This is a genomic window from Trinickia soli (assembly GCF_002879855.1).
GTDB classification, from domain to species: Bacteria; Pseudomonadota; Gammaproteobacteria; order Burkholderiales; family Burkholderiaceae; genus Trinickia; species Trinickia soli.
Genome location: NZ_PNYB01000012.1, coordinates 57,672 through 173,014, shown reverse-complemented (window position 1 = coordinate 173,014; position 115,343 = coordinate 57,672). Strand labels below are relative to the sequence as shown.

The 115,343-nt window shown below is 61.9% G+C and carries 103 protein-coding genes and 6 pseudogenes (2 of these 109 cut by a window edge); 40 read left to right on the top strand and 69 right to left on the bottom strand.

What is annotated here, in order from left to right; genetic code table 11:
• The 4 genes from C0Z19_RS15865 to C0Z19_RS15850 all read right to left on the bottom strand — a co-directional run.
• Positions 1-233, bottom strand: partial view of a collagenase gene (locus C0Z19_RS15865; protein ID WP_102610780.1) — the 5' portion only. Its footprint begins 1,777 nt before the window's first position; 233 of the gene's 2,010 nt are visible here — the first part of the coding sequence; the start codon lies at positions 231-233; its stop codon lies beyond the left edge, outside the window.
• A gap of 153 nt (positions 234-386) precedes the next feature.
• Positions 387-1,862, bottom strand: coding sequence for an efflux transporter outer membrane subunit (locus C0Z19_RS15860; protein ID WP_102610779.1), 1,476 nt, complete (start codon positions 1,860-1,862; stop codon positions 387-389).
• 17 nt (positions 1,863-1,879) lie between these two features.
• The gene (locus tag C0Z19_RS15855; protein ID WP_102610778.1) at positions 1,880-3,538 is read right to left on the bottom strand and encodes an MDR family MFS transporter; all 1,659 of its coding nucleotides are present in this window, start codon (positions 3,536-3,538) and stop codon (positions 1,880-1,882) included.
• The gene (locus C0Z19_RS15850) at positions 3,474-4,616 is read right to left on the bottom strand and encodes an HlyD family secretion protein (RefSeq protein ID WP_102610777.1); all 1,143 of its coding nucleotides are present in this window, start codon (positions 4,614-4,616) and stop codon (positions 3,474-3,476) included. The genes C0Z19_RS15855 and C0Z19_RS15850 overlap by 65 nt, the downstream gene beginning before the upstream one ends.
• Before the next feature lie 116 nt (positions 4,617-4,732).
• Here C0Z19_RS15850 and C0Z19_RS15845 point away from each other — a divergent pair, with 116 nt between their 5' ends.
• Positions 4,733-5,509, top strand: coding sequence for a CerR family C-terminal domain-containing protein (locus tag C0Z19_RS15845; RefSeq protein ID WP_102610776.1), 777 nt, complete (start codon positions 4,733-4,735; stop codon positions 5,507-5,509).
• A gap of 296 nt (positions 5,510-5,805) precedes the next feature.
• The gene (locus C0Z19_RS15840; RefSeq protein WP_102610775.1) at positions 5,806-6,150 is read left to right on the top strand and encodes a cupin domain-containing protein; all 345 of its coding nucleotides are present in this window, start codon (positions 5,806-5,808) and stop codon (positions 6,148-6,150) included.
• A gap of 59 nt (positions 6,151-6,209) precedes the next feature.
• Here the strand turns inward: C0Z19_RS15840 and C0Z19_RS15835 are convergent, their stop codons facing one another.
• The 6 genes from C0Z19_RS15835 to C0Z19_RS15810 all read right to left on the bottom strand — a co-directional run bounded on the left by C0Z19_RS15835 (position 6,210) and on the right by C0Z19_RS15810 (position 11,357).
• Positions 6,210-7,175 (bottom strand): nucleoside hydrolase, encoded by a 966-nt coding sequence (locus C0Z19_RS15835; protein ID WP_102610774.1) that lies wholly within the window; start codon positions 7,173-7,175, stop codon positions 6,210-6,212.
• On the bottom strand, positions 7,172-7,561 hold the full coding sequence (locus C0Z19_RS15830; protein ID WP_102610773.1) for a cytidine deaminase: 390 nt from the start codon (positions 7,559-7,561) through the stop codon (positions 7,172-7,174). Before C0Z19_RS15830 ends, C0Z19_RS15835 begins: the two co-directional genes overlap by 4 nt.
• A 38-nt stretch (positions 7,562-7,599) precedes the next feature.
• On the bottom strand, positions 7,600-8,847 hold the full coding sequence (locus tag C0Z19_RS15825; protein ID WP_425330287.1) for a NupC/NupG family nucleoside CNT transporter: 1,248 nt from the start codon (positions 8,845-8,847) through the stop codon (positions 7,600-7,602).
• Positions 8,848-8,992: 145 nt separating this feature from the next.
• Complete coding sequence (locus C0Z19_RS15820) at positions 8,993-9,283, bottom strand: H-NS histone family protein (protein ID WP_102610771.1); 291 nt, start codon at positions 9,281-9,283, stop codon at positions 8,993-8,995.
• A 169-nt stretch (positions 9,284-9,452) separates the two neighbouring features.
• Positions 9,453-9,731, bottom strand: a complete 279-nt coding sequence (locus tag C0Z19_RS15815; RefSeq protein ID WP_233196166.1) for a hypothetical protein — start codon at positions 9,729-9,731, stop codon at positions 9,453-9,455.
• Between the two features lie 114 nt (positions 9,732-9,845).
• Positions 9,846-11,357, bottom strand: coding sequence for a sigma-54 interaction domain-containing protein (locus tag C0Z19_RS15810; protein ID WP_102610770.1), 1,512 nt, complete (start codon positions 11,355-11,357; stop codon positions 9,846-9,848).
• A 355-nt stretch (positions 11,358-11,712) separates the two neighbouring features.
• Between C0Z19_RS15810 and C0Z19_RS15805 the strand changes: the two genes are divergently transcribed.
• Entirely contained in the window at positions 11,713-13,116 is a 1,404-nt protein-coding gene (locus C0Z19_RS15805; protein ID WP_102610769.1) for a GntP family permease, read from the top strand.
• Between the two features lie 156 nt (positions 13,117-13,272).
• Positions 13,273-14,112, top strand: coding sequence for an oxidoreductase (locus C0Z19_RS15800; RefSeq protein ID WP_199180780.1), 840 nt, complete (start codon positions 13,273-13,275; stop codon positions 14,110-14,112).
• Between the two features lie 54 nt (positions 14,113-14,166).
• Here the strand turns inward: C0Z19_RS15800 and C0Z19_RS15795 are convergent, their stop codons facing one another.
• The gene (locus tag C0Z19_RS15795) at positions 14,167-14,736 is read right to left on the bottom strand and encodes a J domain-containing protein (protein WP_102610767.1); all 570 of its coding nucleotides are present in this window, start codon (positions 14,734-14,736) and stop codon (positions 14,167-14,169) included.
• A gap of 374 nt (positions 14,737-15,110) precedes the next feature.
• Between C0Z19_RS15795 and C0Z19_RS15790 the strand changes: the two genes are divergently transcribed.
• Both C0Z19_RS15790 and C0Z19_RS15785 read left to right on the top strand, forming a co-directional pair.
• Positions 15,111-15,680 carry a TetR/AcrR family transcriptional regulator gene (locus tag C0Z19_RS15790; RefSeq protein ID WP_102610766.1) on the top strand — a complete coding sequence of 190 codons (570 nt, stop codon included), beginning with the start codon at positions 15,111-15,113 and terminating at the stop codon, positions 15,678-15,680.
• Positions 15,681-15,973: 293 nt separating this feature from the next.
• Positions 15,974-16,219 carry a hypothetical protein gene (locus C0Z19_RS15785; RefSeq protein ID WP_102610765.1) on the top strand — a complete coding sequence of 82 codons (246 nt, stop codon included), beginning with the start codon at positions 15,974-15,976 and terminating at the stop codon, positions 16,217-16,219.
• 143 nt (positions 16,220-16,362) lie between these two features.
• Here the strand turns inward: C0Z19_RS15785 and C0Z19_RS15780 are convergent, their stop codons facing one another.
• From C0Z19_RS15780 to C0Z19_RS15755, 6 genes and pseudogenes are all read right to left on the bottom strand, one after another.
• Positions 16,363-17,913, bottom strand: coding sequence for an OprD family outer membrane porin (locus C0Z19_RS15780; RefSeq protein WP_233196160.1), 1,551 nt, complete (start codon positions 17,911-17,913; stop codon positions 16,363-16,365).
• A gap of 179 nt (positions 17,914-18,092) precedes the next feature.
• Positions 18,093-19,157 carry an ABC transporter ATP-binding protein gene (locus tag C0Z19_RS15775; protein WP_102610763.1) on the bottom strand — a complete coding sequence of 355 codons (1,065 nt, stop codon included), beginning with the start codon at positions 19,155-19,157 and terminating at the stop codon, positions 18,093-18,095.
• Positions 19,158-19,207: 50 nt separating this feature from the next.
• Positions 19,208-19,978, bottom strand: a pseudogene (locus C0Z19_RS15770) (ABC transporter ATP-binding protein); the annotation flags it as partial.
• Positions 19,978-20,874 (bottom strand): ABC transporter permease, encoded by an 897-nt coding sequence (locus tag C0Z19_RS15765; protein WP_102610761.1) that lies wholly within the window; start codon positions 20,872-20,874, stop codon positions 19,978-19,980. The pseudogene C0Z19_RS15770 and the gene C0Z19_RS15765, both read right to left, overlap by 1 nt.
• A 5-nt stretch (positions 20,875-20,879) precedes the next feature.
• A complete protein-coding gene (locus C0Z19_RS15760) occupies positions 20,880-21,818 on the bottom strand; it encodes an ABC transporter permease subunit (protein ID WP_102610760.1) in 939 nt (312 codons plus the stop codon).
• 14 nt (positions 21,819-21,832) lie between these two features.
• Positions 21,833-23,449, bottom strand: coding sequence for a peptide ABC transporter substrate-binding protein (locus tag C0Z19_RS15755; protein WP_102610759.1), 1,617 nt, complete (start codon positions 23,447-23,449; stop codon positions 21,833-21,835).
• Positions 23,450-23,779: 330 nt separating this feature from the next.
• Between C0Z19_RS15755 and C0Z19_RS15745 the strand changes: the two genes are divergently transcribed.
• The gene (locus tag C0Z19_RS15745; RefSeq protein WP_175084058.1) at positions 23,780-25,294 is read left to right on the top strand and encodes a peptide MFS transporter; all 1,515 of its coding nucleotides are present in this window, start codon (positions 23,780-23,782) and stop codon (positions 25,292-25,294) included.
• Positions 25,291-26,100: a DUF72 domain-containing protein gene (locus C0Z19_RS15740; RefSeq protein WP_102610756.1), complete on the top strand. Its 810-nt coding sequence runs from the start codon at positions 25,291-25,293 to the stop codon at positions 26,098-26,100. The genes C0Z19_RS15745 and C0Z19_RS15740 overlap by 4 nt, the downstream gene beginning before the upstream one ends.
• An 89-nt stretch (positions 26,101-26,189) precedes the next feature.
• Here C0Z19_RS15740 and C0Z19_RS15735 read toward each other — a convergent pair whose 3' ends face one another.
• Both C0Z19_RS15735 and C0Z19_RS15730 read right to left on the bottom strand, forming a co-directional pair.
• A complete protein-coding gene (locus tag C0Z19_RS15735) occupies positions 26,190-26,765 on the bottom strand; it encodes a helix-turn-helix domain-containing protein (RefSeq protein ID WP_102610755.1) in 576 nt (191 codons plus the stop codon).
• Positions 26,766-26,988: 223 nt separating this feature from the next.
• Positions 26,989-27,885, bottom strand: coding sequence for a LysR family transcriptional regulator ArgP (locus tag C0Z19_RS15730; protein ID WP_102610754.1), 897 nt, complete (start codon positions 27,883-27,885; stop codon positions 26,989-26,991).
• 98 nt (positions 27,886-27,983) lie between these two features.
• Between C0Z19_RS15730 and C0Z19_RS15725 the strand changes: the two genes are divergently transcribed.
• Entirely contained in the window at positions 27,984-28,622 is a 639-nt protein-coding gene (locus C0Z19_RS15725) for a LysE/ArgO family amino acid transporter (RefSeq protein ID WP_102610753.1), read from the top strand.
• Positions 28,623-28,794: 172 nt separating this feature from the next.
• Complete coding sequence (locus C0Z19_RS15720; protein ID WP_102610752.1) at positions 28,795-31,821, top strand: ankyrin repeat domain-containing protein; 3,027 nt, start codon at positions 28,795-28,797, stop codon at positions 31,819-31,821.
• Between the two features lie 169 nt (positions 31,822-31,990).
• Here the strand turns inward: C0Z19_RS15720 and C0Z19_RS15715 are convergent, their stop codons facing one another.
• From C0Z19_RS15715 to C0Z19_RS15705, 3 genes are all read right to left on the bottom strand, one after another.
• Positions 31,991-33,292, bottom strand: coding sequence for a type II toxin-antitoxin system HipA family toxin (locus tag C0Z19_RS15715; protein WP_102610751.1), 1,302 nt, complete (start codon positions 33,290-33,292; stop codon positions 31,991-31,993).
• Entirely contained in the window at positions 33,289-33,579 is a 291-nt protein-coding gene (locus C0Z19_RS15710; protein ID WP_102610750.1) for a helix-turn-helix domain-containing protein, read from the bottom strand. Before C0Z19_RS15710 ends, C0Z19_RS15715 begins: the two co-directional genes overlap by 4 nt.
• Before the next feature lie 218 nt (positions 33,580-33,797).
• Positions 33,798-34,610 (bottom strand): class I SAM-dependent methyltransferase, encoded by an 813-nt coding sequence (locus C0Z19_RS15705; protein WP_102610749.1) that lies wholly within the window; start codon positions 34,608-34,610, stop codon positions 33,798-33,800.
• Between the two features lie 454 nt (positions 34,611-35,064).
• Here C0Z19_RS15705 and C0Z19_RS15700 point away from each other — a divergent pair, with 454 nt between their 5' ends.
• Positions 35,065-35,922 carry a PA4780 family RIO1-like protein kinase gene (locus tag C0Z19_RS15700; RefSeq protein ID WP_102610748.1) on the top strand — a complete coding sequence of 286 codons (858 nt, stop codon included), beginning with the start codon at positions 35,065-35,067 and terminating at the stop codon, positions 35,920-35,922.
• A 450-nt stretch (positions 35,923-36,372) separates the two neighbouring features.
• On the opposite strand, the gene C0Z19_RS15690 is transcribed toward C0Z19_RS15700, so the two are convergent.
• Positions 36,373-36,945, bottom strand: coding sequence for a YdeI/OmpD-associated family protein (locus C0Z19_RS15690; RefSeq protein ID WP_102610747.1), 573 nt, complete (start codon positions 36,943-36,945; stop codon positions 36,373-36,375).
• Positions 36,946-36,987: 42 nt separating this feature from the next.
• On the opposite strand from C0Z19_RS15690, the pseudogene C0Z19_RS15685 reads away from it, so the two are divergent.
• Positions 36,988-37,107 (top strand): annotated as a pseudogene (locus tag C0Z19_RS15685) (PhnA domain-containing protein); the annotation flags it as partial.
• A gap of 27 nt (positions 37,108-37,134) precedes the next feature.
• Here the strand turns inward: C0Z19_RS15685 and C0Z19_RS15680 are convergent.
• From C0Z19_RS15680 to leuC, 10 genes are all read right to left on the bottom strand, one after another.
• Entirely contained in the window at positions 37,135-38,070 is a 936-nt protein-coding gene (locus C0Z19_RS15680; protein ID WP_425330288.1) for an SMP-30/gluconolactonase/LRE family protein, read from the bottom strand.
• 32 nt (positions 38,071-38,102) lie between these two features.
• Positions 38,103-39,125 (bottom strand): ABC transporter substrate-binding protein, encoded by a 1,023-nt coding sequence (locus tag C0Z19_RS15675; RefSeq protein WP_102610745.1) that lies wholly within the window; start codon positions 39,123-39,125, stop codon positions 38,103-38,105.
• An 82-nt stretch (positions 39,126-39,207) separates the two neighbouring features.
• Positions 39,208-40,050 (bottom strand): fumarylacetoacetate hydrolase family protein, encoded by an 843-nt coding sequence (locus C0Z19_RS15670; protein ID WP_102610820.1) that lies wholly within the window; start codon positions 40,048-40,050, stop codon positions 39,208-39,210.
• A 101-nt stretch (positions 40,051-40,151) separates the two neighbouring features.
• Positions 40,152-40,916, bottom strand: a complete 765-nt coding sequence (locus C0Z19_RS15665; protein WP_102610744.1) for an SDR family NAD(P)-dependent oxidoreductase — start codon at positions 40,914-40,916, stop codon at positions 40,152-40,154.
• Between the two features lie 92 nt (positions 40,917-41,008).
• On the bottom strand, positions 41,009-41,815 hold the full coding sequence (locus C0Z19_RS15660) for an ABC transporter permease (RefSeq protein WP_102610743.1): 807 nt from the start codon (positions 41,813-41,815) through the stop codon (positions 41,009-41,011).
• Positions 41,796-42,650 (bottom strand): ABC transporter ATP-binding protein, encoded by an 855-nt coding sequence (locus C0Z19_RS15655; protein ID WP_102610742.1) that lies wholly within the window; start codon positions 42,648-42,650, stop codon positions 41,796-41,798. Before C0Z19_RS15655 ends, C0Z19_RS15660 begins: the two co-directional genes overlap by 20 nt.
• Positions 42,647-44,062, bottom strand: a complete 1,416-nt coding sequence (locus C0Z19_RS15650) for an MFS transporter (RefSeq protein ID WP_102610819.1) — start codon at positions 44,060-44,062, stop codon at positions 42,647-42,649. Before C0Z19_RS15650 ends, C0Z19_RS15655 begins: the two co-directional genes overlap by 4 nt.
• Before the next feature lie 108 nt (positions 44,063-44,170).
• A complete protein-coding gene (gene leuB / locus C0Z19_RS15645; protein WP_102610741.1) occupies positions 44,171-45,235 on the bottom strand; it encodes a 3-isopropylmalate dehydrogenase in 1,065 nt (354 codons plus the stop codon).
• Between the two features lie 46 nt (positions 45,236-45,281).
• Positions 45,282-45,872, bottom strand: a complete 591-nt coding sequence (gene leuD, locus C0Z19_RS15640) for a 3-isopropylmalate dehydratase small subunit (protein WP_102610740.1) — start codon at positions 45,870-45,872, stop codon at positions 45,282-45,284.
• Entirely contained in the window at positions 45,872-47,434 is a 1,563-nt protein-coding gene (gene leuC, locus C0Z19_RS15635; RefSeq protein WP_102610818.1) for a 3-isopropylmalate dehydratase large subunit, read from the bottom strand. Before leuC ends, leuD begins: the two co-directional genes overlap by 1 nt.
• Between leuC and gcvA the strand changes: the two genes are divergently transcribed.
• Entirely contained in the window at positions 47,433-48,365 is a 933-nt protein-coding gene (gene gcvA / locus C0Z19_RS15630) for a transcriptional regulator GcvA (protein WP_102610739.1), read from the top strand. The two genes, leuC and gcvA, sit on opposite strands and share 2 nt — an antisense overlap.
• A gap of 65 nt (positions 48,366-48,430) precedes the next feature.
• Here gcvA and C0Z19_RS15625 read toward each other — a convergent pair whose 3' ends face one another.
• Positions 48,431-49,144, bottom strand: coding sequence for a FadR/GntR family transcriptional regulator (locus C0Z19_RS15625; RefSeq protein ID WP_102610738.1), 714 nt, complete (start codon positions 49,142-49,144; stop codon positions 48,431-48,433).
• Between the two features lie 146 nt (positions 49,145-49,290).
• Between C0Z19_RS15625 and C0Z19_RS15620 the strand changes: the two genes are divergently transcribed.
• On the top strand, positions 49,291-50,817 hold the full coding sequence (locus tag C0Z19_RS15620) for a UxaA family hydrolase (RefSeq protein WP_102610737.1): 1,527 nt from the start codon (positions 49,291-49,293) through the stop codon (positions 50,815-50,817).
• 155 nt (positions 50,818-50,972) lie between these two features.
• On the opposite strand, the gene C0Z19_RS15615 is transcribed toward C0Z19_RS15620, so the two are convergent.
• Entirely contained in the window at positions 50,973-51,662 is a 690-nt protein-coding gene (locus tag C0Z19_RS15615; protein WP_102610736.1) for an MBL fold metallo-hydrolase, read from the bottom strand.
• Positions 51,659-52,354, bottom strand: a complete 696-nt coding sequence (locus C0Z19_RS15610) for a GntR family transcriptional regulator (protein WP_102610817.1) — start codon at positions 52,352-52,354, stop codon at positions 51,659-51,661. Before C0Z19_RS15610 ends, C0Z19_RS15615 begins: the two co-directional genes overlap by 4 nt.
• 240 nt (positions 52,355-52,594) lie before the next feature.
• Between C0Z19_RS15610 and pcaD the strand changes: the two genes are divergently transcribed.
• The 7 genes from pcaD to C0Z19_RS15575 all read left to right on the top strand — a co-directional run bounded on the left by pcaD (position 52,595) and on the right by C0Z19_RS15575 (position 60,110).
• Entirely contained in the window at positions 52,595-53,392 is a 798-nt protein-coding gene (gene pcaD / locus C0Z19_RS15605; protein ID WP_102610735.1) for a 3-oxoadipate enol-lactonase, read from the top strand.
• A 23-nt stretch (positions 53,393-53,415) separates the two neighbouring features.
• Positions 53,416-54,174: an SDR family NAD(P)-dependent oxidoreductase gene (locus C0Z19_RS15600; protein ID WP_102610734.1), complete on the top strand. Its 759-nt coding sequence runs from the start codon at positions 53,416-53,418 to the stop codon at positions 54,172-54,174.
• Positions 54,167-55,693 carry a sugar ABC transporter ATP-binding protein gene (locus C0Z19_RS15595; protein ID WP_102610733.1) on the top strand — a complete coding sequence of 509 codons (1,527 nt, stop codon included), beginning with the start codon at positions 54,167-54,169 and terminating at the stop codon, positions 55,691-55,693. Before C0Z19_RS15600 ends, C0Z19_RS15595 begins: the two co-directional genes overlap by 8 nt.
• Positions 55,690-56,709, top strand: coding sequence for an ABC transporter permease (locus C0Z19_RS15590; RefSeq protein ID WP_102610732.1), 1,020 nt, complete (start codon positions 55,690-55,692; stop codon positions 56,707-56,709). Before C0Z19_RS15595 ends, C0Z19_RS15590 begins: the two co-directional genes overlap by 4 nt.
• Before the next feature lie 11 nt (positions 56,710-56,720).
• Positions 56,721-57,749: an ABC transporter permease gene (locus C0Z19_RS15585; protein ID WP_233196157.1), complete on the top strand. Its 1,029-nt coding sequence runs from the start codon at positions 56,721-56,723 to the stop codon at positions 57,747-57,749.
• A 33-nt stretch (positions 57,750-57,782) separates the two neighbouring features.
• Positions 57,783-59,012 (top strand): sugar ABC transporter substrate-binding protein, encoded by a 1,230-nt coding sequence (locus tag C0Z19_RS15580; protein WP_102610730.1) that lies wholly within the window; start codon positions 57,783-57,785, stop codon positions 59,010-59,012.
• 189 nt (positions 59,013-59,201) lie between these two features.
• Positions 59,202-60,110, top strand: coding sequence for an amidohydrolase family protein (locus tag C0Z19_RS15575; RefSeq protein ID WP_102610729.1), 909 nt, complete (start codon positions 59,202-59,204; stop codon positions 60,108-60,110).
• A 76-nt stretch (positions 60,111-60,186) separates the two neighbouring features.
• Here C0Z19_RS15575 and C0Z19_RS15570 read toward each other — a convergent pair whose 3' ends face one another.
• The 12 genes and pseudogenes from C0Z19_RS15570 to C0Z19_RS15520 form a co-directional block, all read right to left on the bottom strand.
• On the bottom strand, positions 60,187-60,882 hold the full coding sequence (locus C0Z19_RS15570) for a VIT1/CCC1 transporter family protein (RefSeq protein ID WP_102610728.1): 696 nt from the start codon (positions 60,880-60,882) through the stop codon (positions 60,187-60,189).
• 101 nt (positions 60,883-60,983) lie between these two features.
• Positions 60,984-61,103 (bottom strand): annotated as a pseudogene (locus C0Z19_RS29175) (sensor domain-containing diguanylate cyclase); the annotation flags it as partial.
• 3 nt (positions 61,104-61,106) lie between these two features.
• A complete protein-coding gene (locus tag C0Z19_RS15565) occupies positions 61,107-61,691 on the bottom strand; it encodes a hemerythrin domain-containing protein (RefSeq protein ID WP_102610727.1) in 585 nt (194 codons plus the stop codon).
• Between the two features lie 451 nt (positions 61,692-62,142).
• Entirely contained in the window at positions 62,143-62,496 is a 354-nt protein-coding gene (locus tag C0Z19_RS15560) for a RidA family protein (RefSeq protein ID WP_102610726.1), read from the bottom strand.
• Positions 62,497-62,546: 50 nt separating this feature from the next.
• Entirely contained in the window at positions 62,547-63,740 is a 1,194-nt protein-coding gene (locus C0Z19_RS15555; protein WP_233196156.1) for an NAD(P)/FAD-dependent oxidoreductase, read from the bottom strand.
• Positions 63,733-65,139: an FAD-dependent oxidoreductase gene (locus tag C0Z19_RS15550; protein ID WP_102610725.1), complete on the bottom strand. Its 1,407-nt coding sequence runs from the start codon at positions 65,137-65,139 to the stop codon at positions 63,733-63,735. Before C0Z19_RS15550 ends, C0Z19_RS15555 begins: the two co-directional genes overlap by 8 nt.
• Positions 65,129-65,482, bottom strand: a complete 354-nt coding sequence (locus C0Z19_RS15545) for a (2Fe-2S)-binding protein (protein WP_102610724.1) — start codon at positions 65,480-65,482, stop codon at positions 65,129-65,131. The genes C0Z19_RS15550 and C0Z19_RS15545 overlap by 11 nt, the downstream gene beginning before the upstream one ends.
• Positions 65,483-65,489: 7 nt before the next feature.
• Entirely contained in the window at positions 65,490-66,635 is a 1,146-nt protein-coding gene (locus C0Z19_RS15540) for an NAD(P)/FAD-dependent oxidoreductase (RefSeq protein ID WP_102610723.1), read from the bottom strand.
• Complete coding sequence (locus C0Z19_RS15535; protein ID WP_102610722.1) at positions 66,632-67,429, bottom strand: ABC transporter permease; 798 nt, start codon at positions 67,427-67,429, stop codon at positions 66,632-66,634. Before C0Z19_RS15535 ends, C0Z19_RS15540 begins: the two co-directional genes overlap by 4 nt.
• Before the next feature lie 10 nt (positions 67,430-67,439).
• On the bottom strand, positions 67,440-68,312 hold the full coding sequence (locus tag C0Z19_RS15530) for an ABC transporter permease (protein WP_102610721.1): 873 nt from the start codon (positions 68,310-68,312) through the stop codon (positions 67,440-67,442).
• The gene (locus C0Z19_RS15525) at positions 68,299-69,369 is read right to left on the bottom strand and encodes an ABC transporter ATP-binding protein (protein ID WP_102610720.1); all 1,071 of its coding nucleotides are present in this window, start codon (positions 69,367-69,369) and stop codon (positions 68,299-68,301) included. Before C0Z19_RS15525 ends, C0Z19_RS15530 begins: the two co-directional genes overlap by 14 nt.
• Positions 69,370-69,433: 64 nt before the next feature.
• Positions 69,434-70,501, bottom strand: coding sequence for an ABC transporter substrate-binding protein (locus C0Z19_RS15520; RefSeq protein WP_102610815.1), 1,068 nt, complete (start codon positions 70,499-70,501; stop codon positions 69,434-69,436).
• 181 nt (positions 70,502-70,682) lie between these two features.
• Here C0Z19_RS15520 and C0Z19_RS15515 point away from each other — a divergent pair, with 181 nt between their 5' ends.
• Entirely contained in the window at positions 70,683-71,618 is a 936-nt protein-coding gene (locus tag C0Z19_RS15515) for a LysR substrate-binding domain-containing protein (RefSeq protein WP_102610719.1), read from the top strand.
• Positions 71,619-71,669: 51 nt separating this feature from the next.
• Here the strand turns inward: C0Z19_RS15515 and C0Z19_RS15510 are convergent, their stop codons facing one another.
• Entirely contained in the window at positions 71,670-72,608 is a 939-nt protein-coding gene (locus C0Z19_RS15510) for a LysR family transcriptional regulator (protein ID WP_102610718.1), read from the bottom strand.
• 131 nt (positions 72,609-72,739) lie between these two features.
• Between C0Z19_RS15510 and C0Z19_RS15505 the strand changes: the two genes are divergently transcribed.
• Together C0Z19_RS15505 and C0Z19_RS15500 are read left to right on the top strand one after the other, a co-directional pair.
• On the top strand, positions 72,740-73,591 hold the full coding sequence (locus tag C0Z19_RS15505) for a class I SAM-dependent methyltransferase (RefSeq protein WP_102610717.1): 852 nt from the start codon (positions 72,740-72,742) through the stop codon (positions 73,589-73,591).
• Between the two features lie 263 nt (positions 73,592-73,854).
• Positions 73,855-74,508, top strand: a complete 654-nt coding sequence (locus C0Z19_RS15500; RefSeq protein ID WP_102610716.1) for a glutathione S-transferase family protein — start codon at positions 73,855-73,857, stop codon at positions 74,506-74,508.
• Positions 74,509-74,591: 83 nt separating this feature from the next.
• Here C0Z19_RS15500 and C0Z19_RS15495 read toward each other — a convergent pair whose 3' ends face one another.
• The 6 genes from C0Z19_RS15495 to C0Z19_RS15470 form a co-directional block, all read right to left on the bottom strand.
• The gene (locus tag C0Z19_RS15495; protein WP_146012078.1) at positions 74,592-76,106 is read right to left on the bottom strand and encodes a methyl-accepting chemotaxis protein; all 1,515 of its coding nucleotides are present in this window, start codon (positions 76,104-76,106) and stop codon (positions 74,592-74,594) included.
• Positions 76,107-76,194: 88 nt separating this feature from the next.
• Complete coding sequence (locus tag C0Z19_RS15490) at positions 76,195-77,838, bottom strand: GMC family oxidoreductase (RefSeq protein ID WP_102610714.1); 1,644 nt, start codon at positions 77,836-77,838, stop codon at positions 76,195-76,197.
• 4 nt (positions 77,839-77,842) lie between these two features.
• Complete coding sequence (locus C0Z19_RS15485) at positions 77,843-79,339, bottom strand: aldehyde dehydrogenase (RefSeq protein WP_102610713.1); 1,497 nt, start codon at positions 79,337-79,339, stop codon at positions 77,843-77,845.
• An 80-nt stretch (positions 79,340-79,419) separates the two neighbouring features.
• Entirely contained in the window at positions 79,420-80,604 is a 1,185-nt protein-coding gene (locus C0Z19_RS15480) for an OmpP1/FadL family transporter (protein ID WP_102610712.1), read from the bottom strand.
• 52 nt (positions 80,605-80,656) lie between these two features.
• The gene (locus tag C0Z19_RS15475) at positions 80,657-81,619 is read right to left on the bottom strand and encodes a PDR/VanB family oxidoreductase (RefSeq protein WP_102610711.1); all 963 of its coding nucleotides are present in this window, start codon (positions 81,617-81,619) and stop codon (positions 80,657-80,659) included.
• Positions 81,620-81,697: 78 nt separating this feature from the next.
• Entirely contained in the window at positions 81,698-83,020 is a 1,323-nt protein-coding gene (locus C0Z19_RS15470) for a Rieske 2Fe-2S domain-containing protein (protein WP_102610814.1), read from the bottom strand.
• 156 nt (positions 83,021-83,176) lie between these two features.
• Here C0Z19_RS15470 and C0Z19_RS15465 point away from each other — a divergent pair, with 156 nt between their 5' ends.
• Positions 83,177-84,118 (top strand): LysR family transcriptional regulator, encoded by a 942-nt coding sequence (locus C0Z19_RS15465; protein ID WP_102610710.1) that lies wholly within the window; start codon positions 83,177-83,179, stop codon positions 84,116-84,118.
• 54 nt (positions 84,119-84,172) lie between these two features.
• Here the strand turns inward: C0Z19_RS15465 and C0Z19_RS15460 are convergent, their stop codons facing one another.
• The 8 genes from C0Z19_RS15460 to C0Z19_RS15425 all read right to left on the bottom strand — a co-directional run bounded on the left by C0Z19_RS15460 (position 84,173) and on the right by C0Z19_RS15425 (position 91,496).
• Positions 84,173-85,342 carry a porin gene (locus C0Z19_RS15460; RefSeq protein ID WP_102610709.1) on the bottom strand — a complete coding sequence of 390 codons (1,170 nt, stop codon included), beginning with the start codon at positions 85,340-85,342 and terminating at the stop codon, positions 84,173-84,175.
• Between the two features lie 99 nt (positions 85,343-85,441).
• Positions 85,442-86,395 (bottom strand): Gfo/Idh/MocA family oxidoreductase, encoded by a 954-nt coding sequence (locus C0Z19_RS15455; RefSeq protein ID WP_102610708.1) that lies wholly within the window; start codon positions 86,393-86,395, stop codon positions 85,442-85,444.
• Positions 86,392-87,234, bottom strand: coding sequence for a class III extradiol dioxygenase subunit beta (locus C0Z19_RS15450; RefSeq protein WP_102610707.1), 843 nt, complete (start codon positions 87,232-87,234; stop codon positions 86,392-86,394). The genes C0Z19_RS15455 and C0Z19_RS15450 overlap by 4 nt, the downstream gene beginning before the upstream one ends.
• Positions 87,227-87,634 (bottom strand): protocatechuate 4,5-dioxygenase subunit alpha, encoded by a 408-nt coding sequence (gene ligA / locus C0Z19_RS15445; protein ID WP_102610813.1) that lies wholly within the window; start codon positions 87,632-87,634, stop codon positions 87,227-87,229. The genes C0Z19_RS15450 and ligA overlap by 8 nt, the downstream gene beginning before the upstream one ends.
• The gene (locus tag C0Z19_RS15440; RefSeq protein ID WP_102610812.1) at positions 87,634-88,548 is read right to left on the bottom strand and encodes an amidohydrolase family protein; all 915 of its coding nucleotides are present in this window, start codon (positions 88,546-88,548) and stop codon (positions 87,634-87,636) included. Before C0Z19_RS15440 ends, ligA begins: the two co-directional genes overlap by 1 nt.
• Positions 88,549-88,654: 106 nt before the next feature.
• The gene (ligK, locus tag C0Z19_RS15435) at positions 88,655-89,365 is read right to left on the bottom strand and encodes a 4-carboxy-4-hydroxy-2-oxoadipate aldolase/oxaloacetate decarboxylase (protein ID WP_102610706.1); all 711 of its coding nucleotides are present in this window, start codon (positions 89,363-89,365) and stop codon (positions 88,655-88,657) included.
• Positions 89,362-90,390 carry an amidohydrolase family protein gene (locus C0Z19_RS15430; protein ID WP_102610705.1) on the bottom strand — a complete coding sequence of 343 codons (1,029 nt, stop codon included), beginning with the start codon at positions 90,388-90,390 and terminating at the stop codon, positions 89,362-89,364. The genes ligK and C0Z19_RS15430 overlap by 4 nt, the downstream gene beginning before the upstream one ends.
• Complete coding sequence (locus C0Z19_RS15425) at positions 90,387-91,496, bottom strand: 4-oxalomesaconate tautomerase (protein ID WP_102610704.1); 1,110 nt, start codon at positions 91,494-91,496, stop codon at positions 90,387-90,389. The genes C0Z19_RS15430 and C0Z19_RS15425 overlap by 4 nt, the downstream gene beginning before the upstream one ends.
• A gap of 113 nt (positions 91,497-91,609) precedes the next feature.
• Here C0Z19_RS15425 and C0Z19_RS15420 point away from each other — a divergent pair, with 113 nt between their 5' ends.
• The 6 genes from C0Z19_RS15420 to C0Z19_RS15395 all read left to right on the top strand — a co-directional run bounded on the left by C0Z19_RS15420 (position 91,610) and on the right by C0Z19_RS15395 (position 98,482).
• Positions 91,610-92,557: a LysR family transcriptional regulator gene (locus C0Z19_RS15420; protein ID WP_102610811.1), complete on the top strand. Its 948-nt coding sequence runs from the start codon at positions 91,610-91,612 to the stop codon at positions 92,555-92,557.
• A 350-nt stretch (positions 92,558-92,907) separates the two neighbouring features.
• Entirely contained in the window at positions 92,908-94,509 is a 1,602-nt protein-coding gene (locus C0Z19_RS15415; RefSeq protein WP_233196155.1) for a DUF2957 domain-containing protein, read from the top strand.
• An 84-nt stretch (positions 94,510-94,593) separates the two neighbouring features.
• Complete coding sequence (locus tag C0Z19_RS15410) at positions 94,594-95,085, top strand: PraA/PraB family alkane oxidation protein activator (RefSeq protein ID WP_102610703.1); 492 nt, start codon at positions 94,594-94,596, stop codon at positions 95,083-95,085.
• Positions 95,086-95,188: 103 nt separating this feature from the next.
• Entirely contained in the window at positions 95,189-96,448 is a 1,260-nt protein-coding gene (locus C0Z19_RS15405) for a DUF2957 domain-containing protein (protein WP_102610702.1), read from the top strand.
• Between the two features lie 39 nt (positions 96,449-96,487).
• Positions 96,488-97,312, top strand: a complete 825-nt coding sequence (locus C0Z19_RS15400; protein ID WP_425330289.1) for an OmpW/AlkL family protein — start codon at positions 96,488-96,490, stop codon at positions 97,310-97,312.
• 111 nt (positions 97,313-97,423) lie between these two features.
• Positions 97,424-98,482, top strand: a complete 1,059-nt coding sequence (locus C0Z19_RS15395; RefSeq protein ID WP_102610700.1) for a permease — start codon at positions 97,424-97,426, stop codon at positions 98,480-98,482.
• A gap of 7 nt (positions 98,483-98,489) precedes the next feature.
• Here the strand turns inward: C0Z19_RS15395 and C0Z19_RS15390 are convergent, their stop codons facing one another.
• The 3 genes from C0Z19_RS15390 to ppnP all read right to left on the bottom strand — a co-directional run bounded on the left by C0Z19_RS15390 (position 98,490) and on the right by ppnP (position 101,463).
• Positions 98,490-99,800 (bottom strand): NRAMP family divalent metal transporter, encoded by a 1,311-nt coding sequence (locus C0Z19_RS15390; protein WP_102610699.1) that lies wholly within the window; start codon positions 99,798-99,800, stop codon positions 98,490-98,492.
• A 193-nt stretch (positions 99,801-99,993) separates the two neighbouring features.
• Positions 99,994-100,785 carry an N-acetylmuramoyl-L-alanine amidase family protein gene (locus C0Z19_RS15385; RefSeq protein WP_102610698.1) on the bottom strand — a complete coding sequence of 264 codons (792 nt, stop codon included), beginning with the start codon at positions 100,783-100,785 and terminating at the stop codon, positions 99,994-99,996.
• Between the two features lie 357 nt (positions 100,786-101,142).
• A complete protein-coding gene (ppnP, locus tag C0Z19_RS15380) occupies positions 101,143-101,463 on the bottom strand; it encodes a pyrimidine/purine nucleoside phosphorylase (RefSeq protein ID WP_102610809.1) in 321 nt (106 codons plus the stop codon).
• 200 nt (positions 101,464-101,663) lie between these two features.
• On the opposite strand from ppnP, the gene C0Z19_RS15375 reads away from it, so the two are divergent.
• The 3 genes from C0Z19_RS15375 to C0Z19_RS15365 all read left to right on the top strand — a co-directional run bounded on the left by C0Z19_RS15375 (position 101,664) and on the right by C0Z19_RS15365 (position 106,961).
• A complete protein-coding gene (locus tag C0Z19_RS15375; RefSeq protein ID WP_102610697.1) occupies positions 101,664-103,178 on the top strand; it encodes a class I SAM-dependent methyltransferase in 1,515 nt (504 codons plus the stop codon).
• A 71-nt stretch (positions 103,179-103,249) separates the two neighbouring features.
• Positions 103,250-105,616 carry a DNA polymerase II gene (locus tag C0Z19_RS15370; protein WP_102610808.1) on the top strand — a complete coding sequence of 789 codons (2,367 nt, stop codon included), beginning with the start codon at positions 103,250-103,252 and terminating at the stop codon, positions 105,614-105,616.
• Positions 105,617-105,809: 193 nt separating this feature from the next.
• Positions 105,810-106,961 carry a Rieske 2Fe-2S domain-containing protein gene (locus tag C0Z19_RS15365; RefSeq protein WP_102610696.1) on the top strand — a complete coding sequence of 384 codons (1,152 nt, stop codon included), beginning with the start codon at positions 105,810-105,812 and terminating at the stop codon, positions 106,959-106,961.
• A 110-nt stretch (positions 106,962-107,071) separates the two neighbouring features.
• Here the strand turns inward: C0Z19_RS15365 and C0Z19_RS15360 are convergent, their stop codons facing one another.
• On the bottom strand, positions 107,072-108,616 hold the full coding sequence (locus tag C0Z19_RS15360; protein ID WP_102610695.1) for a methyl-accepting chemotaxis protein: 1,545 nt from the start codon (positions 108,614-108,616) through the stop codon (positions 107,072-107,074).
• 185 nt (positions 108,617-108,801) lie between these two features.
• Between C0Z19_RS15360 and C0Z19_RS28720 the strand changes: the two are divergent.
• From C0Z19_RS28720 to C0Z19_RS15340, 4 genes and pseudogenes are all read left to right on the top strand, one after another.
• A pseudogene (locus C0Z19_RS28720) lies at positions 108,802-108,969 on the top strand (IS3-like element IS407 family transposase); the annotation flags it as partial.
• A gap of 177 nt (positions 108,970-109,146) precedes the next feature.
• Positions 109,147-110,037 (top strand): annotated as a pseudogene (locus C0Z19_RS15350) (HipA domain-containing protein); the annotation flags it as partial.
• A gap of 181 nt (positions 110,038-110,218) precedes the next feature.
• Positions 110,219-110,698, top strand: coding sequence for a carboxymuconolactone decarboxylase family protein (locus C0Z19_RS15345; RefSeq protein ID WP_102610692.1), 480 nt, complete (start codon positions 110,219-110,221; stop codon positions 110,696-110,698).
• Positions 110,699-110,757: 59 nt separating this feature from the next.
• The gene (locus tag C0Z19_RS15340; RefSeq protein ID WP_102610691.1) at positions 110,758-111,165 is read left to right on the top strand and encodes a cupin domain-containing protein; all 408 of its coding nucleotides are present in this window, start codon (positions 110,758-110,760) and stop codon (positions 111,163-111,165) included.
• Between the two features lie 194 nt (positions 111,166-111,359).
• On the opposite strand, the gene C0Z19_RS15335 is transcribed toward C0Z19_RS15340, so the two are convergent.
• The gene (locus tag C0Z19_RS15335) at positions 111,360-111,869 is read right to left on the bottom strand and encodes a DUF1697 domain-containing protein (protein WP_102610690.1); all 510 of its coding nucleotides are present in this window, start codon (positions 111,867-111,869) and stop codon (positions 111,360-111,362) included.
• 122 nt (positions 111,870-111,991) lie between these two features.
• On the bottom strand, positions 111,992-112,849 hold the full coding sequence (locus tag C0Z19_RS15330; RefSeq protein WP_102610807.1) for a DMT family transporter: 858 nt from the start codon (positions 112,847-112,849) through the stop codon (positions 111,992-111,994).
• 132 nt (positions 112,850-112,981) lie between these two features.
• Between C0Z19_RS15330 and C0Z19_RS15325 the strand changes: the two are divergent.
• Positions 112,982-113,323 (top strand): annotated as a pseudogene (locus C0Z19_RS15325) (LysR substrate-binding domain-containing protein); the annotation flags it as partial.
• 511 nt (positions 113,324-113,834) lie between these two features.
• Positions 113,835-115,343, top strand: the 5' portion of a protein-coding gene (locus tag C0Z19_RS15320; protein ID WP_102610689.1) for a hypothetical protein. It continues 297 nt past the right edge of the window; the window shows 1,509 of its 1,806 coding nt (coding positions 1-1,509); it begins with the start codon at positions 113,835-113,837; its stop codon lies off the right edge, out of view.

Genomic DNA, 115,343 nt, shown 5'->3' with positions numbered 1-115,343 from the left:
TGATAGCGGCCCTCCGCTTGCGTCGGCGGCAGCAGCGACGGCTTGTACGGCATGGGCAACGCACGCGTATGCTTGGCGGCCGCGCCAATGTCGATCGCACTTCGCGGTTGACCGGCTATACCGTTCGCACCGCCGCCCATACTGCCACCCACATCGCCATGCGGCGAAGCCAATGCCCATGCGCATGTACAGGCAAGCATCGCAGTGCAAAGCGTATGCGCGATCGTTCTCATCACCCCTCCGGTAGACAGACGACGCCGCGCGATGCACACGATGTGCGTCGCGCGGCGTCGTCTGACCGAATGTAGGAGTGCGTCGACCGCAGGGGCAACTATTCAGTGTGATAGCTGCGCATAGCTGTATGTGTCATGTGGCTTGCGACAAACCTACCCCGCCTGAGATTGCCACCCCATGCCCAGGCTTTTCTGCAGCAATACGAAGTCCTTCAGCAGTTCGGCGTGGCCGGCGATGACATCCTGCTGCGCCGAAAACTGCGTGCGCTCGGTGTCGAGCAAATCGATCGCTGTCGCCACGCCTGCGCGATAACGCTGCTGCATCAGCGTCGATGCCCGTTGCGCCGAAGCGTCGACCTGCTCGAGCCTGGCGACGTGCTCGCGCTGATGACCATAGCGCGACAACGCCGCATTCGCGTCTTGCAGCGCGGCAAGCACAGCGTGTTCATAACGTGCGCTCGCTTCGTCCCGCGACGCTTTCGCGGAGCGGACATCGGCAGCGGTACGCCCGAAATCGAGCACATTCCATTGCAGATACGGAACGCCGAGCCACGAAAAGTTCGATTTCCTGAATAGATGCCCAGGGTCGGCTGCCGTGTACCCGAGGTCGCCCATCAGCGACACCTTCGGAAAATAGTCGGCCACATGTGCGCCGATTTGCGCGTTGCTTGACGCCAGCCGCCGCTCGGCCGCGCGGATATCGGGCCGCTGCCGCAACAGCGCGCCCGGATCGCCCACTTCGACCGCCGCCGGCAGGGTCGGCAACGGCTGGGTCGTGGCCAGTTCCGCGTCGAGTGTCCCCGGCGCGCGGCCCGTCAGCACGGCCAGGCGATCGAGCGATTCTGCGATCTGCTCGTCGAGCGGCACCAGCGCCGCGCGAGTCGTATCGACTTGCCCCGATAAACGCTCCACGTCGACATCGGCCGCCGTCCCATGCGTGCGACGCTCTTGCGTCAATGTCAGCATGCGTTGTTGCAAATCGGCCGATTGCCGCGCCAGGACGAGACGTTGTTGTTCGTCGCGCAGATCGATATACGCCTGCGCCACCTCGGCCGCGAGCGACACCTGCGTATCGGCGAGATCGGCATCGAGTGCATCGGCTTGGGCCGATGCCGCTTCGATCGAGCGCCGCGTGCCGCCGAACAAATCGATCTCCCACGACGCGTCGAGCCCTGCCGTGTACAGCTGCAACGGCCCGCGGCCGCCGCCGTTGCCGCTTCCATTCCCCCCCGAGGACAACGCCGACAAATCGGGGCTGCGCATGCGCACGGCCGCGGCGTCGGCCGACACTTTCGGAAGCGCCTTCGCCTGCTGGCCCATCAACTGCGCCCGCGCCTCGCGCAAGCGCGCTTGCGCCGCATGCACGTCGGGATTGTGAGCGAGTGCGGCTTCGACGAGTGCGTCGAGTTGCGGATCGCCCAGCGCACGCCACCATGCGCTCACCGTGGGTGCGGCGGCGACTACGCCGGAGGCAGGCGCACGCACGAACGCGGATGCTCGCAGCGCATCGGCCGCCACGGGCGGGGCACCATGATAGTCGGGACCGACCGTACACGCCGCCAACGCGCAGAGTGCGGCCGGCGCACAGATGGCGATGGCGAATCGAGGAGGAAAGCGACGAATCGACATAGACGTGTTCAATAAAATCAATGGCCGGACGAGGGCGGGCTACCCGGTTGCGCCGCGGGTGTTCTGAGCAACAGCGCGAGCGGAATACACGCCAGCAGCGCGATGGCGAGCAGATAAAACGTTTCTGAGTACGTCATCACGGCGGCCTGCTGTTGGATCTGTGCGGCCAGTTGTGCGAGCGCCTGCATCTTCGCGTAAGCGGCATCGCCTGTTCGTGCGAGCCAACCCGCCGCGCTGGCCGCGATCCGTTCCTGACCGATCGACGAATTGGCCGTCACCGTTTCGCGCAGCGCGGCAACGTGAAACGCGTTGCGGCGATCGATGACCACGCCGATCACGGCCAGCCCTATCGAGCCGCCGAGATTGCGCGCCATGTTGTAGAGCCCGGCTGCGTCGCCCGAGTCTTCGCGTGAGACGGCCGACATCGACGCTTGATTGAGCGGCATCATGGCAAGCATCTGGCCGACGCCGCGCAGCAACTGCGACCAGATGAAATCGTGCCCCGCGCTCTGTGCCGTCAGGCTCGTATCGAGCATGCAACTGACGGCAAAGCAAACGAGCCCGCCGATCACCATCACGCGAAAATCGACCTTGCCCAGCAAGCGCGGCAACAACGGCATCATGAGGAAGGCGGGCACGCCCGAGAGCAGCATGATGTCGCCCGATTGCTCCGCGTTATAGCCCGAGATGAGGCTCAAGAACTGCGGCACGAGATAGGCCACGCCGTAAAGGCCCGCACCGACCGCCGACACGATGACGATCACGCTCGCATAACGCGGGTTGCGCAGCAGCGAAAGCCGCATGATCGGCTTGCGCGCGACGAACTGCGAGATCGCGATCAGCACGAACCCCAGCGCGGTGATCAGTGCGAACGTGACGATTTCGCCCGATTCGAACCATTGATGGCGCTGCCCTTCTTCGAGCACGAGCGTGAGCGAGCTGAGGCCGATCGAAAGGCCGACGATGCCGATCCAATCGGCGTTGATGAAGTCGTGCCAATGCGGCCGATCGGCTGGCAGCCCGGCAAGCAGCAACGCGATCAATGCGGCACAAACCGGGAAGTTGATGAAAAAGCACCACTTCCACGAAACGTTTTCGGCGAGCCAACCGCCGAGCACGGGGCCGAGCAAAGGCCCGAGCAACACGATGAGGCCGAAAATCGTCATGCCGACGGGGAGCTGGGCGCGCGGTAGCCGCGTACGAATGATCGTTTGCGCCGTGGGGATCATCGCCCCGCCCGTGAAGCCCTGCCCCACGCGGCCGATGATCATCCATTCGAGCGAATGCGATGCGCCGCACATCATCGAGAACGCCATGAATAAAGCGGCATTCGTCAGCAGGAAATTGCGCAATCCGAATACGCGCGTGAGCCAGGCCGCGAGCGGGATCATGACGATCTCCGACATCAGGTAGCCCGTGGAAATCCACGTGCCTTCGGTGCCCGTCGCGCCCACCGAGCCTTGGATTTGCGGCAACGCCGAGTTCGTGATCGAAATGTCGAGCGTCGCCATCAACGCCCCGAGCGAGCCGGCCGCCACGGCAATCCAATCGACGGCGCCCGCCCGTTCGGGGTGGGACGGCGCGCCCGCGGCATTTGCCGCCAAGGTTGCGTCAGCCACGGGAAGCGCCGCCGGAGGACTGGCGGCCGCCCGCGTGTGCCGACCGCGTATCGACATCGACCGTCACCGACAGGCCCGGCAACAGCAGGCTGCGCGTTTGCGGATCGGCATCGACGCGAATGCGCACGGGCACGCGTTGTACGATTTTCGTGAAATTGCCGGTCGCGTTTTCCGGCGGCAGCAACGCGAACTGCGCACCCGTGCCCGGTGCAAAGCTATCGACGACACCATGGAGATCGACGCCGCGCAACGCATCGATATGAAGCGTGGCGGGCTGACCGGGGAACATATGGCCGATCTGCGTTTCCTTGAAATTCGCTTCCAGATAGATGCTTTGCACGGGCACGACCGTCAGCAATCGCGTACCGGGCTGCACGTATTGACCAATTCGCACGGATCGATCGCCGATGCGGCCCGCGATCGGGCTATAGAGCGTCGTGTCATGGACATCGAGCTGCGCCTGTTGCAGGCTCGCACGCGCGGCCTCCAGCTGAGCGCGCGCCTGCGCGATTTGAGCCGTGGTGGCGTCGATCTGCGTTTGCGCCGATCGTACCGCGGCGGCATTGGCCGCGAGCGTCGCCCGTGCCTGGTCGCGCGTACTGACGAGGCTCGCCAGGCGTTCGCTCGTTTCCGCACCGGTTGCCGCAAGCGGTGCATAGCGGCTGACATCGTCTTGCGCGTGCCGCAACGCAACGCTGCCCACTTGTTCCTGAGCCTGCGCCTGCGCCACGGCCGCCTGCTGTTGCCGCAAGTCGGCCTGGGCTCGGGCAAGATCGGCTTCGCGCGCGTCGACGGTCGCCTGCGCCTGCGCAAGCGATGCTTCGTACTGCCGACTATCGAGGCGCGCGAGCGGTGCGCCGGCGGCCACGTTTTCGTTGTCGCGCACGAGCACCTCGGTGACATAGCCGCTGATTTTCGGGGCCACGGTGACGCTGTCGGCTTGCAGATACGCGTCGTCGGTGCTTTCGACAAAACGCCCGACGGTCCACCAATGCACCAGCCACACGATGCCGACGACCAGCGCGACGATCAGCAACGCGATCAGCCAGCCCCGCCTGCGCGCGCGCCGCGGGCCGTTCGCACCGGCCTCTTGCTGCGTGTTCTCGCGCGGCCGCGCGTCGATGGTCGTAGACATGTTCGGGAATCCTCTGAGGGCTGAAGCGGACACAATTATTCCAGTTGGAAAATTTGTGTCAAGTGATATATTTTTGACCGGTGTACTATCCGCGGTCGTGTGTAAGGATTGGAGTCATGAGCGAAACGAAGCGCCTTCGCCGTTCGACGGAAAGCGGCTATGCACGCGGAGAGGAGACGCGCCTTCGCATCATCGAGGCAGCGATCGACCTGTTTGGGGAACGTGGTTTCGTTGCCGCGTCGACGCGCGAGATCGCGGCGCGCGCCGGCGTGAACGCACCGGCGCTGCAGTACTACTTCGAAAACAAGGAAGGGGTTTACCGGGCCTGCGCGGAGCACCTTGCCAGTGAGGTGTGGGTCAAATTCGAACCCGTCGTGCGCAGCGGATTGGAAACGCTCGACACGACCGATGATGTGGCCCGGCTGATCGAGGCGTTCGTCGCGATTCAGGATGTCATGATCGATAAGGCCATGACTACGCCTTCCGCGCCCACCTTGAAGCTTTTTTTCGTCCGCGAGCAAGGGGGTCAAGAGCCGCCGATCGCCACCGAAATCTTTCAGCAGCGCGTACGAGGGCCTTTGAACCGGGTCGCACTCGCACTTGTGGCGAAAATCTGCGGCACGACGCCCGACGATCCGCGCACAATTTTGCGCCTGCTGACGCTGCACGGACAATTCATGTCGTTCCACACGGCGCCGCGCAGCGTGATGACGTTGCTCGGATGGTCGACGATGGATGCCGCGAAGATCGACCTCGTCAAGCAAACGATCTTCGCCAACACGCGCTCGCTGCTGCAATTGTGGTCGGTGGAACGCGAGACGGCAGCGCCTGTACGTCAATCGCGAGCAACCCACGGCAAGGAAAAAGCAGCCGCCTCACGCCGCAAGGGTTGAGGCGCATGGTTCGCTCATACGGCGTGCCGCATGGCGACGTCCTCTAAAGGTGAGTGTTTGCGGGATTCATCGCGGCGCGACGCCCGGAGCCTTTGCCATCAAGGCTCCGGCAAAGGCGCTGGGCTCTTGAGGTGAGGGTTTTCGGGACCTGGTGCTGACGACGCACGGCGCCTCGCGTTGCGCGTTGCGCGTTGCGAATCCGACTGGCATGCTCGCATCGTCTCGAAGTGTCCATGTTCGATGTCCTGCGCCGAACCGAGAATCACAACGACTGCCTCCGTCCCCGAGGAATCCGTATGAACCCAATCCCTGACGACGTGCTCCGCATTGCGCACTCCGATGCAGCGCGCACGCTGGCCGCCCTTCCGCAACCGTTCACGGTGTTGTTTCAGCGCGCCGACGTATCGGTCGAACTATTCGCGCCTCGCGGCGCCGATACTCAGAAGCCACATACACGCGATGAGCTTTATATCGTCGCGACGGGCTCAGGCGTCTTCATGCGAGCGGGGGAACGGACAGCGTTTCAAGCCGGCGATCTGCTGTTCGTTCCTGCGCATGCCGAGCACCGGTTCGAGCAGTTCACGCCCGATTTCAGCACGTGGGTGATCTTCTTCGGCGCTGAGCAGCCCGCCTCGACGTAGACATAGACGACATCGACGGCCCGAGGCATCGAAGCCCCGCACTGCCTCACTGCCTCCCGCTAGACCTTGCCGCACAACGTGCGCGCATAGAGGTCGAGTATCTGCGCAGCATCCGCCTCGACGCACACTTCGCACGGCGGGCGGCCATCCCAATCGGGAGCGGGCGCGGGGAACGTCATGAGCTTTTGAATCGTGTGGCCCACTGCGATGCCTTCGGTCAGGACGCGTACCGGCCCTGTCCTCGTCACATACAGATGCGGCGCCAGCAGATAGGCAACGGCCGACGAATCATGCACGTAGATGCCGCCAAGCCCCGCGCTCGACAGATGAAACGCTTCGTAAAACCGCGAAACGTCCCAGACGAAACGGCCGACGTCACCGGCATCGTCGCGCAGCTTCGCCAGGTAATCGGTCGTCATCACGATGCGTTCGGTGACGTCCAGGCCGACGATGGCCACGGACCATGGCGCACCGAATACGATGTCGGCCGCATCGGGATCGCCGAGGATGTTGGCTTCGGCGGCCGGCGACACATTGCCATTCACACCGTCCGTGCCGAACGCGCCGCCCATCACCACCACCTGCTTCACGAGCGAAGCGATTTCCGGGTCTTCTCCGAGGGCAAGCGCGAGATTCGTCAGCGGACCGACGGCAACGAGCGAGACTTGATGCGGATGCGCGCGAACCGTATCGATGATGAACCGATGAGCGCTGCGCGCATCGAGCGCGCTTTGGTCGGCCGAACGCAAACCCGTATTGCCCAGGCCGTCGCTGCCATGAATCCAATCGACGGGAGCCGGCGCCGCACGGCGCAGCGGCGCGGCCGCGCCGCGTGCGACCGGCACGCCGGGTGCGAACCGCTGCGCGAGATACAGCGCGTTGCGCGTGGTTGTCTCGATCGTCGAATTGCCGAAGACGCTCGTCACGCCGAGCAGTTCGATTTGCGGATGCAGCGCCTGAAACACGAGCGCCATCGCGTCGTCGACGCCGGGGTCGGTATCGTAGATGACTTTATGCATGATCAGAGAGAGAAAGCATCAGGCAATTGTTCGCGCGCAGTCGTATCGCGTGTATCGCCACGGAGATTGCCGAGTCGAATGGCGAGATCGGGCCCGCCAAGTTCGATGATGACCTGACGGCAAGCCCCGCAAGGAGCAATCGGCCCGTCGGTATCGCCGACGACCGCAAGCGCGGCAAATTCGTCGCGCTGGCAACCTGCCGCGACGGCGCTGAAAAACGCGGTGCGCTCGGCACAATTGCAGAGACCGTACGAAGCGTTTTCGACATTGCAACCCGCAAAGACGCGGCCATCCTTCGTCAGCAGTGCCGCGCCGACCTTGAATTTCGAGTACGGAGCATAGGCGTTTTCGCGCGCCGCTTTCGCTTTATCGAGCAATTCGTCCAACTTCATAGCCGGCCTCGTCCTTTCACGTTCGAACCATCAGGCGTTTAATGAAACGTCAAAAACATACCCGCAATCGTCGCGCTCATCAGATTCGACAGCGTACCGGCGAGCACGACGCGTAACCCGTAACGCGCAACTTCCGAACGGCGCTCGGGCGCGACGGCGCTGAAACCGCCCGTCAATACGGCGATCGAGGCGAAGTTCGCAAAGCCGCACAGCGCGAACGACAAAATCGCAAGCGTACGCGGCGTCAGCATCGGCAGCCCCGCCGCCGCCACGCTGGCCGCATCCTTCAAATAGGGCGAAAGCGATGCGTAGGCCACGAATTCGTTCAGGATGATCTTTTGCCCGAGGAAGTTGCCCGCCACCATGGCTTCGCTCCACGGCACGCCGATCAGATAAGCCAGCGGCGCAAACACGGCGCCGAGAATCGATTGCATCGACAGCTGTGGATGACCGAACCACCCGCCGATGCCGCCGACCAAACCATTTAGGAGTGCTATCAAACTGACAAACGCAATCAGCATCGCCCCAACCATCACGGCGATCTTCAAGCCCACCGTGGCGCCGGAGCTGGCCGCTTCGATCACATTGGCCGGGCGCCGCTCGTCGAAACTGAGCTGATCGAGTTGCACCGGGCTCGGTTCGGTCGTCGGATGGAGGATCTTCGCGAACAACAGGCCGCCTGGCACGGCCATGAACGAGGCGGCCAGCAAGTATTGAATCGGCACGCCCAGCCCCGCATAACCGGCCAGGACTGAACCGGCCACGGCGGCCATTCCGCTCGACATGACGGCGAACAGTTCGGCGCCGGTCATATCGCGCGCGAACGGTTTGACGACGGCCGGCATTTCGCTTTGCCCGAGAAAAATCGTCGTGACGGCGGAAAACGATTCGAGCTTCGATACGCCGAGCAGGCGCTGAAACAGCGTCCCAAGCACGAGCACGATCCAGCGCATGACCCCGACGTAATACAGCACGGAGATCAAAGCCGTCACAAAAATAATGGCCGGTAGGACGCGGACGGCGAATACGAAACCGCCTTCGCCGAATAATGCAAACATTTTCGATTGAACGAGCCCGCCGAACAAGAACTCGATGCCCGCGTTGCCGTAATCGAGAACCCGATTGACGCCGGCCGCCATATCGGCCAACACGACTTTACCGAACGGTACGAACAGCACGAACGCGCCGATCGCCACCTGCGCGAGCAACGCGGAGACGACCGTGCGCGGCCGGATCGCGCGACGGTTGGTCGAAAAAATAAAAGCGATAGCCAATAGCGCGGCCATTCCGAGCACATTGCGTGCGATCGAAGGCATATTCTTTCGAATCAAGAACTTTCGTTGAACCAGCGGGAATGCTGAGAGAAACCGCAGCCGAACGAAAAGCGCAATCGCGACTTTCGTTCGGCCCGGTGCCGCCTGAAGGCGGAAATCACTGCTCGATCAGAAACTTCTCGCGCCGTTTGCCAAGCCATGCCGGGGCGCGCCCGCGGCCGGTCCAGGTAGCGCCCGTTTTCGGGTCGCGGTACTTGGGGGGCAAAGAGGACGTTTTACGCGACGCCGTGCGTTTGCTCGAAAAACCAAGCTCTTCCGCGGTAATGCCGTATTCCGCTATCTGCTCCTTGATTTGCGCGATCGTGTTGGCCAGCTCTTTTTCGCGCGCCGCTTCCACTTGGGCTTGTACTTTCGCTAGCTGCTCGGTCAACTGCCGGTAAGTCGCCATAGACTTTCACCTCCTTGTTTGAGTGACTTGAATGACGGTTAATGCTCCTCTGACTGCCAGTTCGCGCAAAAGTGCAATCGCCCGGGCGACCATAGCGACAGCAAGCTACGGACCGCAACGAGCTTCGGCCGCCGCGCGATGCAGCCAAGCCACGACTCACGTTCGCCAATCATTTGGCCTTGCAGGCGAACAGTAAATTATTCGCTCCGTCCTGGGTCGATTGGGCAATGACGTCGATATCGCCTTGGCATATGCCGCGTGCATGCTCTATGCAATTGTCCCAAGGGCCGGCGGCCGAGCATTGCACGGCCGTCGTGGGACGCCCGTCGCTCGTGAACAGTGGCGCGCTGCCGCCGCATCCCGCCAGCAGCGCCGCGCCCAACGACGCCGCCGCGACCAGGCGCAGCGACGCGCCCGCGCGCAAATGAAACAAAGACGTGCCTTGCATTGAACAAACTCCTTTGGCCTGAAGTTCTTTTTTCGATTGGCCGGAGTATGCCACGGCATAACCCGCGCGCCATGAAGACGATGCCTCATTACGCTCGCCATCCATCGAATTTCTTCAAATCGCGATGTTCAACGCCGCGATCTTCTTATAAAGCGTGGCTCGCCCCATCCCGATCCGTGCCGCCGCTTCGGCTACCCGACCGCCCGTGGCGCGCAGCGCATCGCATAAATAGCGCCGCTCGAAATCGGCCATGGCCTGCGCATAGGAATCGGTCCCGCCCGGTTGCACCTGCGCGGCGGCCTCGGCTTTGCGGTCCGCGCTGGCGAAGGCCGAACCCGGGTTCGATGCGGGTGCCGCGCCTGCGATCGATCCCCGGTCCGGCAATACGGATGCGCCGATAAAAGGCGCGAGTGTGCGCGCATCGATTCGCTCGGTGTCGCACAGCATGACCGCACGTTCGAGCGTGTTGCGCAATTCGCGGACATTGCCGGGCCAGTCATAGGCTGCCAATAGGCGCAGCGCGTCGTCTTGCAATTCGAAATGACGGCCGTGCCCGCCACGACCCGGCGTCGATAAGTCCTCCAAAATGGCGTAGGCCAATGCTTCGATATCGGAGCGTCGCGCGCGCAATGGCGGCGCATGAATCGTCAATACGTTGAGCCGATAAAAGAGGTCCGCGCGAAAACGCCCCGCGGCGACGAGCGCCGGCAGATCCGCCGACGTAGCCGCGACGATCCGCACATCGGTGCGCACGATACGGTTCGAGCCCAATGGCTCGAATTCCTGGTCCTGCAACACGCGCAGCAACTTGCCCTGCAACGGCAACGGCATATCGCCGATCTCGTCGAGAAACAGCGTACCGCCATTCGCGAGTTCGAACTTGCCCACCCGGCCGCGCCGTTCGACGCCCGTATAAGCGCCGGGCGCTGCACCGAAAAATTCGACTTCGAGCAGCGTATCGGGGATCGCGGCGACGTTGACCGTCACGAGCGGGCCTTTCGCGCGCGCCGACGTTCCATGGATTGCATGCACCAGCAGTTCCTTGCCCGTACCCGTTTCGCCGAGCAACAACACGGGTGAATCGACATACGATGCGCGGCGCGCCTGGCGCTTGACTTCGAGACTGGCCGCGCTCGTACCGACGAAGCTCGCCAACGTGTATTTCGCACGGCGCGCCTGCGCGAGCGACTGCCGGGCCGCAATCAGTTCTTCCTGAACGCGCGAATAGTGCGAGAAGAGCGGCGTCAGCGATTTCATTTCGTCGAACAATGCGAAGCCGACCGCGCCCACTGTACGACCCGCTTCGTCCTTGAGCGGCAAGCGCATAACGACGAGCGGCTCGCGTCCGTTTTCGAGCATATCGAGCAAAATCGGCTTGCCCGTCTGCACGACCTCGCGCATGAGGCTGTTCGGAATCACCGTTTCGCAATCGAGGCCGATCGCTTGCCGGCTATCGGCGAAGCCGAAGCGCGCAGCGTAACGTTCATTGATCCAGACGATGCGTGCGTCGGCATCGACGATGAGCGTGCCTTCGCTGAAATTTTCGAAGGTTCGGAATAGCGAGTCCATCGCGCGGCGCAAGATCGCGCTGTAGTCGGCAGGCACGCCGATAAGGTCGGTCTTCATCCGAAGGGTCCAATGTCGTAGTGCGGGCGCTCGGGTTGGAGTTCGATTTGAACCTGCTCGCTGTTCGTCGCCCTGTCTCCAATGGGAGACAGCATATCTCAAATCAGAGACATGGCTCAAACGCCTGTCTAAACGTCCTTTTCGACGTATCGATAAGCTCTTTGATCGTTCCGAGGACCTTGAATGTCTCCATTCGTAGACGATCCAGCTGCATTTGGCACTCGCGTTCTCTTTCCATGACGTTGGATGTCACGCGAAACGCATTCCGGCGCGCAATGGCACGGAACCTGCAATGTCGGCTGCCTGCTTTTCCCTGTGCGCTCGCTGGCACTCACAATCACAACCCGGAGACCCGATGTCGTTCGTCATCGTCCTTGCCGCCCTGGCGTTCCTGATGTTCGCCGCCTACCGCGGCTACAGCGTCATTCTGTTCGCGCCGATCGCCGCTCTCGCGGCTGTCCTGTTGACCGATCCCGCAGCGGTCGCGCCCGTGTTTACGGGCATCTTCATGGAGAAGATGGTCGGCTTCGTCAAACTGTATTTCCCCGTGTTTTTACTTGGCGCAGTGTTCGGCAAAGTGATCGAGCTGGCCGGTTTTTCCGAGGCAATCGTTGCCGCGGCCATTCGTTATATCGGCCGCGGCCGCGCCAATGCGGTGATCGTCGCCGTTTGCGCATTGCTGACGTACGGGGGCGTATCGCTATTCGTTGTCGTATTCGCGGTTTATCCGTTTGCAGCCGAGCTTTATCGACAAAGCGATATCCCGAAGCGGCTGATGCCGGGCGCCATTGCGCTCGGTGCCTTCTCGTTTACGATGGATTCGCTGCCGGGCACGCCGCAAATTCAGAACATCATCCCGAGCGCATTTTTCAAAACGACGGGATGGGCCGCGCCGGCACTCGGCACGATCGGCTCGTTGTTCATCATCGTGGTCGGGCTTTCGTATCTGGAGTGGCGTCGCCGATCGGCGCTGGCGAAGGGCGAGGGGTACGGCACGTCGCTCGTCAACGAACCCGAACATGTCGGCACGGCTACGTTGCCGCATCCGCTCGTGGCGCTCGCGCCGCTCGTGCTCGTCGGCGTGGCGAACTTCGCGTTGACCAAGCTGATTCCGCAGTGGTATGGCGCCGGTACCTATACGGTGCCGCCCGATGTGCTGCCCGGCGTGCATGCACCGTTGTCCGCGACGATCAAAACCGTCGTGGCCGTGTGGTCCGTTGAAGGGGCATTGATCGCGGGCATCGTGCTGGTCGTGCTGACGGCATTCAATCGCGTGCGCGAGCGCTTCGCAACGGGCACGAAGGGCGCTGTCGCGGGGGCATTGCTGGCGTCGATGAACACCGCTTCGGAATATGGCTTTGGTGGGGTCATCGCCGCATTGCCGGGTTTTCTGGTGGTGGGCGGCGCGTTGAAGTCGATTCCGAATCCGCTTGTGAATGCGGCGGTGTCCGTCAGTTCGCTTGCGGGAATTACGGGGTCCGCTTCGGGCGGTATGAGCATCGCGCTCGCGGCCATGTCCGATTGGTTCATCAAGAACGCGAACGCAGCGCATATTCCGCTTGAAGTACTGCATCGCGTCGTGGCCATGGCAAGCGGCGGAATGGATACGCTGCCGCATAATGGCGCCGTGATCACGCTGCTGGCTGTCACGGGGCTCACGCACAGGGAATCGTATCGCGACATCTTTGCCGTGACGGTAATCAAGACATTGGCCGTGTTTTTTGTGATCGGCGTCTATTACGCGACGGGGATCGTTTGAGCGAAAGGGCCTTGGGCCCTTTTACCGCACTTTCAAATCAGCAGCACGCTGCGCAATCTTCTTCAGGGCCGTACCTTCCGTTACACGAGCAAATGCCGCTTGCCTTAGCATAGACACCGGACTTCACACGAACGCCAAACGGAGGAATCGATGGCCATTACGCAAAGCAAGCTGTTCTTCATCACCGGTGTCAGCACCGGCTTCGGGCGGGCGCTGGCGCAGGCGGCGCTCGCGGACGGACATCGCGTCGTCGGCACCTTGCGGGATCAAACGGCGCTAGGCGAATTCGAACTGCTCGGCCCCGGCCGTGCCATCGGTAAGCTGCTCGACGTCACGCACACCGAAGAAATCGCCGGCGTCATCGCCGATGTCGAGGGCAAGGTCGGCCCGATCGACGTGTTGGTCAATAACGCAGGCTACGGTTACGAAAGCATCCTCGAAGAATCGACGCTGGAGGAGTGGCGCAAGCAATTCGACGTCAACGTGTTCGGCGCCGTCGCGATGATGCAGGCCGTGCTGCCTTACATGCGCCGCCGCAAACGCGGGCACATCGTCAACATCACGTCGATGGGCGGCTACATTACGATCGCCGGCTTGAGCAGCTATCACGGCACGAAGTTTGCGCTCGAAGGCATTTCTGATTGCCTCGCCAAGGAGGTAAAAGACCTCGGCATCAAAGTCACCGCCGTCGGCCCGGGCGCGTTCCGCACCGATTGGGCGGGCCGTTCGATGATGCGCGAGCAACGCTCGATCGCCGATTACGACGCCGTGTTCGAACCCATTCGCGCGCGTCGTCAGGCATTGAGCGGCAACCAGCCCGGCGATCCGGCCAAAGCCGCGCGCGCAATCCTCGAGATCGTGGCGGCAAGCGAGCCGCCCGTGCATCTGTTGCTGGGCCCCGACGCGGTCAAGCTCGTCAACGAGAAGCTCGACGCGTTGCGCGCCGAACTCCATCAATGGGAGTCGCTGTCGAAGTCGACCGATTTCTCGTCTTGAACGGTCGTTCGTTATTCGTCGAAATCGATCATGCGTCTACGGACGCTACGGAGGTTACGGACGTATACCGAACATGCCATGCCACAGCGTGCTAAAGAGCCCCGCATGGGTAGCGGCTTCGGTGTGTTCATCGGCGCTCTCGCCGGCTTCGCCGCCCTCGGCCGCCGCTTGCGAGCGCGATGCGGATAGCGCTGCAACGCCGTCGGCAATGCGAGCAGCGAGTGCTTCGTCACAGCCGCGGCCCAGCAAGACGCCGAATACGACGTCGCGGTTATGCCCGCGCTCGCTGTAGCGCAGCGCCAGCGCAACGTACTTCTCGTAACGCTCGCGTTCGGCCTGCGCCGCGCGTTCGGCACGCTCGGCGCGGGCGCGCACCTCTTGCTCCTCGCGGCCGCGCAGCTTGCTCATCTCCTGCGCGAACACGGCGTCATACACCTTGCGCTGCGCGGGATCCGACAAGATCGCATACGCTTCCTTGATTTCCTGAAATGCATCATGGGCAGCCGCCTCCCTGCCCTTGTTGCGATCGGGATGCGCGCGCATCGCGGCCTTCCGATAGGCGCGCTTGATTTCATCGTCGGAGGCGGCCTCATGCACGCCCAGCGTTTCGTACAACGTCGCCATGTCTCGTCGAGGGGGAAGTTGCCGGGGAAGTCGATCCTAACACCTGGCCGCCCCCTTGCGATGCGTGCGTCGAATCTCGCAAGGCTTTCGTCAGCCGGCCGCGTCCATCCAGGACGACGCACGATTCCAGGCTGAAATAAAACGACCGTCTTATCTGATTCTTCAGCCGGGGGGCTTGATTTCAGCGAGCGCTTCGATTTGAATGACGAGGCTTCGAGATCATTCCGTGCATTGAGAGCGTGCGCGGTAGCCCGAACCCGGTCCTGCCTGGCGAAAACGTTTCTTCCCAAAGCCATCCTTGGGGGAGAACGATCGCCCCTTGACAGGATTCGACGCGGGAACACATAACTTTCACTATAGAAGCGGGCCTCTAAATGAGCGAAAAAAAGAAAGCCTTGATTGAAACCGCAACTCGCCTATTTTCACAGTTCGGTTTTCACGCCGTCGGCATCGATCGCATCATCGCCGAATCGCGCGTCGCCAAGATGACGATGTACAAGCATTTCCCTTCAAAGAGCCGCCTTGTCGTGGAAGTGCTGAACGAACAAGGCGCGGCGCTGGCGGCAGGGATCGCGGCTGCCGGCGCCGCGCACTCCGATGCAATGGACAAACTTCACGCGATTTTCCAGTGGCACGACGCCTGGTTCCGCTCGGAGACATTCACAGGGAACCTGCTCGTTCACGCCGCCGCGGAGTTTCACGCCGAAGAAAATGAAATCCTCGCTGCGTCGCAAGCCCAACGCGGCGCCTTTGTGCATTCGCTGCAACGGATCCTGGACGAACGTTTCGACAGCGAGACAGCCGCGCGGCTCGCCCGTCGCTGCGCGCTGCTGATCGACGGCGCCACGCTCGCGCGGCAGTTGAGCGGCCGCATCGATGCGGCGCGCGACGCCTGGGAAATCGCCCAGGCCCTGCTCGAAAACGAGCGCATGCACGTGGCTTGAATATCGATAGCGCCGCCGGCCCAACAGCCGACGGCGCGCGAGTTCGGGAATTCGGGAATTCGGGAATTCGAGAATTCGGTAGCGTCAACCCCTGACGCTACCGGTGTGGCGTGTTGTGTTCGCGCACTTTTAAAACCCTCTGTGGTGGGCGAACTTCGCGATACACTCATCGGCATGAAATGGGCAGGAGGCGCCTGCCAGCCTGTCCCAGCGGCATTATGCGCGGCTGGCGACATACGTAAGCCTCTGTAAGCCCATACAATCGCTTCAACCACGACTCGAGGAAATGTTCGATGCGCACCACCGGCTCATCCGGGGCAATGGCCCTGCTCACCGAAATCCACGATACGGGCGGCCACGTCGTTCGCACATTGCGGCTTGAAGCGACGGACGACGGCAAGAGTATTCATCTGATCGAAATCGACGAGCGCAAGCCCGGCATTCATCGAGAAGTCCGTTACGAGATCACGCCGGCCGAGCTGATCGCCGCCATCCGTGCGCATGGGGCGGAATTACCGGGTGAACAGCACGGCCGTTGAATTTACCGATTCCGTTCGCCGGGCGCCTCTCGCCCGAACGCCCGACCCTTCGGGCTCTTTTCGAGCACGTTTCTGCTTTTTCGGAACCAAACACGCATGGCGGCCCAAGCGGCCGCCATGCGCTCGTCACGTTCGAGCCACGATCAGAACACGCGCATGGGCAACGTCAAAAGAAGCCGATAGACCTGGCTCGTGCTGTCCAAAGAGTAAGCCGATCCCACGTGCCATTCGGCAATGAGCGTGACCTTCGTATTCTTCAGCGGCCCGCTTTGCACAACGTAGGTGGGAATGAAGCCGAACTCATGATGCCGGCCATGCACGGGCTGCCCGTTTCTGAGGTAAAGCGACCCGTACGATGGGCCATTCGAGCCGTAACGCGCCGCGTTAGCCGACGTGTCGGCACCCCACCCTTGCTGTGCCCACACCATCGCCAATAATCCCGGCATCCCCGCATATTTGCCGTCGAACGTATAGCGAACCTGCAGCGATTGCTCATGCGGCGCGTTGTAATCGACATCCATCGAATTGACGAGATAGACGCCCGCCGTTTCGTCGATATAGTCGAAAAATTGATCGCCAAATATTTTTTGATAGCCGACGAGCAATGCGTGCGGTCCGTGCTGTGCCGTCAAGGAAGCGCTAAAGGCCGTGTTGTTGATTGGCCCCTGCAATGCCGCCCCGGTATCGTGCGTCGAATAGACGTTGGCGAAGCCCGTCAATTTGACCGAGTCGACCGCGCCGATGCCGTGCTGGAGCGACGCATAGTACTGCCGCCAGACGTCGTCGGCTTGATCGGCATAGAGCGAGGCGGACCCATTGCGCGAGTAGTCCCAGGTTGCCCCCGCATAGCTCACACGCCTGAAGGCCACGCCGCCGTACGTCGTTTTCAAGCCAGTCAGGTTCGTCTGGCCGCGTGCGTCAACCTTGGTGAAGCTCCCCGCTTGCACGCCGAGCCCTTCGATTTCCCGGCTCAGCAGCGAAACGCCGAGGAACGTCGGCGGCAGTGCGCGGTTATCGTGCGGATCGAGGAACGGGTTCGATACGTCTTGCAACCCGTACTTTAATGAGGAGTCCGAAATACGCGCCTTCACCGCATACATACCCGGGTATGCCCACACCGTGCGATTGGCCCCCTCGCCATCACGGCCGAGATACACCATGTTGCGCGCACCGTTGCCGCCGTCAAGCTTCAGCGCACCGAACAGTGCGGCATCGAGACCGAATCCGATCGGCCCTTGCGTAAAGCCCGATTCGACCTTCGCTTGCAGACCCTCGACCCATGCGTGTCGATGTGTCCCACCGTTCGCATGGAAATAGTCGGTGTAGTTGCGCCATTCGAGGTCGAAGCGACTATCGGCGACGAACCCCTTGCTGTTCGCCTGACTCGACCGCGGCGTCGGCGGCTTTTCGGTCAACGCGCTCTCTGTACTGACGACCGCATTGGGTGTCGTCGCTTCCTGCGCGATCTGCGATGGCTTCTTGCGCGGCACGTCGGCTTGGCCGCTGCCGCCTTCGCGGACGGGAGGCGGCGCAGCAGCCGGCGCCTGTTGCATCGGAGCGGGTACCGCAAATGGCGCGAGCATCGGCGCTTCGTCCGCTCGTGCTGCCGCAATGCCGACCAGCGCCTGCATACCACACGTCAATGCGATCACGCCTGACGTGACGGCGTTCGTTCTGTCTTGTCTCGGAGACATGGCTACCTCGATGGATGATGAAACCGGCCCGTCGATTCGATGCCGACGAGCGCCTTCATTCGCCCCCGGCTTGCCGCAGGGGCGAACGTTTCCCGCGGCGCGGCGAATGCCGTGCCGATAGAACCGGGTTACCGCTGATGGGGCGCCGTGCTTAGCGCGCTTACCGCGCGTTACGCGGGCTAAACGCCGGGCACTGGAGGGTCGCCGGCGCGAATGCAGGCAACGAATGAGCGTCCTTCGTGGCGCGCTTCGAGCTCAGGTGGGGTTCGTGCGCATTCCTGTAATGCCGAAGGGCAGCGCGTGCGAAACACGCAGCCTGACGGCGGGTCGATCGGCGACGGCAAATCGCCTGCCAGCAGCACACGCGCTCTGCTGCGCTCGATCGCCGGGTCCGGAAACGGTACGGCCGAAAGCAACGCACGCGTGTACGGATGCACAGGTGCGTCGAATATCGACGGGCAGTCGCCCGCCTCCATGACGCGGCCGAGATACATGACGAGCACGCGCGTGCTCATCGCCTGCACCACGGCCAGGTCATGCGAGACGAACAACATCGACAACGACAGTTCACGCTGCAGATCGCGCAGCAGATTGACGATCTGCGCCTGAATCGTTACGTCGAGTGCGGAAACGGGTTCGTCGCAGATGACCAGTTTCGGCTCCGCGACCAATGCACGCGCAATACCTATCCGCTGACACTGCCCACCCGAAAATTCGTGTGGGTAGCGCGACAGATGATGATCGTTCAGACCCACACGCTCCAGCATCGTGCGAACGCGCGCGCGCACTTCCGCACGCGTCATCTGCGGGCGATGCGTGACGATCGGCTCGGCCACGATCCGCTCGATCGTCATGCGCGGATCGAGCGAAGCAAGCGGATCCTGAAAGACGACCTGTGCCTCGCGCCGCAGGCGCTGCATCTGACGACTCGCCCGATGCACGCCGGCCACCGTTTCGTGGCCGCGCCAGCAGACGCTCCCGCTCGTGATCGGCGCGAGGCCGACGATCGCCCGTGCAAGGGTGGACTTGCCGCACCCCGATTCGCCGACAAGCCCGATCACTTCGCCTGGACGAACGTCGAAGGAAAGCCCGTCGACTGCACGCAGCAATGCGCGGGGCCTATCGATCGCAAAAGGACCGTTGCGCCGCGCGACGCGGAAATGCACTTTGAGGTCGCGCACCGATAGGAGCGGCGTTGCGTCGGACCACACTGCAGTGTCTTCGGCCGAAACCACGGTTTTCATCGCGTGCCCTCCTGGATGGATTCGACGGATGGCCGTCGGAGATACGATCGCGCATTCATGAGACTGATCGTGTGGGGATGGGTTGGCGCGGCAAACAGACGTTCGACATCGGCCTGCTCGACCGAGCGCCCCCCGTGCATGACCATGACGTCGTCGCAGAGTCCCGCCACGACGCCCATATCGTGCGTGATCAGCATCAGCGCCATGCCGGTGTCATGCGTCAGCGTGCGCAGCAGGTCGACGATCTGCGCTTGCACGGTCACATCGAGCGCTGTCGTCGGTTCGTCGGCGATCAAGATACGCGGCTCGGTCATCAGCGCCATCGCGATCGTCACCCGTTGACGCATACCGCCCGAGAACTCGTGCGGATACATGCCGATACGCCTCGCCGCACCGGGGATATGCACGCGTTCGAGCGCTTCGATCGCGCGTCGGTAAGCCGCTCGGCGCGACAGGCCGCGGTGCACCTGCAACGGCTCGGTCAACTGCCGCTCGATGGTCAGAAACGGATTGAGCGATGTCATCGGATCCTGAAAGACGATCGCGATCCGCTCACCCCTGAGCGTATTGAGCGCGCGCCGATCGAGCTTCAAAAGATCCCGGCCGTCGTAGCGCGCCGTGCCCGCCACCTGCGAGTTCGACGGCAATAAGCCCATGATCGCCATCGCCGTCTGGCTCTTGCCGGACCCCGACTCGCCGACGATGCCCAGCCTCCCGCCCGCCTCCAGCGCGAACGACACGTCTTGCACGGCTTCGATCGGCGGCCCGTTGCGGCGTGCAAACGAAACGCTCAGTCGCTCGACTTCAAGTAGCGCCATGATTACCGCTCCTTCGGATCGAGCGCATCGCGCAATCCGTCACCGACAAAGCCGACGCAGTAGAGTGTCCCGCACAGCATCGCAGCCGGACAGAGCAGCAGCCATGGCATGGCTTCGAGCTTCTGGGCGCCGTCCTCGATCAGCACGCCCCAGCTCGTCATCGGCTCCTGCACGCCCAGTCCAAGAAACGAAAGCACCGACTCCGTCAGCACGATGCCGGGCGCCATGACGGTCGCGTAGACGACCACGACGCCAATCAGGTTCGGCACGATGTGCCGTATGACGATGGCAGGCCCGGACGCGCCGATCGCTTTCGCCGCGTCGATGAATTCACGAGTACGCAGCGACAGCGTCTGCCCGCGCACGACACGCGCCATATCCAACCATGAGAATGCGCTGATAGTTAGGACTACCAAATAAAATGCGCGGCCGAAAAGCGTCATCATCAAAATCGCAATGAGCATGTACGGAATCGCATACATCAAGTCGACGATACGCATCATGACCGCATCGATGCGGCCGCCGAAATAGCCGGCACAAGCGCCGTAAGCAACACCGATCAGGCAGGCTGTCAGCGTGCCGAGCAACCCGACTTCGAGGGACACGCGACCACCCGTGAGCGTGCGCACGAGCAGATCCCGGCCGAGTTCGTCCGTGCCGAACCAATGTCCGCCCTGCAGCGTAGGCGGCAGGCTCAACGACGCCCAATCGCTTTGCGCGGGGTCGCGTCCGAGCCACCACGGCCCGGCGAAACACGCGAGGGTCACCCAAAAGAGCAGTGCCAAACTGAAAAGCGCCGTGCGGTTGCGCACGAAACGCCGAGCGAAGGATGCGGCGACGCCGCGAGGCGAGTCGGCGCGCACGGCAGCGTCGCTTGCATCGGAAGTGGAGAACGCCATGGTGATCAGTACCGGATACGCGGGTCGAGCAACGCATAAGCGAGATCGACGAGCAGATTGAAAAGAACGGCCACGCTCGTGGTCAGCACGACGACGCCCAATACGAGCGTGTAGTCGCGATTGATCGCGCCGTTGACGACGAGTTGCCCCAACCCCGGCAACGCAAACACCGATTCCGTCACGACGGCTGCCGTGATCGAGGAGATCGACATCGCGCCGAGTAAGGAAACGACCGGCACGAGGGCGGGCCTCAACGCATGGCGCCAGACAATGAGCCTCGGCGGCAGGCCCTTCGCACGTGCGGTGCGGATGAACGGGCTCGACAACACTTCGATCATGCTGGCACGCATGACGCGGGCGATCGTCGACACATTGATGACGACCAGCAAGCCGATCGGCAAAATCCGGTAACGCCAGGCGCCCTCGCCCCATCCGCCTGCCGGCAACCAACCGCGACCTTCGCTCGTTTTCAGGACGATCGCGAACATCCATACGAGCACCGGGCCGAGCACGAACGGCGGTGCGACATTGCCGACGTTGCCGAGCACCATCACCAGGCGGTCGATCAAGCGATCGCGCGATACGGCCGCGGCCACGCCGAGACAGACGCCGATCGCGAGCGCAATCGGGATCGACGCGCCGCCCACCCCGATGCTGACCGGAAGCGCCTTCGCCACGAGATCGTTGACGCTCCAATCGACGTAGCGATAAGACGCGCCCAGATCGCCATGAACGAGCGCACCGAGATAAAGCACGTATTGACGCCAAAGCGGCTCGCTCAAGTGGTACTTCGCGTCGAGATTCGCGAGCGCGGCGGCCGAGAGTTGCTTTTCCGAATCGAACGGCCCTCCGGGCGTCAAATGCAACAGCAGGTAGCAGGCTGTAATGACGGCCAGCACCGTGGGAATCGCCCATAACGTGCGGCGCAGCGTGTACGCAAGCATCGTCCCTCCCCGCCTCAGTGCGCGACGATGTAGAGATCCTGCGAGGCGCGCTGATCGACGTAGTTCGTCGTCGCATAGCCGCCCACATAGGCTTTGACGAGACGATCGGCCGAATACTGGAACAGCGCGATCATCGGGTAGTCCTCCATCGCAAGCGTATGCGCACGCGTCATCAGCGCGGTGCGCTCGTTGGGGTCGAGCCGCGCGTTCGCACGTGCAATGAGCTCGTCGACCTTCGGGTTGCAGTAGCGTTGATCGTTCTGAATGCTGCCGCAGCGGAGCACGTCGAAGTACGACATGGCGTCGTTGTAATCGACGAACCAACCGTCGCGCGACGCTTGCACCTTTCCTTCGTGGCGCTGCATGAGCAGCACCTTGAACTCCACGTTCTCGAGCCGGGCCTCGACGCCCAGCTTCGTGCGCCACTCGGAAGCGGCAAACAGCGCCACCTTCTTGTGCAGATCGTTCGTGTTGTAGGTCAGCGTGAATGTCAAAGGCTTCGCCTCCGAATAACCCGCCTGCCGCAACAGATCGCGCGCGTAGTCGATGCGCTTGCTCATCGGCCACGCCGCCCAGGCCGGCACGAACGGGCTCGCGCCCTTGGTGCCGCTGGCAATGAGGCCGTACATCGGCGCTTCGCCGGCTTGCAGCAGCCGCTTCGTCAGGAGATCGCGGTCGAGCACCATCGATAGCGCCTGCCGCACGCGTTTGTCCTTGAACAGAGGATTCGTGTTGTCGAGGCTGTAGTAATAGGTGGCGATCTGCATGCCTGTGCGCAGTTCGCTGCCGAATTGCTTCGCTATCGGGTCGTGAAGCCCCGACGGAATGCGATAGGTGTAATCGATCTGCCCGGCCTGATACATGTGGAGGGCCGTGCCGTCGTCTTCGATCGGGACGTATTTCACCTTTGCAAGCGGCACGCTTGCCGCGTTCCAATACCGACCGTTCTTTAGGAGTACGACACGATTGTTCGGCTGCCAATCGGCCAGCAGGAACGCGCCGTTGCCGACAAAGGTGCCGGGCTTGGTCCAGCCGTCCGGCGCGCGTTGCACGATGTGCCGGGGCACCGGCGCCATCGACACCATGGCCGCCAGTTCCGGGAAGAAGGCCGCAGGCGTTTCGGTGCGCACCTCCAGTGTGCGCGCATCGACCGCCGTCACGCCGAGTTGGTCGGGCGGCGCCTTGCCGGACACGATCGCTTTGCCATTTTTGACGAACTCGACAAGAACCGTATACTTCGAGCCGGTCTTGGGATCGACGACGCGGCGCCAGGCATAGACGAAGTCGTCTGCCGTCACGGGTCGGCCGTCGCTCCACCTGGCATCGCCGCGCAGCGTGAAGCGCCAGGTGTCCGGCCCGGTTCGCGTCCACGATTGTGCGACTCCGGGTACGATGGCGCCCGTTGCGTCGATACGCGTCAAGCCTTCGAACAGATCGAGGCCGACCGTATTGCCGGCCCATGATTCGATGTGTGCGGGATCCAGCGATTCAATTTCGGCGGGCAACTGGCGCGTGATTTCCTGGACCGGAGCCAATTTCACGCCGGTGGGAATGGGAACGGCAAAAGCGGCATCGCTTGACGCAAAGACGAACGCGATCAGCGCCGCTGCAAATGAATGCGTGGCTTTCATGGTGGTGAAGGACGAATTAAAAAACAAAAAGGAAAATGCAATCGATCGATTGCAGGAGGGATAAGACCATGCGCCCGTTTTCGTGTGCAGCTATCAACCGTATGGGGCGCCGACTGGTGCATACCCGAAGTGACGGTGACGGCCAACATCGCGAGAATCGCGCGCGACGTGTACGGCCGCTGCCACGACTGGCGCGCGACGGAGTAAGCTCGCGCTGGCAAGTCCCCAACACCGCGCGCTACCGCGCGCAAACGAGCCACGGCGCGAGCAACGGCGTCCAGCAGCGCACGCACAACGTGCGAATCTGATTCGACCTATCCGGGAGAACTTTTGATGAATTCGTCGGTTTCGCAAACAAGATCGTTCACGACGGTCTTTCTGATCGAGATGTGGGAACGCTTCGGCTATTACGGCATGGGCGCACTGCTCGTGCTCTACATGGTGGAGCGGCTCGGCTTCGGCGATGCACGCGCGAACCTCACCTGGGGCGCGTTTACCGCGCTTGTCTATGCGGCGCCTTCGATCGGCGGATGGATCGGCGACAAGGTGCTCGGTGCGCGGCGCACGATGCTGTTCGGCGCGGTCGTGCTCTCGTTCGGCTACGGCATGCTTGCATTGCCGAACGATCATCTATCGTTCCTTTATGCTTCGCTCGGCGTCATTGTCGTGGGCAACGGCCTGTTCAAGGCGAATTCGGCGAATCTCGTGCGGCGTATCTATGAAGGGGACGATACGCGCATCGACAGTGCGTTCACGATCTATTACATGGCCGTCAATATCGGTTCGACGTTGTCGATCCTCGCGACGCCCTGGATCAAAGATCGATGGGGCTGGCGCACCGCGTTTGCCGTCTGCTGCGCGGGCATGGTGCTGGGCGTCGTGAACTTCCTGATCCGGTATCGCTCGCTGTCGCATGTGGGGTCCGCGCCCGACAGCAAGCCGATCGTATGGCGCCGCGTCGCTGTGGTTGCCGCGGGCGGCGTCGCGCTGGCCACGGCCGCATCATTCGTGCTCGGCAACAAGACGCTGGCCATCACCTGCGTCGATATCGCAGGGGTCATCATCCTTGGCCTGTTCGGCTACATGATCGCCAAATGCGACCGCTCGGAGCGCGCGGGACTGATTGCCGCCCTCATTCTCGTTTTGCAGTCGATTCTGTTCTTCATCTTCTATCAGCAACAAACCACGTCGCTGACGCTATTTGCGCTGCGTAATGTGGATCCGACGTTCTCGCTATTCGGCGTTCGTCTGTTCTCCTGGAGCGCCGCGCAATTCCAAGCGCTCAATCCGATCTGGATCATGCTGCTGAGCCCCGTGCTCGCGTCGACTTACACGCGGCTTGCAAAGGGGCGCGGCGATATCAGCATCGCGGCGAAATTTGCGCTCGGCTATGTGGCCGTGGCGATCGGGTTCGTCATTTACGCATTCAGCGGCCGCTATGCCGTCGACGGACGCGTATCGTCGTGGTTCATGGTCTGGGGTTACGCTTTGAATTCGCTCGGCGAGTTGCTCGTCAGCGGCCTTGGCCTTGCCATGATCGCGCGCTATATCCCCGTTCGCATGAGCGGCTTCATGATGGGCGCCTACTTCCTTGCGACCGGAATCTCCCAGTATTTGGGCAGCGTGGTGGCCAACTTCGCGCAGGCCCCCTCCAATGATTTGACGGCGGTGCAATCGCTGCCGCTTTATACGAATCTTTTCTCGGAGCTTGGTTGGCTGGCGGCTGCCGGGGTGCTGATGTCGTTGCTGTTGCTGCCGCTCATGCGCAGGCTGTCGGCTCAGCATCGGCGCGCGTCGGGCGAGGCCTTGGCCGCAGCGAACGCTCACGGGATGGCGACGGAATGAGCCGCCGCAGCGCCACGGGCCGCATTCGCATCGGCGTCGGCGGCTGGACCTACGAGCCGTGGCGCGGTGCGTTCTATCCCGCCGGCCTCACGCAAAAGCGCGAGCTCGAATATGCGAGCCGCAAGCTGACATCGATTGAAATCAACGGCACGTTCTACGGCACGCAACGCGCGACAAGCTTTGAGAAGTGGCATGACGAGACGCCGGAAGATTTTGTCTTTTCGTTGAAGGCGCCGCGATTCGCGACTCATCGCCGAGTGCTTGGCGAAGCCCGCGATTCCATCGAGCGTTTCTTTGCCAGCGGCGTGCTCGCGCTGAAAGACAAGCTGGGCCCGATCAACTGGCAGTTCGCGACGACCAAGCAATTCGACGCCGAAGATTTCGACGCTTTTCTCGCACTGCTGCCCAAACGCGTCGACGGCCGCGCGATCCGGCATGCCGTCGAAGTGCGGCACGAAAGTTTCCGCCATCCGGAGTTCGTGGCGCTGGCGCGCGAGCACGGCGTTGCGATCGTTGTCGCCGGCGATAGCGATTACCCACAGATCGCCGACGTCACTGCGCCGTTCGTCTACGCACGCATCATGGGGACAGTCGAATCGGAAAAGCTTGGATATCCGAAGAAGGGACTCGATGCCTGGGCCTCGCGTGCGAAGACGTGGGCCGCCGGTGAAGCGCCGAAAGACTTGCAAACGATTGCGGAGACGGGTGCGAAGGCCATGCCTCGCGACGTCTACCTTTATGTGATCAGCGGCCACAAGGTCCGCAATCCAGCCGCTGGCATGGCGCTGCTCGAGCGTCTCCGCTAGCGCGTCGAGCCAGCCGTCGAACGCTGGCTCGATCGCCCCCCGGCAGTTGGCACGCGGTTATCGCTTCGGTCAGGCGCGCACGCGGATCGTCAAAACAGGCGCGGCGTACCGACCCAAACCAGTGTCGTTTCAACCTTGCCCGTATTGGACCAACTGTGCGGAACCGTCGATTCGTAATGCGCGCTGTCGCCCGCCTGGAGCGAAAACGTCTTGCCTTCAAGCGTCAACGACAATTCGCCCGAAATGACGTAAAGGAATTCCTCGCCCGCATGCGTCGTGACTTCTGCCCCCTCGGTCTGCCCGGCCGGCAAGCGCACGAGAATGCTTTCAAGCTGACTGCCGACCGACGAGTTGGTCAATCGCGCGAATAAATCCGTCGAATCGGCGAAGCTGAAAAATCGCAACTGGCCGGCGCGGCGTACCGACCGCTCCTCGCTGGGCGTATCGACGAAATACTGAAGGGTGACGCCCAGCGCCGTGGCGATGCCGGCCAACGAAGTCAAAGAGGGCGTGGCGTGGCCCCGTTCGACTTGCGACAGAAACGGCTTCGAGATACCGGCCGCGGTAGCCGTTTCATCAAGGGTCTTACGGAGGCGGTGCCGCAGCGCTCGGATCTTGCTGCCCAAATCCGCAGCCTGGCGGGCACTTTCGACGTTCAAAGCCATAGGAATTGCGTTGCTCGCGGGTAACGGGTGGTAGTCGAAAACTCGGCTTTTTTGCGGCGCACAGCGCCCGGTGCGTCTGTGCGCAACCGTCTTTGGTGAAGACAAAGCACTCTATGTTGCCAGAACACAATTACAGAACGCAAAAGCAAGGGTTTACCGCAGCTTTCAGGGGATAGCTAATCCGGCCCCTCGATCACGCGTGTGTCGACCCATGCCGGCGCCCTCAATCGAGAAACTCGCCGGCGCGCTGCTTCAGCACTGCGCTGAATTCATCGAGCCAGCCGATCGACAAGCGCCAACTCTGCCAATACAAATCGACATCGAGGTGGCGGCCCGCCGCCAGTTCGACGAGTTCGCCGTTTGCAAGCGACGCGCCGAGCATCTGCGTCGGGCACATGCCCCAACCCAGACCCATCACGCAAGCACGCAAGAAGCCTCCGACATGCGGCACCCAATGCTGGGGCGGCTCGATGTCCGCGCGCGTCAAACGGCGCATGAAGCGCGCTTGCAGCGCATCCTTCGGATTGAAGACGACGCACGGCGCGCGCCGCAGCGACTCGCGATTGACGCCGTTGGCGAAGTAGCGCGCAAAAAACGACGGCGAACATACGGCCAGATACCGCATTCTGCCGAGCCGCACGGAGCGGCATCCCTGCACGGGTTCCGCCTGCGTGGTCACCGCGCCTTGCACGCTGCCGTCGCGAATGCGCTGTGCCGTATGGTCCTGATCGTCGATGACAAGGTCGAGCAGCATGCGCCGTTGCGCACAGAACGTCGCCACGGCATCGACGAACCAGGTGCCGACGCTATCGTCGTTGACGGCGACCCGCAGCGTAGGCCACGCCTGCCCGAGCAGCGGCCCCGTCATGGACGGCATATCGTCGGATAGCTGGCCTTCGAGCAATCTCACTCGCTCCGCGTGACGGCAAAGCAATGCGCCCGACGCAGTGGCGACGCAGGGCTGCCCCCGCTTGACCAGCACACTTCCGACGCGCTCCTCGAGCAGCTTGACGCGTTGCGATACGGCCGAGGCCGTGACGTTGAGTTCGCCGGCCGCGCGGTCGAACGAACCAAGACGTACGACTGCAGCAAGCGCGTCCAACAAGGCATAGTCCAACATTAGCGTTCCTTAATCTGCCTTAGGCAAATTAGCTATCCTTAGATTCGTCCGGCATGCAGACTAGCGCCATTACTCGGCACCGTCTACCCCACATCGTCATGAACTGGACCGCTTATTCGCATGGCGCAGCGCTGTGCGCCTCGCTCATCGTCACGATCGGCGCGCAAAACGCATTTGTGTTGCGGCAAGGGATCTTGCGTTCGCACGTCGGTAAGATCGTCGCCCTTTGCACGATCTCGGACTTCATTTTGATCGCGGCGGGCGTGGGCGGCGCTTCGGCGCTTGCAATGCGCTATCCGCACTTGGTGGAGGTGATCCTTTACGGGGGACTGGCCTATCTCGCCTGGTTCGGATTCTCAACGCTGAGGCGCGCTTGGCGCCCCGGTCATGCAGCGATGGAGATTGCGGGCCAGGGGTCGGGAGAACCCGCTGCCGCTGCCGTGGTCCAGCAACGTGGTTGGTCAGTAGTCCTAATGGCCTTGGCATTCACCTGGCTCAACCCGCATGTCTACGTCGATGTTCTGCTGCTGATCGGCACCGCGGGCGCCCGTGAGCCGGAAGGATCGCGCATGGCGTTTGCGCTGGGTGCGATGACGATCAGTCCTTTATGGTTCGCATCGCTCGGCTATGGCGCCCGGCTGCTGGCCCCGCTGTTTCGTAAGGCGGCGGCGTGGCGCGTACTCGACGGCGCGATCGGCAGCATGGTGCTGTTTGTGGCCGCCGCGCAGCTGCGCTAAGGGGGCGGCCTCCACCTCCGTCCCACTCCTCCATAGATCAGTACTTTGTCGTCGGGCGTCCAGTTCGGGTCGGATAACTGCCGGTCAAGAATGATCGGGAAACCTGCTACAGAGTTGGCAAGCCGGAAGGACATGCGAGAATTCTCGCTCTTGCTCTTGTCCTTTTCGCTCCATGAAGATTCTCGAATACATCGGCCTCGACACTTCCCGCGTCAAGGCCAGTTACGGCAAGGTGTCCGAAGCGATCGCGCGCAACGACTTCCGCGCCGCCCAAGTCAAAAAGCTCGCCAATCTCAGCCACGGCAAATTTTACCGAGCCAAGCTGGATGACGCCGACAGGCTGTTGTTCTCGCTGGTGCGCCACGGAGATGAAGTCTGCGCGCTGATGTTGGAGGTCATCGCCAATCACGACTACGATAAGTCGCGCTTCCTGCGCGGCGCGACGATCGACGAGAGCAAGATTCCAGACGTTAGCGCCGAGGAGGCCCTCAAGGAGGCTCAACCTCTGCGCTACCTTCATCCTGAGCGTACCGGCATTCATCTGCTCGACAAACCGATCTCGTTTGATGACACACAGGAGACCATTTACCGACAGCCACCTCCCTTGGTTGTCGTGGGCAGCGCTGGCAGCGGCAAGACCGCACTGACGCTTGAAAAGCTCAAACATGCCGAAGGCGAGGTTCTCTATGTGACCCACTCCGCTTTTCTGGCACAGAGCGCCCGCGACCTTTATTACGCCAACGGATACGAGCACGGCAATCAGGATGCAGTGTTTCTTTCCTACCGCGAGTTCGTCGAGTCGATCCGCGTTCCGGCAGGACGCGAGGCCAATTGGCGCGACTTTGCAGGATGGTATTCCCGTATACGACAGAACTTCAAGGATGTCGATGCCCATCAGGCGTTCGAGGAGATTCGCGGCGTGATTGCTGCTGGCTCGGGCGGTGTCCTGTCGCGCGACGGGTATCGAGCGCTGGGCGTACGTCAATCAATCTTTCCCGAGGAACGGCGCGACCAACTCTACGATCTGTTTGAGAAGTATCGCACGTGGCTGGCCGAAACAAAGCTGTACGACCTGAATCTGGTGGCTCAGGACTGGCAAGCGCTGGCCGCGCCGCGTTACGACTTCGTCGTTATCGACGAGGTGCAGGACATCACCACCGTGCAACTCGCGCTCGTGCTGAAAACCCTGAAGAAGCCCGGCCATTTCATGCTCTGCGGGGATTCCAACCAGATTGTCCATCCCAATTTCTTTTCCTGGAGCCAGGTCAAAAGTCTGTTCTGGAAAGACCCGAAACTGGCTGAGCGACAGGAATTGCGCCTGCTAAAGGCCAACTTCCGCAACGGCCTGGAGGCCACGCGCGTCGCCAATCAGGTGCTCAAGATCAAGCAGCGGCGCTTCGGCTCCATCGATCGCGAGAGTAACTTCCTGGTTCAGGCCGTCGGCGGCGACGCCGGCCAGGTGACGCTGATACCCGACAAGGACGCCACCAAACGCGAATTGGACCAGAAGATTCGCCAATCCACGCAGTTCGCCGTCCTGGTCATGCGCGACGAGGACAAGGCCGGGGCCCGCAAGCACTTTGCCACGCCGCTGTTGTTCTCGATCCACGAAGCCAAGGGTCTCGAATACGAGAACATCGTGCTCTACCGCTTCGTCTCGGATCATCGCGGCGAATTCAACGATATCGTCGAGGGCGTCGCCACGGCCGATCTGGCGGTCGAGACGCTGGATTACAAACGCGCCAAAGACAAGAGCGACAAGTCTCTCGAAGTCTATAAGTTCTTCGTCAATGCCCTATATGTAGCGTTGACGCGCGCCATCAAGAACATCTACATGGTCGAATCGGACACAGGGCATGAGTTGTTCGGGTTGCTGGATCTCGCTGTCGGCCAGACCAAGATCGAGGCCAAACAATCCACGCTCGAAGACTGGCAGAAGGAAGCACGCAAACTCGAACTTCAGGGGAAACAGGAGCAGGCGGAGGCCATCCGCCGCACCATCTTGAAGCAGGTTCCGGTGCCCTGGCCGGTGTTCGATGAGGCCAAGGTCAGGGACCTGCTGATCAGGGTCTTCCGGGAGCAGTCTCCGGGCAACAAGGGCAAGCAGCAGCTTTTTGACTATGCCGCCTGCTTCGACGAACCGCAGCTCGCCGAGTGGCTGGAAGTCGAGGCGAGATTCGAGCAGGCACGAACCTTTGATCGGCAGCGCGCGGTGCTCGCCCGCAAGAGCTACGTCCCTTACTTTGCCAACCACTTCAAGGACATCCTCAAGCAGTGTGACCAGCATGGCGTCGATCATCGCCTGCCTATGAATCAAACGCCGCTGATGGCTGCAGCAGCCGCAGGAAATGCGGCGCTGGTGGAAGCCCTGCTGGAGCGCGGCGCGGACCGCGATGCCGTCGATCACTATGGTCACAATGCCCTCCACTGGGCGTTGCGTCAGGCATTTGGCGACGCAAAGTTCGCTGCCGGCCCGCTGGCGGCAATCTATGAACGCCTGGCTCCGCCCTGCATTGATGTCAGAGCAGGAGATCGCCTGGTCCGCATCGACCGGCATCTGTCTGAATACTTTCTGTTCCAGACAATGTGGGTATTGTTCAAGGCCCGATTTAGCAAGATACGACGCAATGCGGACAGCGCATTCCAGACGCAAGTCATCCTCGATGCTTGGCAACACTTGCCGGCTAATGTAGTGAGGCCGGAGCGCAACAAGCGCCAGCACCTTTCTGGCGTGCTCGCGAGAAACGAAATCGACAGAGACTATGCTTACAACAGATCGCTGTTTTTGCGCGTATCCACTGGAAAGTATCAGTTCAACCCCGAACTCGCTGTGCGTCGCCGCCAGGGCGAAGAGGAGAACTGGACCCCGATCTACACTGCGCTCAATCTCCCGTTGATTAGCGAGTTTGCCTATAACGACGGCCGGATCAGCACCTGGGACAATATCGACAAGCTCGTGATCCTTGCTGGACTCCCAGACCGAACCACACCCATCGCGGCTGAACGTTTCGTGGAGCGGCAAACGGCCAAAATGAGGGAGTTAGAGGAACGCAAAGCCATTCAACTTGCTGCCGAAGCGCGCGGTCGATCGGCCGCCGAGCCCCCCGAGAACAGAGCAGCACCGTGGGGAACAAGGGAAGCCAAACGGCTTGAGATCGAACGTGTGAAACGAGAAATAGAGAGACGAAAAAAGGGTTGATTGCCCATATTTCCCTGGGTCGGCGTGCGGCCGTATTCTGCCGCTCGCCTGAGTCGCAGGGTGGCCACTCGAACGGCCGGTTCAGTTAACAACCTGCCGTTCGACGACTTGGAAATCCTGCTATCTAACGAACCCATCGCTTGCTTTTAACTTTCAATCGAAAAGACCATCAGAGTGACGCCAACGGCAACGTTTTAAGGCGATCCAGGATCACCTCCTTCATGCCTTTCGGCGTCGGAAGCTCGTCGAGCATCTTCGGCCACGTGTCCTGTGCGGCGGATACCGCTGCTTTCACCGCGGCGGTCGCGATACGCTGAGCAATGCCTGCGGCCTTGGCCAGTTCTGTGTAGGTATCGAGCGTCTGAGCGCGCTGCATGCGGTCGACGGCGACGTTCATCCCGTATGCGGAGAAACCCGGCAACGCGGCGACGCAAACAATATCGTAGGCCGGGGTGAGCTGCGGGTGAACCTTGTCCGTGTAAAGGACGGAAAAATTCTTGAGGTGCGCATCGCTATTGCCGATAAGCGTGTTGACTGCTTGCCGCATAAAGAATTCGCGGACATCCCTCACGCCGCGCGGGCTCAGGGCGTCGAGTAAATTCAGCAGCAGACCGAACTGCTCCTCTTTTCCATACTTGGCAGCCGGCATGCGTCCCAGCATCTGGCAAGCATCTTCTGCGTGGATGCGCTCGTTGCCCTGTCGATCGTAGCGCTCGACTGCGAGAAACGACGTTGCCGTGCCTGCAATGGCCTGAAGGCCGTCGATTTCGATGACCGAGAGATTCATTGGCTCGCACGACGCGACGTTGACACCGGCGGCTTTCGCAAGCTGCATGGCGACGTACTCGTTGAAGATCTGCGAGTCGTCGTTTTTGGCAGGAAGCTTTGCGATGACATCGGAAAGCTTCCCGTGTCCCGGCATCGTGTACCGCTTGCCTTTGTTCACGGTCGAAAGCGCGAGCTTGTTCTGCACCCCGGAGATGGAGGCAGCACCTTCGGCGGCCCCCTCCGTTACGCTCATTTCCAGATTGCCGGCGCCGCCGGTGACACCGAACGTTCGCGCATGCTCTGGAATGCTGTGCGCGTCGGCGGGCGGCTGAACGACAACTGCGCCTGGCAGGTCTTGACCGGCGGCAGCCAGTACGCCGAAGTCATCTCGATCTTCCGGATTGTGACGAGTCGCTTCCAGCCGCTGGCGCAGATCGCTCTCTGGGAGGAGCCCCGCAAAGAATGGCGGAAGCTTGCCGCCCGTGTTGTAGAGCGCGGGGTGGAAAGGGTTTGAAAAGATGTCGGCCGCGATCGCGGGGGTACCCGGGATCGCCATCGACAAAGTGAGCGTCGGCGCGCCATTGGCAGCCTTGAACGACTCGGACGGCACGAAGCGGCAGTTTCCGGCAAGTTCGCAAAGGTAGCCACAGACCGCACCGTAAAGCCGCACCTCCAGGTAGCGAGGATGGATTGCGTCGGTCATTGGCGCCCCTTCAGAAACATCTCCGCCGCGCTCGGCGCCTGCAGATCAGGCCCGGTACCTTTCCCAGTCAGGACCTGGCGGACCGCTGCGAGGTGCTCCTTGGGAACGAGCACCCATTGCGCGTCCAAACCTGCTGCGAGCGCATCCAACGTGTTGCTCCGGGCGTCGTGCCTGGCCGCCAAGGTGGCGGACAAATTGGGGCGGGCGATTCCGGTCAAGGCACTCAGGTCGGTGACGGACATCCCTCGGCGCGAAAGAAGCGCCCTGACTTGGTCTACGAATGACATTTCATACTTTTTGCAGGCGGATTTATGAAGAATTATACACCGCCCAGCGGGAAATTTTACGCTTCAGTATTAAATGTCATACTTTGTAGCGAAAACGTACGTTATTTGATACGCAGAGCTCATGCAATTTCGCTATATGTGAAGGCCGGCTCGTGATCATGGCCGGCGTCGCTCAATCACGGGAACAAGAGATCGAGTACAGGGGCTGTATTTCTCTACTACCGGGCTGCGACGATCACATGCGCCTGGATTTTGCCGGTCACTGCCCCTTCGCCATGGTGACTGGCAATCGCCTCCGTAGCACGGTCCACAGCGAGCTGAAGCAATGCAGCGTCGCGCTCCTCGATTTCGTTGCGCAGCGGTGTTCCCAGGCAATATGCAGTGGCAGCGTCGCGTGCCGAGGGCGCACAGCTCACTTTCTCCCGCGTTTCGATCTCGATGTCTGCAAACCCTGCGCGCCTCAAGTCATCTCGGATCAGCGCGATATCGTGATAGCCGTGCGGCGTGCGGGCGAGGAATCCCGGAGGGTCGTGCGGAAACAACGTGGCGACGGCATGAGTGACGTGGTCGGCAAAAGCGTTCTCTTCGATACGGTCCCAGACACTGAAGACAAAGCGCCCGCCCGGTCTCAGCATGCGACGCGCCTCAGCGTAGCCGACGACCCGGTTGGGAAAAAACATCGCACCGAACTGGCAGCAAACGACTTCGAATGACGCGTCTTCGAACGGCAGCGCCAGGGCGTCCGCCCGCCTCCATTCGATACGGCTATCGGATCCTTGTCTGGTCGCGGCATAGTCGAGCATGGGCTGGCTGAGGTCAGTCACCACATAGCGCGCGCCCGCTGGGAGTTTTGGCGCAAGCGCCCGCGTGACCACGCCGCTGCCGGCCGCCGTTTCAAGCACCGAGTCGGGCGAGGATGCCGCGACAAGCTCCGCCATGTCGGCGGCATAGGTCTCGAAGATCAGGGGGACCATCAGTGTGTCGTAGGACTTCGGGATCGAGCCCGCAAACACCTTATCTCGCTCAGTCATGGTCCCTCCTTGAAATCACCTGATGACGCCCTTGACCACCCATTCCAGAGCGGACCAAGTCGCACGACGAGTCGCCCACCTACTCAGGCATTGGCGACCACGCTTTATGGTGGCTGCGCAGGTCGGCCTCGTCAACGTCGTCCAGCGCTCTTTTCCAACGCACATCGCCTTGTAGCAGCGCCGTCGCCACCGCTATGTTGCGAATGCCTGCCAGGGGGCGAGCGATCCGGCGCCGCGGCCGCATCCATCTACGCAGTCGCCGGGAGATTTGCGTCGCCTCGCCTCCGCCGCCCGTATAATCCGGCATGACTTCATCCCTCTCCCATGCCGCTGGTTTGCAGCGGCCCGCTCAGTCAGCTCGATTCATCGGTTTGTCGTTCGCCCATACCTCCGTTTGTCGCTGCCCCTCCACGCGCGTGGCATACATCTTCCACCCGCGGCGGGCAACGATCGTATGAAGATACCCAAACGCCTCGCACCGCTTCTCGAAGAAGGACTGATCGACGAAGTGATCGGCCAGCTGATGAGCGGCAAAGAGGCAACCGTCTACGTCGTGCGCGTCGGCGAATCGACCCGTTGCGCCAAGGTCTACAAGGACGCGAAGCAGCGCAGTTTTCGGCAGGCCGCGTCGTATCGCGATGGCCGCAAGGTCAAGAACAGCCGCCAAGCGCGGGCGATGGAAAAAGGAACGCGCTACGGCCGCCAGATGCAGGAAGCGTCATGGCAGAACGCTGAAGTGGACGCGCTGTTCCGGCTCGCCAACGCAGGTGTGCGCGTGCCGCAACCGTATATTTGTACCGACGGCGTATTGCTGATGGAGTTGGTGACCGACGCGGCGGGCGACGTCGCACCCAGGCTCAACGACGTCGATCTGACCGAAGCCCGTGCGCTCGAACTGCACGCGCTGCTGCTGAACCAGGTTGTCCGCATGCTGTGCGCGGGGATCATTCACGGCGATCTGTCGGAGTACAACATCCTGCTGGCAGCGGATGGGCCGGTGATCATCGATCTGCCACAGGCCGTCGACGCCGCCGGCAACAACGAAGCCGCCTCGATGCTCATGCGCGACGTCGACAACCTGGCCGCGTACTTTGGCCGGTTTGCGCCGCAAATTCTCTCTGCGCGTTATGGTCCGGAGATCTGGGCGCTATTCGAAGACGGGCGGCTGCATGTCGATGCCGAACTGACCGGTCGCATCGAAGTCGACACGCGACCTGTGGACCTCGATGGCGTGCTGCAGGAACTTGAAGAGACGCGTCTTGAAGAAGAAGCACGAGTGCGGCGACAGCAGGAACTGAGCACAGGCAGGTAACCGCGGTCGATGTTCCCGGAGTTCTTCCCGAAAAAAAGGTCTTTCACACCTGTCATCACTCGGCCAGGATCCTACACTCAGCCGGATTTTCGTAACGAACCGAAGCAGTGCCATTGCCATTGGCAATGCCCTTGCGCACCGGCAGTCGAACGGTGGACGACGTGTTCACCGAAGATTCGCTTTGAAAAACTCGAGCGCCGCGCGGTCGAGTCGACTGGCAAATCCTCCGCCACATCGGCGCACGGAGTCCAGACAACGGCCCTCAATGCAGGGCCCGCATCGTCGGCGGGAACAGTCAGGAATTTGACGCCAGCAGCGTGAGTCACGCGTCGCAGACAGGAAAAAAGCATCACCGCTATGATTGCTCGCATTCGGTCGTCCGCCTGATAAGTGAGCGCGTGACTGTCGTTGCTCGTGCGAAGGGCATGCTCCGCTGTCGAACTCGCCAGTCTAGGGATGAATGGTTTCGCCGCGGCTCAGCATGCCGATGAACTCTTCGATCTTGCGCGCCCGTGTTGCGGGCTTTTTGGCATTCTGTATCCGAAACAGGATGGCATAGCGGTTTCGGCCGTTCAGCGTCGCAAAGAACGCGCGGGCCTTGGGGTTGGCGTCCAGTGCCGCCTGCAGGTCGTCCGGCACAACTGAGTTGCCGGGAGACGTATACGCAGCCTCCCAGCGGCCATCTTCCTTGGCTCTCTCGACTTCCCGCATGCCCGCAGGAAGCATTCTGCCTGCGGCGATCAGCGCTTCGACCCGGTCTTTATTGAGCTTGGACCAGATGCTTTTTGCGGAGCGTCGAGTGAAGCGTTGCAACCAGTACGCTTCATTTTCAGTCTGCTTTTGACCGTCGATCCAGCCATGACAAAGGGCGCTTTCCAGCGCCTGTTCGTAAGTCAAGGTTGCCTGCACGGCGCCCTTTTTTTTGGCGAGGCGCAGCCATATTCCGGTCGAGGTACCGCCGTTTTGCGTCAACCAGGTTTCCCATTCATTCTGGTCAAGGAATGTCAGGCGAGGCTCAGTCATGGCGTGATCTGAATGGTTGCATGAAACCTCGTAGATTACCGCTTAACGATGGGCACCAAGGTGAAAGATGTCCGGCAGGTGGACGGCGACTACGATATCGAATGCAAGATCGACGGCTTTGGCGCTATGAGTTTGACATCGGAATTCGTGAAGAAGGTGTGACCGGCGACGCGACCTTTCCCCGCGTTCTCAGGCATAGTGCAAAGGCAGGCCGGGTTCCGGCCAGTCCATCGAAACGAGCTGCCCGGTCCCGGACAGCGTGATGAACGCGGTTTTCATATCGGCGCCGCCAAAACAGATATTGGTGACCATCGGATCCGGCAGCATCACCTGCCGCAGCACTTCGCCGGTCGGCGCGATCACAGTAATGCAGCCCGTCACGAGCGTGGCGACGCAGATATTGCCATGCGCATCCACCGCCATGCTGTCAAAACGCTGATACCCCGGCAAGCCGCACACCAGACGCCCGCCATGCGGCGAAGGATGCGGATGCTTTTTCGCGCGGCCCGGCTCTTCCAGATCGAAAGCCCACAGACGGCCGGTCTCCGTTTCCGACACGTACACGACGGAATCATCGGGCGACAAACCGACACCATTTGCCGTGGTCAGCGGATAAGCGACCGGCACGATCATCGAGCCATCGGCGCGCGCATAATACAGCCCTGCATGATCGCGTTCGCGTAAGCGGTTCTTGCCGAAGTCCGTGAAGTAGAAACCGCCGCTGTGATCGAAGACCAGATCGTTGGGACCACAGAGCGGGAATTCTCCGCAGCGATCGTATAGCGTTCGCAATTCGCCGGTGCGGGGATCAAAGCGCTCGATCCGTCCGCTGGTGTAATCGGGATGCACGCCCGCGCGCGTTCTGTTGAAGCCTGCGATCGTCTGGAAAAGAAAGCCGCCGTTATTGCAGATGTAGTACGCGCCGTCGGGTCCCACGGCCAGCCCGTTCGGGCCGCCGCCCACCTTGGCCAGCACACTGACCACGCCGTCGGGCGACACGCGGCTGATGGTTTCCCGCTGTATCTCGACCAACGCGACCGACCCGTCCGATAACGCAACCGGTCCTTCGGGAAACTGAAGCCCGCTCGCCAGGACATTGAAGTGCTGCATTGAATTCACCATCATCACCTTGATAAATAGGCGCGAGAGCGCCGGCCTCAGTGTTTATCGGCTCGCAGGACGTAGCTGTTGTCATAGGTCGTGGCCAGGTCGATATTCGCCTTCGCCACGTCGGCGTCGAACGCGGCCAGCACGCTACGCACCGTCTTCGGCGCGTCGGCGGCCATCAGGCCATCGTGCGACAAACATTGGTGCATGTTGGTATAAGCCTGCACGAATACGGCCTTGTCAGCCACCGCATACTGAGGCGGCACCGCCTCGGCAACCTGCTGCGGCGTGGCGGCCGCCATCCATTTTTCCGCCGCCACCATCGCGTTCGCAATCGCCTGAACGGTCTTCGGGTTTTTCTCGACGAAGTCCCGTGTGGCGTAAATGCTCGCCTCCGGATAGTTGCCGCCCAACGTGGCTTGCGTCTCCTTTTCGTTACGCATTTCCGCGAGCGGGAACATATCGCCGCTGTCCTGCAACACCGTTGCCACGGGATCATTCGTCATCAACGCGTCTACCTGGCCGCTGCGCGCCGCGGCAATTGCGCCGGAAGACGACCCCACACCGATGATCGACACGTCCTCGGGCTTGAGGCCGGCCCGGCTCAACAGGTAGTTCACGCCCATGTGAAAACTCGAACCCGGCGAACTCACGCCGATCCGCTTGCCCTTCAGGTCGGCATAGGTCCTGATCTTGTCGTGACTCGCCTTGGTCACGCCAAAAACAAAACCGGGGCACACCGCCTGGGTGACGAACGACACGAGCTGCTGCCCCTTAGCGGCCATCGTGATCGTATTCGAGTACGCGCCCGCGACGATGTCGGCGCTGCCGCCCAGCAGCGCCTGCAATGCCTTGGCGCCGCCACTGTAGACACCGATTTCGACATCGAGACCCTGCTGTTTGAAATAACCCCGGCTGCTGGCGATCAAGAACGGCAGATAGGGAAAACCGACGCCGGCCGCGGCGAGATGGAGCTTCGGCTGCTCAGGCGCGGATTGCGCATTCGCGTCGACGCAGGCGGTGAATGCCAGCGACATTGTCAATACTATCGCGGGGGTATAAAGACGCTTCATGAATGTCCAGCTCCTCAACACGGGGAGAACAGCGCAGGTCCCATCGCACCCATCATGGGACCGCGCCGGCCGACGACGACGATCAAGCCTGCACGACTTCCTGACGCTGCGAGCCGAGCCCTTGAATGCCCAGCGTCACGACATCGCCGCGTTTCAGATACACCGGCGGCTTCTGTCCCAGCCCGACACCCGGCGGCGTGCCGGTGGAGATGATGTCGCCTGGCTGAAGCGACATGAATTGCGACAGATACGACACGAGGTATCGCACGCCGTACACCATGGTCGCGGTGCTGCCGTTCTGATAGCGGTGGCCATTGACTTCCAGCCACATGGGCAAGGCCTGCGGATCGGCGATCTCATCGGGCGTGACGAGCCACGGACCGGTCGGCCCGAAAGTATCGGCAGATTTCCCTTTGGTCCACTGGCCCTGGCGCTCGGCCTGGAATGCACGTTCCGACACGTCGTTGATCACGCAATACCCGGCCACGTGCGCCATCGCCTCGTGTTCGCCGACGTATTTCGCAGTCTTGCCGATCACCACGCCCAATTCGACTTCCCAGTCGGTCTTCTCCGATCGGCGCGGTATTTCGATGGCGTCATTGGGTCCGACAATTGCGCTGGTCGCTTTCATGAAAATGATCGGCTCGGGCGGCACGGTCGCGCCGGTTTCCGCCGCGTGATCGGAGTAGTTGAGTCCGATGCAGATGAACTTGCCGGTCCCCGCGACGCAAGCACCGAGACGTGGACTGCCTTCGACCTCGGGCAGTGTCGACGGATCGAGCGCCTTCAGCCGTGCGATGCTCTCGGGCAGCAACGCATCGCCGCCGAGGTCCGCCACATGCTGGGACAGGTCTCTGATACGGCCTTGCGCATCGAGCAGTCCAGGCTTTTCCTGGCCGCTCGGGCCGTAACGAAGTAGCTTCATATTGAATCCAATGGAAAGTGTATAGAGGTTGAACCGCATTGACGCCGTGTTTGCCGCGAGATCGATCGGCCACGCGCATTGCGTTTCTCCTGGCCGGTGCCTCAGTAAGTGGCCCGGCCACCGGAAAGATCGAACACCGCGCCGGTGGTAAACGAGTTTTCCTCGCTTACGAGCCATGCGATCATCGCAGCGGCTTCGTTCAATTCCAGGAAGCGGCCGCGCGGAATCTTGCCCAGCATGTACGCGATATGTTCGGGCGCCTGCTCCATCGCGCCGGGCGTGCGCGCCACCGCAGGCGTCACGCAGTTCACCGCGATGTCGTGCATCGCGACTTCCTTGCCGAGGGATTTTGTCATTGCGATCACCGCGGCCTTGGCCGTGCTATATGCCGACGCATTCGGATTGCCCTCCTTGCCCGCAATCGACGCCACGTTCACGATGCGGCCGTACTTCTGCTCGGTCATCACCGGAATCACCGCGCGGCAGCAGTAGAACGTGCCGTTCACGTCGACGTCGATCACCTGACGCCAGTCGTCCAGCGGATAGTTGGCAAGCGTCGCGTTCGGGCCGACGATTGCCGCGTTGTTTATCAGAATATCGATGCGGCGCATCGCGCGAAGCGTGCCGGCGACAGCGGCTTCGATGCTGCCGTAATCCGCGATGTCGACCTGTTCGGTATGCACGGCGACATCGCCGCATGCGCTGAGTTCGGCTTTGGCTTCCGCAAGACGTGCTTCGTTGATGTCCCAGATCACCAGCTTCGCGCCGGACGCAAGCAGGCGGTGACCGACGCTCAGGCCGATGCCCTGAGCACCGCCGGTCACGACCGCAACGCGGCCAGTCAAATCGATGGCATTGGTTTGCAAGATGTTCTTTCCTATGAGTGACGAAATGAAATGAATTCAATTCAAGGACTTGTTTGCCGGGCCGAAAATGCGACTCGGAAAATTCAAGCCATTCAGGCGTGGCTGCTCACTGTCTGCCCGCCGGATGGTTGCCAGCGCATGAAGTGATCTTCGAACATCGAAACAGTCGTATCGAGCACCAGCGCAAACACGGTGAGCAGCAAAATGCCAGCGATCACCGAGTTGATGTCGAACACGCCCTCGGCCAGCAAAATCAGATAACCCACGCCCTTCTCCGACCCCAGGTACTCGCCCACCACGCTGCCCACAAACGCAATCCCGACCGCGTTGTGCAGGCTGGAAAAAACCCAGCTCATCGCGGACGGCAGATAGACATGACGCATCAACTGCCGTGAATTCGCGCCGAGCATGCGGGTATTCGCCAGCACCGCCGGGCTGACTTCACGCACGCCCTGGAATACGTTGAAGAACACGACAAAGAAAACCAGCGTGACGCCAAGCGCCACTTTCGACCAGATGCCCAAGCCGAACCACAGGGCGAAGATCGGCGCGAAAATCAGCCGTGGCATCGAGTTGAACGCCTTGATGAAAGGATCGGTGACGACCGCAAGAAAGGGATTCAAAGCGAGCCACAACCCGCACGCGAGACCCAATGCCGTGCCGATAAAAAACGCCAGAATGGTTTCGATCAGTGTCGTGTAAAGATGCGTGTACACCGAGCCGGTGACGAACCAGCCCATCATCCGGCGCGTCACGCCGACCGGATCGCCGAAGAAAAACGGCGAAATGAGCCCGCTGCCGGTCAGCGCCCACCACAACGCGATGAAACCGCCCAGCAACAGGCATCGGGTGATGCTAACCGCGAGCCGGTTCCGGTGATCAAGGACGATTGCGCGCATAGCTTTTTAATACCTCCCCTCGGAGCACCTGCCAGATTTGCGCATGCAATTGCAGAAACCGCTGGGTCATGCGGATTTCCGACACTTCACGCGGACGCTGCAGATCGATTTCGAATTCGGCGATCGGCCGGGTTGCCGGACCCGCAGACATGACAATCACGCGATCGGACAACGAGATCGCCTCTTCCAGATCGTGTGTGACGAACACCACCGACTTGCGATCCGTGGACCAGAGCCGCAGCAATTCATCTTCCATCAGCTGGCGGGTCTGGATATCGAGCGCGCTGAACGGTTCGTCCATCAGCAATATGCGCGGGTCGAGCGCGAGTGCCTGCGCGAGGCCGGCGCGCTTTCTCATGCCGCCGGACATCTGATGCGGGTACTTGTCGCCGTGTCCATCGAGGCCGACCCGCACCAGCCAGTCACGCGCGATGCCGAGCGCTTCCGCCTTGCGCCTGCCATGAAAAATCAGGCCGGCGGCGATATTGTCCTGGGCGGTTTTCCACGGCATGAGCGCATCGACCTGGAACAGATATGACGCCTGCGTGTTGAGCCCCTGATCGAGCGGCTTGCCGAATACGCTCAACGTGCCCGACGAAGGGCGAATGAGCCCGGCCGCGACGTTGAGCAGCGTCGACTTGCCGCAACCCGTCGGGCCGACCACCGAGAGAAATTCGCCGTTGCGCACTGTGAGGTTGACGTCGCTGACAGCCGTGTACGTACTGCCACGACCGTCGTTGCCGGGGAATGTGCAGCTCACGCCCTCGAAGCGCAATGCTTCCTGAGCGCCAGCCGGCCGGCGCTCCGTGTCGATGCTGCGCAGTGCCGCGGTCATTGCGACAGCTCCTCCAGACTGCGATGGAGCGTACGCGGCCCGAATACGCCGACCGCCACGATCATCACCAGCATCGCCGCGCCGATGAACAGCGCAACGCCCATCGTGCCACCCGCATGCAGGAAGAAGCCGATCAGCAAGCCCGCCAGCGCCGCGCTCACGCGGCTCCATGAATAGACAAAACCGATTGCGCGTGCGCGGATGCGGGTCGGATACTGCTCCGCCTGAAAACCGTGAAAGACGAACGAAATCCAGTTATTGAACAACGTGACGAGCACGCCGAAGCCGATGATCCACGCCGGGTCGGTCTGCTTGGCGAAGAACAGCATGAAAATGCCGATCCCCACGCCCGCCGATACGATCTGCCACTTGCGCTCCATCTTGTCCGCGATCCAGATGCCGAGCAGCGGGCCCACCGGATTCGCCAGCGCGATGATGAACGCGTACTGCAAACTGGTGGTGACGTGAATGCCCTTCGAGATCAGCAGCGTCGGCACCCATGCGCCGAAGCCGTAAAAGGCGATCGTCTGCGCGAGGTTGAACACCGACAGCACGAGCGTGCGTTTGCCGTACGGCGCCTGGAACAGCTCGGAGAACTTGCCGTCGCCGACCACCGCTTCGGACGCCGGCGCCGGCGGCAATGCAGCAACCCCGGCATCGCGGGCGATCTTCGTTTCGAGATCGCGCATGATCTCCTCGGCCTTGTCATTGTGACCATGCAGCGCCAGCCAGCGCGGACTCTCAGGCAACCCTTGCCGCAAGACCCAGGCGGCCACCGCGCCCACGGCGGCGATCATCGCCACCCAGCGCCAGCCGTCGATACCAAACGGGCTGATCGGCACCAGCAGCCAGCCGAGCAGCGCCACCACCGGCACGATCAGGAATTCGATGAACTGATAGAACGCGAATGCCTTGCCGCGCCCTTGCGGCGGAACCAGTTCGGTGAGGAACGTATCGATCGTGACCTGTTCGAGTCCCACGCCGATCGCGGCAATGAAGCGGCACAGATCGATGCCGGCCGACGAGGTCTGACACGCCATCACGGCGGTGGCCAGTGAATACCAGATCAGCGAAAAGGTGAACATCGAGCGGCGGCCGAGCCGGTCCGCCACCGAGCCGAACACCATGCAGCCGAGCCACATCCCGGCAAACGTGCAAAAGACAAAGAAGCCTATACCGTTGATACTGAAGAACCCCACCGAGCCGCTGGTGAACAACCCGCTTCGCACCAGGCCCGGGGCGATGTAGGCCGTCATGAAGAGGTCGTAAAGTTCGAAGATGCCCCCAATGGAAATCAGGAACACCAACCGCCACAGGGTGCGGGTGAAGGGAAGCCGGTCGAGGCGCGCCGCCACTTGGCCGGCGTAACTGTCCGCGACGGTCAACGTCGTATCGGCGTAGAGGTCTGTCATCTTTGTCTCCGCACGGCGTGCTGTCGCCACCGTGGTTATTTTGGGGAATCAGGGCGCGCGCCCGGCGATGGGCCAAGCGCGTCTATCCGGGTTGCTACCCGGCCGCGCTCAACGAAGCGCGGCGAGTACCGCCTCGCCCATCTCACGGGTTCCAACCTTGCGCGTACCGGGCTGATAGATATCCGCCGTGCGGTAGCCCTCGGCCAGGACGCTGCTCACTGCACGCCGGATGCGGTCCGCCGCCTCGGGCAGATCGAACGACAGACGCATCATCATCTCGACCGAGAGAATCGCGGCCAGCGGATTCGCGATGTCTTTGCCTGCGATGTCCGGCGCCGTGCCATGCACGGGCTCATAGAGACCCAGCGTGCCGCTGCCGAGCGAACCCGAGGGCAACATGCCGATCGAACCGGTCAACATCGCAGCGGCATCCGAGAGAATGTCGCCGAACACGTTGCCGGTTACTATCACGTCGAACTGGCGCGGATTGCGCATCAGCAGCATCGCGGCGGCATCGACGAACATATGCGTCAGCTCGACGTCCGGATATTCCTTGCCGACGTCCGTCATCACTTCACGCCACAGCTGCATGGCCTCGAGCACGTTCGCCTTGTCGACCGAACAGACCTTGCGATTACGCAGACGCGCGGCACGAAACGCCGCATGGCCGATGCGGCGCACTTCGCTTTCCGAATAGCGCATCGTATTGATGCCGACGCGCTCGCCGTCTTCAGGCGTGACGCCGCGCGGTTCGCCGAAATACAGGTCGCCGGTCAGCTCGCGCAGGATCATCAGGTCCAGACCGTCGACGATCTCGCGCTTCAGGCTCGAAGCATCCGCGAGTTCGGGAAACAGAAAGGCCGGACGGAAGTTCGCGAACAGACCGAGCGCCTTGCGCAAGCGCAGCAGACTCGCACCGGGCCGCATGTCGAACGGAAGTTTTTCGTCGCCCGGCTCACCGGCGGCACCGAACAGAATCGCGTCCGAGCGGCGCGCCAGTTCGAGCGTCGCGGCAGGCAGCGGGTCACCCGCGGCTTCCACCCCGGCGCCGCCGATCGGCGCATGGCTGACTTCCAGCACCACGGTTTTCGGCACGACCGCCTGCAACACCTTCAACGCTTCCGCGGTGACTTCCTTTCCGATTCCATCACCTGCGAGTACGGCAATTTTCATGTCCTGTCCTTGAGTATGACAATGAGTGAAACGTGCAACCGGTCCGTCAATACGCGTAGTCGCGCTCGAACGCTTCGATCCGGTCGAGTTGGGTCAGCGTGTAGCCGAGTTCGTCGAGTCCGTCCTGCAGACAGCGCTTCTGGTAAGGATCGATGTCGAAGTGATGCGACACGCCGTCGGGCGTGGAGACAATCTGCGCATCAAGGTCGACGCTCACGTGCAGACCGGGCTGCGCTTCGAGCTTACGGATGATCGCGGCCACGTCCTGAGCCGGCAGCAGCACGATCAGCAAGCCGTTCTTCGATGCGTTCGACGCAAAGATATCGCCCACGCTCGGCGCGATTACCGCGCGCACGCCGTAGTCGAACAGCGCCCACACCGCATGTTCGCGCGACGAGCCGCACGCGAAGTTCTCATTCGCGACCACGATGCGCGCCGGCCGGTAAGCGGGTGCGTTCAATACGAAGTGCTCGTTCTCCGTGCCGTCCGCGCGGTATCGCAGGTCGCGAAACAGATAGGTGCCAAAATCGTCCGAACGCGGCTTTTGCAAATAGCGCGCGGGCAGGATCTGATCGGTATCGAAATTGGATTGCGCAATCGGTAGCGCCACCGCGTCCAGGTGAACAAATTTTTCCATTATTTATCCTGATCCAGCAAAGGCCTGACATCCGCAAGACAGCCGCTCAACGCGGCGGCGGCAACCATCGCGGGACTCATGAGATGGGTGCGCGAGCCCGGGCCCTGACGGCCGACGAAGTTGCGATTGGTCGTCGAGGCGCTGCGTTGCCCCGGCGCCATCGTGTCGCCATTGGTGCCCAGACACATCGAGCAGCCCGCTTCACGCCATTGAAAGCCCGCTTCCTTGAAGACCCGGTCCAGACCCAGCGATTCCGCCTCCTGCTTGACGAGCCCCGAGCCCGGTACGACCCATGCCTCGACCGACTGCGCAACCTTGCGGCCTTTCACGACCGCGGCCGCTGTCTTCAGATCCTCGATCCGGCCATTGGTGCATGACCCGATGAACGCGCGATCGATCTTCAAACCTTCGAGCCGCATGCCGGGCGTCAGGCCCATGTAGTCCATGGCGCGCTGCATCGTGGCGCGGCGCTCCGCATTCGGTGCGGTGACGGGGTCCGGCACGCAGCCGTCGATCGGCAGTGCGTCCTCGGGACTGTTGCCCCAGGTCACCATCGGCCGGAGCGTGCTGACGTCGATCGAGATTTCCTTGTCGAACGATGCATCCGGGTCCGATGCCAGCGTGCGCCAGCGCGCGAGTTCGCTGTCCCACTGCGCACCGGTCGGCGCAAACGGCCGGCCGGCGAGATAGTTGAAGGTGGTGTCGTCGGGCGCGATCATGCCCGCGCGGGCGCCTGCCTCGATCGACATATTGCAGACCGTAAAGCGCCCTTCCATCGACAGGCCGGCGATCACCGGGCCCGCGTATTCGATCACATGGCCGGTGGCGCCGCCCGCGCCGATTCTGGCGATGATCGCGAGGATCACGTCTTTCGCGCCGACGCCCGCTGCAAGCTTGCCGTCGAGCACGATGCGCAACGCCTTCGGCTTGCGCTGCCAGAGCGATTGCGTCGCCAGCACATGCGCAACTTCGGATGCGCCGATGCCAAAGGCGAGCGCGCCGACCGCGCCGTGGGTCGACGTATGACTGTCGCCGCACACGATCAGCATGCCCGGCCGGCTCAAGCCCTGTTCCGGCGCGACCACATGCACGATGCCTTGGCGCACGTCGTCGATTCCGAAGAAGGTGATGCCCAGGCTCGCGCTGTCGTCGCGCAACGCATTGGCCATCGCGCGTTTTTCAGGGTCGGAGATATTCGCGAGGTCGCGGCTGTGAGTGGGCACGTAGTGATCGGGCGTCGCAAAACCACGCTGCGGCGCATGCGCTTTCAAGCCGCGCCGGCGCAGCATTTCGAAGGCGGGCGCCGAGCCGTCCTGCAGGAAATGACTATCTACGTAGAGCAGACTCTGTCCGTCTTCGCGCTCCACCACGTGATGCGCGTGCCAGATCTTGTCGAAGAGCGTTTGGGACGCTCGCGTCGTTGCGTTCACTTCATTGTCTCCGTCGGTTGGCGCGGTGGCCGGCACTCGTGCGCACCACCTTGCGCAAGTGAGACGATGATTAGGTAGTTCTAGGTCCTTCGCAACGACCGATATATCATGGGCGGCATGAGAAAATGTCATGCCAAACATGCGACGAAAACTGCCTCCGCTCAATGCATTGCGTGCCTTCGAAGCGTCAGGCCGCTACTCGAGTTTCACTGGCGCCGCGAAGGAACTGCTGGTGACCCAGGGCGCGGTCAGCCGTCATGTCTCTCTGCTTGAAGACTGGCTCGGCGTACAGCTTTTCCTGCGCACGCATCGCGGCATCGAACTCACGCGCAAGGGCGAAACTTACATTCGCGCGCTCAGCAGCGTGTTCGATCAGATCGACTACGCGACCCGCGAAGCACGCGATGAAGCGGACGGTTCCGTGCTGCGTCTCAAACTGCCGCCCACCTTCGCGATGCGCTGGCTGGTGCCGCGGCTGAAGCATTTTCAGACGCGGCACCCGAAGATCGAGATCCAGATTTTTACTTCGCATGAGCCGGCCAATTTCCGCCGCGAAGACGTCGATCTGTCGGTTCACTCGCACCCGTTCCCGCCCAACGATACGAGTCAGCGCCGCCTGCTCGGCGAAGTGCTGATGCCCGTGTGCAGCCCGTTGCTGCCGGTGCAGGAGCGGCCGTTGAAACTGCCGAAAGATCTCGCGAATTACGCGCTGCTGTCATCGCGGCACCGGCCGATGGACTGGTCGCGCTGGCTGGTGGAAGCCGGCATCACCGAGCTGGAAAACCACGGCAGCATCAACTTCGATAACGCCGCGCTGGCGTATCAAGGCGCGCTCGATAAGCTCGGCGTGGTCATTGCGGTGCGGGCCCTGATAGAAGATGACTTGCGCAACGGACGGCTGGTCGCGCCGTTCGACCTGCAGGTGTCCACGCCGGGCGCTTATTATCTGGCTTGCTCGCAGGTCAGTTCGCGATCGCCGCAGTTGGCGGCTTTCGAGGCGTGGCTAATCGAGGAAGCAATGGCGTACGAGCAGAGCCTGGCGCCGCTAAAGTCCGACAGATAGATTTGCCGCAATGCAATGCGGCACAACTCAACCCACCGCTGCGCGTCGTACGGCGCGACGCCTCTTCACCCCTGGAACTGCTTGCCGACGAAGGCGATGTGCGCATGCATCGCTCGGAACGCCGCATCGGGCCGGTGCGTGCGGATAGCACGAAAAATCGCCGTGTGCTGGTCCAGCCGCATCAATGCCAAATCATTCGCATCGACCTGAATGCGCGACGCTTCGTAGGTATTGTTGGTGATGTGCTCGCGTAGCAGCGTGATCACGCTGGCGTAGAAATGGCTGAGCATCAGGTTATGCGATGCGACCGCCAGCACCGCGTGAAATTCGGCGTCGGCTTGCGCCTCGGCCTCGACATCGTGGCCGTACACCGCGTGACGCATGCGCTCGAGAATCGACTCCATGTCCGTCAGTTCATTCGGCGTCGCGCGTTGCGCGGCGAAGCGCGCGGCGGCGCACTCGAACACCAGCCGGAACTCCAGCGTGTCTTCACGAACCGGCGGATTTTCCGCGATCAGCTGCAGCCACGGCGCGCTGAGCCGCGCAGGTTGCTGCGCACTGACGAACAGCCCGCTGCCGCGCCGCGTTTCCAGCAACCCCCGCGCGGCCAGACGCTGTATCGCCTCGCGCACCGTCGCCCGCGAGGTACCGAATTGCGCCGCGAGTTCGCGCTCCGAGGGCAGGCGCGTTTCGCCTCGCCAATTGGCCTCCAGGATGCGCCCTTCCAATTCCTTGACGACCCGGGCAAGCGCGTTTTGCGTGGTGCCAGACAGTGCCATGATGTCTCCGGAAGCGTTCGGTGGCCTGACCAATTTCCCAATTGTCCGCGATTATCCCACCATTGCCGCAGCCGATACACGCACGCACGACACACGTGCCGACTGGCGCCCCACAAGAGCTATTCGTTCGAACATGGAGGACGATCATGACCCCGCTTTCACGCGCCCTTAAACTGCACGACACCGACGACGTAGCCATCGCGCGCAGCGCAATCGCCAACGGCACGGCGCTCGATGAATTCGGCGGACTCGTCGCGCGCGGCGACATTCCTGCCGCGCACAAGATCGCGTTGCGCCCGATCGCACCGGGCGAAGCGCTGCGCCGCTACGGCCAGATCATCGGCTTCGCCACGCAGGCCATCGCACCGGGCGACCACGTCCATACGCACAACGTGTCGATTGGCACGTTCGACCGCGACTACGCGTTCAGCAGCGACGTGAAGCCTGTCAGCGAGGTCGCGCAGCCGTTGACGTTCCAGGGTTTTCGCCGCGCCGACGGCCGGGTCGCCACGCGCAATTACATCGGCGTGGTCAGCACGGTCAACTGCTCCGCCACGGTCAGCAAACGCGTCGCGCAACATTTCGCCGCGCCCGGCGCGCTCGATGCCTATCCGAATGTCGACGGCATCGTGCCGATCACGCACAGCTTCGGCTGCTGCATCGATCACAACGGCGAAGGCATCCAGCAGTTGCGCCGCACGATTGGCGGCTACGTGAAGCACGCGAATTTCGCGGGCGTGCTGGTGATCGGCCTGGGTTGCGAAGCGAACCAGATGGGCGCGCTGTTCGTCGCGGAGAACGTGGAAAGCGGGCCGATGATCGTGCCGCTCGTCATGCAGGAACTCGGCGGTACGCAAAAAACCATCGATGCCGCGATCGCCGCGATCAACGCAATGCTGCCGCAGGCCAACCGCGTCGAACGCGAACCGCTGCCGATATCGCACCTGAGCATCGCGCTGCAATGCGGCGGCTCGGACGGCTATTCGGGCATTACCGCCAACCCGGCGCTCGGCGCGGCCGTCGATCTGCTGGTGCAGCACGGCGGCACCGCGATCCTGAGCGAAACCCCTGAAATTTACGGCGCCGAACATCTGTTGACCCGGCGCGCGATTTCGCGCGAAGTCGGCGAGAAGATCGTCGAGCGGATCCACTGGTGGGAGGACTACGCGCAGCGCGAGAAAGGCAGCATCGACAACAATCCGACGCCGGGCAATAAAACAGGCGGCCTGACGACGATTCTTGAAAAATCGCTCGGCGCGGTGGCGAAGAGCGGCTCGACGCCGTTGATGGGCGTGTATCGCTACGCCGAACCGGTCGATACGCATGGCCTCGTTTTCATGGATGCGCCGGGCTACGATCCGATGGGCGCCACAGGTCAGATCGCGAGCGGCGCGAATCTGGTGGTGTTCACCACCGGCCGCGGTTCATGTTTCGGCGCGAAACCCGCACCGTCGATCAAGCTCGCCACCAACACCGGCATGTTCAATCGCATGCGCGACGACATGGACATCAACTGCGGCGACATCATGGAAGGCAGCGTGACGGTGCAGCAGAAGGGCGAGGAAATTTTCCACGCGATCCTGCGGGTGGCGTCGGGTGAAAAGAGCCGCAGTGAAGCGCTGGGTGTCGGCGACGATGAGTTCGTACCGTGGATGATCGGCGCGCAGATGTAAGGGGACGTTGCGGGCAATGGTGGCAGTATGTGCGCAGCAAGCGGGCCGTCGAATCCGGCGCGCTTGTCTGCGCAGACGCAAAGCAACGCGCGCTCGCTCGGCGCGCGCTGCGGCTGCTGTCGACGGTGCTGGCGTCGCTGCGGCTGCCGCAGCCGTCAGCGGACCAGCAATTCAAACGGCGCGGAATCTTCCCACGCGAAGCTGCCGTCCGCCTGACGAATCAACTCCGGGAAATGCCCCGGCACAATCCGATCCGCGCGATCGAGAATCCGCTGGATCGTACGCGTGCCGACGTCGATTTCATCGAACGCCATATCACAGCGCTTCAGAATCGCTTCCTTCGCGTACTTGATCGCGTCGCCCGCGATGATCACCCGGCCGCGGTCCGCGGTGTCCAGTTCAAGCCCATAGCAACCCGGCGTATGTCCCGGCGCCGGGAAAAAGTGAACGCCGTGATCGAGCTGTCCTTCGCCGCTGATGAATTCGATCTTCGATTTCGACAACTGCTCGCGAATGCCCCAGGGCAGCAGCAAATCGTCAGGATGCGGATGCGCCGCGTAGTCCCATTCGCGCTGGCTGACCACGAAGCGCGCATGCGTGAACAGATCGACATTGTGCGCATGATCGAAATGCAAATGCGACAGGAAAACCGTCTTGATATCGGCCGGCGCAATGCCGCGCTCGCGCAGCGCCTTCAGCAGGCCGAGGCGCGAGATATAGCCGCCGGTGTCGAACAGGATCAGGCCTTCCTGCGCGCGAATCAGCGTGACGTTGGCGATGCCCAGGAAATCGTGCTTCATGCGCAGGTTATTGCCCTGCACCAGAATTTCGTAGGTCGGTTTCATCCGGCGGTGCGCTCCCGTTGCAGCGTGGCGGGATTGCCGGGCGCGCTCGCGCGATGGGCGCGCCGGAAAGCTTCCAGCGGCGGCATGATGTGGTCGACCGCGAGCGCGACGAAACCGGCGCGGTCGCCGCTTTTCAACTGCTCGATCATGGTCGCGTGATGCTCGCGCGAATGCGACAGCAACTGCGGATCCCCCACGCCGTACCAGCGGATGCCGGTGGTCTCGACCCACAGCTTTTCGATCGTCTCGGCCAGGTACTGATTCGGGCAGGTCGCCCAGATACGCCGGTGAAACGCGTCGTTCAGCACATTGACCTGCAACAGATTGCCCGCGTCGAGTTCGCGGCAATACTCCGCGTGAATGTCCTCGATTTCAGCGAGCGCGCCGGGCAGCGCCGGCATCGGTACGCGGCTGGCCGCTTCGCGCTGCAGGATCATTCTGACCTCGTAGATCTGCTCGACCTGCTCCAGCGAAAAGTCGCGCACGATCACGCCGCGATTCGGCCTGCGCGTGACCAAACCCATCCGTTCGAGATGCACGAGCGCGGCCCGCGACACATGCCGCGACACATTGAACTGCGCGCTGATCTCTTCTTCGACCAGCCGCTGATGCGGCCGCAGTCGTCCAACGATGATGTCCGACTTGATGCTTTCGACCAGTTGCGCCGCCTGTGCGTCGGTTTTCGTGACCAAACCCATTCCCTCTGTAATTGTCCTGACGACGTTCGCCGGCCGCCACCACCCGCTCTGCAGCCCGCAGCCACGCCCCGCTTTATGCCGCCCATTTTACCCGTCCGCAACGCCGCCAATATTGGCGTTTACCTTGACGCAAATATCTTTGACAAAATTGTCGACAAAATAGAGACTCACTCCCCACGAATTCCGGAGCGTCCAGAACGCCGCCGAATGGAACGCTCAACAGGATGGGGAGACATGGATCGAAGGGCCGACACCAACGGCATACGGACCCGCTACACGCTGGTCGGCAAGGCCGACGCGCCGGTGGTCATGCTGAGCCACGGGCTCGCGGCGGACCTGACCATGTGGGAACCGCAATGGGACGTGTTGGCACGCTCCTTCAGCGTGCTCAGCTACGACATTCGCGGCCACGGCGGCTCGAGCGGCCCGCCGGGCGACTACTCGCTCGCGCTGCTGGCGCAGGACGCCGTCGCGCTGCTGGACCATCTGGGCATCGGCAAGGCTCACTATGTCGGACTCTCGCTGGGCGGCATGATCGGCCAGCAGCTCGGCGCATGGCATGGCGAGCGTCTCGCGAGCCTGACGCTGTGCGCGACCACGAGCGACGCGCCCAAGGCGGCATGGGACGCCCGTGTGCGCGAAGTCCGCGAGGTCGGCGTGGCGCCGCTCGCCGAAGCCACTGTGGACCGCTGGGTCACCCCGGCATTCAAGCGCGACCAGCCCGAGCTGATGGCGAAGATGCGCGCGATGGTGCTCGGCACCTCGCTCGACGGCTACGCGGGCAGCGCCGCCGCGATCCGCGATATGGAACTGGCGGCTGTGCTCAATCGCATCGCCGTTCCGACGCTGGTCGTCGCCGGTGAGGAAGACATGTCCACGCCGCTGCCGGTGCTCGAACAGATTGCGCGCGCCATCCCCGACGCGCAGTTGCTGACGGTCGCCAACGCCGCGCACATGCCCACCTTGGAGCGGCCGGATCTGTGCAATCCGGCGCTTGAACGCTTCCTGCTCGCGTGTTCGCGCCAGCAGTAACCCTTTGCATTCAGGAGTACGTCATGGCAGGTCGTCTCACCGGCAAGCGCATCATCATCACCGGCGCAACCGGCAACATCGGCAAGGAAGCAGCGCGCAGTTTCATCGCGGAAGGCGCGCGTATCGTGATCGGCGATCTCGCTGAAGAAGCGGGCCGCGCAGTGGTCGACGAGCTCGGCGACGCCGCGCATTTCGTTCAGGTCGACGTCACCAGCGAAGCGAGCGTCGCGAACCTGATCGCGCGCGGCGTCCAATGGCTCGGCGGGCTCGACGTGCTGGCGCAGAACGCGGGCCTGCAACGCTCGGGACCGATTGCCAGCTTCGAGCAGGCCGCCTGGGACGCGCTGTTCGCGGTCAACGCGCGCGCGCATTTCTTCGGCGCCAAGCATGCGATCCCGTATCTGCGGCAATCGGGCAAGGGCTCGATTATCAACATGTCGTCGCTGGCGGGCAAACGCGGCGGTCCGGGGCTGGTCGCTTATTCGGCATCCAAAGGCGCGGTAGTGGCGTTCACCGCCGCGCTCGCGCTCGAACTCGCACCCGACAACATCCGCGTGAACGCGATCTGCCCCGGCTGGGTCGACACCGCCTTCAACCAGCCCGCGATCGACTTCATGGGCGGTGCCGACGCGCAGCAGCGGAAAATCGCCGCGCTGGTGCCGCTCGGCCGTCAGGCCCGCTCCGACGAAATCGCGCCGCTGTTCGTCTATCTGGCCGCCGACGAATCGGCCTACGTGACCGCGCAATCGTTCAGCATCGACGGTGGTGTCTACAATGGCTGACGCTGTCGCCCAGGCCGCGGGCACGCCGAAGAGGCTCGATCTACAGGGCATCGCCAAAGCGTATGGTGCGACCATCGCGGTGCGCCGCGTGTCGCTCGATATCGAAGCGGGCGAAATCCACGCGCTGCTGGGTGAGAACGGCGCCGGCAAATCCACCATCGTGAAAGTGCTGTCGGGCATCGTGACACCGGACAGCGGCGCGCTCACGCTCGACGGTCACGCCTATGCGCCGGCCGACCCGATGGCCGCGCGCGCGGCCGGTGTATCGACCGCGTTTCAGGAACTGAGCCTCCTGCCCAATCTGAGCGTGACGGAAAACCTGATGCTGCCGCGCCAGGTGAAGGGCAGGATCGGCCTGGTGTCGGTCAAGGCGAGCGAAGAACGCGCCGCCGCGATGCTTGCCGAATACGGGCTGAGCCACATTCATCCGGGCCTGCATGTGCGCTCGCTGTCGCTGGCAGAGAAGCAGCGCGTCGAGATCATGCGTGCGGTGGCCCGGCACCCGAAGCTGCTGGTGCTGGACGAGCCGACCGCGGCGCTGTCCGACCCCACCTGGCTGTTCGACATTCTCGAGCGCATCACCGCCGCCGGCACCGCCGTGCTGTACATCTCGCACCGGCTCTCCGAAGTGCGCCGGTTGTGCCGCCGCGGCACCGTGCTGCGCAACGGGGAAAGCATCGAAACCGTCTCGCTCGCCGGTATCGACGACGCGGGCATCTTCAAGATGATGGTCGGCTCCGCCGCGCGCGACACGCAGGCGGCGCGCAGCGCGCCGGCCCAGCGCCGCGACGAAGCGTTCGGCGTGACCAACCTGTCCGGCGGCACGGTCGCGACGATGACACTGAGCGTCGGCAAGGGCGAGATCGTCGGTGTCGCCGGTCTTGAAGGCCAGGGCCAGCGCGACCTGTTCCGCATGCTGGCCGGGCTCACGCCGGCACGCGGCGGCGAGATCCGCATCGACGGCAAGACGGTCCTCCTGTCCAATCCCGCCGACGCGGCGAATGCCGGCATCGGCTTCGTGCCCGAAGAGCGCAAGACCGAAGGCGTATTCCTCGGACTGCGCACCGACAGCAACATGACGCTGCCGGTGCTCGGCCGGCTGGGACGCTTCGGCGTGGTCAACCGCGCGCGCGAGCAAGCCGCCGTGGACCAGGAAGCCGCGCGCGTCGACTTGTCCACCCGCTATCTGAAACTGAAGATCGGCGCATTGTCGGGCGGCAATCAGCAGAAGGCGCTGATTGGCCGCGTGCTGATGTCCGGCGCGCGGCACCTCGTACTGTTCGATCCGACGCGCGGTGTCGACGTCGGCACAAAAGCCGTGATCTATGACCTGATTCGCGAGTTCGTCGCACAGGGCGGCGCGGCGCTAGTCTATTCCACTGAACTGGCGGAACTCATCCACCTCGTCGACCGTTGCGTGGTCGTCTATGGCGGACGCGTCGCAGGCGAAGCATCGGGCGACCAACTGTCCGAGCCACGCCTCGTCGCGCTCGCCGCCGGACATGGAGTCCCTGCATGAACCACCCTGCGTCCTTTTCTTCGTCCTCCTCCGTGTCGAACGCGCTGCGCCCCGATTCGTGGTACCGGCGCATGCTCGGCGACGGCACCACCATCATCGTCGTGATCCTCGCGGTGCTGACGGTGATCTTCGCAGCCACGCAAGCCGATGCGCTGAGCGGTTCGGTGCTCACCGACATCCTCAATAACAGCCTGCCGCTCGCGCTCGCGGCGGCCGGCGGCACGCTGGTCGTGTTGACGCGCGGCTTCGACCTGTCGGTCGCCGGCGTGGTGTCACTCACCAACGTGCTGGTCGCCGTGCATGGCGGCGACGGCCCGTGGGGCGCCGTGCAGGGCGCGGCAATCGCGATGGCGGCCGGCGCCGCCGTCGGAGCGATCAACGGCTACCTGATCGCGTACTGGAAGCTGCAATCCATCGCGCTCACGCTCGCCACGATGATCGTCTGCTCGGGCATCACGCTGCTGATTCTCGACGCGCCGGGCGGCAACGTCTCCGACTTCATGACCTACACGATGACCGACCGCATCCGCGGCATCGTGCCGGTGTCGCTCGCCATCGCCGTCGCAGCGTATGCGATCTGGCGCGTGCTGCGGCGCACCGATTGGGGCGTCGGCCTGTATGCCACCGGCGCCGACGAAACCGCCGCCGTGCTGGCCGGCGTGCCGGTCAGGCGAGTCAAGCTGATCGCCTACATGCTCGCAGGCGTGTGCTACGGCCTCGCCGGCTTCATGCTGACCGCGCTCACGTCAACCGGCACGCCCAACGCGGGTGAACCGTATCTGCTGCTGGTGTTCGCCGCGATCGCGCTCGGCGGCACCTCGTTCTCGGGCGGCCGCGGCGGCGTGGCCGGCTCGCTGCTCGGCGCGCTCACGCTGACGCTGCTGCAGAAGGTGCTGTTCTCTACCGGCGTGTCGTCGTTCTATACCGGCATTTTCCAGGGCGTCGTGATGATCGCCGCCGTCGTCGTGGCGGTGTTCTTCGCGCGCATCAGCACCCGTGGGGAGGTTCACGCATGACTCAGGCTCGATTGACCGGCGGCCGGCCCGCCGACACGCGCGGCGGCGACGCCGCACCTGGCTGGTTCAGCCGGCTCGACCGCGACCTGCGCACCGCCATCGCGCTGTTCGCGATTTCGTTCGCGCTGATCGCCGCCTCGCGCGTGCTCGGGCCGAACTTCGGCAGCCTCGCTCAGATGAAGGCGATCCTTGTGATATCGAGCTTCCTGATGGTGGTCGCCTTCGGCCAGCAGATGGTGATCCTGCTCGGCGGCCTCGACCTGAGCGTCGCCTCGATGATGACGCTCGGCGGCGTGCTCGCGTTCAAGTGGGTCGGCGGCGCAGATTCCGCCGTCGCCTGGGGTGTGCCGGCGATTCTGCTCATCACGGCGGCGCTCGGCGCGTGCAGCGGCATCGGCGTGAGTCTCATCAAGATTCCGCCATTCATCATGACGCTGGCGATGGGCGTGATCCTGTACGGCGTGACGCTCGGCTTCACTCAGGGAACGCCGACCGGCCAGCCGTCGGCCGCGTTGTCCGCGCTGTTCGCGAACACCCCGCTCGGCACGCCGATCCTGTATCTGATCGTGCTCGGCACCGCCGCCGGCTGCTTCCTTCAGATGCGCACGAGCTTCGGGCGCAAGCTCTACGCGCTCGGCACCAATCCGACCGCCGCGTATGTCGCCGCGCTGCCGGTGCATCGGCTCACCATCTCGACCTATGCGATCAGCGGCGCGAGCGCGGGCCTCGCCGGCATCCTGATGCTCGGCTACGTGCGTGGCGTCACGCTGACGCTCGGTCAAAGCTATCTGCTGCCGTCGGTAGCGGCGGCGGTGATCGGCGGCACCTCGATCGTCGGTGGCCGCGGCATCTATCTGGGCGCCGCCGCCGGCGCGGTCCTGCTGACCACGCTGTCGACCATCGTCTCGTCGCTCGGTATCGCCGAAGGCTGGCGCACGATCATTTACGGCGTCGTGATCTTCGTCGCGCTGGTGCTGTTGCGCGACGACCTCGCGCTGCTCATCAAACGCAGTGCTTCAAGTAGTAGAAAACAACCCTAAAGAATGGGACATCCCGACGCATCAGGAGGACACATGAACTATCGAAAAGCCTTTAAAACCTGCGCTCTCGCGCTTGGCGCCGCCGCCGTGCTGGCCGGCTCCATCACTGCATCCCAGGCCCAGACGCCGCAGAAGAAGTACAAGGTGTATCTGAGCATGAGCTACAGCGGCAACGGCTATCAGACCGAAACATCGAATCTGATCAAGGCGCTCGCCGCCACTCCGCCGTACGACAAGCTGGTCGATCTGAAAACGGTCATCTCCGGCACTGACGTGCAGGCGCAGGCAGCGGCGTATCAGAGCATGGTGTCGGCGGGCGCCGACGCCATCATCACGTTCCCGATCTCTTCGACCGGCCTGAACCGTGCGATCCACGAAGCGTGCGAAAAACACGTGCTGGTGTACACGTACAGCGCGACGGTGACCGAACCGTGCGCGCGCACGGTCAGCTACATCACCGCCGGTTTCGCGCCGAATACCGCGCAATGGCTGGTGAATAAACTGAACGGCAAGGGCAACGTGTTCATCGATCGCGGCGTGCCCGGTAACTCGGTCGACAAGATGAATTACGACGGCGCGATGAGCGTGTTCAAGAAGTATCCGGGCATCAAGATCGTCGCGGAATACTACGGCATGTGGAACAGCCAGACGACCCAGCAGGAAACGGCCAAGGCGCTCGCCGCGCACCCCGACGTCGATGCGATTTTCGGTGAAAACGGCGAGGACGGCATCGTCGCGGCGATGCTCGCGAGCGGTCAGAAGAAGCTCGTGCCGGTGACGGGCGAAAACACCAACGGCTTCCGTCTCGCGCTGGCGAACGCGGATCTGAAGAAGCGCGGCCTCGACGGCATTTCTTCGGGCGATCCGATCAACGTGTCGGGTTACGCGTTCAAGCTGATGATGGAAGAGTTGACCGGCAAGCGCAAAGTCACGGTACATAACATCGAGTACCCATTGCCGTGGGTGCCGGCCGCCAAGGTCAAGGTATGCACGGGCGATACCTTCGTTAACGGCTGTAACGCGTTCCCGTCGACCAAGGTGCCTGATTCGTTCAACACCGAGGTGTTCGACCCTGTGCTGACTCCCGAGCTGTCGCTGATGTCAGCGCTGCACGGCACGCCGACACCGGGCGCGACGATCCAGCCGCTGCCGGCCAACATCATCAAGGAAGCACCGAACGTTCCCGGCGTGAACTGCCAGCATTGCGAAGCGCCGGCCGATCTGTTCAAGCTGACCAAGGTGGTGGCTTCGGTCAAGCCGTAAGCGCGGGACGCCTTATCAGCGCTATCAACGCCCTTGGCGTTGCCACCCCGCGCAAGCGGCTCGACGATTCGGTCCGGGTTCGCCCGGACCGGATCTTTTTCTCAATCACGCGAATCGCGCAATTCGCGCAACGTCCGGTGGGACTGGAACCCGCGGACGCCAACGATTCTGGCGGTGGAGGCTTCACTCATGACCATTCCGGTATGCGATCCGGCACGCCCTCTTTCACGTGCGCCGAAACAGCCTTTTCCGCCCGGCACGGTGGACTGTCATTTTCACGTTTTCGGCCCGGAAACCACATGGCCGTACGCGCCGGGGCGCAGCTATACGCCGCCCGACGCCACGCTCGCCGACTATGAACAACTGGCCCAAACGTTCGGCATCGCCCGCTCGGTGATCGTCCAGCCGAGTCCGTACGGCATGGACAACCGGCGCAGTCTGCAAGTGATGGCCGAGAGCCGATTGCCGATGCGCGCGGTACTCGTGCTCGAACCGTCCGTCACGGATGCCGAACTGGCCGAATACCACAGGCTCGGCGCGCGCGGCGTGCGGGTGAATCTGGTCTTCGGTGCAGGGCTCGCGATCGGCACGGCGGACACGCTCGCCCAGCGCATCCGCGAACTGGGCTGGCATCTGCAGTTTCTCGCCGACGTGTCGGCAATCGATGACTTGCCTGGCCTCGTGCAGCGGCTGCGTGTGCCGACCGTGTTCGATCATCTGGGCCATGTGCCGGCAGCCAAGGGTACCGGCGACGCGGGCTTTCAGAACCTGCTCGCACTGGTCCGCGAAGAGCTCGCGTGGGTGAAGTTGTCCGGCCCATATCGCAGCACCGGCCTGCAAGCCACGCCCTACGACGATATGCGGCCGTTTGTCGACGCGCTGATCGAAGCGAATCCGCGTCAACTGGTTTGGGGCACGGACTGGCCGCATCCGTCGATTCCCGTGCCGATGCCGGACGACACCGACCTCACCGATCAGTTCGGCGAGTGGGTCGGAGACGTGGCGCTGCGGCAGGCGATCCTGGTGGACAACCCGGAGCGGCTGTATGGGTTCGAGCCGTACATGGCGGAGCCGAAAGACCTCGCCGCGACACGCTAGTCACGTCCGCCGAGATTCGCGGCGATTATTCAGAACAACCTGACGCTTCGCTCAATTCCTGATTGCGTCCGGTGCTTCAGACAACCGCACCAAACAACGCGCCGACGCCTGAGGATACGCCCATTGCGAGGGCACTCCAGAACACGACGCGGATGACACCCGGGCCGACTTTCGCTCCGCCCGCTTTAGCGGCCAAGCCACCTAGCGCGGCTAGTGAAACGAGAGCAGAGAGGATGATGGCTGGAAGCAGCACTGATTCGGGCGCAAGCGCGGCAACGACAGCCGGCAAAGCGGCGCCAACTGCAAAACTGGAGGCAGAAGCCAGCGCGGCTTGAAGAGGCCGGGCAGACGTCGCCTTCGAAATGCCCAGCTCATCACGCGCATGCGCCCCTAGTGCGTCGTGCGCCATCAGCTTTTCGGCAACCTGCTCGGCAAGCGACACATCCAGGCCGCGACGTACGTAGATGGCAGTCAATTCTCGATGTTCGCGCGGGAAGTCGGCATTGAGTTCGGCTTGCTCCTGGGTGAGCGAGGCCTTTTCAGTATCCGCTTGCGAGGAAACAGAAACATATTCTCCGGTCGCCATCGACATCGCCCCTGCCACCAAGCCGGCCACGGCCGTGAGCACGACGCTTCCATGAGGCGTTTGCGCCGAGGCCACGCCGGCGACAAGGCTCGCTGTCGAGACAATGCCATCATTGGCGCCCAATACAGCGGCACGCAACCAGTTCATGGATCCGAGACGATGCAGTTCAAGATGGCGTGGCAGCATAATGCCTCCGTTAGAGATCGTGCCAGCGAGTTCAAGCAGCGGTATCGTTTTGCCGTTTCTTCTCTGTCCCCGGCGCTTCGATTGCTACATCGGGCGCAGGATCAGCGCGACTGCAGCTTCGTCAAATTGATGAACGCCATGATGTCGATGCCTTCGTTCGGCACCACCGTGCCCACGCCGAAGCTCGCTGTGACGCGCTGACCATGCGGCGAGCGCAGATTCAATCAATGAAGGTCCGGTGGCTGGCCCAGATCCTTTGGCACCTGCGCGTCCAGAGCGATCTGCCTTCGAAGCGCATCGAAGCGCTCCAGTGCATTCTCTCCGAAAAGCGGATCGGGACTAGCCGGTACGGCCGCATCGACTGCGGCCCAGTCCTGTTCTGTCAGCACCTGCGCAGCGCGAGGCATCACGTCTCGCTCCTCAGTGGAAAGGTGATGACGATAGTACACAAGATACGTCGCCGCGGCCGCCTCCAGAGCCGTGCGCGAGATGACAACATCTCCCGCGGCTTCATTGATACGAATCAGGAGTTCATCGCCGGCCGTGGCAATCACGCGATGCTCCTGCAGAAGGCGGTTCACCACAATTTGCGTCCCGGGATCCCGCTCAGCAAGCCGCGCGTACGCAACATCCTCCCGCGGATGATGGACACGATCGGAAAAATTCCGCATGTAGTAAAGGATATCGCCCATGAGCGCGTAATTCGGGCTCACACCCCGGTCGAGCGCCGCTACCTGTTCTTGCAGAATGTCGAGTAGCCGGGCGAAATTAATGTGCTCGGTGTGCCATACGGCAAGTGGGTCGGCCATGGCGTGCTCCACGGAAATGGGTCAAGTACACGATAGACGCTCTGTACCAAAGCAAATGCATGCCTTGCAGTGTCGTGGTCGACAGCGCCCAGCGTGGTCAGTCCAATTGAAATACTACTGGTTGCGGCCCGGGAAACACTGACACAGGTCAACCCACTGTGGCATGAGTGGTGTGCTTTGTACGCGGCGATCCGCGGCCTCGTATGGAAGGTGCTCACACGCCTCGGTAGCGTGCCTGCGGTTTAGTTGTGCCGCTCCACGACAGGCGGGTCGATATGCATGTCTTCCCGCAACTCGTTGCTCACACCCTCGTGAACACGAGGGCGCTCGACCATCTTGCGGCCATCAATCCGCCGGTGGCGGCCAGTATGAACAGCTTCTGCGCAAGCACGTGCCGTCCCTCGAGACACGCATTGCCGAGGTGAACTACTTATCGACCGCCCCACCGATTTCAACCCAGCGCCACCACCGCAATTTCGACGAGCAGATGCGGGGCCGCAAGCTTTGCTTCCACGGTGGCCCGCGTCGGCGCGCAGCCTTGCGGGACCCATGCGTCCCACACCTCGTTCATGCCTGCGAAATCGCGCTCGATGTTCGCCAGCCAGACCTGAGCCGACACAAGCCGCGTTTTGTCGATGCCCGCCTTTTCCAGAAACCCGTCGATTTTCTCAAGTACCTTTGCGGTCTGCACTTTCACATCGGGGGCGGGATCTGCCGAGGTCTGGCCACCGATGAACACGAGGCCCGCGGCCTTCACGACGCGGCTCATGCGTTGATTGGTATCGATGCGGACGATATCGGACATCTGTTTGACTCCTTGTGGATTGAAACGAATTGAAGATGAATGCGAGAACGCTAAGCCACCGGGTGATGGCCAGCGGTGCTCGGCATTGGGCTCGCATCGGTCACTGCAAACGATCGGTCGATCGCAAAGGCATCGAGCGGCAGCGAAGTGGTGCCATCGATCATCATCTGGGCCACGAGCTGCCCGCAAGCCGGACCCAACTGAAATCCGCTGCCGCAATAACCGAACGAGTAGTAGAGATTCGACGCTGTACGGCTCGCTGAAATAACCGGCAGCGCGTCATCGGTAAACGCTTCGACACCGGCCCACGCGCGATTGATACCAAGGTGGCGCAGATGCGGGAATAGATCGACCACGGTCTGGGCGCTCTTCACGAGACGCATGAAGTCGACTTCGCCGTGTCTGCCTGGCAAATCCGCCACACCGATCAATTTGCCGCCGATCACGACCGTACCGTTGTGGAACTGCTTGAACGACAGCGGTCGCCCGGTTGCACCGAGCGTGGCCTTGCAAAAGGGTGCGACGCGATGCGTGACCATCAGCATCAATCCCTCTGGATGAACAGGCACGGGTTCGCCAGCCTGAAGCGCCAGATCGCCCGACCATGCGCCGGCCGCAATGAGCATTTTCCCCGCTGCGAACCAGCCTCGCGGCGTCTGCACGTACCAGCGCTCGCCGCGTTGCTCGATGCGCGCCACCGGCGTGCCTTCATGAAAGCTAACGCCCCGCCGCTGCGCGGCAAGCCGAAACGCCGTCGTCGTCCGAAACGGCAGCGCATAACCGTCGCGTTCGACCCAGATGCCACCTGTCACGTGAGGCGCGAGCGCGGGCTCCAACTCGAGCACCATCTCGCGATCGATCAGCTTTTCATGCGTAAAGCCGTGCGCTTCGAGCAGGTCCACGCGCTCGCGGCACTCCTCGAATTCCGCTTGCGTTTCCGCGATCTTCAACTGACCCGACGGTACGAAGCCGCCATCGTCACCCACGATCTCGGGCAACGTATGCCACATCTCGCGCGACATCAGCGCGAGTGGAATCTCCGGCAGCGGCCGCCCGAGCGTACGCACACCACCGGCGTTGACGCCCGACGAATGGCGCGCCACATAGTCGGCCTCCAATACGATCACGCTCGCCCCGCCGCACGCCAGGTGGAATGCGCTGCTCGTGCCGTGCAGCCCACCGCCTATCACGAGAACGTCAGCCTCCTGCACCACGCCCGCGCCCTGTTGCGAAATCTCATTCACCGGCGAGCTCTCCGAGCGTAAGCGGCTTGATCGGCGGCCGAATGCGGTAATAGCCCACTTCGGCCGGCGATACCTTGCGCGCATCGGCGATCACCTCCGTGACCGTCAGCCCGCACATGCGTCCTTGACACGGGCCCATGCCGCAACGTCCGAACGATTTCGCCTGGTTCGGCCCGACACACCCGAGTGCCACGAAGCCGCGCAGATCGCCGGCCGTGACTTCCTCGCAGCGGCAGACGATCGTGCTGTCGGCAGGAATGCGATTGACGTCGCGCGGCCGATAGAGGCTGTCGAGGAAAGGACGGATGCGCATCACGCGCGCGAGCGCCGCGCGATACGACGCCGCTTCGCGATCGCGTACCGCGACATCGAGCGCGCCGAGTTGAGACGCCACCGCAAGCGCCGCAAGCGCACCCTGTTCAAAGGCGGCCTGCGCCCCGCCGATTCCCGCACCGTCGCCCGCGACGAAGATGCCCGGCACATCGAGTTCGCCCCATTGATCCGTTTGCGGTGTGAAGCACAACTGAGCATCGTCCCAGCGATGCGCAGCGCGCAAGGCATGCGTGAATTGCGTATTCGGCACAACGCCTTGATGCAGCAGAATCACGTCGGCTTCGACACGATGCGCGCCGCTCGCTGTCGAGAAAGTGAGTGCGGACGCCCGCTGCACCCCGTCGCTTGCCGTCTTGCCTTCAATGCGCAGATCGTCGGCGCCCTCGTACATCGGCACGCCGGCCGCGCGCAATGTACGAATCAGTTGCAGGCCCTTGCTCAGAAAAGGCCACGCGCGCAACGCCGAGAACAAATGACGCTTGGCTCGCCAGCGATCTTCGTGGCGCGTCGTATCCACGAGTGCGCGAATCGGCACTCCGGCACGCACATATTGCCATCCCAGCAAGTACAGCAGCGGTCCGCACCCGGCCAGCACCGGCGCGGCGGCCGGCACTTCTCCGGCGCTCTTGAGCAGAATCTGCGCGGCGCCTGCCGTCAGCACGCCGGGCAGCGTCCAGCCCGGAATCGGAAACGGACGTTCAAGCGCTCCGCTTGCCAGAATGATGCGCTTCGCCTCGAAGCTGCCAACCTTGCCATCCTTGAGGTAATGCACCGAGCGCTCGCGCGTGACCTGCCATACCGACGCGTTCGCAACGTGCCGCGCGCCCGAGCGAGCGAACGCTTCGGCGATCGGCGAGCCGGCCGCGTAATCGGCGCCGAGTATTTCCTTGCGGCGCGTATCGGCACGGCCGATGGCGCGGTAGATCTGCCCGCCCACGGCATCCTGTTCATCGAGCAACACCACGGAAAGGCCCGCGCCGGCCGCCCGCGTGGCCGCGCTCATTCCAGCCGGTCCGGCCCCCACGACGACCACATCCACCTTTTCCGGAGAGAAATCAGCGGTCATGATGATGCTCCGCTGCGTCGGCGTTCAACGGCGGCAAGTCGCGCGCGCCTTCCTGCGAATAAATGCGCATGCCTGCGCGCACCTGCACCATGCAACTTTGTCGGCTCGGCACGCCGTCGATTTCAACGAGACATTCGAAGCACGCGCCCATCATGCAATACGGTGCGCGCGGCGAGCCCGAGACGGGCGTCGCGCGAAAGCGCGACACGCCGGCTGCGAGCAATGCGGCTGCGACCGAGCGCTCGCCCGGCACTGAAAGCGGCTCGTCGTTGAACCAGATGTCGACCAGCGCCTCGGCGCCGGTCAACGGTTTGAACAGGGGATGTGTCGATTGGCAACTCATGGTGGTTTCAGTGAGCGGAGATCGGTACGGCGGCACGCATGAAGCGCCGCGCGGAAAAAGCCGGTAGTTCGTCGGGCATCGGGCCGCCCGCGATCCAGGGCGCGAGACGCAATGCATGCGCGGCGGCAAGCGTGACGCCGCTGTGGCAGGTCACGACGAAGGCGCCCGGATGCGCTGCCGATTGTTCGTAGATCGGAAACCCGTCCGGGCTATAGACGCGCAGCGCCGCCCAGGTCCGCACCAGCCGCACGTCGCGCAGCATGGGGAAAGTCCGCACGCCGCGCCGCGCGATGTCGCCGAGTACGCGCGTGGTTGTGAAGTCGTTGAGACCGACCTCCTCCATCGAGTCGCCGAACTGCACGGTGCCTTCATCGGTCTGACGCACGTTCAACGTCGGATAGTGCAAGAACGGAGCAACGCGCTCACTGACGAGCACTTGCCCACGATTGGGCGAGACCGGTGCGTCGAGCCCTACGAGCGGCGCGAGCGCGCGATTGCCGAGACCGGCAGCCAGCACGAGCCGCGCAGCGCGATAGGTATTGCGATCGGTCCTCACCTCGAACCCGCCATGCGCACCGGCGGACGGTTCGATCCCGGCCACTCGTTCTCCCGATACGAGCTCGACGCGCCGCCGCTGCATACCCGCATGCAACGCCCGCAGCAGTTTCAGCGGATTGACGTGGCCATCCATCGGCGTGTAACTGGCGCCGATGACCGCCGGCCCGATGCCGGGCACGCGATCGCGCACTTCGCGGTGGTCGAGCAGTTCGAACGGGTAATCGCCAATCTCTTGCCGCAGTGTCGACAAACGCTTGTGGCGTTCGGTCAATTCGGCGTCGGAGAAGCAGAAATGAAAACCGCCGGGCTGACGCAGCGCGACATCGATGCCGGCATCGTCGAGCAAGCCCGTGGCCAACCCGGGCCAGCGAGAGGCAGAGCCGCGCGACCAGCGCGCATAGGGCGTCAGGCCATATCCTTTGCCCTGAATCCATACGAGTCCGAAGTTGCCGCGCGATGCGCGAAAACCGCCGTCGCCTTCGTCGAGCACCGTCACGCGCACGCCCTCGCGCGCAAGCCCGTATGCAAGCGCCGAGCCGACCAGCCCGCCGCCGATCACAAGCACATCGGCGCTCGGAGATGCCTTCAATGTCATCGAACTTCCCCAATCAGGATACGGTCCAGCCCAACCAGGCGGTCGAGGATCACCATCAGCAGCACGGTCCCCACGATCAACACGGCCGACACCGAGGCGACGAGCGGGTCGATCGTCTGCGCGATCGCGTTGTACATGGCAACCGGAAGCGTCGTCGTGCCAGGCGTGGCGACGAAGATCGTCATGGTCAGCTCGTCGAAACTCTGGATGAACGACAACAGCCAACCGCCGGCGACGCCGGTCATGATCATCGGCAGCACGACTCGGCGAAATGCCGTGAAGCGACCCGCTCCGCACGACAGCGCGGCGCGCTCGGCATCACGGTCGAGCCCCACCACCGACGACAGCGTGAGACGCAGCGCATAGGGCAGTACGATCACGACGTGCGTGCAGACGAGCGCCCAAAACGATCCGCCAACCCCGAGCAGGGATAAGAACCGCAGAAATGCGATGCCGAGCACGACGGCGGGAATCATCATCGGCGACAGAAAGAACGCCATTACTGCCCCGCGTCCGCGGAAGCGATAGCGTGCAATGGCGAGCGCGGCTGGCACCGCGAGCGCCACGCCGATCGTCGCCGCCGAAAATGCGAGCCGCACCGACAGCCAGAACGACGAGACGATGTCGTCGTCTTCGAGAATCGCGCGGAACCAACGCAGCGACGCGCCGTGGAACGGCATCGAGATATAGCCCTTATCCGTAAACGCGACCAGCATCACGACGACGAGCGGCGCAAGGATGAACGTCAGAAAGAACGCGTTATAGACGAGCGAGAAGAATCCGTTTTGCTTCATCGCTTCCCCCTCAATCGAAGACGTGCTTGAAGCGACGTTCGGCAAGCCGGCTGCAGCCCATGACGATCGCAACGTTCGCGATCAGCAACAGCACTGCGATGCTCGCGCCGAGCGGCCAATTGAGCGTGCCGAGAAACTCGTCGTAAGCGGCCGTGGCAACCACCTTCAGTCGCCGCCCGCCGATGAGCGCGGGCGTGGCGAATGCGGAGGCCGAGAGCGCGAAGACGATGATCGAGCCCGACAGCACACCGGGCAGAATCTGCGGCAGCACGACGCGCCGAAACACGCGCAGCGGCGAGGCGCCGAGCGAACGGCCGGCCCACTCCACCTGCGGATCGAGCTTTTGCAGCGTGGCCCAGACCGACATCACCATGAACGGCACGAGCACGTGCGTGAGCGCAACGACCACACCGGTCATCGTGAAGACGAAGCGAATCGGTTCGTCGGTGATGCCGAAGGCCTGCAGCAGCTTGTTGATCACGCCGTTGTTGCCGAGCAGGATCTGCCAGCCCAGCGTGCGCACGACGACGGAGATCAACAGCGGCCCGATGACGATCAGCAGGCAAATCGACTGCCACGGCCTGCGCATCCGAGCGAGCACGATCGTCTCCGGCACGCCGAGCACGATCGAGAGCAGCGTCACGGCGAACGCGAGCGCGCCCGTGCGCAGAAAGATTGTGCCGTAGTACGGATCGGTCACGACCTGCAGATAGTTGCGCAGCGTGTAGCCCGGCTGCACGCCCGCCATGTCGCGAAAGACGTGAAACGACAGCACGAACGTCAGCAGCAGCGGGACCAGCAGCAACGCAGCGAAAAGCAGCAGCGCGGGTGCGGACAGCAGCCAGGGCGCGGCACCGCCGCGCGCGTCGTCAAGCGTGGCCATGATTGCCCTCCGGGCTCAATACGCGCAGGTCGTCGTCGGTCCAGGCCAGCCCCACGTCTTGCCCTTCATCGGGTGGCGGCGCGCCGTGGTTGGGCTGCGCGACATGAAGCCTGCCGAGCGAGGTTTCGACGACGAGCAGCCACTGATTGCCCACGAACACGCGCGTCGCGACACGTCCCCACACCCGCGCGTCGCCGTTGGCGATGCGCACCTTCTCGGGGCGGATATACACGTTGACGGCGCCGGTGACATCGCGTCCCTCGCGCGGCACGTGCAACGTGGCACCCGCCACCTCCACCTCCGCACAGCGGGGGTTATTGCGCAGCACCTGGCCCGCGAGGGTGTTGGTGCGGCCGAGGAAGGTCGAGGCGAACGGCGTAGCCGGACGTTCGTAGGCCTCGAACGGCGTGCTCAGTTGCGCGATCTTCCCTCCGTGCATGACGGCGATGCGATCGCTCATCGTCATCGCCTCCACCTGATCGTGCGTCACGAGAATCGTCGTGATGCCGAGCCGCTTCTGAATCGCACGCAGCTCGATATGCATTTCCTCGCGTAGCTTCGCATCGAGGTTCGACATCGGCTCGTCGAGCAGTAAGAGCTCGGGCTGCATCGCGATCGCACGGGCAATTGCCACACGTTGCCGCTGCCCGCCCGAGAGCTCCTTCGGATAGCGCGCATCGAGCCCGGTCAAATGCACGAGTTCGAGTGTCTCGGCGATGCGTTGTGCGCGCTGCTCGCGCTTCATCTTGCGCATTTCCAGGCCGAAGCCGACATTGCCGGCCACGGTCATGTGCGGAAACAGCGCATAGCTTTGAAACACGACGCCGATGCCGCGCTTCTCCGGGCGCTCATTCGTGATGTCACGGCCGTCGAGCAAAATGCGGCCGGTGCTCGGCGTAACGAAGCCGGCCACCATCTGCAGCGTCGTGGTCTTGCCGCAGCCCGACGGGCCGAGCAGCGACAAGAATTCGCCCCGTTCGACCTCCAGGTCGAGTTGCTCGATCGCTGTGAAATCGCCGTACCGCTTCGAAATACCTTGCAGGGAGAGAAAGCTCATCTGCGTCCATCCTTCATGTGAGGCATGCAGTGCGCACCACGCGCACCGCTCGCGCAAGCGTCAATCAGTGCTCGACCGAACGATTCCACCGTTCAGTCCATTGAGTGCGATGCTCATTGACGGTGGCCCAATCGACCGTCGTGAGCTTCGCGATCTGATCGGGGCCGTATGGCACGCGCGCGGCTACTTGCGGCGACAGCTTCACCGTCTTGTTGACCGGCCCGAGCCCGATGTCTTCGGCCTGCATCGCCTGCACCTGCGGGCTCAACAAGTACTGAACGAACTGCTGCGAGAGTTCGGGCTGAGCGTTCTGCGCTACAACGCATGCGGCCACTTGCAGCGCCACGCCGCCTTGCTTCGGGTAGATGAACTTGAGCGGAAAGCCCGTGTTCTGAAGCGCCACGGCGCGGCCGCTTCCATACGGCGCGAGGATCACGTCGCCCGATTGCATCAGGCCGTCCATTTCACCCGGCGTCGGCGCCCATGACAGCACGTTCGGCGCCACCTTCGTGGTCATCGTCTCGAAGCCCGGGTCGATGTTCTTTTCCCCGCCGCCGGCCATGCGCGCGAGCATGACGAGCGTATGCAGCCCATACGTGTTGGTGATCGGCGGCACGCCGATTTTTCCCTTCAGGCGCGCATCGGTCAGCACGCTCCAGGAATCGGGCGGGGGCAAGCCCAGCTTCTTGAACGCCTTCTCGTTATAGCCGATACCCGTCGCGACCATACCGATACCGACCGCGGTCGGCCCCAAATGCGCGAGCGGATAAAGATCGCTCATGACCGGGGCGTCGTCGACTTTGCCGCACAGTCCGAGCGCCATGGCTTGATAGGTGGGACCGTCGTCCATCACTGCGACGTTGATCTGCTCGTGGCCTTTTTGCGCCTGCAGCTTCGCGAGCGTATCGGTCGAGTTTCCCGCCACATAGACGATCCGCACGTTGTGCGCTTTCTCGAAGGGCGGATCGATCTTTTGTCGATAAAGCTGTTCATTGGAGCCGCCGACGTTGGCTACGTACAGCGTCGATTCGGCGTGAGCGCGGCCGGTGGCCGCCAGCGCGCCCGACAGCGCGAACGCCGCCAGCAAGGCATGCGGCATGGACAGGGAAGGACGACGCAACGCGTTCTTCATGACGACGATCTCCAATGTGGTTTTAAGCGCGTCGGCGCAAACGATTTGAGCCGATGCGTTGCAGTTTCGCGCGCCACAACCCATATCGTCCAATACGAATAAAATACGGATCTATTCATAGATGATATGGCCTTGCCGTGACGATGATGGCGCCTGCGGGCCGTGAACGGGGGAACAAGCGATGAACCTCAAGCAGATCGAAGCGTTTCGCGCCGTCATGGTGGCCGGCTCGATGACGGCCGCGGCGAAGGCGTTGTTCACGTCTCAGCCGAATGTGAGCCGACTGATCTCGCAATTGGAAGGCGACACGGGACTCACGCTGTTTCAACGCACGGGCGCACGGCTCGTGCCCACCACGGAAGGCACGGCCTTCTTTCGCGAAGTCGAGCGCGCTTATGTGGGGCTGCAGGGGCTCGCAACTGCCGCCGCGCAGATCCGTAACCTCGGCAGCGGGCGCTTGCGGATCGCTGCGGTGCCATCGGCCGGCCTCGCCCTCGTGCCGCGGGCCATCAGCCGCTTTCAAAGCCAGCATCCGGGTGTGACCGTGTCGCTGCACGTCAATACGTCGGCCACCGTCAACCACTGGACGGCCTCGCAATTCTGCGATTTGGGCGTCGCGGTGTACATCGGCGAGTCGTCGAGCTGCCAGGTCGAGCTGCTATCGGAGGTGGCAGCGGTATGCGTGCTGCCGGCCAAGCATCGCCTCGCGAAAAAAGCCTCGATCACGCCTGCGGATCTGAGCGGCGAATCGTTCATCTCGCTCTGTCACGGGGACGGGACGCGTTCGCAGATGGACGAAGTATTCGTGCGCGCGGGCGTGGAGCGCGTGTTGGCAATCGAAGCGCAGTATTCCGCGATCTGTTGCGAGATGGTGCGGTGCGGGATGGGTGTGACGTTGTCGCATCCGATCGTCGCTCGGGATTTCGTCGGGCCGGACGTGGCAATTCGTCCGTTCTCGCCGGCCGTGATATTCCCGACTTATTTGCTGTTTCCGCCCCACCGCCCGCGCGAACGCCTGGCGGCGGCGTTCGTCGAGGTGCTGCGCGAGATGCACGACGAGATTCTGGCGGGGACGAAGGCGGCGCAAGGTCGAGCGGCGCGGCGGAGAAGCGCGTAGGGGCAGGCAGGCCGTCCAGCCCGCCCTACACACACATTGGCCGGGCACCAATCACGTTTCCCCCGCGACGTTGCCGAGGTCTCCCCGGCGGCGCTTCACATGATCGATGAAGGCGCGCAGCTTCGGCATGATCTGCCGGCGGCTTGGATAGTAGAGAAATACGCCGGGCGTCATCGGTGCGAACGGCTCGAGCACTTGCACCAACTTGCCCGTTTTCAGCGCTTCCGCGGCAATCGGCTCGGGCACCTGAGCCAAGCCGACGCCTTCAACTGCCGCGCCAAGCATGGTGGAGAAATCACTGGCGATGAGCGGACCGGCTACGGCGATTTCGATCGGATGGCCGCTGTCGTTGAATGTCCATAGCGCGAGCGCCCCGTTGGATCGCCGCCATCGCACGCACGCATGTTGGCGCAACTCGTCCGTGTGCCGGGGCTGGGTGCGACCCGCGAAATAGGCAGGGCTGCCGACAACGACGAGACGAAACGGCGGCGTCATCGGTACGGCGACCATGTCGGCATCGACGAATTGACCCAGCCGGATGCCGGCGTCAAAGCCTTCCGCCGCAAGATCGATCAACTCCTTCGTCGCGGCGATCTCCACTTCGACCTCGGAATACGCCTGGCAGAACGATGCAATCAGGGGTTCAAGCAGGATCGGCACCGCCGCGCGCGGCACCGAAAGACGCAGCAACCCGGTGGGCCGCTGGCCCAATCCGCGCGCAACCTCGCTGGCGGCGACCAGCTCTTCGAAGGCAGGCTTTGCCTGCGAAAGAAACCGTTCCCCTGCTTCGGTCAGGCCGACGCTACGCGTGGTGCGAATGAAGAGCGCTGCGCCGATGCGCGCTTCGAGCACGCGCACCGCCTGGCTGACAGCCGACGGCGTCATGCCCAATTGCGCGGCGGCCCGGCGAAAACTGCGATGCTGAGCAACGCTCAGAAACACCTCCACGCCATCGAGCGCGCCCTGCCTGACTGTGAAGTTCTGCTTCATAGCCCGTGAACATTGTGGTGAATAGTCGCTCGCGAGCGGTCATGGTACACCTACGGCTACCGACGAGGCGTCGCGTCAATCCGGGCTCGCAAGCCCTGATCCATTCGCCAATACCGTGGAGGAACCTGGCAATGACTGATGTACTTGATGACGTGCGCGATCACTATCGCGCGACCGGCCTGACCGAGCGGCTGAAGCATGCACTGGCAGCCCATTGGCCGGAGGATCAGCCGCTCACTCCGCAACAACTGGGTACCCTCGACCAATTTCATACCCGCGGGCTTGCCGCTACCGCCGAGCTTGCCGGGTTGGCCGGCATCACCGCCGACATGTCGGTGCTGGATGTCGGGTCGGGCGTTGGCGGGCCGGCCCGTTTTCTCTCTGCGACCTATGGATGCCGGGTCACAGGTATCGACCTCAGCGAACCGTTCGTGGATGCGGCACGCTATCTCACCCACCGTACAGGGCAAAGCGAACGGGTGTCGTTCCATACGGGCAGTGCGTTGGCGCTGCCATTCGACGACTGCGATTTCGACGTCGCCTTGCTGCAGCACGTGGCGATGAACATCGCCGATCGCGCACGGCTTTACCGGGAGATCGCACGCGTGTTGAAACCAGGCGGTACGTTCGCGATGTTCGACGTCGTCGCAAACGGTGGCGAACCGCACTATCCTGTGCCCTGGGCGAGAACGCCAGCAACCAGCTTCCTGATGACGGCCGACGCGACGCGCGAGGCGATCGAACAAGCGGGATTCCGAACGCTGGCATCGCGAGACGACACGGAAGCCGCCAAAGCCTGGATCACCCAATTGCGTGAGTCGGGGCCGCCGCCTTCGCCGAACCTTGGCGTGGTAATGGGTCCGGACTTCGCGCAGCTCGCCGCCAACCTGGGGCGGAACCTTCTGGAAGGCCGACTCGGCGTATTCACCGCGGTATTCGAGGCTGAGGCCGCGAAGACACGCGTGAACGGGGAGAACCGCTGATGAAGGGCAGCACCGCGCTGCCTGATATCACGGCGCCGCACCTCATTTGGCGCAGCCTGGTTTGGCTGATCCCGTCGGTACTGCTGTTCGATGGGCCGGCAGAGATTCTTCGTTGACTTCCCACCAGGCGTCGCCGCGCGCCTGAAATCGCGCCACAGTTGTCACTCCCAGCCTCCGCTGGCCTGGTGGCAGTCTATCCACGGTCACCAACCGACGTGCCGGCAGCACCGGCATCAACATGACGCGATACGTGGAGAAACGAAATGGAAAAAATCGCTGTGTGGGGCTTCAGCTGGATACCGCCTTTCGCCCAGGGGCTGGTGCGCGATCTGCGCGTGCGCTGGGCGCTCGAAGAGGCGGGGCTTGCTTACGACAGCCGGTGGATCGGCACCGGGGAGTTGAAATCCGCTGCCTATCGCAGCAAACACCCTTTCGGCCTGGTGCCCGTGCTCGAGTCCGATGACCAAACCTTGATCGAGTCGGGCGCCATCGTTCATGCCATCGCCGAACGGTGCGAGACGCTCATGCCTGTCGACCGGCGTAATGAAACGCTCTCCTGGATGTTCACGGCACTCAATACCATCGAGCCGCCGATCTGGAATCTTTTTGCGATGGACGTGCTGCACCGCGACGAGGCGTGGGTACCGCTGCGCCGACCGGGAGCCGTTGACGATGTAAAGACTCGATTGGCCGCACTTTCCGGGTGTCTTGACGGTCGCGATTATCTGCTGGGTTGCTTCACGGCGGCCGACATCCTGATGACCAGCGTGCTTCGGTTTATCCGGCATACGAATCTGGTCGGCGAGTATCCGCTGTTGGACGCCTACGTCAAACGGTGCGAGGCACGGCCGGCCTTTCAAGCCGCCTTGCGCAACCAGATGGAAGGCTACGCGCTCAACGAGCCCGCTACTGCGTGACGAGGAAGGAGCACAGCCAAAGCCGGGAGGACTCGCTCGATGAGAACCCGCCACACCGCGTCTTGCGAGCTTCCGTCTCGGCGTCAGATATCGAATAACGACACGGCCTGCATGACTCCCATCGATCGCTGGCGCATCTCCTCGGAGATCGATGCAACCGAGTTGACGAGCGCCGAATTCTGTTGCGTTGTCAGATCTATCGCAGCGATGGCCTCTTCGATCTGTGCCATTGCGCGGCTTTGTTCGGAGCACGCATCCTTTATCTCTTCGACCAGATTGCTGACGACCCCCACGGCCGCTTCCGTTTCCCGCATTCTTGCACCCGCCTGCTCCGCCGCCACGCGTCCTTCCCGCGCCAGATCAAGGCTACGATTTGCAAGGACACGAATCTGGTTTGCGGCGGTCGCACTTCGCTGAGCAAGGGCACGCACTTCGGATGCGACGATCGCAAAGCTCCGTCCGCTGGGTCCTGCACGGGCCGCTTCAACCGCGGCGTTGAGTGCAAGAATATTGGTTTGAAATGCAATCGCGTCTATTACGCCAACGATGCTGGCGCTTTCCGAACTCGATGCATCGATCTTCCGCATGATCTCGATCAGGCGCTCCACTGCCTGTCCGCCCTCGCGCACAGCACGCGTTGACTCGCGCGCAAGCCTGTCCGCCTCGGCGGATGATTGGGAATTGTTGAAAATGCTAGCGTTGAGCTGTTCAACGCTCGCCGCCGTATCTTGAACGCTGCCGACCTGGTGCTCGGTTCTCGCCGATAAATCTCGATTTCCATCAGAGAGCGTTTCGGTGCCCGACGATACCTGCGTGACGCCGTCCCGTACATCAGCAACCGCAGTGCGCAAATTCAGGATCGCCTGGTTGAGTAGGATCAGCACATCCCTTGGCTCGCCATCGCCCGCTACACTCGGCGCAATGTCCAGTTGTCCTGCAGCCAGACCAACGGCCACTCTGGTGATTTCTTTCAAAGGACGATGAAACAACGTTGTCAACAGCAAACCGCTGCCGGCAAAAATCGGCAGTAAGGCAATGCACACGGTTTCCAATGTGACGCCCCGCAATGAAACGATGCATGCTCCAAGCGACGCTATAAATTGGAAGAAAACAATACCCGCGACTTTCCAACGTAAACTCGCGCGGCCAATTCTGCGTGGCGCGCCGTACCATCGTTTCCTCGTGATTCTCCCCGCCCGTATCGACCAGCCGGGTTTGGCTTCATCCATCGTGCGGTATGCAAGGGCCGCCTGAGTGCTTTGCGCCGGCTCAATGGGCTCAATGAGCGCAATGGCCCGTTTGCCGGAGCGGCCGGGCATAAGATTTGAACGCGCCCAAACAACTTCGTCGGTCACGGTTCGATAAGGCAATATTCCGACCCATGGGCGATTCGCGCGCACCGTCCGTTGAATATCGAGCAGGACGGCCTTCGGTATATTCGCAAGCAAAGACGACGCTGCCACCCGCAGCAGTGATTCCCGAGGCCATCCGAGTGATTCGACGAACGCGTCATTGACATGTTCGACCAAACCATCCAGCGTCACCATGACGAGCGGACGGGGTGCATTTGACGTCATTTGGATAGCCTGCTTTCGCAAAAGAATACTCGTCGAAGACGCATGAGGAACGCGTTCCGACTCACGCTCGACCTGACCCGCGGCACTCCGTGTCCTGCCAACGTCCGGCTCACACGGGCTGCGTTGACAGCAGGCTGCTGCCTGCCGGAGATGTCATCGTGGTCGGTGACATCATCATGTCGACTGCACGATCAGCCACCGCCATCACGGTCGCATTCGTATTCGAACTGATAATCGACGGCATCATCGAAGCATCGAAGACGCGCAATCCGCTGACGCCCTTTACCTTGAGGTCCGGGGTCAAGACCGACATGGGATCGTCAGGGTGCCCCATGCGACACGTGCCCACGGGATGGTAGTTGGACTCCGTGGTCCGCCGGACGTAGTCGGCGAGTTCATCGTCCGACTGGAGCGCGGGTCCGGGTCCGACCTCCTGTGCCACGATGGATGCGAACGGTTCGCTTCCTGCGATCGATCTCAGATACCGGATCGCTTCGACAAGCCGCTCCGTATCCTCATCATGGGAGAGCCAGTTCGGGTTGACGAGTGCGTCGTCCGCAGGATCTGCAGATCGGAGGCGTACGGTCCCGCGAGATCGAGGCCGAACGAGGTTGGCCATCAATGTCATCCCGTAGGTAGGCTTCGGCGCCTGTGGATCCGGCCACATAACCCCAATGCAATAGAGCTGAAGATCCGGTTCCCCCGCGGGTTCACGAAGATTGACGAAAGCCATCGTCTCGGCCCCGTTCGACGCGATGGGCCCGTTGTGGAACGCGAGATACCGGAGTCCGTTCAACAGCGCGCGGCGCCCACGGTCTTCCCCGAAGTACCCATATTGCCCGCGAGTCGTCATCGAGACGACGGCAACGTTGTGATCTTGCAGATGCTCGCCGACTCCCGGGGAATCGACGCGAACTTCGAGCCCATGCTGGCGCAGATGCGCAACCGGACCGATGCCCGACAACATGAGCAGCTTCGGCGTGGCGAAGGCGCCCGCACAAACGATCACTTCGGCCGACGCTCTTGCCTGCATGAGCACACCGTCAATCGCATACTCGACGCCGACAGCGCGGTCGCCGTTGAAGACGATGCGTTGGACGCGCGCTCGTGTCATCAGGGACAGGCGCGGATCGGACAGCACAGGAGCGAGAAAGGCATCTGCCGCACTACATCGCCGTCCCGCGTGCGTGGTGGTCTGCATGTAACCCACCCCGCGCAAGGATCCGGCATTGAAGTCCGCCGCAAACGGCAAGCCCTGGCGCTGCATGGCTCGCACAAACCGGTCTGCTACGTCGACCTTGTACAACGGATCCGATACCTTCAGTGGGCCGTCCGCGCCGTGCGCTTCATTGTCGAAACGTTGATTGCCTTCCTGCTTGCGGAAGTATGGAAGGAGGCCATCCCAGGACCAGCCGGAATCGCCGGTTGCAGCGACCCAGCTTTCATAGTCGGCACGCGAGCCTCTCGTATAGGCCATCGCATTGACCGAACTTCCGCCGCCGACAACGTTTCCCTGCGGAATAGAAACCACGCGGTCTCCGAGCGACGATTGACGAGCCGATGCATATCTCTTGATATAGCGGCTACCGTCGAAGAGCATCTTGAACGTCCCGGCAGGCATGCGAATCAGCGCATTGTTCGCCGGCGGCCCCGCCTCGAGCAGAAGCACCTTCGCCCCCCACTCATGAACCAACCGGCTCGCCGTCACGCAGCCGGCGCTGCCGGCGCCGATCACAATGTAGTCGTAGTCCATCGCGTCACTCCGTCGTCGCGCGCGTTACAGGAACGGGAAGATAAATCGCCTGGTGTTCGAGGAATGCACCGAGACCTTCCGGCCCCCCCTCCCGACCAATCCCCGACTGCTTGAAGCCGCCGAACGGCGCGTTCGGGGCGATCTCGAGTCCATTGACCGAGACGTTCCCAGTCCTGATTCGGCGCGCGATTGCACTACCACGCTCCACGTCACTCGTGAAAACAGTGCCGCTCAAGCCGAAATCCGTGTCGTTCGCGATTTCGATCGCTTGATCAATGTCGTCGTACGCGATGATCGAAACAACAGGACCGAAAATTTCTTCCCGCGCGATCGTCATGTGCGGTGTCACGCCGGCGAACACCGTAGGCTCGACAAAAAACCCCGTTTCGAATCGGCGACTACGGTCGCCGCCCGTCACGACCCGTGCTCCTTCCGTGTAACCCGCTTCGATGTACCCCATCACCCGATCGAGCTGACGCCGATTCGCAAGCGGCCCGATTTGCGTGTTGATGCTCCAGGGGTCGCCCACCTCGAGGCCGCCAATGACCGCGCTATACGCTTCGATGAAGGCTCGTTCGCGACTACGCGGAACCAGAATCCGGGTTTGTGCGAAGCAAATCTGCCCCGAGAAGGGCATGGTGACCTGCGCCAACGCGGCGAGCGTGGGGTCCAGCTCCGCATCGTCGAGAACGATGGCGGCGGATTTCCCCCCCAGTTCGAGCGTCACCCGGGCGAGCCGGTCTGCGCAGGTTTTTGCAATCAGCTTTCCCGTCGCGGTACTTCCGGTAAAGCTCACTTTGTCCACTTCCCGCTTCGCTACCAGATAGGCGCCGTGGGCCGCGTCGGCAGCGATCACGTTGAGCACGCCTGGCGGCAAACCCGCCTCGTGCGCACATTCGGCAACGACAAGTGCATCGAACGGCGTTTCCGGCGGGGTCTTTACCACTACCGTGCATCCGGCTGCCAGTGCGGCGCCGAGCTTATACGAGAGAATCGGCAACTGCGCATTCCAAGGTGCAATCAGCGCCGCCACGCCAACCGGCTGGCGGATGATCCTCGCCTGTCCATTTCGCGTCGAACGCACTTCCTCGAACGCGAATGTCGACGCTAACCCGGCGTAGTAATCAAGCATCGCCGTCGCGGTAGGCGCGAACATATCGGCGAAGCCGACAGGTGCGCCAACCTCCGCGGTCCAGATTCGCGACAGAAGCGGGATGCGCAATCCGAGCGCCTCGGACATCCGTCGTAGACAAGCAGCGCGTTCGGTACCGGACATGCGCGGCCAGGGACCTGTGTCGAACGCCTTTCGCGCGGCATTCACCGCTCTATCCACATCGCCGGTGTCCGCCAGCCGAGCCGTTGCAAATGCCACTTCGGTCGACGGCGAGACCAGTGAGAAGGAAGCGCTCGAACCACCTTGCACCCACTGCCCATCGATGTAAAACCTGGACAGCACGTCTTCACTCAGTTCTGACTGCGGATCAAACGGAAAATTGGACATGGGTTTTCCTGATATTGACTCTTCTTTTCTCATGAGATCCGATGTGCCGTTTCACCGGCATCGACTCCCGGCTATACGACCTAAAAGAGGTGCCCGTAACTCACGCCGAAGACCTCGGTTTTTGTTCTTTCGCTAAATCCGGTGCTGGAGCCGTCGCCGGCAACCGTGACAGGGAATCCGTACTCGAAAACCCCGCTCACTTCATCGGTCTTGTTGAATCGGTAGGTCGTGCCCACGGAAACCGCTGTCGAGACCGGCATAGCCGATAGCAGGTTCTGCGCGACCACTGATGGTCCGATCGGATGGTTGCCGCGTGAGAGGCCCGTTCGGAGCGTCCATCGCGGGTTCACGTCCCATGCCGCACCGATGCGGAAGAAATCCTGGTTCTGCCAGCCGAATCCTTGTGCCGAGCCGATGACCGTATTCGAAAACTCGAGGTGCAACCAGTCCGCGGAAACCGTGACGCTTGGCACGACCTTGTACGCGATGCCGACACCGTATTGAGCGCCGATATCGATTCGGCCGCCGCCGCCCGCCAGCAGGTCGTTTTCGTAGCCGCTCAGCTTACTCATCCGAATGCGGCTGGCGTAGCTCGCGCCAAACGTGAATGCCGGGGTGGGCTGCCAGATATAGCCAATCCGCGCGCCGTAGCCGAAAGCGCTCGACACCCCATGCGAGGGCAGCGGGTGCAATGTCCCATCGCCCATGGGAACGATCGCGCCATTTGCGGAGAACCGTTCGTATGCCAGCGCCAGGCTGACACCGATGATGTTGTGCTCCGTGATTCTGTATGTGACCGTTGGCGCGGCGATCGCCGTCTCCAAGCTCGATTGGGCCACCCCCGCACCTGCAATCGGAAGGGCGGGCCGACCATAACTCGTGCCGACGCCGACGCCAAACAGCGACACGCCCAGCGTCAGCCGCGGCGTGATCTGCCAATTCGCACCGCCGTCAGGAACCGGATACACCTTTCCGGTATGCAGCTTGTTGGACGCGCTCCCATAATCGAAGTCGGTCAATGGTTCAAGCAATTGAACGCCGAAGTCGGTTCTCGAACCCACTAATCCCATGCCTGCAGGATTGTCGGCGGCCGCCGTACTGTCCTGCGGAAATGCGATGGAAGTGCCTCCCATACCGGCCGACATAACACCGGTGCCGCTGAGCGCGATACCGTCGACCGCCCGTGCATATTGAGCGGGGAGTATCGCGAGTGCGCCTACTGCTATCGTGCGCGCGTAGCCCATCCCATCGAATCGCTTCGACATGTTGTCTCCGAATATTTTGATGACGGCTCCGCCTATAAGTGGCGGCCTGAAATTACAAGTCGACTACGAGCAACGTGGAACGCGAACGCGATACGCAGATCGCCATGCAATTTCCGCTCGCTTGCTCCTGTGAGGTGAGAAAGCAGTCGCGATGGTCAGGGCACCCATCCAACACTTTCACGACGCAGGTTCCGCAGACGCCTTGCTCGCATGACGTCTCAACGTCCGTGCCATGCTCGCGTAGCACATCGACGATCGTCTTGCCCGGCGGAACCGTGAACGTCTTGTTCGAACGCGCCAGCTTCAGGTCGAAGGAGGTTTCGAGTTCGGCGCCAGATGCCGGCGTTGCGGCGAAATATTCGAGGTGCACGGCATCGTCAGGCCAGCCGTGGCGCGCAGCGACCATGCGCACCGTGTCCATGAACGGTTGCGGCCCGCACAGATACAAATGGCAGTCGTCTCGACGGTTGCCAAGCGCATTGGCCAACGTCGCCTCGACGGCGTCACGCTCCTGGCCAAATAGCAATTGGCACGAGCCGTCGAGCGCTGCGCCGCTCAGTTCGTCGCGGAATGCCGCGTGAGCTTCGGAACGCGCGAAATACAGCAAGTCGAACGGTTGGCCGCGATCACGAAGCAGGCGCGCCATGCTGATGATGGGTGTAATACCGATGCCACCGGCTACCAGCAAACTTCTGCGGGCTCCGCGATGCATCGGAAAGAGGTTGCGCGGTGCAGAGATGCTCAATTCGCTGCCCACGCTCAACGATTCGTGAACGAACTTCGAGCCACCGCGCGATGCTGCTTCCCGTTTGACGGCAACCTCGTACGTCGAGGTGTCTCGATACGATCCGCACAGCGAATACTGCCGGATGATTCCCGGTCCCAGATGCAGATCGATATGGGAACCGGGCTCCCATACGGGTAGCATGGATCCGTCCCGGGGTGCCAGCTTCAGCAGACGGATGCCTTCTGCAATGGTTTCGGCGGCAGTAACTCGAACGGGAATGATATTCATGGCAAGGTGCATCGATTGAATTCGGGTATTACAAAAGCGGCTCGTGCCACCGCATGGAGCGGCGGCACGAGCGGGACGTCATGCCTCGAGTGGCTGCAACCGGAACAGATCGCTGCTCTCGGCGTAATTCGCGCAATACGCTTCCTTCGATTCCCCGGCGCTGATCTCGCCGGTGATCACGACCATGTCTCGGAATTCGTTCTCCTCTTGACGGCGCACCACGCCGCGAGGATCACCCCCTTCTGCGAGCGCCTGTGCAGCTTCGTCGAGCATCCGGCGGGCACGAACGATGGCGATGTCGGACGACGACAGATGCTCTTGGCTTTGGTCGTGGACCGTGCCTTGCGACTGCGTGATCGCTATGTCATGAACCGAGAAGCACTCGCCCAGGCCCAGATACGCTTGCCGAGCCATCGATTCGCGATCCTGCGAATACAAATCGCTTTTCGCTCTGCGCATGCGGTCGCCTTCAACCTTCTCGGATTCGTATTGCTTGTGAAGCGCATCTTTATCCAGCTTGCCGCTGCGATGAAAGATGAACTCCCAACGCCAGTGATGTTCATCGTCGATAGGAACGTCCCATAGCATGGTGATGCCGCCCTCCCCAAGGTAGCCCTCGAAACCACCGACAGCACACGCATTGGGCATGACGAAATTGGTGATGCGGATAGATGAGCGATCGGTACCTTCGATCTTGCGCAGCGTATAGAGCCGCACGCCGAAGCGGGTGTCTTCGACGGAAAGCTCGGGCCGCGCCTGATTTGAAAACACACCCCAGCGGGCTTGCATGTCGGCACTCGACAATTCCAACTGGTGCAGATACGAGGTATGGACAGGGTCGATGTTCCCCTCGCTCGCCTGCATCCAATTGCAATCGCCAAACCATCGCGTGGTGTAGCGATATTCGCTACCGCCAGCAAGTGCGGGGTAGTTTGGAAAAAGGGGCGGCTCGCCAGGGCCCATGTAGGCCCAGAACGCGCCTCCGGCCTCATGAAGCGGATAAGACTTCATCCGGATGCGATCTTTGGCCGTCGCCGAAGCTTCCGCCGGTTGATCGAGACAGCGTCCGTGTACGTCGAACAGCCAACCGTGATAAGGGCAACGAATGCCGCCCGCTTCAATACGGCCCAGCGCAAGGTCGGTGCACCGGTGGGCGCACTTCCGATCGATCAAGCCCACTTGACCATCGTCATCGCGGAACAACACCAGGTCTTCACCCATGATGCGGATCGGCTGCGGCGCAGCGCCAACGGGCAACGACTCGATCAGCGCCACCGGCTGCCAGTAACGTCGGAGCAGTTCGCCCGCCGGCGTACCCGCATTGGTCTGCGTCAAGTACTGATACCGGTCGGCTCCACGCGGACGGGGCTTGATCGTGATCGGGTGTGTGGAGGTGTCCATCATGTCTCCTAAGTTCTGTTCAAGGGCAATTGAAGTAGCTCGTCGGCGCAAGCCTCGTTAAGCATTACGATATATTGATACCTGCCATATGAAAATCGCATTTCTCGCATATCTGATATACAATCTGTACAAGCGTTCGGACTATGGGCATGGGACATGGAAATCAAGCAGCTCCAGCACTTCTCGCGTATCGCGGAAATCGGCAATCTGACGCGTGCCGCCAGCGTCCTTGGCTTGACACAAGCCGCGCTGAGCCGGCAGGTCGGGCAGCTCGAAGCAGAGCTTGGTACGGAACTGTTCAGGCGTACCGGCCGCGGACTCGTCCTGACCGATGCGGGTCAACGTCTGCTTGATCACGTCCCATTGATCCTGCGCCAGATTGCGCTTGCCGAACGCGCGGTGAGGGGCAGCACGGGGCCTGCACAGGGGAACCTGGTGTTGGGATTGCCCCCCAGTCTCGCGCGCACGGTCGTTGTCCCGCTTATCGATGCGTTCCACGAGCGGTTGCCCGAAGTCACACTGCGCACCGTTGACGGCTTGTCTGCCAATCTGGTCGAGCTCGTGGGCACAGGCAAGCTCGACTGCTCGGTGGTCTACAATCAACCGCCGAGCGATGTCGTGGAATTGCGTTTGCTGGCCGACGAGGAGTTGTATCTCGTCGCGAGCGCTGCGACACGGCGCGCAGGAAAAGCACTCCCGCGTTCACTCACACTCGCCGACGTCGCTACGCTTCCGCTGGTGACTGCCGGCACCGTCAATGCCGTGCATGCGACACTGGCGAGCGCGATGGCGGCGCTCGGGTTGAAGCCGCAAGTCGTGCATGAAATCGAGAATCTCACGGCGATCCTGGACCTGGTGCGCAAAGGCTACGGGTGCTCGGTCATTCCATTGAGCGGAGTGCATCCCTGCATCGGGGACCCGACGTTGCGACTGCATCGCATACGCAAACCCGCACTACGATGCAGCCTCTCGGTGGTGACGCCGGCGCGCGCATCGAACGACGTGCTGATTGCGCAGGGGACGGCATTGGTTCGAGACGTCGTTCGTCAGAAGCTCGCCCAATTTCATAAAGAAGTCGAGGAAGCCATCGACGCATAGGTCGTCGCGCCGCTGGCCCGCCCGATTCGCCGTGCGCTGGGCCGGCGAACATTCTCAAAAGCGATGTTGCATACCGAGCAACACACCGATCTGTTTCGCGTTCGGCACCGTAAAGTTGCCGGCGCCAACCGAATAGGATGCGCGGCTATTGTTTTGCATAAAACCAAGCATCGTGTAGAGGGAGGTTCGTTTAGACAACAGATAGGTCGCACGCATCACGTAGTAGTTGGCGTTCTTTTGATCCGTCGTGGTGATTCTGGACACTTCGCCGTCAAGCTCGATATCGGGTCTCAGCATGTACGACGCGCCGCCGAAGAAAATATTGGTCTGATATTTTGTCGCCGCCGTCGTCATACGATGGATGGCGCCGCCACGCAAGGCAAATTTGCCCAGTTGGAAATATCCACTCACCATATATCGTGTCGTGGTTTGACCGGAGTTCGAGAGCACCAGCGGCATCGACGGGTCGTAAGAGACACTCCCGGGCAACAAGCCCGGTCCCCCGCGCAACTGGTCATAGACGAACTGCAAGCCCAGCTCCGGTCCCCAATAGCCGGCCAACGCCGTAATCTGCCGGCACGCTGTTGAGCTTCCCCCCACATTGCCCGGGCAATTCGTTGCTCCCGGATTGAACGCGGCTCCGCCGTTCACCGCCGCCGTTCCCGGGCTGCTTGCCCCATCGCGGCCTGTGCTGTAAGTGGCGCCAGCAACGAAATGGTGAAAGTTCACGAAGTAACTTATCGTGTTATCGGACCGGCTATTGGGCAGGTAAGGGTCCAGCGCCGCCAACGAATAGAGCGCCGGACCCAACACCGTCGACTTCATCAACGCAACGTATGTCATGTTGATCTGACGTCCCGCGCGAATCGTGCCGTAGGGTGTCTCGAGTCCTACCCAAGCGGACCGCCCGAAGAGGCGATTGCCATTCTGAAGTGCGCCCGAATTCGGCGCAAAACCGCTCTCCAGTTCAAAAATGGCGTTCACGCCCGAGCCCAGGGATTCCTTTCCGTGCAATCCCCATCGCGACGGTAGCGCGCCCGAGAGCGAGGTCATGCGAATCGCCGAACCCGATACGCTGGTTTGACCGGGTGCCCTTGCCGACTGACTTTCCCAATCCACGCCGGTATCGATAATTCCATAGAGCGTTACGGTACCCTGTGCGCGTGCATGAACGGAAGTCAGCACTGAAGCCGCGACTAACGTCGCAGTCAGAATGGTTTTCATGTCTCCAATCCTTTATATGGGAAATAGTTGATTTTTTATGTTTGTGTGACTTGCGGCCCTGGGGCGTGGGCCGCCGATACGTTTGCCACAGCCGGGCGTTCAGCCCGGTTGTCGTGCGAGTCGATCCAACACCCCGTAACAAGGGAGCACGCTAGCCACGCTTGCGTTCGGCTCGCGGCAGTCGCGAATCGCGGCGAAAAATTCGGCGTCTTGCCGCGCGACGCCGCTTGATTTGATATCGGAGGAATCGGCTTGAACGGCTGTGCCCATACCGTCCATCAACTCGTCGTAGCGTGCGATATAGGTCGCTCCGTCGCCGATGTACCGAAACGTCGAGCCGAGCGGCCCGGCGTTGTTGAAACTGAGCGATAGCGTGCATAAAGCACCGCTTCGACTCTTCAGTTGAATCGACATGTCAAGGGCGATGCCCAGCGTCGGATGGACCGGCCCCTGCAGCACGTTCGCCGCAATCAATTCCTCCCCGGTTTGATATAGGAACAAATCGATCGTGTGAGCCGCGTGATGCCACAACAGATGGTCGACCCAATCGCGAGGCTGACCCAGCGCATTCATGTTCGTGCGGCGCAGAAAATAGGTTTGCACATCGAGCTGCCTCAACGAAAACTGCCCGGTGCTTATTCGAGTGCGCATCCACTCGTGTCCGCGATTGAAACGTCGCGTATGCCCGCACATCGCAATCAGTCCCGTGCGGTGCTGCCATAGCGCCACTGTTTCGGCGTCACTGAGGGAGTCGGCCAACGGAATCTCGACCATCACGTGCTTGCCCGCCTGCAAGCACGCGATAGCCTGCTCCGCGTGTGCAGGGGTGGGTGTGCATAGAATCACCGCTTCTATCTCGGGCTGTGCCAACGCTTCGTACAGCCCGGAGCTGGCCTGTGCAATCCCATAGCGCGCCGCAACCTCACGCGCCTTGTGCAGATCGCTGTCCACGAGCGACACGACCACCGCCTCCTCCAAGCCGGCAATCGCGTCGAGATGTTGGATGCCAAATGCCCCCGCACCGACCAATGCAACCTTCAGTGCGGGGCTCACGCGTCCTCCAATACCAACAGGCCATAAGCTGTGTTCGATGCGGGCACGTGGTAGAAGCGATGAATCTCACGCACGGCTTCATTCAATGCGCCTCGCATGATGAGCCACATGATGATCTCGAGCCCCTCCGATCCTGCCTCGCGCAAGAGTTCCTCATGCCCGATTTGCGCGAGCGACAGCGGGTCGTGTGCCATGCGATCGAGCCATTGCCTGTCATAAGGCGCGTTGATCAACCCGGCGCGTTCTCCTTGCAGTTGATGCGACATACCGCCTGTGCCAAAAACCGCGACCTTGATGTCGGGCCCGTATGAATCGATGGCCCGCCGGAGCGCGCGTCCGAGCCTCAGGCAACGCTTCGCGGTCGGCTGCGGATACTGGATCACATTGACGCACAGGGGGATGACGCGGCATGGCCACTGATCCGGCTGACCGAACATCAGCGACAACGGCACAGTAAGGCCGTGATCGACCGTCATCTCGCCGACCATCGTCATGTCGAATTCGTCGTTCAGTATCAGCGATTCGGCCAGATGCCATGCCAATGCCGGGTCGCCTTGACATACCGGTACAGGCCGGGGGCCGTATCCTTCGTCGTGCGGGGGGAACTCGTCAGCCACACCGATCGCGAAGGTGGGTGTCATATCCAGCCCAAATCGCGACGCATGATCGTTATAGATGACGATGACGACATCGGGCCTGACCTTACCGATCCATTCGCGTGCAGCCATCACCCCATCGAATAGGGGCTTCCAATAGGGTTCCTGCGTTTTGCCGTGATCGATAGCGGCGCCAATCGATGGCACATGCGAGGTAGCGACACCTCCGACGAGCCTAGCCATGGGACCACTCCTCGATACTGCGGTTGCCGTCCACCGGCCGACCTCCGGCAACCATCATGGCGCGAAATTCATCGACGGACATTCCGTCAGCCGACATGGCAGCGCCCACGTGCTGCATGGTTAAGCCGTCGAAAATCGCGAGCTTGAACGTGTAATAGATGTTCCCGCCCAGCCGCAACATAGCAAGCCAGTCGCGGTCGACCACAGCACGGCGCTGGTCATCGGTCAGGTTGAACCGTTGGAGATAGCCCGGGGAATCTGCGCGAAACGCCACCCGATTGCTATCCAGGTCGAGCGACTTGCAGAACATGTTGAGCGCGTATCCTTTCCGACAATGCTCCCCGTCGAAAACATAGGTTCCCGGGATTTGGCGATAGGCGCGCGTTGCAGGGGCGTTCATCATTCCCCCCAGTACAAGCGCATCGGATTATCGACCAGCAGCTTTTGCCGGAGCTCGGCCGTCGTTGCGATGCGCGGAATGAAATCCACCAGTAGGCCGTCGTCCGGCATATGGTTTTTTAAATTCGGATGAGGCCAATCGGTACCCCAAAGCACCCGATCGGGAAATGTTTCCACCAAGCGCCGCGCGAACGGCACTACATCGCTGTACGCCTCCCGTTCGCCATCCAGCGCTGGGTTCCCCGATACGGAAAGCCGTTCGGGACAGCTCACCTTTGACCACACGTTAGGATGCTCGCGCATCAAACGCACAAGCAACTCGAACTCGTCACCGTCCGGACTCTGCGAGACATCCGGACGCCCCATGTGGTCGATCACTACAATCGTCGGCAAATCTGTGAAGAAATCCCAAAGCTCGGGTAAATCGGCCGCCTCGAAATAAACGACGACATGCCAGTTGAGTTCGGCAATGCGGTTTGCAATTTCGAGGAGTTCTTCCCTCGGGGTAAAGTCGACTAACCGCCTGACGAAATTGAATCGCACGCCACGTATTCCCGCCGCATGCAATTCGCGCAGTTGCTCATCGCTTACGCCGCGTTTCACGGTGGCAACGCCACGCGCCCTGCCTTGCGATCCAAGGCAGGCATCGACCAACGCGCGATTGTCCGCGCCGTGGCAAGTAGCCTGCACGATCACATTGCGTGCGAAGCCCAGATGATCTCGGAGCGCAAACAGTTGCTCCTTGCTGGCGTCGCAGGGCGTGTACTTGCGCTCCGCCGCATAAGGAAAGCGCTCGCCAGGCCCGAAGACATGACAATGGGCATCCACTGCGCCGGGCGGCAATTGAAAAACGGGTCGTGAAGGACCCCGGTACCAATCCAACCAACCGGGAGTCTTTGTGAAATGCGTGGACATGACGTGTTTGCACCCATTCAGGTTATCGGCCACACCACCTCACCGCCATTTCAAACTTCGATAGTTCGGTGCGGCAAAGTGGTGTATATCGTCGTGGCGATCGAACTCAGTCGATATACTTCAGCCCGGCGCGCTCGAGCGGCGCGCGCATCGCGTACATATCCAGTCCAAGTTCGCCCGCCGCGAGTTTCTTCCGCTTCTGCGCTTCGTTGGCTTCGCGCGTACGCGCCGCGTCGGCGACTTGCTGTGCAAGTGTGATAGGGACAACGACAACGCCATCGTCGTCGGCGATCACAATGTCGCCGGGATTGACCAATGCGCCGGCGCATACCACGGGAATGTTCACGGAGCCGACCGTCGCTTTGACCGTGCCTTTCGCGCTAACCGCTTTTGAGAACACCGGAAACGTCATGGCCGTGAGGTCCTTGACATCGCGGCATCCCGCGTCGATCACAAGACCCACCGCTCCGCGTGCCTTAAAGCTGGTCGCCAACAAATCGCCGAAAAACCCGTCGGTCGTATCGGCCGTAACCGCGGCGACGACAATGTCCCCGGGCCGAATCTGCTCGGCTACGACATGCATCATCCAGTTATCGCCCGGATGCAGTAGCACGGTCACTGCTGTGCCGCACGCGTATGCGCCAGCGTAGATCGGCCGCATATAGTTCTTCATCAACCCCATGCGGCCCATGGATTCGTGAACGGTCGCCACGCCGAATCCCGAAAGTTGCTTTACTACCGCGTCATCGGCGCGCGTGATATTGCGTTTGACAATGCCAAGCTGGCTGGCAAGGTCGGCATGGATCGGAGTGCTCATTGTCCCTTCCTCTTCAGAGTGGCATCCAGGCGCGGATAAACCCGCCGGGCGTTGCCTTCGTAAATCTTGTGCCGGTCCTCGGCCGACAGAGTGGACGAGGCCTCGACATACCGTAGCGTGTCGTCGAAATAGAATCCGGTCTGTGGATCGACACCACGTACCGCGCCGATCATTTCGCTCGCAAACAGAATGTTGTCCACCGGTATCACCTTGGTGAGCAGGTCGATGCCCGGCTGGTGATAGACGCAGGTATCGAAGAAGATGTTGTTGAGCAGGTGCTCTTCGAGCAACGGCTTCTTCAGTTCCTGTGCAAGTCCCCGGAAACGGCCCCAGTGGTAGGGCACGGCGCCGCCGCCGTGTGGGATCACGAACTTCAATTCGGGAAAATCCTTGAACAGATCGGAGGTCAGGCATTGCATGAATGCCGTCGTATCCGCGTTCAGGTAATGAGCGCCCGTGGTATGGAAGCACGCATTGCAACTGGTCGAAACATGGACCATTGCAGGAATCCCGAATTCGACCATCTTTTCGTAAATCGGATACCAGTAACGATCTGACAGCGGCGGGGAAGTCCAATGACCGCCCGAAGGGTCCGGGTTCAGGTTGATGCCTACGAATCCGTACTCCTTCACGCAGCGCTCCAATTCCGGAATGCAGCTGCTCGGATCGACACCCGGGGACTGCGGTAGCATCGCTGCGCCGATGAAGTTATCGGGAAACAGTTGCGAGACCCGATAACAAAGCTCGTTGCAGATACCGGCCCATGTCGCGCTGGTCTCGAATGTTCCGATGTGATGCGCCATGAAGCTGGCACGTGGAGAGAAAATCGTCAGATCGCTACCGCGCTCTCGCATTTTCTTGAGCTGATTGGTAGCAATCGATTCGCGCAACTCGTCGTCGCTGATCCTCAGATCCGTTGCGCTCGGTTGTTGCGCCGGATCTGTCAACGCGGCTATCTGGCGGTTGCGCCACTCTTCCAGCGCCTTCGGCGCCGTGGTGTAGTGGCCGTGGCAATCAATGATCATGTTGCACCTTCTCCATTCCATGCGAAGGGACTCACCATGACCTCACCGCGCATGATCAATCGCGCGGTGCGCAGCAATGCGGCTCGCTGCACGGTCTGAGGATTGACAGGATCCGTTTCGAGTTCGACGCTGAATTCGCCTGACGGATGCTCGACGGAAATTTGCTTGCGCGTGCCCGCAGGGACGGATGCCAAACCGTCGGCGATGCTGCCCTCGAGTACGCAGGCGGTAGCGACAGTCACCGCGGCCAGCACGCCGATCGCGTCATGGCAAACGTGTGGGATGAAACAGCGCGTCGCCACACTGCCCCCAGCGACAGGGGCCGCAATCAGGCACATCTTCGGGTAGGTCTTGGACGTGACATCGCCGAGACCCATCAATTCGCCGCAGCGCAAACGAAGCGTTTCGAGCGTCGCTTTCAATTCGGAATCGGCATTCAGATCCGCGACCGACTCCTGTCCGGTGCGGCCGACCGCGTCCGCACGCAGCAGCACCATCGGCATGCCGTTGTCGATACAGGTCACCTCAATCGTCAACGTCGAATCGAGTTCCACGCGATCGCGGACCTGACCGGTCGGCAGCAGTCCCGAACACACGGAACCGGCGGTATCCAGGAAGTTGATGGAGATGGGAGCCGCCGTGCCGGGCACCCCGTCAATACGTGCATCCCCGTCGTACACCACCCGCCCATCCGGCGTTTGCACGCTGATATCGCACGCCATGCCCGTATTGCGCGTCAGGACTCGCAACGTCGTCACGTCTCCCTGTGGCAGGACGAGGCCGGTTTCCAACGCGAATGGCACGACCGCCGCGAGCATGTTGCCGCAGTTGGGTGTCGTATCGACCGTGGCGCTGTCGGGTTGCAGTTGTGCGAACAGAAACTCCAGGTCGATATCGGGCCGGCTGCTGCGGCTCACGATCCCAACCTTGCTCGTGAGCGGATGCGCTCCCCCCATTCCGTCGATCTGGCGCCGATCGGGCGATCCCATCACATTGAGCAGCACGCGATCCCGGGCAGCCACGTCCGCCGGAAGATCGGCTGCGTTGAAAAAGGGGCCGCGCGACGTGCCGCCGCGCATGAACAAACAAGGTATGGCGTGCTGCATGGCTGAGTCGACCTCGCTCCGTGATGTGCTTGTATTTTTTTATGTTTTCTGCCATTCTGCAATGACATATCCAGCATAGTAGATATGCGTTTTATGCAACTCAGGAGATGATCATGGAACTTCGGCAGCTCGAATCCTTCGTTCACGTCGCGGAGCTTGGAAGCTTCACGCGGGCGTCGAATTTCCTTTCCATCGCGCAACCCGTGCTCAGCCGGCAGGTACGAGCATTGGAGGTGGAGTTCCGTCAGGTTCTTCTGGAACGCAACGGTCGAGGCGTGACGCTGACTGAAGCCGGCAGGCGTTTCCTGGAACACGGCCGTAGCGTGCTGGCGCAAATCGAACGCGCGCAACTGGACATGGAGCAAGGCCGAGGCGCCTTAACGGGACGGATCGTCGTGGCGTTGCCGCCGAGCGTGAGCCTGACCCTGACGACTCCGCTGGTCAGAGCGTTTCGTGACCGTTTCCCGAAGGCGACGCTATGCGTCCTGGAGGGGCTCTCCAGCTATGTGCTCGAGTGGCTGACAATCAGTCGCGCCGACTGCGCGGTGGTCTATACCGTCCCGACTTCTTCGGCGGTCGAGTTAGCGCCCGTGCTTACCGAGCAGCTTTATCTGGTCTCCCGCCGTACTGACCCTGCCGCCGCAAACGGCGACTCGGGCAAAGGTGCGATCGGTCTCGCGGAGGTCGCCCAGCGCTCACTCGTGATGCCAAGCCGGCCCCACTCCATTCGTATGCTGCTGGAAGCGACGATGGCGCAAGCGTCGCTAAAGCCGCGCATTGCCGTGGAAGTGGAAAGCATCCAGGCAATTCTGGCCCTCGTTCGGGACGAAGGGGTCCACGCGGTCCTGTCGCTCAATGCAGTCCATTCGAGCGGACACGCACAAGAGTTCGAAGTACGCCCCATCCGTCAACCGAGCCTGGAAACGACGCTCTGGGTCGCGACGTCCGCGCAGCGTCCGCAGGGACCGCTGCTGAGTCAGACCTTGCCCTTACTGAAAGATTTGCTGCTCGAACATTGGACGAGAGGGGTCGAGGACAGTTATCCAATGTCGCCGGCCTGAATCGATCAAACGCAACCGCCGTTTTATCTTTCTCAGCAAGAACACGTGAGACTGTTCATGTGAATGAATCGAGGGAGGACCCCGTAGATTCCAACAAAAAACGCACAAATCGGCATCTCAATTTAATTGACCCGAATAGCATTAATTTCATGTAAAGCATCCGTCCCTGTGATGTTTTAAACGATCGCACATTCCCTCGTAAACATTGGGCAAAAAATAAAAGCCCGTTTGGATACGCGTCTCTATTTACACCGGTCGCGCGCCGCCCTTAGGGTAACGCCCGCAGCCTCCGGTAAGCGATTTGAGAGGCCAATACCAGTCAATCCAAACGAATTCACGAGGAGACAAAAATGCCGATCGCGCGCATTCAATCGGTTATTGCAGCGTCGGCCGCGATGCTCTCCGTCGCACTGCTCTCGAGCGGCTGCGGCGGCGGGGGATCTGACGATCCGGCGCCGATCGCCAGCACGCCTTGCACGAGCAACACGTGCTCGCGATCCGGCGCGACCACGGCGCCGTCCACGGCGGCCGCCTTGTGCCCTGCCTCGCTCGACTACGGCACGACTTTCACCGGCGGCTCCGGCAGCGGCGAATACATCAAGGTCAGGTTCGATACGTCCAAGAAGCAGTATCAAATGACATTCGTCGAATCGGAGGTGCCGACTTCGGCGGGGCAAGTCAACGGCACGCGCGCCGGCTTCACGATCGTCGGCGACTTCGACACGGCCGATCGTTATCAGGTTGCGAACGCACAAGGCGCGGCCACGACACCGCTCAAACTGCCCACCGCCGAGCAGAACCGTTGCGCGTTCGTGCTGAAAAACGGCCAAACCGCCGACGGCAGCTACAAGGTGGTAATCAATCCGAACGATCCGCCGATGCTGTTCGTCGGCAACGGCATTGTCGGGGGCGGCATCCCCGGCTCGACCGTGCAATTCGACGGTATTTCGCTCGCGCCCGGCGTCCAGGTCGCCGTCGTGCCGCGCAAGACGTTCGACTACTACCCGTTCATCGCCTTCAGCCACACCGTGACCGACTTCTCGAAGGTGGCCGGACACTACAACGAACTCGGCATTCACTTCACGCCGTCGGGCGGCAACTTTCAAACGACCGCCGCCAACCCGGTGGGCATCCCGCTCGGATGGCAGGTCGACGGCATCCAGTTGACAGAGACGATCAACGCCGACGGCTCATGCACGCCCGACAGCGGGCAAACGTACACATCGTGCCCGACGACGGGCGCAAACTGGGTCCCACGTATGAACGCGGACGGCTCGCCCGACCATGTCTTCACGAGCGCGGCCAATCTCGATCTGGGCCTGGGCAACGTCTATCCCGACGCGGGCGCCGGCCAACTGCAATCGGCATTCGCCGGCAACCGGGCGCACGGCATTCTGATTGCGGGCGATTTGAACGGACAAGTCGTGCCGGTCGTCATCCGTGTCGGATATGCGCATTCGGGCACCGGGCTATCCGATTCCTCAGTCGACGATCAACTCGGCATCTCGCTACTCGCGCCCGCGCACAAGCTCGACTCATGGTCATTGGCAGGCGCGTTCATCGGCGCCAACAGCGTCACGGCCTGCGGCCTCGTCAGCGCCTATGCGGCCACTTCGGCATCGCCCCCGATCTTCGAAGGCGCCTGCCTTGACGATACGACGACCACGCATGCGGGCGTCAACTACACGTCGACCCTCTTCGAAGGCGCGAGCGCTGCTTTCCTCGATCCCTTCACATCGACCGCCGCGACGAATTTTTCGCTCGATTTCACGCAAACACAGCCGGGACTCGTCAAGGTCACCGCGCTCAACCCCTTCACCTCCGGCGCCGCCTCCATTTTCCAAGCGGGCGACACCGGCTACCTGATCAAGGTCGGTTCCGTGTACGCCATGCTGATGAATGGCGCGGGCCGGCCCAATCCGTTCTTCACGATTGGCGCGTTCGTACAGTAGCTGCGGTAACGCTTCAAGAGGCGGCCGGCAGCGCCAATGGGCCGCCGTCCCTTCCTGCCATCAACTCGATGAGAGGTTCTCTATATGAAGAGTTTCAAGCTCGTCCCTATCGGTGCGGCATTCGCATGGTTCGTTGCGGCGTCAGCCCCCGCTTTTGCCGTGACGGTTACTCCCGCTGGCCCGATCAGTTTGAGCGGCGCCACCGCGCTGACGAAGTCGGGCAACGCGATCGGCTGCCAGGCGCGCCTCGTCGGCACGATCAGCGGCACAGGGGAAATCTCGATCTCGTCGGCCGTTTTCACGGGGGCCAACCTGTGTTCGTTGGTTACCGCGACGAATCTTCCTTGGACGGGACACGTGACGAATGCGTCCAATCTCACGCTCAACAACGTTGGCGTCGATGTCGCGATCCCCGTGATCGGAGGCCAGTGCGAATCGACTGCGATCAACGCAACCATCGCACAAAACACGAAGCAAAAGGAAACGACGATAGGCCTTTCGAATCAGCCTCTTTCCGGCGGCTGCTCGGTCTCGGGCACGCTGACGACTACGCCGGTCCTGAACGTTGACGGATAACTGAAGTGTCGGCCGCGGCCGCCCGGCCGCGGCGTCGAGCGCGCCCGCCTCGCGAGGAGCGGGCGCGGCGGTTTCGTTTTGAACTATTTATTTTGGACTCCTTATGATCTTCCGAAGTCTGCTCTCGACAGCACTGGCCGCCATCGTTCTCTCCGCTTGCGGCGGCAGCAGCAGCGGCGGGGATGCGCCAGCTCCCGTGGAGGCGCGGCTATGTCCGCAGGCGATCGGTTACGACACGGTCTTCACAGGCGGCGCCGGCTCGGGCGAACTCGTGCAGGTGCAGCTTGATACGAAGGCGATGACCTACCAAATCACGTATCTCGCCTCGCCCGTGCCCGTGACGAAAGGCACCGTCCTGCCGACACGCGCATCGGCGCCGAACAACGTCGTGTCCGGTACGTTGACGCAGGAAACGCTATTGCCGACGACGAAGCTCAATCAATGCGCGTTTCGCCTCGACAAGGCGAGTCTCGATCCTGCACGTCCTGCCAGAGTATTCCTTGGCGAAGGCGTGCTCGGCGGGACGATCCCCGGCGCGCAGATCGCCTTCGCGGGCGTTGGGGGCGTCGGTGTGGTGCCGGATACGACGTTCCCCTACTACCCCTTCATCGCCTTCTCGCAAACGTCGACCAATCTCTCCGAAATCGCTGGCACCTATTCGATGCTCGGCTACCACAAGGCGCCTTCGCAAAATTTCGTGCCCGTCGCCGTCGATGCCGCATTCACGATCAACGCCGACGGCAGCTTCACCGAGTGCGACAACAGCGGGCTCTATGCCGGGCAATGTCGGCAATCGGGCACGAACTTCGTCACGCGCGCCGATTCGGCGACATTCGAGACCCATCACTTCACGGGGCAGATTGCAGCTACGCAGGCCGTGCAAGGCCCACAAGCACGGGGCATTCTGATCGTCGGCAAACTGCGCAGCCAACTCGTGCCGATCCTCATTCGCGTGGGCGCAGCAGACCCGTCGATCGTCTCGCCGCCTGGCTCGCCGCCGAAAACGCCGCTGGCCGACGACGAATCGGGCATCGCAATGCTCGCGCCTCAATCCGCCGTCGCGGCGAATTCGCTGAACGGTGAGTACGTCGGCGTCGACAGCAATTTCGCTTATCGCACGACGGCACTCATCAATTCACAGGCGACCATGCTCGATCCATTCAACGCGTCTCAAGCCGCACTCGCGACGGCGCTCGACCTCGATTACAGACAGACGTTGGCCGGGTTGATCGCAACGAAGAAGCGGACGGCATCCGCCGCTACATCGCCGGGCAAGATGATTTTCTCGGGCGGGATGATCGGTTACCTCGATACGACAGATCCGGGCGCCCCGTACTTCGCCGTCAGCGCATTCGTTCAGTAGTCCTTACGAAAAAAAGAGCCGAGGAAACACAACATGGGGATCAGGAAGGTAGTCGTACCGCTTTTGGCGGCATGCGTCTCGACGGGGATCTATGCGCAGCAGGCCGGCGACAATGTCGTTTCATTGGGCTGGTATCACATTGCGCCGCAGTACACGAGCGATCCGCTCACCACACACGTCGCGCCCATGGCGATCAACGGGCCGCTCGGGCTGCCGCCGGCATTCACGTCGGCCGGCACGGGATTGGGCGTCAGCCATTCCAATACGATGGGGCTCACGTTCACACATTTTCTGACCGACCACATCGCGTTGACGGCACTCGGCGGTGTACCGCCGCAATTCCATATCAACGGCTATGGCGTGATCCAACCACCGGGGCCAGCCGGTGCGCTCGGGCAGGAAAACCTGAGCGCACCGTCGAAGAATCCGATCGTCGGTAAGGTAAGGCAGTGGACGGCCGGCGCGATGCTGCAATATTTCTTCGGCAAAGCCGAAGCGCGGTTTCGCCCTTTCATCGGAATCGGCGTGACTTACACGTGGTTCAATTCGTTTGAACTGAATCCGAATTTTTCGCAATCGATCAACGACAATCTCGGCAGCGTGCTCGCGGCGGGGGCCGGCAAGCCGGGACCGACCAGCGTGTCGGCGAAGTCGTCTTCGTCATGGACGCCGATTTTCAATGTCGGCGCAGCCTATTCGCTCACGAAGCACTGGCAACTCAATGCGTCGGTGTCTTACGCACCGTTGAAAACATATGCCGAGACCGACATCAAAGCCGCGGATGGGACCCTGCTTGCGGTCAGCAAGGCGAAGCTGAACGCCGATCCGATCATTACGTTTCTGGCGGTGTCGTATCGGTTTTGAAGGAGAAGGCAGCTGGCGGTGAGGCGGCGGCAACGGACGCAACTTCAACCGGACGGCATAGTGAAGGTATGATCCCACCTTTATTGCCTCCCATTACGTCCCGTCACGCCGATGAAAACGATAGCCGTCAAAAACCGCAGCCCCCTGATCGGCCCAGCCCTCCTGCTCACGATCGCCGTATGCGGGCTGTTTTACGTCAAGTGGTTCCCGTACTACAACCGCGCGTTCGTCGCCGCCAGCCATCACGCCATCGGTAATTCGATCTTGATGGGCACGGCATCGGCTCCGCCCGCCGCCTCATGGCAAGCGGCGCTCAGTTACGCCATCGCCTACGGAAAAGCGATCTGGCAAGCGATGGTCCTCGGTCTGCTGCTCGGTTCTGCCGTACAGGCGCTGATCCCGGCCCGATGGATCGCGCGTGCGTTGGGCCAGACCGGCTTCGGCAGCGTCGTCACGGGCGCCGTCATGTCGTTACCCGGCATGATGTGTACCTGCTGCGCAGCGCCCGTCGTCGCGGGACTGCGCGCTTGTCGGGCCACGCCCGGTGCGGCGATCGCGTTCTGGCTCGGCAATACGCTGTTGAATCCCGCCACGCTCGTCTTCATCGGCTTCGTGCTCGGCTGGCAATGGATGGGGCTGCGGCTTGCACTCGGTGTTGCGATGGTGCTCGGCATCGGCTACCTGGTGGACCGCGCTGCCACGGATCGGGAAGCGGTTGCCGCACAAAGCGCCATGGAAGAGATGTCGACGAACGGAGAAACCGGCGTCATGTTCGTTCGCTGGCTGAAAATCCTCGCGCGCATGACCGTGCGTCTCGTACCCGAATACATCGTTCTCGTCTTGTTGATGGGCGCCGCCCGCGCATGGCTCTTTCCTCACATCGGTCCCGGTATCGACGCGAGTCTGGCCTGGGTCGTCGCCTTTGCCCTTGCGGGCGCGCTGTTCGTCATTCCGACCGCGGGCGAAGTGCCGATCATTCAGGCCATGCTCGCGCTCGGCATGGCAACGGCTCCCGCCGCCGCATTGTTGCTGACGCTGCCGCCCGTCAGCGTGCCTTCGGTCGCCATGCTCGGCCGCTCGTTTTCTCCGCGAACGCTCGCACTGACGTGTGCGGGCGTCGTTGCCGGAGGCATCGTTGCGGGATTGATAGCGATGGCGATCGGGCTGTAAGCGATCGCTATTGCCAGAGCGCCCGTATGAACATCGCGAGCGCGGCGGCTGCCATGACCACGGTCGCGATCCATCCGAGCACGCGCACCGGGCGGCTCGCCGTGTACGGCCCCATGACGGAACGTTTGGACACCAGCACGATGATGACGACGATCAGCGGTACGGCCACCACGCCGTTAATGACGGCGCTCGCGAAGAGCGCCTTCATCGGGCTGATCGGCGAATACTGCAGCACGAGTGCAAGCAACACGCTGACGGCGATAATGCCGTAGAAGCCTGCAGCGTCCGGTACCTTTCGCTCGAGGCCCTCCTTCCAATTCATCGCTTCGGAAAGCGCATACGCGCCCGAGCCCGCCAACACCGGCACGCCGATCATGCCGACGCCGAGAATACCCACGGAAAAGAGCAGATACGCAAACTCACCCGCGACCGGCCGCAGCGCACTCGCGGCCTGCGCAGCCGTATCGATGCTCGTGACACCCGAGGCGTGAAGCGTAACGGCCGTGGCGAGCATGATGAACCAGGCCGTCAGATCCGAATAGAGCATGCCGCTCCATGTATCCCAGCGAATACGCCGCAATTCCGAAGGCGCCGCGGATGAATCTCGCACGAGCGGCAGGCCGTTCTGCTTCGCCTGCATGTCTTCGACTTCCTCCGAAGCCTGCCAGAAAAACAGATACGGACTGATCGTCGTACCGAAGACGCCCACCACGACGGCCGCCGCCTGCGCATTGAAGGTAAAACGCGGCCACACCGTGCGCAATGCCACCTGCCCCCAGGGCACATGCACGGTAAATAAAACGGCGGCGTAGGCAAACAGCACGAGCGTCAGCCACTTCAGGAAAACCACATAGCGGTGGTACGGCACGAAGATTTGCAACAACAGCGTCGCGAAGACGAAGATCGCCGTCATCAGGTGGCGATCGATGCCCGTTACGAGCTCCGCACATTCGCCCATTGCGGCAACGTCGGCCGCAATGTTCAGCGTATTGGCGACGAGTAGCAGGAATACGACGCAGTAAAGCACGACCGGCGGAAATGCACTTTTGATGTTGGCAGCGAGCCCTTTGCCCGTCACCCTGCCGAGCGTGGCGCACATCAATTGGACGGCTGCCATCAATGGAAACGCAAGCGGCATGGTCCAAAGCATGCCGAAGCCGAATTGCGCGCCCGCCTGCGAATAGGTGGCGATGCCGCTCGGGTCGTCGTCGGCGACGCCGGTGATTAGTCCTGGCCCGACCCGCGCCAGGGGATGCTCTCTAAATCGATCAAGAAGACCGCGAAATACGCTGGGCCGCTGCCCGTTGCTGGCAAGCATCGATTCGCCTCGTTCGTAAGAACCGATTCAATGGGGTCAACGACGACTGAATGATACGCCTGGGGCGATGCGATGGTATGCGGGGCATCGCATGGGAGATCGGAAGCGGCAAGCAGAAAAGCAGAAAAGCAGAAAGCGGCGGCCACCCTGAACAAATGGCCGCGCGTGAGGAAGGCTTTCCGTGACGGCTTGATTACTGGCCGAGCTTGTCGTTGGCGCAGCCCGTGCTGTTGCACTCGCGCTCGCGCTCACGCTCCTGGAGGAATGCGAGGCGTTGTTGCGTCATGTTCACGGCGCAACACGGGTGGCAATCCATGACGCCTTTGGAGATGGCATCGGCCAGTCTGTCGATCGTGGCCGGTTGCGCCAATCTTCGTTCCTCGTCGGGATTGACGATAACGCCCGCTTCCACCAAAACCGCCGGCATGCGAGCCGTTTTCAGCACGACCAGATCGTCGAATCTGTGAATCCCGAGGCGTCGATCGATCAGCGGACGGTCTTCTCCTTTGATCGGCGTCGCATGGTAAAGCGACGGCGTTTCTCCGGCCGCCTGCAAGCGCTCACCTATCGCTTTCGCGCAAGCGAGGCTTCGCTCGTAGTGCGGATTGAGTTCGGAGACGAAGATCGCATAGCCTTTGAGCGCTTTGTTGCGTCCCGAGTCGATCCACGCCTGCTGCATCGAATCGTGATGGATCGAAATAAAGAAGTCTGCATTGGGCACGGCGTTGGGACGATCGGCCAACGCTATCTCAACGTCATTTGCGCCGGTGCGCGTCACGCGGTCGCCGTCCGCTTTCAGATCGTCGGCAACGGCTTTGCTGAGGTCGAGGTTATAGAGGTGCTCGACACGGCCGCTCGCACCCGTCGCACCGGGATGGGCCTGCGTATGCCCCGCATCCACGATGACCCACGCCGCATGGCACGTCGCGACGCTGAACAGACCCACAGCGAACAAAGCAAAGCGGGAAACGAGAGTTCTCGACATCGTATGAATTGAGCGCGAATGGGGAAGCGCTGTTTTGGTCAGCGCGATCTGAGATTTAAGGTCACGCTTGGCTTCCTCGATAAATACCGGGTAGGCGCATCTTTACTTCTCGATATGCCTTACCAAGGCCGCGTGACCGCCAGGCATTCTAGTGAATATTCACGTCAGTAGCGAGCGTGCGTTTTTCATATATTCTGCATCGCCTGCGCAGCAGCCTTTCAATTTGCAAAAAATGATAAAGCGCGTTTTGGATGCGGGCGGATTGCGCAGTGATCACAGTCCGCCCTTGTGTTTGCTCTATCATCGCATTTCGCTTTTACGAGGAAATGCAAGAGACGCATCAAGTCGATGCGTGCCTCAAAGATAGCTGCAGACGTAATCGAGTGTTTCGATCACGTCGATATCGAAGCGGCTTTTGCCCGGTACCGAGAACGATTCGCCCGCGCCGTAGGTCGTCCACTGGTCGCTGCCGTCGAGGCGAATGCGGCACTGGCCGGCTTGCACTTCCATGAGTTCGGGCGCGTCGGTGCCGAAGTTCAGGGTGCCGGGCAGGATCACGCCGAGCGTTTTGCGGGTGCCGTCAGGAAAGAGCACGGTGTGCGAAATGCACTTGCCGTCGAAGTAGACGTTGGCTCGTTTGATAACGGAAACGTGGTCGAATTGCGTTGCAGCCGTCATGGCGGTTACCTGTGGGTTGACGAAGTAGTATGCGAGCGGCACGGCCTCCCCAGCGCCGTGCGAATCTGCAATGATACCGGCTACAGTTTCGTCATGATCCAACCCGGCTTCGAGTTTCCCGAAAAATAGTAGTTGCACCTGACGCTACGTCATGTTTTAACGTTGCACCGCCCGTCGACCCGCTCAACACACGGAAAGTGATGACCATGTATCGAACGCATCTGAACGACGAAGACCTCGACACGTTGTTCGCCGCCGAAGCGGACACCGCCGTTACAACCGATTCCTCGTGGACGCAACTCATCGACGAAGTGCGCGACGCGACGCAGCGCAAGCTGCCGGTCGAGAGCGATGCGGCCCAGGCACTCGCCTTGCGTTGGATCCGACTTGCGACGCAGATGACGCGTAACGATCCAGCGCTCGCAACCAAGCTCATGTTGATGCAAAGCGGCGAGCCCCGTGCGCAGCTTGTCGCAGGCATCACGCCGCCGATGCTGGCATGGCTCGACAAAGCGTTCATCCATGCGCGCTGTGCATTGCTCGCCAAATATTTGAGCGCGGAGCAGCTCGACGAAGTGCGGCGCCGTCAACTCGTCGAGGCGAACATGCGAGCATGGCCCGTGCTGGTCATGGCGCTGCGGGCGCACAGGGAAGCGGGCGACGACGCCGGCGCCGCACCGGTGCAGGCGATCGTCAAGCGCTGGCACCAGCTTTTTCTCGACACTTTCTGCGGCGACGACCCGCTTCTCGAGTCGCGCGTTCGCGACGCTTTGATGCACGAACCCGACCTGCAATCGGGGATAGGTCTCGACGATGCGTTGCTGGCGTATCTGCATAAGGCGCATATGATCGGGAACGACGTGACGCCCGCCAATGCAGGCCCCAAGCCGAGCGCATTGACGGTGGCGACGCAGCGCGCCGCACATCAACTGGTTGACCGGCCTCTGGTGCTCGAAGATCCGACCGCGCTGACGATCCTCGGCAAGGCTGGCGTACAGGCGCTACGCGACGACCTCGACCGGTTCCGTCAGCCGATGTCGCTCGGCATGCGCAGCATGGTGGTGGTTCGAAGCCGCCTCGCCGACGATCTGTGGGCGGACGCTATCGCGCGCGGAACGCAACAGTACGTCGTCCTTGGTGCAGGGCTCGACACCAGTGCATACCGGCGGCCTGACGCGCCGGGTTACGTCTTCGAAGTCGACTTGCCGGCGACGCAGACATGGAAGCGCGAGCGCCTGCAAGAGGCGGGCATCGCCGTGCCGCCGTCGTTGCGTTTCGTCCCGGTCGACTTTGCCGGCACGACGCTCGCGCAGGGCTTGGCGTCCGCCGGATTCGATCCAAACGCACCGGCCTTTTTCAGTTGGCTCGGCGTGACGATGTATCTCGACGAGGACGCGGTACGCGATACGTTGCGCTTCCTCGCAGGTTGCGCACCGGGCAGCGCGGTGCTGATCGAGTACGCGACTCCTCTCGCGAGCCTGCCCCCCATGATGCGCATCGCCATGGAGCAGTTCACAGCCAGGTTTGCCGAACGCGGCGAACCGTGGAAGAGCTTCTTCGATACGGCGGCACTCGCCGATATGTTGAAGACGCTAGGCTTTGGCAGTTCGCGCGAATGGACGCCCGAAGCGCTGAACGAACGCTACCTCGCGAACCGCACGGACGGGCTGCACATCGGGGCGACACCTTCCCGGTTGATGCTGGCAACCGTTTAGCTCCGTACGCTCGACCCACCGCACGGTCAGATTAAAATCCTCACACTTCACACTGACCGGCAGTCATGGCTTTGACCGAGTTCGAAGAGGGCTACGTTTTGACGCGTCACTGGCGCGATTCCGGCACGCATACCGAGGTCGAATTCTGGCTGTCCACGCAAGCCGGGCCGCGACTCTTGCGGTTGCGCAATCAGCCGTCCGTGGCCTTCATCCCTCTCGACCAGCGCGCTGCGGCCGAGCAGGCGTTGAACGGCGATACGCGAGCCGAACTGCGCCCGCTCTCGCTGAAGGATTTTCGACAGCGTCCGGTGCTTGGGCTCTACACACAGCAATACCGCCATCTCGCAGGGCTTGGCAAACGCATGGCGCAAGCGGGCCTCGACATCTACGAAGCCGATATTCAGCCGCCCGATCGCTACATGATGGAGCGATTCATCACGGCGCCCGTGCTTTTTCGCGGCGAGGCCGACGAGCACGGCCGCCTGCTGAACGGCGAGATGAAGCCCGCAGCGCAATATCGCCCGCAACTCCGGCTCGTCTCGCTCGACATCGAAACGAGCGCACATGGGGATCTGTATTCGATCGCGCTCGAAGGGTGCGGACAACGTCAGGTGTTCATGCTTGCGCCCGAAAACGGCGACGCGAGCGGCCTCGATTTTCAGCTCGACTACTGCGACACCCGGGCGCAGATGATCGAGCGTCTGAATGCATGGTTCGCCGAGCACGACCCGGATGCCGTCATCGGTTGGAATCTCGTTCAGTTCGATTTGCGCATCCTGCGCGCGCAGGCCGAACAATGCGGTGTGCCACTGCGCCTGGGGCGTGGTGATGCCGAGATGGAATGGCGCGAACACGGCAGGCGCGCGCAGCACTATTTCGCCGCGGCCGCCGGCCGCCTCATCATCGACGGGATCGAAGCACTGCGCTCGGCCACCTGGAGCTTCCCTTCGTTCAGCCTCGAATACGTCGCGCAATCGCTGCTCGGAGAAGGCAAATCGATCGACAATCCCTACCAACGCATGGACGAAATCCAGCGCCGGTTCGACGAGGATAAGCCCGCCCTCGCGCAATACAACCTCAAGGATTGCGAACTCGTCACGCGTATCTTCGAGAAGGCGGATCTCATCGCCTTTTTGCTCGAGCGCGCTTCGGTGACCGGGTTGCCCGTCGATCGAATGGGAGGATCGGTGGCGGCCTTCACGCATCTGTATCTTCCGCGCATGCATCGTCTCGGCTATGTCGCGCCGAATCTCGGCGATGTCGCGGGTGAGAACAGCCCGGGCGGATTCGTCATGGATTCGCGTCCCGGCCTCTACGATTCGGTCCTCGTGCTCGACTACAAAAGCCTGTATCCGTCGATCATCCGCACCTTCCTGATCGACCCCGTCGGTCTGATCGAAGGCTTGTCCGATCCTTCCGACGAAGCGTCCGTGCCGGGGTTTGTCGGCGCGCGGTTCTCGCGACGCAAGCACTGCCTGCCGGAAATCGTGCGCCAGGTATGGGAAAGCCGCGATCGCGCCAAGCGTCAACACAACGCACCGCTGTCGCAGGCGCTGAAGATCATCATGAACGCGTTTTACGGCGTGCTCGGGTCGTCCGGTTGCCGCTTCTTCGATCCGCGGCTCGCATCGTCGATCACGATGCGCGGGCACGAAATCATGCGTCAGACGCGCGAGCTCATCGAGGCCAAAGGCTACGACGTGATCTACGGCGACACGGATTCGACATTCGTCTGGCTCCGGCAACCTTACGCCCAGGAAGACGCCGTAAAAATCGGCAATGCGCTCGCCGAACACGTCAATGCCTGGTGGAAGGCGCACTTGCGCGAGCGCTACGGGCTCGACAGCGCGCTTGAACTGCAATTCGAGCGTCACTATTCGCGCTTTCTCATGCCGACGGTGCGTGGCGCGGAAGAAGGGAGCAAGAAGCGCTATGCGGGACTCACGCACGCACAGAACGGTGACGATGAGATCGTGTTCAAAGGGCTCGAAACCGTCCGCACGGATTGGACGCCGCTCGCGCAGCAATTCCAACGCGAACTGTATCGACGCATATTCAAGCGCGAACCTTATGCCGACTATATTCGCGACTACGTGCGGCGAACGTTGAGCGGCGAACTCGACGACCAGCTCGCCTACCGCAAACGCCTGCGGCGCCCGCTGCACGAGTACCGCGCCAACGTGCCGCCGCATGTGCGCGCGGCACGCGTCGCCGACGAATTCAATCGCGCGAGGGGGCGGCCGCTCCAGTATCAGAACGGCGGGTGGATCAGCTATGTCATGACCGTGGCCGGCCCGCAGCCGCTCGAGACGCTGGCGGCGCCGATCGATTACGGCTTCTATATCGAGCGACAACTGCAACCCGTCGCCGATGCGATTCTCGCCTTCATGGGCAGCGACTTCGACACGGTGATGTCGGGCCAGGCGCGTCTCTTCTGATCGAGCACGCAGTGGCGCGCCGATGCAGTCCGCTTCGGCGCCTCGGGCCGTTCGTGGCGGTTCGCCGCTCCCGCAGCGGTTGGCCCTGTCGAACAATCGACCGGTTTCGCGTAGACTGCGCTAGGTCCCCGTTCGCCGATGCGTCCGTTCAAGGCGACGGCCGCCGCTCCCGATATGCAAGGAGGCCTCACGCATGCATGCCATGCCGTTGCAGCCCAGCAGTGCTATCGACCTACCCGCAACCGCACCGGTACGCGATTTGCGCCGCGTCCCGATCCATCCCGATCACTGGTATCCGCTCGCCTGGTCAAGCGAATTGAAGCGCGGCAAGACCCTCGGCGTGCGCTTCGCCGGCGATCCGATCGTTCTGGTGCGCACCGTTTCCGGGAACGTATTCGCGCTCGAAGACCGGTGTGCTCACAGGCAGGTGCCGTTGCACGCGGGCGTGGTGGACGGCGAGTCGATTCGATGCGGCTATCACGGTTGGACTTACGACTGCACCGGTCGGTGCGTCGACGTTCCGTATCTGGGGCGTGAGCGGTTACCGAACGGCGTGCGCGCCTACCCATGCCGCGAGATGTACGGTCTGATCTTCGTCTTTCCCGGCGAGGCCGCGCTTGCCGACGAGCGGCCGCTGCCTGATCTGCCCTCGGTCGTCGACAAAGCGTACAAGACACGCCGTTTCGGCCGCGAGGTCAAGTGCCACTACTCCTTCATGCACGAGAATCTGATGGACATGAACCATCAGTTTCTGCATCGGAAGCAGATGGGGCAGATGCGTGCGCGCTCGCTGGGTCGCCGTCGCGGCGAAGATTGGGTGGAAGTCGATTACACGTTCGCCCGCATGGAGGGCAAGCAGCCCGTAGGCGAGGCCCTCGTGTTCGGCGCCGCCAAGAAGGACGGCGATCAAAACGATAAGGACGTGATGACGGTGCGCACCGGTTATCCGTATCAGACGCTCCGGATTCGCTCCGGTAGCGGCACGTTGGTGATGGACCTTTGGATCGTCTACGTGCCGCTCGATGCGCAGCAACGCACCAATCGCACGTTCGGCCTGCTCTCGATTCGCAGGCCAGGCGTTCCGTTTGCGCTCGACCTGGCTTGGCCGCTGCTGGTGTGGTTTACCGAACGCATCTTCAAGGAGGACCGCTGGATCGTCGAGCGCGAGCAAGAGGCCCACGACCAACAAGGCGCCGATTGGAATCACGAAGTCTTCCCGGTCATCGTCGAATTGCGGGATCTATTGCGACACTGCGGCGGCCGCACGGTGATCCCGATTCGCGAGGTAGGCGACGATCGTCGCGGTGAAGGACGAACGGGATCAGGGGCGCACTGCAGCGAGTAAGTCGGCGCGGGCCCCATCGAGCGCGGGTCGAAAGGGTGACTGCCGCGCGGGCAACGGTCAGAAAGGCGTCACCCGGAACGCTCCCGTTTGCGTAAAGGGGTCAACCCGCGTCAGCGAAAAACACTCACTGCCTCGACCAGACGCGTTGCCTGATGCTTCAGGCTTTCAGCCGCTGCAGCGCTTTGCTCCACAAGCGCGGCGTTCTGTTGAGTGATGTGATCGAGTTCGCTGACGGCTTGGCCGACCTGGGTAATGCCACTGCTCTGTTCAATGGTCGCCGAGCTGATCTCGGCAATCAGATCCGAGACACGCTTCACCTGCATGACAATATCGTCCATGGTCTTGCCGGCGCCATCGACCAGCCTTGCGCCCGATTCAACCTTCTCGACGCTCGCACTGATGAGAACGTTGATCTCCTTGGCCGCGCTGGCGCTCCGTTGCGCGAGCGAGCGGACCTCGGCAGCGACCACCGCAAAGCCACGCCCCTGCTCGCCCGCACGAGCTGCCTCGACTGCCGCGTTCAGCGCCAGGATGTTCGTCTGAAATGCGATTCCATCGATGACGGTGATGATGTCGGCTATCTTCTTCGAGCTGTCGGTGATCTCATGCATCGTGGTCACCACCTCGGACATTGCCTGCCCGCCCCTGGCCGCCGCGGCGCTTGCCGTACCCGAGAGTTGGGTGGCCTGGGTGGCCGTTTCGGCGTTGCTCTGCACGGTGGCGGTCATCTGCGTCATGGACGCTGCCGTCTCCTGCACATTCGTCGCGGCCTGCTCGGTGCGCGCGCTTAGATCGTTGTTGCCTTGCGCGATCTCGTTGCTGGCGGTTTGTACATTGAACACCTGCCCGCTGACGTCGTCGATCAGCCAGCGGAACATCAAACCGAGCTGACTGATCGTGCGCAGGGTCATACCGATCTCGTCAACCCGATTGATATGCTCGACCTTCTGGCTTTCGCCCGAGGCCACACGCAGCGCCTGTTCGCGCATGTGCTCGAGCGGCCGCGAGATCTGCGCTTCGAGCCACAATGAGACAAGCAGCGAACCAATGCCGGCAACGCCGGCAACGCCGCCGAGCGTGGCACCCGCGACACCCAGTGCCCACGCGCCGAGGACGATTGACGGCGCGAGGACCAGCAGTGCCGAACGGATGCGCCAGCGCACGGTCATGGTCTGGAGCATGGAAGTCCAGGCCGCCAAACCGGTGCGCACGATCAGGCCTTTGTGAAAACGGCGGCTACCGGCCTTTCCTTCGCGAAAACTGCGGTAGAGCGTCTCGGCGCCTTCGATCTCCTCGCGAGTCGCCTTGGTGCGTACCGACATGTATCCCACTGGCCGGCCATTTCGCACCACCGGCGTTGCATTGGCGCGTACCCAGTAGTAATCGCCATTCTTGCGCCGGTTCTTCACGAGCGCAGTCCAGGGTTCGCCGCCTTTGATCGTGGCCCACATGTCAGCGAAGGCTTCCGTGGGCATGTCCGGGTGCCGCACTATGTTGTGCGGCTGGCCCTGGAGCTCGTCAGCGCTGAAGCCGCTGACTTCGACGAAGGTCGTGTTGGCATACGTGATGTGGCTCTGAGTGTCGGTCGTCGACATCAGCGTCGCGTTGTCCGGCAACTCGAACTCGCGCTGGGTGACAGGTTGATTGTTTCGCAAGAACGTAGGCTCTCTGGGTACATTGAAGTCGACCGCGGCACAAAGCCATGCCGCGCGCTCGGTACCCACGTTAACGGTACGGTTATACAAACCTTTAGCGTTGCGCACAATCGGCTGACAATTCTTTGAAATCAGTCCTTGGGTAGAGTCAGTTGACCTGTAGGCATCGATAACTGACGAGTACGGAGTTCGGTGGGATAGCGGTATCGGAAGTGCGCCAGGTCAATGTTCTCGAAGCTGAAAACGCGCGGCTGAGGAAAGCTATTGGCCGAGGCGATGCTCGACAGGGAAGCGCTGAAGGTTTTCGTCAGGGGAAAGCCTTGAGCCCGCATGCGAAGCGGGAGGCGATGGCGGTATCCCATTAGCTGCATGCACTCGTGGAGCGCGAAGGCGTCCACACGAATCACAAGCGCATGCTCCGGGTTAAGGAATAGGAAGACTCTCAACAGGCTTTTTCCTGTATTTGCAATTTACAGTTAATCCGTTGTAATACGGCTAGATACAGGTTCTATACTGTTTCTGTCAATTACAGGCATGAGTCCCTTGACGATCTTCAACTCTCCATCGCAGGCGCACAGGAGAAAAGCGCGCTTTTGTGGCATGGCAACCGGTGGCTCCGGCCGGAGGGCAGCACCCCCACCACGCATATCCTGAAGCTCCCGCTCGGGCTGGTAGGCAACATGCGTGCCGACATGCGCTCATCTATCGAAAACGAGTGGCTGTGCTCGAAAATCGTTGCCGCCTATGGATTGCCGATCGCCAACTGCGAAATCGGCACTTTCGAGGATCAGAAAGTGCTCGTGGTGGAGAGATTCGACCGTCGATTGTCGAGCGACGGCTCCTGGTTCCTGCGCCTGCCCCAGGAGGATATGTGCCAAGCCACAGGTACGTCCTCCAACAGCAAATACGAAGCGGATGGCGGCCCTGGTATCCAGCAGATTATGGGCATTCTCGCGGGCTCCGAACAGGCCGGGGTCGACCAGCCCAATTTCTTCAAGGCGCAGATCATTTTTTGGATCCTCGCGGCGACCGACGGCCACGCAAAGAATTTCAGCATCGCTCATCTCCATTCAAACCGTTACGTAGCCACGCCGCTCTATGATGTGCTGTCCGCCCACCCAATCATTGGGAACGGACGGAACCAGATCTCTGCACCTCGCGTCAAGCTCTCCATGGCAGTGCGCAGCAAGAATGCGCACTACGCTATCAGCGAGATCCGTCGACGTCATTGGGTTGCGCAAGGGCAGCGCGTCACGCTGACAACGGAGGAGGTCGAGGAGATGATCGACTCACTAACCGGAATGACAGAGACGGTTATCGATCACGTCGCGGCACAGTTGCCGGATGGTTTTCCCCAAGACGTCTCGGACAAAATCTTCGAAGGTATGCGCAGGCACAGCAAAAAGCTCGCTGCACAATAGGCCTCCATTACGGCATCGAAAAGCTGCTTGAAAACCATTGGTGCGGCACGGGCAACACTATGAGTCCTTCCGTAGGTCTACTCCAAAACCCCGCGCGTTCCTACTATGACTCCATACGGCGCATTGCCGCCGTCAGCATCCGCGAAGCGCGGACCCTCGCTTATTGTGCCCAGGAGAAGTCATGACGCAGCGTATCAACTATGTTCAGCAATCGCCGGAATTGTTCAGGAAGTTCCTGGAGTTCAGCAATCAGTTGCATGAGAGCGCAATCGAAGTAACGATCCGTGATCTCGTCACGCTCCGCGCATCGCAGATCAACGGCTGTGGCTTTTGCGTCGACATGCACGTCAAGGAAGCACATATCCATGGAGAGCGCGAACTGCGCCTGCATCACGTCACGATCTGGCGCGAATCGACCCTGTTCTCGCCACGTGAACGCGCCGCGCTTGCGTGGACGGAAGTCCTGACAAAGCTACCCGAGCACGGCGTGTCCGACGACATTTACGAGCAAGTGCGAACGCAGTTCTCCGAGAAGGAACTGTCTGACCTGACGTTTCAAGTGATGGCCATCAACGGATGGAACCGCGCGAGCATCGCGTTCAAAGCCGTGCCCGGTTCGGCCGACAAGGCCTACGGCCTGGACAAGGCGCAACTCGCTTGAACGTTCGGCATCTCCGGCCCGCGCGTACGGGCCTCCGGTCATATTTGGAGCACATCACCATGCTTCGCTTGAAAAAAATCGCGTTGACGATGGCTGTCGTCGCCAGTCCATTCATGGGGGCGGCGTGGGCCGCTGCGCCCGAAGCCGTCGTTACACCGCTGATGACGAAGACGCTCGAGCAGTATCCGGGCAAGGAGGCCGTGATGATCACGGTCGAATATCCGCCGGGCGCCGTCGATCCCGTCCATCGGCATAATGCGTCCGCATTCGTTTATGTACTGGAAGGATCGATCGTGATGCAGGTCAAGGGCGGCAAAGAAGTCACGCTGACGCCTGGTCAAACTTTCTATGAAGGGCCGAACGATATCCACACGGTGGGGCGCAACGCGAGCCAGACGCAGCCGGCAAAGTTCCTCGTGATGCTGCTGAAAGACAAGGGGGCGCCCATCCTGGTGCCGGCAAAATAAGGCCCTATGCACCCTTTCGGCGTTCTTGGAAAAAGAACGCTGATCATGTGGCAAAGGTTGGCGCGGAGCCGTCTGGGCCCACATGGGCCCTGCAGTTCCCACTTGCCTGCCAGACATTTTGTCTCTCGGCCCGATCCCCAGCCCCGATCATGCGCTCGCAACCAATCGCGCTCTTGTGCCTGATGAAGATCGGTCTACGCTGCCGCCCATTCGGCGAGCTTTGCCACTGTGTTCATGTTGCGGGCGGTTCCGGCCTTGGCGGCCCGGATCTTCAGTTTCGATTCCGCCATTCCGTTTCCGTAATGCACGTAAATCTCACGCTTTCCGAGCGCGATCTCTTCCGTCTGTTGGCCGCTCACGCCGGCCAGGGTGTCGGTTGGCGGAGGCGCATCGAGGAATATGGCGACTGTTCGATTCGGTGCCGCTGACCGGAAAGGATTGTCCGCGAGAACCGCGGCCAGCTCCACACCGGTTCGGATCAGAACGCCTACCTGCAGGCCGGTGGATGTCTCCAGGCAACGCTCCAGCCGGCTCTTCACAGAAGTTTCAGAGAGCTTGCTTTCGAAGACGACGTTGCCGCTTGCGATATACGTGCGTACCTTGGCAAAGCCAAGCGACTCGCACATCGCCCGCAGTTCGGACATAGGGAGTTTGCCTGTGCCGCCGACGTTCACGGCTCGCAAGAGAGCAACATAGGTAGTCATCGGCGCATTCTATCGCCAGATCCGCCGACGTGGCTTCGAAGATGAACGGAGAGACGCTCGTGCCGCGGTAATGCGTTGCCGCCGGCGCAGCGTCTTGCATGGGTTCGCGGCTTGCCGCTCTATTACACCGGCCGGTCGTGCCGGGTTCCCCGATGCATCACAACCAGCGCAATGCCTCCGAGGATTGCTGCCGAGGCCAACACGATTCGAATGGTCACGCTCTCTCCCAGAAATGCAACTGCGCCGAGCGTCGCGATGACCGGCACGCTCAATTGCACCGTGGCCGCGTTGCCAGCTTTCAGACCGGGCAACGCCGTATACCAGATGGCGTAGCCCATGCCGGAGGCCACTGCACCGGACGCCGTTGCGTACCCGAAACCGGCCCAATCAATCGAAGCGTGGGTAAACATGGCGGCACTGAGCGCAGCGGCAAGTGGCACTGCGCGCAGGAAGTTGCCGGCCGTCACCGCGGTCGGATTTCCTGCGCCCTTGCCGCGCAACGAATAGATCCCCCAAGCGACGCCGGCACCGACCATAAGGGCGGCGCCTCCGGGAGGTGGCGCTGAGAGACCGGGAAGCAGCAGCCCGACAAGGCCGGCCAACGCGCATGTCAACCCGATCCATTGCCGCTTGTGAAAGCGTTCGCCCTTTCGGATGCCGTAGCCGATCATGGTTGTCTGCACGGCGCCGAACAGAAGCAGGGCCCCAGTGGACGCCGGCAGGCTCAGGTATGCAAAGGAGAATGCAGCCGCATAGGCGAACAGCGCCAGCGCCGACAGCCAGTTTCCGGCGCCGCTTGGCCTGCCGCCCCGAAGCCGCACGATCATCGAGAGCGCGAGGGCCCCCGACGCGATACGGACCGACGTAAAGCTCGCCGCATCGATGTCGGTGCCCCTGAGGGCAAGCCTGCATAGCAGCGAATTCGCTGCAAACGCGACCATTGTGAGCAGCGTCAGCGCAATGACTCGCACGGGCGACATAGACATCCCCGAAAACGCCTGGATCTTCCGCCAGTATCCAACCATTGCGCTGCGAGTGCGAGCGATGATGGTGGCAGAGCAATCGACACCGGAGGTTGGAGCGACTCGTTGCGTTTAGAAAGGCGGCACTGAATGCGAGCTGCGGTTGATCTCCTCCGAACCCTCCTTCACCAACGCCCGGGCGTCCTCTGTGCGTCGCCGAAATATCTCGAGAAATACGGAACGCCCGAACGCGTCGTGGATCTGGCCGAACACCGGTGCATCATCCATCGGCAAAACGACGACGCGTACGGTGTTTGGCGCTACATCGTGAACGATCATACCGAGGCGATCAAAGTGAAAGGCGCATTGTCCAGCAACGACGGCGACATCGTGCTTCGCTGGGCCTTGGACGGGCACGGAATCCTGATCCGCTCGGAATGGGATCTGGCGAAATACGTGCAGAGCGGGCGGCTCAATCTGGTGTTGCCGAACAGAAGCAAAGCGCCCGTAAATGAGCTGAAAGCGCGCATTGACCCTTGAGGCCAATTGCTGCGATAACCCGGTCGCATTGTTCAAAGACGATCCGGCGAAACGGACGCAGACCGCGCGGAGGCCCTGACCGCCCGCCTCACTCAAACGTTCGCTAGGGCATCGTTCGTTGTATCCAACTGTGAAGCTACGGTGGTTGTAAATTGAGGATTACCGTCACCGAGAGTCATAATGAGGCAGATTGCATTCCCTACGCATACCTGCTTCAATTACCGACGATAACGGCGCCCCGATGCGCCTGGCGCACCGAGGACTCTCGCGCCAACGTCCATTGGCAAAACGAAAAACCGGGCATTCGCAATAACGAACACGTGCATGCTGCGTTAATGCACAAAAAGCCGAATGAAACAGCCGTATAAAAAAGACAGCGATTTCGCGCCATCCGGCGCATCCCCCGGCCGCCGTGAAATCCGCGGCGGCTATCTTCACCGACGTTTCGCGTAGGAGACCTATCGTGACCGCCGCATCGAAAGCCCTTCGTTCCGCCTTCAGGGAAATCCCGCCTCCCTCACAAGCCACGCAGCTCGTCCAATGGCAGGACGTCAGCACCGTCGATCTCGCACCGTACGCGCCGCCCAATGCCTCCGTGCCGATGGGCCAGTACGCCGTCTACACCGTCATGCAGTGGGCGCAAGCACAAGGTTTCGCGGGCGCCGTTCCAACCTGGGAAGTCGGCAACGGCACATGGGGCGTCATTTGCTTTGTCAGCCATCCGGGGCTCAGCGTCGTGCAGATTCCGATCGCCAGCCTGCCCGGATACGACTCGAACAATCCCCAAGCCTGCGGGCAAGCGATCATGCGTTGGGCAACTGCGCAAGCGAACGGCGCGAATCAACTCGCCATTCCGACCTACGTCAGCGACGGCGTCAATGCATCGGCCCTCGTCTTCACGCAGAGCTATCCGCCACTGTCCTTCTATGACGCGCCGAACACGCAGCTGTATTTCTCACTGGGGCAGCCGACGAAGCTCGTCGATCTCACGGACCCCGCCGTGTGGGCCAACGCCGTGATGCGCGTGGCGCAGAACCTCGGGTACGCCGCAGGCTGGCCGACATGGGAATGGGCCACCACGCGCGGGCTGATCGGCATCCCCGAATACGATCTCGGGCCCTTGCCCGAGGCGAGCCCGGATAACGTGGATACGGTAGTCGCGGTCCTGCACCAGACGTATCTGGCGCTGCAGAACTGCGAGAGCGTTGCATCGTCGCTGACCGCGGGCGTCTTCGTCGATTTCACCGCCGCGCCGATCGCCGATCCGACCATGCAGATTCTCGTCGACTGCCTGTTCGGCGCCGTGCAGGCCTGCCTCAACGCCATCCCGGGCGTGGGCGGCGTACTGGCTGCCCTCGTGTCGACCGGGGTACAGGTGGCGATCGACGCCACCAAGAGCAGCGGCGGGACGTTCTCGCTCGAGCAATATCAAAACATGCTCGTCGATGCGACCAACGCGACGATCGATTACGTCACGCAGATGCACGACAATCTCCAACAAGCGAGCGGAGACGATCTGCAGAACCTCTGGCAATCACCGTACGCCGATCCGCTCTCCGGGCGCAGCGTGGCGCTCGGTATGCTGGCCTATACGCCGCAGACCGTCGTCAACGGCGACGAGTACTGGGCGCTGTTGTCGCAACAGCTTGTCAAGAGCTATACGGACAATCTCAAGATCCAGATCAGCTCGCAGCTTTATGGAATCCAGTCGCGTACCTATCCGAATCGCGCGCCCGATAAGCAATGGTGGGATGGGACGATTGCATCGGTGACAGGGCCCGGCGGGGATTGTTCGCAATACGTCGCCGATCGGGACGACGATCTATCCGTGTGGTACAACGGCGCGCAGCAAGTGGGCGATTACGTGACGCTCAACGAATGGTGGATGCAGACTCTCGCGAGCGGCAATCCCGCGTTTCCGCCCACTTCGCTCGTCTACAACCTGTTCTCCGACGACGGTTTCGGCGTGACG

Bases quoted from the DNA above. Each gene is read 5' to 3' on its own strand.
- C0Z19_RS15860 (WP_102610779.1), bottom strand. From the start codon at position 1,862: ATGTCGATTCGTCGCTTTCCTCCTCGATTCGCCATCGCCATCTGTGCG.
- C0Z19_RS15855 (WP_102610778.1), bottom strand. From the start codon at position 3,538: ATGTCGATACGCGGTCGGCACACGCGGGCGGCCGCCAGTCCTCCGGCG.
- C0Z19_RS15850 (WP_102610777.1), bottom strand. From the start codon at position 4,616: ATGTCTACGACCATCGACGCGCGGCCGCGCGAGAACACGCAGCAAGAG.
- C0Z19_RS15845 (WP_102610776.1), top strand. From the start codon at position 4,733: ATGAGCGAAACGAAGCGCCTTCGCCGTTCGACGGAAAGCGGCTATGCA.
- C0Z19_RS15840 (WP_102610775.1), top strand. From the start codon at position 5,806: ATGAACCCAATCCCTGACGACGTGCTCCGCATTGCGCACTCCGATGCA.
- C0Z19_RS15830 (WP_102610773.1), bottom strand. From the start codon at position 7,561: ATGAAGTTGGACGAATTGCTCGATAAAGCGAAAGCGGCGCGCGAAAAC.
- C0Z19_RS15825 (WP_425330287.1), bottom strand. From the start codon at position 8,847: ATGGCCGCGCTATTGGCTATCGCTTTTATTTTTTCGACCAACCGTCGC.
- C0Z19_RS15820 (WP_102610771.1), bottom strand. From the start codon at position 9,283: ATGGCGACTTACCGGCAGTTGACCGAGCAGCTAGCGAAAGTACAAGCC.
- C0Z19_RS15815 (WP_233196166.1), bottom strand. From the start codon at position 9,731: ATGCAAGGCACGTCTTTGTTTCATTTGCGCGCGGGCGCGTCGCTGCGC.
- C0Z19_RS15810 (WP_102610770.1), bottom strand. From the start codon at position 11,357: ATGAAGACCGACCTTATCGGCGTGCCTGCCGACTACAGCGCGATCTTG.
- C0Z19_RS15805 (WP_102610769.1), top strand. From the start codon at position 11,713: ATGTCGTTCGTCATCGTCCTTGCCGCCCTGGCGTTCCTGATGTTCGCC.
- C0Z19_RS15795 (WP_102610767.1), bottom strand. From the start codon at position 14,736: ATGGCGACGTTGTACGAAACGCTGGGCGTGCATGAGGCCGCCTCCGAC.
- C0Z19_RS15790 (WP_102610766.1), top strand. From the start codon at position 15,111: ATGAGCGAAAAAAAGAAAGCCTTGATTGAAACCGCAACTCGCCTATTT.
- C0Z19_RS15785 (WP_102610765.1), top strand. From the start codon at position 15,974: ATGCGCACCACCGGCTCATCCGGGGCAATGGCCCTGCTCACCGAAATC.
- C0Z19_RS15780 (WP_233196160.1), bottom strand. From the start codon at position 17,913: ATGTCTCCGAGACAAGACAGAACGAACGCCGTCACGTCAGGCGTGATC.
- C0Z19_RS15775 (WP_102610763.1), bottom strand. From the start codon at position 19,157: ATGAAAACCGTGGTTTCGGCCGAAGACACTGCAGTGTGGTCCGACGCA.
- C0Z19_RS15765 (WP_102610761.1), bottom strand. From the start codon at position 20,874: ATGGCGTTCTCCACTTCCGATGCAAGCGACGCTGCCGTGCGCGCCGAC.
- C0Z19_RS15760 (WP_102610760.1), bottom strand. From the start codon at position 21,818: ATGCTTGCGTACACGCTGCGCCGCACGTTATGGGCGATTCCCACGGTG.
- C0Z19_RS15755 (WP_102610759.1), bottom strand. From the start codon at position 23,449: ATGAAAGCCACGCATTCATTTGCAGCGGCGCTGATCGCGTTCGTCTTT.
- C0Z19_RS15740 (WP_102610756.1), top strand. From the start codon at position 25,291: ATGAGCCGCCGCAGCGCCACGGGCCGCATTCGCATCGGCGTCGGCGGC.
- C0Z19_RS15735 (WP_102610755.1), bottom strand. From the start codon at position 26,765: ATGGCTTTGAACGTCGAAAGTGCCCGCCAGGCTGCGGATTTGGGCAGC.
- C0Z19_RS15730 (WP_102610754.1), bottom strand. From the start codon at position 27,885: ATGTTGGACTATGCCTTGTTGGACGCGCTTGCTGCAGTCGTACGTCTT.
- C0Z19_RS15725 (WP_102610753.1), top strand. From the start codon at position 27,984: ATGAACTGGACCGCTTATTCGCATGGCGCAGCGCTGTGCGCCTCGCTC.
- C0Z19_RS15720 (WP_102610752.1), top strand. From the start codon at position 28,795: ATGAAGATTCTCGAATACATCGGCCTCGACACTTCCCGCGTCAAGGCC.
- C0Z19_RS15715 (WP_102610751.1), bottom strand. From the start codon at position 33,292: ATGACCGACGCAATCCATCCTCGCTACCTGGAGGTGCGGCTTTACGGT.
- C0Z19_RS15710 (WP_102610750.1), bottom strand. From the start codon at position 33,579: ATGTCATTCGTAGACCAAGTCAGGGCGCTTCTTTCGCGCCGAGGGATG.
- C0Z19_RS15705 (WP_102610749.1), bottom strand. From the start codon at position 34,610: ATGACTGAGCGAGATAAGGTGTTTGCGGGCTCGATCCCGAAGTCCTAC.
- C0Z19_RS15700 (WP_102610748.1), top strand. From the start codon at position 35,065: ATGAAGATACCCAAACGCCTCGCACCGCTTCTCGAAGAAGGACTGATC.
- C0Z19_RS15690 (WP_102610747.1), bottom strand. From the start codon at position 36,945: ATGACTGAGCCTCGCCTGACATTCCTTGACCAGAATGAATGGGAAACC.
- C0Z19_RS15680 (WP_425330288.1), bottom strand. From the start codon at position 38,070: ATGATGGTGAATTCAATGCAGCACTTCAATGTCCTGGCGAGCGGGCTT.
- C0Z19_RS15675 (WP_102610745.1), bottom strand. From the start codon at position 39,125: ATGAAGCGTCTTTATACCCCCGCGATAGTATTGACAATGTCGCTGGCA.
- C0Z19_RS15670 (WP_102610820.1), bottom strand. From the start codon at position 40,050: ATGAAGCTACTTCGTTACGGCCCGAGCGGCCAGGAAAAGCCTGGACTG.
- C0Z19_RS15660 (WP_102610743.1), bottom strand. From the start codon at position 41,815: ATGCGCGCAATCGTCCTTGATCACCGGAACCGGCTCGCGGTTAGCATC.
- C0Z19_RS15655 (WP_102610742.1), bottom strand. From the start codon at position 42,650: ATGACCGCGGCACTGCGCAGCATCGACACGGAGCGCCGGCCGGCTGGC.
- C0Z19_RS15650 (WP_102610819.1), bottom strand. From the start codon at position 44,062: ATGACAGACCTCTACGCCGATACGACGTTGACCGTCGCGGACAGTTAC.
- leuB (WP_102610741.1), bottom strand. From the start codon at position 45,235: ATGAAAATTGCCGTACTCGCAGGTGATGGAATCGGAAAGGAAGTCACC.
- leuD (WP_102610740.1), bottom strand. From the start codon at position 45,872: ATGGAAAAATTTGTTCACCTGGACGCGGTGGCGCTACCGATTGCGCAA.
- gcvA (WP_102610739.1), top strand. From the start codon at position 47,433: ATGCCAAACATGCGACGAAAACTGCCTCCGCTCAATGCATTGCGTGCC.
- leuC (WP_102610818.1), bottom strand. From the start codon at position 47,434: ATGACATTTTCTCATGCCGCCCATGATATATCGGTCGTTGCGAAGGAC.
- C0Z19_RS15625 (WP_102610738.1), bottom strand. From the start codon at position 49,144: ATGGCACTGTCTGGCACCACGCAAAACGCGCTTGCCCGGGTCGTCAAG.
- C0Z19_RS15620 (WP_102610737.1), top strand. From the start codon at position 49,291: ATGACCCCGCTTTCACGCGCCCTTAAACTGCACGACACCGACGACGTA.
- C0Z19_RS15615 (WP_102610736.1), bottom strand. From the start codon at position 51,662: ATGAAACCGACCTACGAAATTCTGGTGCAGGGCAATAACCTGCGCATG.
- pcaD (WP_102610735.1), top strand. From the start codon at position 52,595: ATGGATCGAAGGGCCGACACCAACGGCATACGGACCCGCTACACGCTG.
- C0Z19_RS15600 (WP_102610734.1), top strand. From the start codon at position 53,416: ATGGCAGGTCGTCTCACCGGCAAGCGCATCATCATCACCGGCGCAACC.
- C0Z19_RS15595 (WP_102610733.1), top strand. From the start codon at position 54,167: ATGGCTGACGCTGTCGCCCAGGCCGCGGGCACGCCGAAGAGGCTCGAT.
- C0Z19_RS15590 (WP_102610732.1), top strand. From the start codon at position 55,690: ATGAACCACCCTGCGTCCTTTTCTTCGTCCTCCTCCGTGTCGAACGCG.
- C0Z19_RS15580 (WP_102610730.1), top strand. From the start codon at position 57,783: ATGAACTATCGAAAAGCCTTTAAAACCTGCGCTCTCGCGCTTGGCGCC.
- C0Z19_RS15575 (WP_102610729.1), top strand. From the start codon at position 59,202: ATGACCATTCCGGTATGCGATCCGGCACGCCCTCTTTCACGTGCGCCG.
- C0Z19_RS15570 (WP_102610728.1), bottom strand. From the start codon at position 60,882: ATGCTGCCACGCCATCTTGAACTGCATCGTCTCGGATCCATGAACTGG.
- C0Z19_RS15565 (WP_102610727.1), bottom strand. From the start codon at position 61,691: ATGGCCGACCCACTTGCCGTATGGCACACCGAGCACATTAATTTCGCC.
- C0Z19_RS15560 (WP_102610726.1), bottom strand. From the start codon at position 62,496: ATGTCCGATATCGTCCGCATCGATACCAATCAACGCATGAGCCGCGTC.
- C0Z19_RS15550 (WP_102610725.1), bottom strand. From the start codon at position 65,139: ATGACCGCTGATTTCTCTCCGGAAAAGGTGGATGTGGTCGTCGTGGGG.
- C0Z19_RS15545 (WP_102610724.1), bottom strand. From the start codon at position 65,482: ATGAGTTGCCAATCGACACATCCCCTGTTCAAACCGTTGACCGGCGCC.
- C0Z19_RS15540 (WP_102610723.1), bottom strand. From the start codon at position 66,635: ATGACATTGAAGGCATCTCCGAGCGCCGATGTGCTTGTGATCGGCGGC.
- C0Z19_RS15535 (WP_102610722.1), bottom strand. From the start codon at position 67,429: ATGAAGCAAAACGGATTCTTCTCGCTCGTCTATAACGCGTTCTTTCTG.
- C0Z19_RS15530 (WP_102610721.1), bottom strand. From the start codon at position 68,312: ATGGCCACGCTTGACGACGCGCGCGGCGGTGCCGCGCCCTGGCTGCTG.
- C0Z19_RS15525 (WP_102610720.1), bottom strand. From the start codon at position 69,369: ATGAGCTTTCTCTCCCTGCAAGGTATTTCGAAGCGGTACGGCGATTTC.
- C0Z19_RS15520 (WP_102610815.1), bottom strand. From the start codon at position 70,501: ATGAAGAACGCGTTGCGTCGTCCTTCCCTGTCCATGCCGCATGCCTTG.
- C0Z19_RS15515 (WP_102610719.1), top strand. From the start codon at position 70,683: ATGAACCTCAAGCAGATCGAAGCGTTTCGCGCCGTCATGGTGGCCGGC.
- C0Z19_RS15510 (WP_102610718.1), bottom strand. From the start codon at position 72,608: ATGAAGCAGAACTTCACAGTCAGGCAGGGCGCGCTCGATGGCGTGGAG.
- C0Z19_RS15505 (WP_102610717.1), top strand. From the start codon at position 72,740: ATGACTGATGTACTTGATGACGTGCGCGATCACTATCGCGCGACCGGC.
- C0Z19_RS15500 (WP_102610716.1), top strand. From the start codon at position 73,855: ATGGAAAAAATCGCTGTGTGGGGCTTCAGCTGGATACCGCCTTTCGCC.
- C0Z19_RS15490 (WP_102610714.1), bottom strand. From the start codon at position 77,838: ATGGACTACGACTACATTGTGATCGGCGCCGGCAGCGCCGGCTGCGTG.
- C0Z19_RS15485 (WP_102610713.1), bottom strand. From the start codon at position 79,339: ATGTCCAATTTTCCGTTTGATCCGCAGTCAGAACTGAGTGAAGACGTG.
- C0Z19_RS15480 (WP_102610712.1), bottom strand. From the start codon at position 80,604: ATGTCGAAGCGATTCGATGGGATGGGCTACGCGCGCACGATAGCAGTA.
- C0Z19_RS15475 (WP_102610711.1), bottom strand. From the start codon at position 81,619: ATGAATATCATTCCCGTTCGAGTTACTGCCGCCGAAACCATTGCAGAA.
- C0Z19_RS15470 (WP_102610814.1), bottom strand. From the start codon at position 83,020: ATGGACACCTCCACACACCCGATCACGATCAAGCCCCGTCCGCGTGGA.
- C0Z19_RS15465 (WP_102610710.1), top strand. From the start codon at position 83,177: ATGGAAATCAAGCAGCTCCAGCACTTCTCGCGTATCGCGGAAATCGGC.
- C0Z19_RS15460 (WP_102610709.1), bottom strand. From the start codon at position 85,342: ATGAAAACCATTCTGACTGCGACGTTAGTCGCGGCTTCAGTGCTGACT.
- C0Z19_RS15450 (WP_102610707.1), bottom strand. From the start codon at position 87,234: ATGGCTAGGCTCGTCGGAGGTGTCGCTACCTCGCATGTGCCATCGATT.
- ligA (WP_102610813.1), bottom strand. From the start codon at position 87,634: ATGAACGCCCCTGCAACGCGCGCCTATCGCCAAATCCCGGGAACCTAT.
- C0Z19_RS15440 (WP_102610812.1), bottom strand. From the start codon at position 88,548: ATGTCCACGCATTTCACAAAGACTCCCGGTTGGTTGGATTGGTACCGG.
- ligK (WP_102610706.1), bottom strand. From the start codon at position 89,365: ATGAGCACTCCGATCCATGCCGACCTTGCCAGCCAGCTTGGCATTGTC.
- C0Z19_RS15430 (WP_102610705.1), bottom strand. From the start codon at position 90,390: ATGATCATTGATTGCCACGGCCACTACACCACGGCGCCGAAGGCGCTG.
- C0Z19_RS15425 (WP_102610704.1), bottom strand. From the start codon at position 91,496: ATGCAGCACGCCATACCTTGTTTGTTCATGCGCGGCGGCACGTCGCGC.
- C0Z19_RS15420 (WP_102610811.1), top strand. From the start codon at position 91,610: ATGGAACTTCGGCAGCTCGAATCCTTCGTTCACGTCGCGGAGCTTGGA.
- C0Z19_RS15415 (WP_233196155.1), top strand. From the start codon at position 92,908: ATGCCGATCGCGCGCATTCAATCGGTTATTGCAGCGTCGGCCGCGATG.
- C0Z19_RS15410 (WP_102610703.1), top strand. From the start codon at position 94,594: ATGAAGAGTTTCAAGCTCGTCCCTATCGGTGCGGCATTCGCATGGTTC.
- C0Z19_RS15405 (WP_102610702.1), top strand. From the start codon at position 95,189: ATGATCTTCCGAAGTCTGCTCTCGACAGCACTGGCCGCCATCGTTCTC.
- C0Z19_RS15395 (WP_102610700.1), top strand. From the start codon at position 97,424: ATGAAAACGATAGCCGTCAAAAACCGCAGCCCCCTGATCGGCCCAGCC.
- C0Z19_RS15390 (WP_102610699.1), bottom strand. From the start codon at position 99,800: ATGCTTGCCAGCAACGGGCAGCGGCCCAGCGTATTTCGCGGTCTTCTT.
- C0Z19_RS15385 (WP_102610698.1), bottom strand. From the start codon at position 100,785: ATGTCGAGAACTCTCGTTTCCCGCTTTGCTTTGTTCGCTGTGGGTCTG.
- ppnP (WP_102610809.1), bottom strand. From the start codon at position 101,463: ATGACGGCTGCAACGCAATTCGACCACGTTTCCGTTATCAAACGAGCC.
- C0Z19_RS15375 (WP_102610697.1), top strand. From the start codon at position 101,664: ATGACCATGTATCGAACGCATCTGAACGACGAAGACCTCGACACGTTG.
- C0Z19_RS15365 (WP_102610696.1), top strand. From the start codon at position 105,810: ATGCATGCCATGCCGTTGCAGCCCAGCAGTGCTATCGACCTACCCGCA.
- C0Z19_RS15345 (WP_102610692.1), top strand. From the start codon at position 110,219: ATGACGCAGCGTATCAACTATGTTCAGCAATCGCCGGAATTGTTCAGG.
- C0Z19_RS15340 (WP_102610691.1), top strand. From the start codon at position 110,758: ATGCTTCGCTTGAAAAAAATCGCGTTGACGATGGCTGTCGTCGCCAGT.
- C0Z19_RS15335 (WP_102610690.1), bottom strand. From the start codon at position 111,869: ATGACTACCTATGTTGCTCTCTTGCGAGCCGTGAACGTCGGCGGCACA.
- C0Z19_RS15330 (WP_102610807.1), bottom strand. From the start codon at position 112,849: ATGTCGCCCGTGCGAGTCATTGCGCTGACGCTGCTCACAATGGTCGCG.